Raw genomic sequence first — 115,343 nt, 5'->3', positions numbered from 1 at the left:
CGCGCGATGCGGTCGCCGGTCAGCTCCATGACCGTGCGGAACGGGCCGGGTCCGCCGTGCTCGGCCGCGTGCCGCGGCAGGAGGGCGGCGCGCTCGGCCGGCTCCAGCATGGTGAGGCGGGCCAGCGGCAACGCGGGCGTGGAGACCGCCTCCTCGGCGAGGGCCAGCCAGTGCCGACAGAGCCGGTCCACCGTCGCCGCGTCGAACAGGACGGAGCTGTACTCCGCCACACCGACCAGGGCGCCGTCGCCGGTCTCCTGGAAGTGCAGGCCCAGGTCGAACTGGGCAGCCGCACGCGGGATCTCGTACTCCTCGGCGGTGAGGCCGGGCAGGGCGAAGCTGCCGCCCGGGGTGTTCTGGAGCGTGATCATGGCCTGCACCAGCGGGGTGCGGCTCGGGTCGCGCTCGGGGGCCAGCTCCTCGATGAGGCGGCTGAACGGCACGTCCTGGTGGGCGAAGGCGTCGAGCGTGGTGCTCTTCACCTGGTCCAGCAGGTCGGTGAAGCTACGGGCGGCGTCCACCTCGGTGCGCAGGACCAGCGTGTTGACGAAGAAACCGACCAGTCCCTCCAGTTCGGTCCGTTCGCGTCCCGAGACTGCGGTGCCCAGGGCGAGGTCGCGGCGGCCCGTGTAGCGGGCCAGGGTCAGCTGGGTCACCGCCGTCAGGCCCATGAAGAGGCTGGCGCCCCGGGTGCGGCCCAGCTCCGTCAGGCGCCCGGCCAGCGCGGCCGGGACGGTGAAGAGCCGGGTGCTGCCCTCCGCCGTCCTGACCTGCGGGCGCGGGCGGTCCGTCGGCAGGTCCAGCGGCTCCAGCCCGGCCAGCCGCGCGCGCCAGTGGGCGAGCTGGGCGTCGAGCGCGTCGCCGGTGTGCTGCTCGCGCTGCCAGGCGGCGAAGTCCGGGTACTGGACGGGTAGTTCGGACAGGCGTGGCTGCTCGCCGCGGACGGCGGCGGCGTACAGCTCGCTCAGTTCGCGGGTGATGATCCCCATCGACCAGCCGTCGGTGACGATGTGGTGCATCGCCAGCACCAGGACGTGCTCCCCGGGGGCGGCCCGGACCAGCAGGACGCGGATCAGCGGGCCGGTGCGCAGGTCGAACGGCCGGACGGCCTCGGTCCGCAGCACCGCGTCCACCTCGGCGGCGCCGGTGACGCCGACGGTCCGCACCGGCACCTCGACGGTGTCGTGGACGACCTGGACACCCCGCCCGTCGACCTCGTCGAAGGTGGTGCGCAGCGCCTCGTGCCGGGCGACCAGGCCCGCCACCGCGCTCCCCAGCGCCGCCTCGTCGAGCGTGCCGGTCAGGCGCAGCGCGCCGACCACGTGGTACTCGACGGAGCCCGGGGTGAAGTTCTCCAGGAACCACAGGCGTTCCTGCGGCAGCGACATGGGCAGCTGCCCGCCCCGGGCCACCGGGACCACGGGCGACCCGGCCCGGCCGGCGCCCTCGTCGCCCTCCCCGCCGTCGATCTCGGCGGCGAGGCGGGCCACCGTCGGGTGGTCGAAGAGGGCGCGCGGGGAGAGGTGCGTCCCGAGGGCCGTGCGGGCCCGGGAGGTCACCTTCAGGCTGGTGATGGAGTCGCCGCCGAGCGCGAAGAAGTCGTCGCCGGTGCCGATCCGCTCCCGGCCCAGGACTTCGGCCCAGATGGCGCACAGGGCCCGCTCTGTCTCCGTGCGCGGCGCGGTGTACTCCTCCTGGGCCGGGGCGAGGTCCGGGGTGGGCAGGGCGCGCCGGTCGACCTTGCCGTTGACGGTCAGCGGGATCGCGTCGACCGCGGTGAAGGTCGCCGGGACCATGTACTCGGGCAGGCTTCCGGCCAGGTGGGCGCGGAGTTCGCCGGCCAGGTCCGGTGCGCCGGCCGCCTCCTGGTCCAGGACCACGTACGCGGCGAGGTACTTGGTGCCGGGCCGGTCCTCGCGGGCGAGGACGTGGCTGTGGGTGACGGCCGGGTGGGCGAGGAGGGTGGTCTCGATCTCGGCCGTTTCGATGCGGTAGCCGCGGATCTTGACCTGGGTGTCGGTGCGGCCGAGGAAGTCGATGCGGCCGTCGGCGCGCCAGCGGGCGAGGTCGCCGGTGCGGTAGAGGCGGCCTCCGGGGTGGTGGGGGTCGGGGAGGAAGCGTTCGGCGGTCAGGCGTGGTTGGTGGTGGTAGCCGCGGGCCACGCCGCTGCCGCCGAGGTACAGCTCACCGGGGACGCCGATCGGGACCGGGCGCAGGGTGCTGTCCAGGATGTACGTGTACATGTTGTCCATCGGGGTGCCCAGCGGGGCGGGGCCGGTGGCGACGTCGTCGGCGGTGAGTGGTCCGCTGATGGCGAAGGTGGTGGTTTCGGTGGGGCCGTAGCCGTTGACCAGGGTGAGGTCGGGGTGGTGGGTGAGGAGGGTGTGGGCGGCGTGGTGGGGGACGGCGTCGCCGCCGGTCCAGATCTCTTTGAGGCCGGTGAAGCAGGTGGGGTCTTCTTCGACGAGGACGCCGAAGAGGGCGGCGGTGATCCACAGGGCGGTGACGCCCTCGGCGGTGGCCTCGCGGATGGTGGTGGTGGTCAGGTCGCCGGTGGCGACGGTGAGGGTGTGGCCGTTGAGCAGGGGTACCCACACTTCGTAGGTGGCGGCGTCGAAGGAGTGCGGGGAGTGGAACAGCACCCGCTCGTGGGCGCCGTTCCTGAACCGCCGGTCGGCGGCGAGGGCGGTGATGTCGGCGTGGGTCACCCCGACGCCCTTGGGGAGGCCGGTCGAGCCCGAGGTGAACATGACGTACGCCAGGGAGCCGCCACGGGCCGGGGCGGGCAGCGCCGTACCGGTGTCGGTCCCGGCGGGCAGGTGTCGCGGGTCGAAGGTGGCGACGCCGGCCAGGGAGGGCTGGTCGCGGTCGGTGAGGACGAGGGTGGTGCCGCTGCGGCCCAGGATGTCGCCCAGGCGCTCCTCGGGGTGGCCGGTGTGGAGCGGGACGTAGGCGCCGCCCGCCTTGAGCACGGCGAGCATCGCCACCACCACGTCGGCGGAGCGTTCCAGGAGCAGCCCCACCCGGGACTCGGCGGCCACTCCGCGCTCGGCCAGGGCGCGGGCCAGCTGGTCGGTGCGCCGGTCGAGCGCGCGGTAGGTCAGCGAGGAGCCGCCGGCGGTGATCGCGACGGCGTCCGGGGTGGCGGCGGCCCGCCGGGCGAAGACCTCCACCACCGAACCGTCCACCGGGTTCCGGGCCCCGCTGCCCCACTCGCCGAGCAGGCGGTCGCGTTCGGCGCCGGTCAGCAGCTCGATCTCGGCGACCGGCGCCTCGGGCCGCTCGACCAGGCGGGTCACGGCGGCGGCCAGCTGGCCGGCCAGCCGCTCGGCGGTGGCCTGCTCGAAGAGGGCCGGGTCGTAGGCGAGGGTCAGGCCGAGGCGGTCGCCGGTGGCCGCCGCGATCAGCGTCAGGGCGTAGTGGGTCGCCTCGACGGCCTCGGCCGCGCGGACACCGATGCCGTGCCGGGCGGCGGCGGCTTCGTCCACCGGGTAGTTCTCGAAGACGACCAGGCTGTCGAAGAGGGAGGCGCCGGGCGTCAGGTCCGTCTCGATGTCGGAGAGTGCCACGTACTCGTAGCGGCGGGACTCGGCCTGCTGGTCCTGGATGCCGCGCAGCCAGTCGGCGGCGCGTACGCCCGGGGCGGCGCTCACCCGGACGGGCAGGGTGTTGATGAAGAGGCCGAGCAGCGCCCCGGCGCCGGGCAGGTCGGCCGGGCGGCCCGAGACGGTGGTGCCGAACACCACGTCATGACAGCCCGCGTACTGGCTGAGTACCAGCGCCCAGGCGCCCTGGACCAGGGCGTTCTGGGTGATCCGGTGGTCCCGGGCGTAGGCGCCGGCGCGTTCGGCGACGGCCGCGTCCAGCGCCACCGTCACGCGAGCGCTGGACTGGCCGCGCCGTACCTGCTCGGGAGTGTGGTCGTACGGCAGGGCCACCGGCTCCTCGTAACCGGCCAGCGCCCGGCGCCAGTGGCCGCGCCCGGCCTCCTGGTCCTGCCCGGCGAGCCAGCGCAGGTAGTCGCCGAAGGAGCCGCGGGCCGTGGGGGAGGCGGTGCCGTCGCCGGTCAGCGCGGCGTACCGGGCCAGGACGTCGGAGAGGAAGGCGGCGGTGCTCCAGCCGTCCAGGAGCAGGTGGTGGAAGGTCCACACCAGCTGGACGCGGCCTTCGCCGGGCAGCCGGATCAGCGTCACCCGCATCAGCGGGGCGGTGGCCAGGTCGATGCCGCGCGCCCGGTCCTCGTCCAGGAACTTCCGGAGGAACGCGTCCTGGGCATCCTCGGTGAGGCCGGTCGCGGAGCGGTCGAGGAAGGTGACCGGCACCTCGGCCCGGCGGCGCACCACCTGGACGGGCTCGCGGACGCCCTCCCAGACCAGCCCGACGCGCAGCGCGTCGGAGCGCTCCACCGTCCGCTGCCAGGCGTCGGCCAGCAGCGCGGGGTCGGCGACGCCGTCCAGGGTGAGGACGAACTGCTCCAGGTAGGCGGGGGATTCGGGCTCCGCCAGGGCGTGGAAGAGCATGCCGGACTGGAGCGGGGTCAGCGGGTAGACGTCCTCGACCGTGCGGCCGTCCCCGGCGATCCGGTCGACCTCTCCCTGGTCGAGGGCGACCAGGGAGAAGTCCGAGGGCGAGCGACCGCCCGCGCCGGGCTCCGCGCAGTGCGCGACGAAGGCGGCGAGCTGCGCGGTGTACTCCTCGACCAGCGCCCGGACCGTCTCCTCGCGGTGCACGCCCGCCGAGTAGTGCCAGGTGAAGACGAGCCGGCCGTCGAGCAGGCCGGCGGTCACGTCGAGGAGGTGCGGCCGGTGCTCGCGGGGGCTGTGCTCACCGCCCGGGTTGAGGACGGAGGAGAGGTACCAGGGGTCCGCGGCGTCCGGCGCCTGTGAGGTGGTGCCCGCCAGGTCGAGGCGGCCCAGGTAGTTGAAGCTGATCCGGGCGGAGTCGTGACCCGCGAAGTGGCCGCCGAGGTGGCGCAGGGCGCCGTAGCCGATGCCCCGGTCCGGGACGGCGCGCAGCTGCTCCTTGACCGAGGTGACGGCCGGGCCCCACTCCTCGTCCTCGGGCAGCGCGAGCGCCACCGGGTGGATGGAGGTGAACCAGCCGACGGTGCGGGTCAGGTCGAGGTCGGCGAAGAGCTCCTCGCGACCGTGCCCCTCCAGGCTGACGGGGACCCGGTCGCGGCCGGTCCAGCCGCGCAGGGTGCGGGCGAGAGCGGTGAGGAGGGCGTCGTTGATCTGGGTGCGGTAGACCGCCGGGACCTGCTGGAGGAGCTGGTCGGTCTGGGCGCGGGTGAGGCCGCCGGAGACCGCGGCGGCGGTCGCGGTGGTCGCGTCGCCCGCCGGGTCGTCCAGCGGGAGCGAGGCGTCGGCGCCGCCCATGACCGAATCCCAGTACGGGAGTTGGCCGTCGAAGCCGCCCTCGGCGGTGTGCCGGGCCAGGCGCTCGGCCCACGCGCGCACCGAGGAGGTCTTGGGCCCCAGGTCGACGGGGGCGCCCGCGGCGGCCTGGGCGTAGCCGCGCCGCAGGTCGTCGAGGAGGATGCGCCAGGTCACGCCGTCGACCAGCAGGTGGTGGGCGATGACGGCGAGGCGTACGGGCGTCTCCGGGCCGCCGGTGCCGACCAGGACCCGGACCAGCGGGGAGCCGTCGAGGCGGAAACCGGTCTGGGCGGCGTCCCTCAGCTCCTGCCAGCCGGGCGCGGCCGGGCTGGTCAGCTCGTGGACGGAGTGGATCGCGTCGAGGCCGGCGTCGGGGGCGTACCGCGCGGTGCGCACGCCGTCCCCGTCTGTGGCGAAGACCATGCGCAGCGCGTCGTGGTGGAGCAGGAGGGCGCGGACGGCCTCGCGCAGGGCGGCCAGGTCGGTGCCGGGCGGCAGTTCGGCCTCGGCCGCCATGTTGAAGTGCTCGGGCGCGGCACGGTGGTGGGCGAAGAACCACTCGCGGATCGGTGTGGTGGGGAGGGCCCCGGAGAGCACGCCCTGCTCGGCCTGGACGGCGGCCCCCGCTCCGGTCCCGGCGGCGGCCAGGTGGGCGGCGAGGGTGGCGACGGTCTGGCGGGCGAAGATGTCGCGTGTCGTGAGTTCGAGTCCGGCGCGGCGGGCTTGGGAGACGACCTGGATGCTGAGGATGGAGTCGCCGCCGAGGCTGAAGAAGTTGTCGTGGGTGCCGACGTGTTCCAGGTCGAGGGTCTTTGCCCAGATCGTGCAGAGCGTCTGTTCGGTGGGGGTGGTGGGTGCGACGTAGCCGGTCTTTTCCTGGGTCGGGGCGGGCAGGGCGCGGCGGTCGAGTTTGCCGCTGGCGTTGAGGGGGAGGGCGTCGAGGGTGACGAAGGCGGCGGGGACCATGTAGGCGGGGAGCCGGTCTTTCAGCCAGCTGCGCAGAATGTCCGCGCCGGGTGCGGTGGTCTGTTCGGTCGGGACGGTGTACGCGACGATCCGTGGCGTGCCGGGGCTGTCCTCGCGGACCATGGCGGCTGCTTGGCCGACGTCGGGGTGGGAGGTCAACGCGGTTTCGATCTCGCCGAGTTCGATGCGCAGGCCGCGGATCTTGACTTGGTCGTCGGTGCGGCCGAGGTAGGTGAGGGTGCCGTCGGTGTTCCAGTGGACCAGGTCGCCGGTGCGGTAGAGACGCTGCCCCGGGTGGTCGGGGTCGGCCACGAAGCGGGTGGCCGTCAGTCCGGGTTGTCCGTGGTAGCCGCGGGCCAGGCCGGTTCCGCAGACGTGGAGTTCACCGGGGACGCCGACCGGGACGAGGCGCAGCCATCGGTCGCGGACGGTGAGGTGGGCCTCGGCCACCGGGGTGCCGATGGGTGGGGTTCCGGTGGGGTCGGTGTCGAGGGCGGTGCTGATGCTGGCGGCGACGGTGATCTCGGTCGGCCCGTAGGCGTTGAGTAGGCGGCGGCCGGGTGCCCAGCGGTGGACGAGGTCGGGGGTGAGGGCTTCTCCGCCGGTGGCGAGGACGGTCAGGTCGGGCAGGGGCGGGGCGTCGGTGGGAATGCTGGCGAGGACGGTCGGGGGGATGAGGGTGTGGGTGATCCGGTGGTGGGCGAGGGTGTCGTGGAGGTCCTGGCCGGCCAGGGCGCGGCCGTCGTCGGGGATGACGAGGGTGGCGCCGCCGGAGAGGGCCATGAGCAGTTCCATGACTGAGGCGTCGAAGCCGGCCGAGGCCAGTTGGAGCACGCGCGCGTCCGTGCCGATCGAGAAGCGTTCGCCCAGTGCGGCGGTGAAGGCGGTGATGCCGCGATGGGTCACCAGGACGCCCTTGGGGCGGCCGGTGGAGCCCGAGGTGTAGATCATGTAGGCGCCGGCGTCGAGTGGTACGTCGGCCACCGGCGCGGGGCCGGGCAGTTCGGGCAGCTCGTGCCACTCGGACAGGGTGTGCGGGGTGACGACGAGGGCGGCACCGCTGTCCTCCCGGACGAAGGCGGACCGCTCCTGGGGCCATTCGGGGTCCATCGGCACGTAGATGCCGCCGAGTCGGGTGATGGCGAGCAGTACGGTCAGCCACTCCACCGATCGGGGCAGGGCCACCCCGACGCGGACCTCGGGGCCGACGCCCAGTGCGGTGAGGCGGTGTGCCACCCGCTCCACGCGCGCGTCGGTCTCGGCGTACGAAAGGTTCTCGTCGCCGCAGGTCACCGCGGTGCCGTTGGTGCCACGCGCAGCCACGCGGGAGCGCCACAGGGCGCCCAGGGTGACCGGGGTCCGGCCGGTGCCGGTGCGGGAGACGCCCCAGCCGTCGAGCAGCGTTTCCCGCTCCTCCCCGGTGACCAGCTCCACCTGGCACAGGGGACGCGCGGCGCCCTCGCCGACCACCGCGGAGGCCAACTCCACCCAGTGGCGGCACATACGCTCCACCGTCGCCCGGTCGAACAGGTCGGTGCTGTACTCGGCCGCCGCCAGCAGTCGCCCGTCCTGCTCGACGAAGGAGAAGGTGAGGTCGAACTGGGCCGCGTCCCGGGTCGAGGGGACCGCCTCGGCGCGCAGGCCCGGCAGGGCGAACTCGGCGCGCGGGGTGTTCTGGAGCACCACCATGGCCTGCACCAGCGGGGTGCGGCTCGGGTCGCGCTCCGGCGCCAGCGCCTCCACCAGGCGGCTGAACGGCACGTCCTGGTGGGCGAAGGCGTCCAGGACCGTGGTGCGGACCCGGGCGAGCAACTCCTCGAAGGAGTCCGAGCGGTCGATGCGGGTGCGCAGGACGACCGTGTTGACGAAGAAGCCGACCAGGTCCTCCAGGGCGGCTTCGTCGCGGCCGGAGACGCCGGTGCCCAGCGCGACCTCCTCGCGCCCGCTCCAGCGGGCCAGCACCAGCTGGGTCAGGGCGGTCACCACCATGAAGAGGCTGGCGCCCCGGTCGCGGCCGAGCGCGTTCAGTTCGCGGGCCAGGTCCGCCGGTATCGCGAAGGTGTGCTGGGCCCCGGCCGAGGTGCGCACGGCCGGGCGGGGCCGGTCGGTCGGCAGTTCCAGCGGCTCCAGGCCGGCCAGGCGCTCGCGCCAGTAGCCGATCCGTTCCTCCAGCGCTTCCGCGGTCATCCGCTCACGCTGGCGGACGGCGAAGTCCGGGTACTGGACCGGGAGTTCGGGGAGGCACGCGGGCTCGCCGTGGACGGCCGCCGTGTAGAGGGCGCTCAGTTCGCGGGTGATGATCCCCATCGACCAGCCGTCGGTGACGATGTGGTGGATCACCAGGAGCAGGGTGTGGGTGCCCGGCTCGGGGGTGGCGACCAGCAGGACGCGCAGCAGCGGGCCGGTGCGCAGGTCGAAGGGGACGGCGGTCTCGGCGCGCAGCAGGGCGTCCAGCTCGGCGTCGGAGGCGGCGGTGGCGGTGCGGACCGGGACCTCCACCGTCGGGTGGACCACCTGGGTGCCCTGCCCCTCGACGGTGGCGAAGGTGGTGCGCAGTGCCTCGTGCCGGGTGACCAGGCCCGCGACGGCGGCGCCGAGCGCGGCGTGGTCGACGGTGCCGGTCAGCCGCAGCGTGCCGCTGACGTGGTACTCGGTGGCGCCGGGCGCGAAGTCGTCCAGGAACCACAGGCGTTCCTGCGCGAAGGAGAGCGGCAGACGGCCCTCGCGCGGGACCGGGAGCATGGGCTGCGTGGGCTCGTCCTTCGGCGCGGCGGCCCTCGCCCGGTCCACGGCCTCGGCCAGGTCGGCCAGCCGGGGCGCGTCGAAGAGGTCGCGGACGGCCAGCCGCGCGCCGAGGCGGGTGCGGACCCGGCTGATGACCCGGGTGGCGAGCAGCGAGTGGCCGCCCAGCGCGAAGAAGTCGTCCTCGGCACCGACGCGTTCGACGCCCAGCACCTCGGCCCAGACCGCGGCGAGCGCCGTCTGCGTGCCCGGGCTCGGGGCCACGTACGCGGCGGACTCCGACCACACCGGGGTGGGCAGGGCGCGGCGGTCCAGCTTGCCGCTGGCGGTCGCCGGCAGCGCGGCCAGGGCGACGAAGGCGGCCGGGACCATGTAGTCGGGCAGGCTGTGCCGGACCAGTTCGCGCAGGTCGCGGGCGGTGGGCAGGGTACGGCCCGGGGCCGGCACCAGGTAGCCGGCGATCCGCGCGGTGCCCTCGGCGTCCTCGCGGACGGCGGCGGCCGCGTCGGCCACGTCGGGGTGGGCGCGCAGAGCGGCCTCGATCTCGCCGGGCTCGATGCGGAAGCCGCGCACCTTGACCTGGTCGTCGGCGCGGCCCAGGTGCTCCAGGGCGCCGTCGGCGGCCCAGCGCACCAGGTCACCGGTGCGGAAGAGGCGCCCGCCGCTGCCGAAGGGGTCGGCGACGAAGCGTTCGGCGGTGTGGCCGGGACGGTTGGTGTAGCCGCGGGCCAGTCCGGCGCCGGCCACGTACAGCTCACCCGGGACGCCGCGCGGCACCGGGGCGAGGCGGGCGTCCAGGACGCGGACGCGGGTGTTCCAGAGGGGGGTGCCGACGCGGGCGTCGCCGCCGTCCGCCTCCCAGGCGAGGGAGTCGGCGCTGATCTCCGAGGAGCCGTAGAGGTTGAGCAGGCGGGCGTGGGGGAGCTTCGCGCGGAAGCGGGCCGCCAGCGGGCGGCTGAGCGGTTCGCCGCTGCTGACCCAGGTGGTGCAGGAGGCGAGTGCCGCCGGGTCGGTCTCGTCCAGGAGGACCGCGAGCAGGCTCGGCACCAGGGTGAGGCGCCGCACGCGGTGGTGGCGGACCAGCTCGGCCAGGGCGAACGGGTCCTTGACGGCCTCGTCCGGGGCGAGCACGACATGGCCGCCGTGGACGAGGGTGCCGAGCAGTTCGGTGACGCTGTCGAGGAAGCCGACCGAGCTCTTGGCCAGGACCACCGCCTCCCGCTCCTGCGGATACCGGTCGGCGAACCACGCCCAGCGGCTCAGCAGGCCGCCGTGCAGCCCGAGCACGGCCTTGGGGCGGCCGGTCGACCCGGAGGTGTGGATGACGTACGCGGCGTGGGCGCCGGTGAGCGCGACCTGCGGGGCGGTCTCCGGCAGGGCGGCCGTCCGCTCCCGGACGAGGTCGACGCGGACGACGGCGGGCGGCGGGTCGGCCGCCTCGTCCCCGGGGGCGCCGGGAGCGGTGAGCAGCCCGGCCAGGGAGTCGGTGGTGACGACGGTGCCCACCCGGCTCTCGGCCAGCATCCAGGCGACGCGTTCGCGCGGCAGCGCCGGGTCGACGGGCAGGTGGACGCCGCCCGCCTTCAGCACGGCGAGAGCAGCCACCACGAGGTCGGTGGTGCGCGGCAGGCAGACCGCCACCGGGTCCTCGGGGCGCACCCCGGAGTCGATCAGGTGGTGGGCCAGCTGGTTGGCGCGGGCGTCGAGCTCGGCGTAGGCCAGCTGTTCGTCGCCGCTGGTGAGCGCGGGGGCGCCGGGGGTGCGGGCGGCCTGCTCGGCGAACCGGCCGGGGATGGTGCCCTCGGCCGCCTCCGGACGGTCGGCGCCGCCGCCGTCGGCGAGCAGCCCGGCCAGCTCGGCGCCGGCGACCGGTGCGGCCTCGTCCAGCCGCACGGCGGGGTCGGCGACGACCGCACGGGCCAGCGCCGTGAAGTGCCGCCCCATCCGCTGCACGGTGGCGGCGTCGAAGAGCGCCGCGCGGTACTCGATCGCGCAGTGCAGCGGCCCGCCGCCGGTCTGCGCGGCGCCCTCCACGAACTCCCAGCTCACCTCGTACGGGGAGGTGGCGCGGGCCAGTTGGCCGCGCTCCACGCGCAGCCCCTCGAAGGCCGCGGGCTCGGCCGGGGTGTTCTGGAGGACCACCATCGACTGCACGAGCGGGGTGCGCGAGGTGTCGCGCTCCGGCGCCACCAGCTCCACCAGCCGCTCGAACGGAACGTCCTGGTGGTCGAAGGCGGCCAGCACGGTCTCCCGGACCTGGTCCAGGTAGGCGGTGAAGGGCAGGCCCGGGTCGAGGCGGGAGCGGAGGACCAGGATGTTGACGAAGAAGCCGACGAGGGGTTCCACCTCGGCCCGTTCGCGGCCCGGCACGGCGGTGCCCACCGCGATGTCGTCCTGGCCCGAGCGCCGGGCCAGCAGGAGCTGGGTCAGCGCGGTCAGCGTGACGAAGAGGCTGGCGCCGCGCTCGCGGCCCAGCGCCCGCAGCCCGTCGGCCACCTCCTCCGGCAGGTCGAAGGTGTGCACGGCACCGGCGTCGCCGGACGCAGCCGTACGCGGTCGGTCGGTCGGCAGTTCCAGCGGCGGGACGCCCGCCAGTTGCTCCTGCCAGTACGCGGCGTGGCGGTCGAGGGCGTCGCCGGCGAAGCGGGCCCGCTGCCAGGCCGCGAAGTCGGCGTACTGCACGGCGAGGGGCGCGGGCCGGGCCGCGGCCCGCTCCGGGTGGACGGCCGCCGAGTAGCCCGCGCTCAGCTCGCGCAGGACGATCTCCATCGAGGCGCCGTCGGTGACGATGTGGTGCATCCCCAGCAGGAACCGGTACGTGCCGCCCGCCGCGCCCTCCCCGGCGCCGGTGCGCACCAGCAGGGCGCGGACCAGCGGCCCGTGCTCCAGGTCGTACGGTGCGGCCAGCTCGGTGGCGAAGAGCAGGTCGCACGCGGCCTCGGCCGACTCCTCCGTGGCGTGCTCGGCCGTCAGGTCCAGGTGCCGGAACGGCACCGGGGAGGGCGGGCGGACGGTCTGCCGGGCCACGCCCTCCACCGCGGTGAAGGTGGTGCGCAGCGCCTCGTGCCGGGCCACCACCGCGTTCAACGCGGCGCGGAAGGCGGGCACGTCCAGCGCGCCCGTCAGCCGTAGGCTCAGCCCGGAGTTGTTCTCGGCCGACCCCTGCTCGTACTCCTCCATGAACCACAGCCGCTGCTGGGCGAAGGAGAGGGGGAGGGTGCCGTCCCGGTCGACGCGGGCGATGGTGTTCCGGCTGCGGCCGCGCCCGGCGAGGCGGTTCCGGAGTTTCTCCTGCACGTGTTCCGGCAGCGAACTGATCCGGGCCTCGCGCGAAGACGCGGCGTCCATGGAAAGCTCCCATTCGTGAGAGGGGAAAGCGGTGAAAAAGGCGTGCGAACGCCGCCGACGGGCCGGGAATTTCGTCCGGCCCGTCGACGCCCACGCAGGAAAAGCGATGGAGTTCTCGACCTTTTAGCAGGTCACAACGGTTCCATGGGGTGCTGGAAAGCTGCTTACCCGCCGTTCTCGATCTCCGCGATGATCATTTCCTCGATTTTCCCGGCGAGGCCGGAAACGGTCGGGAAATCAAACATCACGCGGGCAGAGGGGTCGATGTCGAACGTGGTCCGGACCCTAGCAATCACCCGAAGGCTCAGGACCGAGTTTCCGCCCAGGCTGAAGAAGTCCTCCTCGGCGCTCACCTGGTCCCACTCCAGGCCCAGCACCTCCGCCCAGATGTCGGCCACCGCCTCCTCGGTCGGCGTGGCCGGCGCCACGTAGGCGGCGGCCACGCCGTACTCCGGCGCGGGCAGCGCCCGCCGGTCGAGCTTGCCGTTGGTGGTGAGCGGCATCCTCTCCAGCGCCACGAAGGCGGCGGGGACCATGTACTCCGGCAGGGCCTCCGCCAGCGACCGGCGCAGCTCGCCCGGGTCGAAGCCGCCCGGCCCGGCCGGCACCACGTACGCCACCAGCCGGTGGTCGCCCGGCTGGTCCTCGCGGACCACCACCGCGCCCTGCGCCACCGACGGGTGCCCGGCCACCAGTGCCTCGATCTCGCCGAGTTCGATGCGGAAGCCGCGGATCTTCACCTGGTCGTCGTTGCGCCCGAGGTAGTCGAGGGTGCCCGAACCGGTCCAGCGCGCCGTGTCGCCGGTGCGGTACATGCGGGCACCCGGCCCGCCGAACGGGTCGGCGACGAAGCGGGTGGCGCTCAGTCCCGGCCGCCCGAGGTAGCCGCGGGCCAGAGCGCCCCCGGCGATGTACAGCTCGCCCCTGACCCCGGCGGGCACCGGCCGGCAGGCCGCGTCCAGGACGTAGGCGCGCAGGTGGGGCAGGGCGCGGCCGATCACCGAGGCGGTCCCGGGCACCAGGGGGCCGGGCTGCGCCCGGTGGCTGGTGACGTGCACGGTGGTCTCGGTGATCCCGTACATGTTGACGAGGGCCGGACCGCCCTTCCCGGAGCGCTCCACCCAGCCGGCGATGCGGCCCCAGTCCAGTGCTTCCCCGCCGAACACGACGGTACGCAGGGCCAGTCGCCCGTACAGGCCCGGCTCGCCGTCCAGTGCCTCGGTGAGGCGGTAGAAGGCCGAGGGGGTCTGGTTGAGCACGGTGACCCGCTCGTCGGCGAGGAGCCGCGCGAACTCCTCGGGCGCCCGGGCCGTGTCCAGGCCCACCACGACCAGCCGCCCGCCGTGGGCGAGGGCGCCCCACAGCTCCCAGACGGTGAAGTCGAAGGCGTACGAGTGGAACATCGTCCACACGTCGTCGGGGCCGAAGGCGAACTCCTCCGCCGTGGCGTGCAGCAGCCGCGCCACGTTCCCGTGGGTGACCACCACGCCCTTGGGGCGGCCGGTCGACCCGGAGGTGTAGATGACGTACGCCGCCGCGTCCGTGCGCACCACGGCCCGGCGGGAAGGGCGCGCGGGACCGTCGGCGAGGGCGCGCACGGTCTCCGGCGCGTCGAGCACCACCGTCCGCGCGCCCGCGCCGCCGGGCAGGGCGTGCGCGGCCTCCCGCGCGGTGACCGCCAGCTGCACCGCGCTGTCCTTGAGGAGGTACGCGATCCGGTCGGCCGGGGAGGCCGGGTCCACCGGGACGTACGCGCCGCCGGCCTTCAGCACCGCCAGGATCGCCACCACCAGCTCCGTGGAGCGGGGCAGCACCAGGGCGACGCGGGACTCGGGGCCGACGCCCCGCCCGGCGAGGTGGGCGGCGAGCCGGTCGGCCCGGGCGTCCAGTTCGCCGTAGCTGAGGGTGGTGTCCTGGAAGGTCACGGCGGGGGCGGTCGGGGCGAGACGGGCCCGCTCCTCGAACCGGACGAGCGGGGAGGGATGCGGTAGCCCGTCCCGGGCGTACCGGGGCTCCGGACCCAGGAGCCGGGCCCGCTCGTCCTCGTCCAGGAACTCGTGGCGGAGCAGCGGCCGTCCGGCCCCCGCGAAGCCCTCCTCGTCCAGGTCGGCGGTGAGGCTGTCGGCGAGGGTGAGCCAGTGCCGGACCAGCCGGGCGATGGTGGCGCCCTCGAAGAGGTCGCTGTGCACGGCGAGGGCCGACAGGCCGCCGTCCCCGTCCGGCTGGAACTCCAGGTGCAGGTCGAACTGGGCAGCCTCGCGCGGCGGCAGGAACTCCTCGGCGCGGACCCCCGGCAGTTCCAGCGCCGCCGGGGGCGTGTTCTGGAGCACCAGCATCGCCTGCACCAGCGGGGTGCGGCTGGTGTCGCGCTCAGGCGCCAGCTCCTCCACGAGGGTGCTGAACGGCACGTCCTGACGGGCGAAGGCGTCCAGCACCGTGCGGCGGACCTCGTCCAGGAACTCCGCGAAGCTCAGCGACTCGTCGATCCGGGAGCGGAGCACCAGCGTGTTGACGAAGAAGCCCACCAGCCCCTCCGTCTCCGGGCGTTCCCGCCCCGAGACGACGGTGCCGAGCGCCAGGTCCCGGCGGTCCGTCCAGCGGGCCAGCACGAGCTGGGTGACGGCGGTGAGGACCATGAAGAGGCTGGCCCGGCGCGCGCGGCCGGCCCCCGTGAGCCGCTTGGTCAGCCCGGCCGGCACCGCGAAGGCGTACTGGGAGCCCGCCGCCTCCCGCACCGCCGGCCGGGGCCGGTCGGTGGGCAGCTCCAGAGGCTCCAGCCCGGCCAGTTGCTCCCGCCAGTACGCCAGTTCCCCGGCGAGCGCCTCGCCGCCGAGCCGTTCGCGCTGCCAGACGGCGAAGTCCGGGTACTGGACGGGTAGTTCGGACAGGTGTGGCTGCTCGCCGCGGACGGCGGCGGCGTACAGCTCGCTCAGTTCGCGGGTGATGATCCCCATCGACCAGCCGTCGGTGACGATGTGGTGCATCGCGAGGACGAGGACGTGCTCGTCCTCGGCGACCGGTGCCAGCAGCACCCGCAGCAGCGGACCGGTCCGCAGGTCGAAGGGGACGGCGGTGGCGAGGCGCAGCGCCTCCTCCAGCTCCACCTCCCGCACCGGCACCTCCAGGGCGGTGTGCACCACCTGGGTGCCGCGCCCGTCGACCGTGCCGAAGGTGGTCCGCAGCGCCTCGTGCCGCGCCACCAGCCCGGCCACCGCCGAGGCCAGCGCCGCGCGGTCCAGCCGCCCGGCCAGCCGCAGCCCCGTCACGACGTTGTACTCGACGCCGCCGCGCGCGAAGTCGTCCAGGAAGTAGAGGCGTTCCTGCGCGAAGGAGAGCGGGAGCGGCTCGCCGCCCCGGGGGACCGGGACCACGCCGGCCCTGTCCGACGCGGGCGCCACCGCGGCGGCCAGCTCCGCGACCGTCGGGTGGTCGAAGAGGGCGCGCGGGGTGAGGCTGCGGCTCAGCGCGGAGCGGGCCCGGGAGGTGATCTTCAGGCTGGTGATGGAGTCGCCGCCGAGCGCGAAGAAGTCGTCGCCGGTGCCGATCCGCTCCCGGCCCAGGACTTCGGCCCAGATGGCGCACAGGACCCGCTCCGTTTCCGTGCGCGGGGCGGTGTACTCCTCCTGGGCCGGGGCGAGGTGCGGGGTGGGCAGGGCGCGCCGGTCGACCTTGCCGTTGACGGTCAGCGGGATCGCGTCGACCGCGGTGTAGGCGGCCGGGACCATGTACTCGGGCAGCACGGTGGCGAGGTGGCGGCGCAGCGCGTCCGGGTCGAGCGGGCGTCCGGCGCGGGTGACGAGGTAGGCGGCGAGGTACTTGGTGCCGGGCCGGTCCTCGCGGGCGAGGACGGCGGCGTGGGTGATGTCGGGGTGGGCGAGGAGGGCGGTCTCGATCTCGGCCGTTTCGATGCGGTAGCCGCGGATCTTGACCTGGGTGTCGGTGCGGCCGAGGAAGTCGATGCGGCCGTCGGCGCGCCAGCGGGCGAGGTCGCCGGTGCGGTAGAGGCGGCCTCCGGGGTGGTGGGGGTCGGGGAGGAAGCGTTCGGCGGTCAGGCGTGGTTGGTGGTGGTAGCCGCGGGCCACGCCGCTGCCGCCGAGGTACAGCTCACCGGGGACGCCGATCGGGACCGGGCGCAGGGTGCTGTCCAGGATGTACGTGTACATGTTGTCCATCGGGGTGCCCAGTGGCGCGGGGCCGGTGGCGACGTCGTCTGCGGTGAGTGGTCCGCTGATGGCGAAGGTGGTGGTTTCGGTGGGGCCGTAGCCGTTGACCAGGGTGAGGTCGGGGTGGTGGGTGAGGAGGGTGTGGGCGGCGTGGTGGGGGACGGCGTCGCCGCCGGTCCAGATCTCTTTGAGTCCGGTGAAGCAGGTGGGGTCTTCTTCGACGAGGACGCCGAAGAGGGCGGCGGTGATCCACAGGGCGGTGACGCCGTCGGCGGTGGCCTCGCGGATGGTGGTGGTGGTCAGGTCGCCGGTGGCGACGGTGAGGGTGTGGCCGTTGAGGAGCGGTACCCACACTTCGTAGGTGGCGGCGTCGAAGGAGTGCGGGGAGTGGAACAGCACCCGCTCGTGGGCGCCGTTCCTGAACCGCCGGTCGGCGGCGAGCGCCACGATGTCGGCGTGGGTCACCCCGACGCCCTTGGGGACGCCGGTCGAGCCCGAGGTGAACATGACGTACGCCAACGACTCCCGGTGGACGGCGGGCAGCACCACGTCCACGGGCGGTTCGGGCAGGGTGCGCGGGTCCAGGACGGGGACGCCTTCGGCGCCGGCGAGGGCGGCCGGGTCGCGGTCGGTGAGGACGAGGGTGGTGCCGCTGCGGCCGAGGATGTCGCGCAGGCGCTCCTCGGGGTTGGCGGGGTGCAGCGGCACGTACGCGCCGCCCGCCTTCAGCACGGCCAGCATGGCGAGGACCAGGTCGGCGGAACGGTCCATCAGCAGGCCCACTCGGCTCTCGGGCACCACCCCCCGCGCGGCCAGGGCGCGGGCCAGCCGCTCGCTGCGCCGGTCGAGTTCGGCGTAGCTGAGGACGGTGTCCCCGGCGGTCAGGGCGGGGGCGTCCGGTGCGGCGGCGACCCGCTCGGCGAACACCTCCACCGTCGGTCTGCCCCCGGGCCGGCCGCCCCGCCCGCTCCACCGGCCGAGCAGCCGTTCGCGCTCCTCGGCGGGCACGGTCGGCAGGGCACCCAGCTCCGCGCCACCGTTCTCGGCGAGCGCCACCACCAGGTGCTCCAGGTGTGCGGCGAGCCGGCGCACGGTGGCGGCGTCGAACCGCGCCGGGTCGTAGCCGAGGTCCAGCCGCAGCCGCTCCCCGTCGTACGCGGTGAGGACCAGCGGGTAGTTGGTGGCCTCGGTGACCTCGATGTCGCGCAGCCGGAGCCCGAAGCGGGCCGGTCCCTCGGTGTCGACGGGATAGTTCTCGAAGACGACCAGGCTCTCGAAGAGCGGCGCGCCGGGCGCCAGTTCCGTCGGCAGGGCACTCAGCGGCAGATGCTCGTGGCGCCGCCCCTCCGCCTGCGCGGCCTGGAGTCCGGCCAGCCAGCTGGCCACCTCCTCGCGCGGCTCCACCCCGACGCGCACGGGCTGGGTGTTGATGAACAGGCCCAGGATCTCCTCGGCGCCGGGCAGGTCGGCGGGGCGGCCCGCGACGGTGGTGCCGAAGACCACGTCGGAGGTGCCCGCGTACTGGGCGAGCAGCAGCGCCCAGGCACCCTGCACCACGGCGTTGACGGTGAGGCCGTGGCGCCGGGTGAAGGCGGTGACCCGCGACGACACCTCCGGGGAGAGGTCCCGGACGGCGTGGTCCGAGGAGCGGCCGTGACGCGCGCGGCCCTGCGCCGGACGGTCGTACGGCAGCGGGGTCGGCTCCTCGAAACCGGCCAGGCGCTCGCGCCAGTGGGCGAGTCCGGGGGCGGGGTCCCACCCGGCCAGCCAGGTCACGTAGTCGCGGAACGGGGGCCGTTCGGAGCCCGCGCGGGCGACGGGCGCGTCCGGCGAGCCGGTCAGCGCGGCGTAGTCGGCGAGGACGTCCGTGAGGAGGGCGGCGGTGCTCCAGCCGTCGAGGAGCAGGTGGTGGAAGGTCCAGATCACCCGGACGCTCTCCTCGGCGCATCGGACCAGGGTGAGCCGCATCAGCGGCGCGGACTCCAGGTCGATCCCGCGTGCCAGGTCCTCGGCGAGGAGGTCGCGCAGCTCCGCCTCCAGGGCCTCGGCGCCGAGGCCCGACCGGTCCAGGGTGCGCACCGGCAGCGGCGCCCGCTCGTGCACCACCTGCACCGGCTGCCCGAGGTCCCGCCAGGCCACGGCGACCCGCAGCGCGTCCGAACCGGCCACCGCCCGCTCCCAGGCGGTGGCGAGCGCCGCGAGGTCGCGGGCGCCGTCCAGGACGAAGGTGAACTGCTCCAGGTAGGACGGGGAGTCGGGCTCGGCCAGCGCGTGGAAGACCATGCCGGTCTGGAGCGGGGTCAGCGGATAGACGTCCGCCACCCCCCGGGCCGGACCGGTGCCCGCCGCGCGGGACAGCACGGTGTCCACCTCGGCCTGGGTGAGGTCGACCAGCGGGAAGTCGGACGGGGAACGGCCGCCCGCGCCCGGCTCGGCGCAGTGGCGCAGGAAGTCCCGCAGCTCACCGGCCATGGCGTGGGCCAGCCGCTCGACGGTGTTCCGCCGCAGCCGCGCCCCCGAGTACGACCAGGTGAGGACGAGTCGGCCGTCCCGCACCTCCCCGATCACGTCCAGCTCGTGCGGACGCGCCTCGGCCGGGCCGAACTCGCCGCCCGGGTTCATCCGGGCCGCCCGGTACAGCGCGCGCTCCCCGAGGCCGTCGAGCCGGCCCAGGTAGTTGAAGCTGATCCGGGCGGAGTCGTGACCCGCGAAGTGGCCGCCGAGGTGGCGCAGGGCGCCGTAGCCGATGCCCCGGTCCGGGACGGCGCGCAGCTGCTCCTTGACCGAGGTGACGGCCGGGCCCCACTCCTCGTCCTCGGGCAGCGCGAGCGCCACCGGGTGGATGGAGGTGAACCAGCCGACGGTGCGGGTCAGGTCGAGGTCGGCGAAGAGCTCCTCGCGACCGTGCCCCTCCAGGTGGACGGCGAGCCGGTCGCGGCCGGTCCAGCCGCGCAGGGTCCGGGCCAGCGCGGTCAGCAGGACGTCGTCGACCCGGGTCGCGTGGACCGGGGGCGCCTCCGTCAGCAGCGTGCGGGTCTCCTCCGCGTCGAGAGCCACGGAGACCGTCTCCTGGGCGCCCACGGTGGCGTCGCCGTCCGGGTCGTCCAGCGGAAGCGGCCCGGTGTCGGCCCGCTCGGCGACCTCACGCCAGTACGGCAGCTGGTCGTCGAAGCCCCCGGCGGCCGTGTGCTCGGCCAGCCGCCGCGCCCACTGCCGTTCGGAGCTGGTCTTCGGGCCGAGGTCGATCTCCTGGCCCGCCCGCACCTGTGCGTGGGCGGTGGCCAGGTCGTCCAGCAGGACGCGCCAGGAGACGCCGTCGGTCAGCAGGTGGTGGACGGTGAACAGGACGCGTACGACGCTCCGTCCGGCACCGGCGGGCGGCTGCGCCGGGACCCCGGCGACCATCCGGACCAGCGGCCCCTCGGCCAGGTCGAACCCGGCCTGCGCCGCCTCGGTGGCCCGGCGCCAGACGGGCCCGCCGTCCGGGGCCGCGTCGGCGCCCGCGCCCGTCCCGGGCAGCTCGCACAGGCCGAAGACGGCGTCCAGGTCCGCCTGCGGACGCAGCTCCCCGGACCAGCCTCCCTGCCCGTCGGGCCGGAAGACGGCGCGCAGCGCGTCGTGCTGGGCGAGGACGGCGGCGAGGGCGGCGCGCAGCGCCTCGGGCGTGGTGCCGGGTGCCGGGGTGAACTCCACGGCCATGTTGAAGTGGTGCGGGGCCGTGGGGTGGTGGGCGAAGAACCACTCGCGGATCGGTGTGGTGGCGGCCGGTCCGGAGAGCGCGCCCTGTTCGGCCTGGACGGCCGGGGCGGCCGAGGGGTGGGCCGTGAGGTGGGCGGCGAGGGTGGCGACGGTCTGGCGGGCGAAGATGTCGCGTGTCGTGAGTTCGAGTCCGGCGCGGCGGGCTTGGGAGACGACCTGGATGCTGAGGATGGAGTCGCCGCCGAGGCTGAAGAAGTTGTCGTGGGTGCCGACGTGTTCCAGGTCGAGGGTCTTTGCCCAGATCGTGCAGAGCGTCTGTTCGGTGGGGGTGGTGGGTGCGACGTAGCCGGTCTGTTCCTGGGTCGGGGCGGGCAGGGCGCGGCGGTCGAGTTTGCCGCTGGCGTTGAGGGGGAGGGCGTCGAGGGTGACGAAGGCGGTCGGGACCATGTAGGCGGGGAGCCGCTCGCCCAGCCAGCCGCGCAGAACGTCCGCGCCGGGCCCGGAGGTCTGCTCGGTCGGGACGGTGTAGGCGACGATCCGGGGGGTTCCGGGCTGGTCCTCGCGGACCATGGTGGCTGCTTGGCCGACGTCGGGGTGGGAGGTCAACGCGGTGTCGATCTCGCCGAGTTCGATGCGCAGGCCGCGGATCTTGACTTGGTCGTCGGTGCGGCCGAGGTAGGTGAGGGTGCCGTCGGTGTTCCAGTGGACCAGGTCGCCGGTGCGGTAGAGACGCTGCCCCGGGTGGTGGGGGTCGGCCACGAAGCGGGTGGCCGTCAGTCCGGGTTGTCCGTGGTAGCCGCGGGCCAGGCCGGTTCCGCAGACGTGGAGTTCACCGGGGACGCCGACCGGGACGAGGCGCAGCCATCGGTCGCGGACGGTGAGGTGGGCCTCGGCCACTGGGGTGCCGATGGGTGGGGTTCCGGCCATCCCGGTGTCGAGGGCGGTGCTGATGCTGGCGGCGATGGTGATCTCGGTCGGCCCGTAGGCGTTGAGTAGGCGGCGGCCGGGTGCCCAGCGGTGGACGAGGTCGGGGGTGAGGGCTTCGCCGCCGGTGGCGAGGACGGTCAGGTCGGGCAGGGGCGGGGCGTCGGTGGGGATGCTGGCGAGGACGGTCGGGGGGATGAGGGTGTGGGTGATCCGGTGGTGGGCGAGGGTGTCGTGGAGGTCCTGGCCGGCCAGGGCGCGGCCGTCGTCGGGGATGACGAGGGTGGCGCCGCCGGAGAGGGCCATGAGTAGTTCCATGACTGAGGCGTCGAAGCCGGCCGAGGCCAGTTGGAGCACGTGCGCGTCCGTGCCGATCGAGAAGCGTTCGCCCAGTGCGGCGGTGAAGGCGGTGATGCCGCGATGGGTCACCAGGACGCCCTTGGGGCGGCCGGTGGAGCCCGAGGTGTAGATCATGTAGGCGCCGGCGTCGAGTGGTACGTCGGCCACCGGCGCGGGGCCGGGCAGTTCGGGCAGCTCGTGCCACTCGGACAGGGTGTGCGGGGTGACGACGAGGGCGGCACCGCTGTCCTCCCGGACGAAGGCGGACCGCTCCTGGGGCCATTCGGGGTCCATCGGCACGTAGATGCCGCCGAGTCGGGTGATGGCGAGCAGCACGGTCAGCCACTCCACCGATCGGGGCAGGGCCACGCCGACGCGGACCTCGGGGCCGACGCCCAGTGCGGTGAGGCGGTGTGCCACCCGCTCCACGCGCGCGTCGGTCTCGGCGTACGAGAGGTTCTCGTCGCCGCAGGTCACCGCGGTGCCGTTGGTGCCACGCGCAGCCACGCGGGAGCGCCACAGGGCGCCCAGGGTGACCGGGGTCCGGCCGGTGCCGGTGCGGGAGACGCCCCAGCCGTCGAGCAGCGTCTCCCGCTCCTCCCCGGTGACCAGCTCCACCCGGCACAGGGGACGCGCGGCGCCCTCGCCGACCACCGCGGAGGCCAACTCCACCCAGTGCCGGCACATACGCTCCACCGTCGCCCGGTCGAACAGGTCGGTGCTGTACTCCACCTCGGCGCTCAGCCCGCCCTCGCGGCTCCAGAACTCGAAGGTCAGGTCGAAGCGGGCGGCGTCGCGGGGGACAGGGGTCCGCTCGGCGGGCAGCCCGGCGAAGGAGGTGAGCTCCGCGAAGGCGTTCTGGAGGACGACGGCGGCCTGGACCAGCGGGGTGCGGCTCGGGTCGCGCTCCGGCGCCAGCGCCTCCACCAGGCGGTCGAACGGCACGTCCTGGTGGGCGAAGGCGTCCAGCGTGGTCTCGCGGACCTCCGCCAGGAGCGCGGCGAAGGAGCGGGACTCGCCGACAGGGGTGCGGAGCACCAGGGTGTTGACGAAGAACCCGATCAGGTCCGCCGTCTCCTGCTGGTCGCGCCCGGAGGTGACGGTGCCGAGCGCGACCTCCTCGCGGCCGCTCCAGCGGGCCAGCAGCAACTGGGTGACGGCGGTGACCACCATGAAGAGGCTGGCGCGTTCGGTACGGCCGAGCGCCACCAGCCCCTCGGCCACCTCGGGCGGCACGGCGAAGGTGTGCACGGCCCCGGCGGAGGTGCGCACGGCCGGGCGGGGCCGGTCGGCCGGCAGCTCCAGCGGCTCCAGCCCCGCCAGTTGCCCGCGCCAGTACGCCACCTGGCCGTCGAGCGCGTCACCGGCGGTGGCCTCGCGCTGCCACAGGGCGTGGTCGGCGTACTGCACGGGGAGCGCGGGGAGCCCCGCGTCCGGGGCGCCGGTCAGCGCGGCGGCGTAGAGCGCGCCCAGGTCGCGGACGAGGACACCTGCCGACCAGCCGTCGGTGACGATGTGGTGGAGCGTCGCCATCAGCACGTGTGCGGACGGGCCGAGACGGACCGTCAGGATGCGCAGCAGGGGCCCGGTGCGGAGGTCGAACGGGGCGGCGTGCTCGGCCCCGAGCGCCGCGTCGAGGGCGGCGGGGCGGTCGTCCTCCGCGAGCCCGGAGAGATCGGCCTCGCGCACCGGCACCCGCGGTGCGCCGGCGGGGGCGTGCACCACCTGCACCGGGTGGCCGTCCTCGGAGCGGAAGACGGTCCGCAGGGTCTCGTGGCGCGCCACCAGCGCCGACACCGCCCGCGTCAGCGCGGCGGTGTCCAGCTCCCCGGTGATCCGCAGGGCGGCCGAGGTGTTGTACTCACTGCTGCCGGGGTCGAACTCGTGGAGGATCCAGAGGCGTTGCTGTGCCGGGGCGAGTGGCACGACGGCGCCGCGCCCGGTGCGCGGCACGGCCGCCGGGGCGGGCGCTTCGGAGCCCTCCGCCGCGTCGGCGGCCGCCGCCAGCTCGGCGAGGACGGGCCGCTCGAACAGGGCGCGCCAGGGCAGCGCGAGGGAGGTGGCGGCCCGCAGCCGGGTGACGACCTGGAGGGCGAGGACCGAGTCGCCGCCGAGGTCGAAGAAGTCGTCCTCGGCGCCGACCTCGCCGGCGTGCAGCACCTCGGACCAGATCGCGGCGAGGGTCCGCTCGGTGGCGGTCCGGGGCGCGGTGCGGGGCCGGTCGCCGCGGTCGGCGGCGGCCGGATCGGGAGCGGGCAGGGCGCGCCGGTCCAGCTTGCCGTTGGCGGTCAGCGGCAGCGCGTCCAGGGCCACGAAGGCGGCCGGGACCATGAACTCCGGCAGTCCGCCGGCGGCGTGGGCGCGCAGGGCGCGCGGGTCCGGGGCGCGGCCGGGCTCCGCGACGAGGTACGCGATCAGGCGCCTGGCGCCCGGCCGGTCCTCGCGGACGGTGACGACGGCGCTGCGGACGTCCGGGTGGGCGGCGAGCACCGCCTCGATCTCGCCCGGTTCGATGCGCAGCCCTCGGATCTTGACCTGGTGGTCGCCGCGCCCGCCGTACTCCAGGGTGCCGTCGGTGCGCCAGCGGACCACGTCACCGGTGCGGTAGAGCCGGTCCGCCGAGCCGGTCGGGTCGGCGGTGAAGCGGGCGGCGGTCAGGGAGGCACGCCCGTGGTAGCCGCGTGCCAGCGGCCCACCGAGGTACAACTCGCCCCAGGCGCCCACCGGGACGGGCCGCAGCGTCTCGTCGAGCACGAGGGTGCGGGTGCCCGGGACGGGCGTGCCGATCGGGTACGGGCCGCCCGTGCCCGGCGGGAGCGGCGCGCTCAGGGTGGTGCAGACGGTGGCCTCGGTCGGGCCGTAGGCGTTGACGACCCGGCGACCGCCCGCCGCCCAGCGGTCGACCACGTCGTCCGGGCAGCTCTCGCCGCCGATGACGAGGGTCCTCAGCTCGGGCAGGTCGCCCTCGGGCAGGGTGCTGAGCACGACCGGGGGCACCATGAAGTGGCTGATCCGGCGCCCGGCGAGCAGCCGCAGCAGCTCCTCGCCCATCGGCTGACCCTCGGCGAGGACCAGGGTGGCGCCGGCGGTGAGGGTCATCAGGACGTCGGCCATCGCCACGTCGAAACTGGGCGAGACGTACTGCAGGACCCGGCTGCCGGAGTCCAGCCCGAGCGCGTCGATGTGCGCGGCGGCCAGGCCGGGCAGGCCCGCGTGCGGGACGACGACGCCCTTGGGGCGGCCGGTCGAACCGGAGGTGTAGATCATGTACGCCGCGTCGTGCGGGGCGGGCGCGGGCGCCCCGCCGACGTCCTGCCCGGGCGCCTGCGCGCCGGTGAGCCCCGCCAGGTCCAGGACGCCCCCGGCCGGGGCGGCGCCCGCCGGGACCCGCTCCGCGTCGCGGACGAGCAGGACGTGCGGGGCGCTGTCGCCCAGGACGTGGGCGATGCGCGCGGCCGGGTAGCCGGGGTCGACCGGGACGTACACGCCGCCCGCCCGCAGGACCGCGAGGAGCGCGGTGACCTGGGCGGCGGAGCGGTCGAGGCAGACCCCGACCGTGTCCCCGCGCCGCACTCCGCGCCCGCGCAGCAGCCGGGCCAGCCGGCCCGACCCCTCGTGGAGCTGACGGTAGGTGAGGCGGACCCGCGGGTCCTCGACGGCCAGGGCGTCCGGGGTGGCCGCCGCCCGGGCCGCGACCGCCTCCAGCACGGTGGTCCCGGGCAGCTCCGGGCGCGGGCCCGTGGTCCAGGCCGGCGGGACCGCCTGGCCTGCGGCGTGGGCGGGCGCGGTGTTGCGGTGCGGCGAGGACGCCGTGGTCATGAATCCCCCTGGGGCTGGTACCTGCACGTGCTGGGTGTTCCGGCGTCCGCCGCCGGTCCGCCGCGGCGGGGTGCCGCGTCGTCGCCGCTCACTGCCGCATCGCCGCCTCCAGCTCCCGGAGGACCTGTTCCTCCACGGCGGCGGTGAGCCCGGCGACCGTCGGGGCGTCGTAGAAGTCGCGGACGGTCAGGGTCACGCCGAAGGCGGCCCGGACGCGGGAGGTGACCTGGAGCAGTTGGACGGAGCTGCCGCCCAGGTCGAAGAAGTCGTCCTCGGCGCCGACGCCCTCCCGCCCCAGGACGTCCTGCCAGATGCCGGCCAGGGCCTCCTCGCCGGGCGTACGCGGCGCGACGTACGCGGTGCCGCCGCGCTCGGCCGGGTCCGGCTCGGGCAGCGCCCGGCGGTCCACCTTGCCGTTGGCGTTGAGCGGCAGCGCGTCCAGTTCGACCAGGACGGCCGGGACCATGTACGCCGGGACGAGGCTCTTGAGGTGGGCGCGGAGCGCGGCCGGGTCGAAGGGGTGGCCCGGGCGCGGCACGGCGTAGCCGACGAGGCGGGTGTCGCCGCGGGCGTCCCGGCCGGGCGCGACCACGGCCGCCGCCACCGCCGGGTGCGAGCCGAGGGCCGTCTCGATCTCGCCGGGCTCCACCCGGAAGCCGCGGACCTTCACCTGCTGGTCGGCGCGGCCGGCGAACTCCACGCCGCCGTCCGGGAGATACCGGGCGCGGTCGCCGGTGAGGTAGAGGCGGGCGCCGGGTTGGGTGCCGAACGGGTCGGCGACGAACCGGCGGGCGGTGAGCCCCGGCCGGTTGCGGTAGCCCCGCCCCACGCCGGGCCCGCCGATGTACAGGTCACCGGTGACTCCGACCGGCACCGGCCGCAGCGCCGCGTCCAGCAGGTACATGCGGACCCCGGGGTGGGGGTGGCCGATCGGCACGCCCGGGGTGTCCGGCAGCGTCTCGGGCCGGACCGGGTGGACGCAGGACTCGACGGTCGCCTCCGTGACGCCGTACCCGTTGACGACGGTGGTCGACGCGGCGGTGCGGGCCAGCAGGCGGCGGCAGTCGTCGGAGCGCCACAGGTCGGCGCCGCCCGCCAGCACCCGCAGCTCCGGCAGGTGCGTGCCGCGCCGCTCGGCCTCCTCGGCGACCGCGGTGAGCAGCGCCGGGACCGTGTCCAGATGGGTGATGCGGGCCTCGGCGAGCAGGTCGAGGAGGCGCCCGGGGTCGGCGACCGTGTCGGCCGGGGCGATCACCAGCGTTCCGCCGTGGCAGAGCGCGTGGACCAGGTCGGAGACGAACACGTCGAAGGAGAAGCTGGCGACGTTGAGCTGACGCAGCGGCTCCTGCCCCGGCTCCGGCGCGAGGCCGTACCCCGCGTCCCAGGAGGCCGCGCCGTGCACGACGCTGACGTGCTCGACCTGCACGCCCTTGGGCTGGCCGGTCGACCCGGAGGTGTAGATGACGTAGGCGAGGTCGTGCGGGGTCACCCCGGTCTCCGGCATCCGGGCGGGCCGGGCGGCGATCCGGCCGGCCTCGGCGTCCAGGGAGAGCACGGGCACCTCTCCGCCTGGCAGCCGTGCGGCGAGCACGTCGCGGGTGACGACGAGGGCGGCGCCGCTGTCGGACAGGACGTACGCCAGCCGGTCCGCCGGGTGCGTCGCGTCGAGCGGGACGTAGGCGCCGCCCGCCTTGAGCACTGCCAGCACCGCCACCGCCAGCTCCACCCCGCGCTCCAGGCAGATCGCGACGACCGCACCCGGCCCGACGCCGTGGGCGGCCAGGTGCTGGGCGAGCCGGTTCGCGCGCTCCTCCAGCTCGGCGTAGGTCAGCGTGTCCGGGCCCGAGGCCACCGCCTCGGCGCCGGGCGTGCGGCGGGCCTGGGCGGCGATCAGCTCGTGCAGGCAGGCCTCACGCGGGTACGGCACGGGGGCGCCGCTCCAGCCGCCCGGCGCCAGCAGCGCCCGCTCCTGCTCGCCGGTGAGCGAGGGGAGGGCGGCGGGCGGCAGCCCGGTGCGGGCGGGCATGCCGTCCAGCAGCACCGACAGGTGGCGGGCGAGGTGGCCGATCCGGCCGGCGTCGAAGAGGGCCGGGTCGTAGGAGAGGTCCAGCGCGAGCCGGTCGCCGTCGGTGTACGCGGTCAGGTCCAGCGCGTAACTGGTGGTGTCGACCGCCGTCACCTCGGAGATCCGCAGGCCGTGGAGGGCGGCGGACGCCTCGTTGTCCGGGTAGTTCTCGAAGACCACCAGGGAGTCGAACAGCTCGGCTCCCGGCGGGAGTTCGGAGACCTCCCGAATCTCGCGCAGGGCCAGGTGCTCGAAGCCCCGGGCCTGGGCCTGCTCCTCCTGGAGGCGGCCCAGCCAGTCGGCCAGCGTCTGGCCCTCCTCGGCGGGGCGCACCCGCACCGGCAGGGTGTTGAGGAAGTTGCCGACGGTCGACTCCATGCCGGGCAGCTCCGCCGGACGGCCGGAGGTGGTGGCGCCGAAGCAGACGTCACTCTCCCCGGCGTGCCGGGCGAGCAGCAGCGCCCAGGCGCCCTGCACCACCGTGTTGAGGGTGAGGTGGTGGCGGGCGGCCATCGTGGACAGCGCCTTCGCCCGCTCCTCGGCCAGCTCCACGCGGACCCGCGCGGCGGCGTGCGCCCGGTGGCCGGGCGCGGGACGCCGGTCGTAGGGCAGCGGGGTCGGCGCGTCGAAACCGGCCAGCGCCCCGGCCCAGTACTGCCGGGCCGCCGACCCGTCCTGGCCGCGCAGCCAGGCCACGTACTCCCGGAACGGCGGGCGGGTCAGGGCGGCCGGTGCCGCGTTGGTGCCGAGGGCGGCGTACTGGGCGAAGACGTCCTCGAAGATCCGGGTGGTGCTCCACCCGTCGAGGACGAGGTGGTGGAAGGTCCACACGACCCGGACGGCGTCGGGGCGGGCCCGGACGAGGACCAGCTTCATCAGCGGCCCGGCCGTCAGGTCGACGCCCGCCGCCCGCTCGGCCGCCGCCAGTTCCACCAGCGCGGCGGCCTGGGCGTCCTGGGGCAGCTGCGACCAGTCGAGATGGCGGACGGTGAGCGGGGCGCGGCGCCGGACCACCTGGAGCGGTTCGGGCACGCCCTCCCAGACCAGGTGGGTGCGGAGCGCCGGGGTGGCGTCGACCAGCCGCTGCCAGGCGGTGGCCAGGCGGAGCGGGTCACCGGCGCCCTCCAGGAGGAACGACGCCTGGTCGAGGTAGACCCCGGGGTCGGCGAGGGTGTGCAGCAACATGCCGTTCTGGAGCGGGGTGAGCGGATAGACGTCCTCGACGGCGGCGGCCGCCGCGCCGGTCCCGGCCAGCGCGTCCACCCCGGCCTGGTCGAGCCCGGCCAGCGGGAAGTCCGACGGGGTGCGCCCGCCGGCCGCGGGCTGCGCGCAGTGCCGTACGAGGGCCCGCAGTTCGGCGGTGAAGTCCCGGGCCAGGCGCTCGACGGTCGCCGCGTGGTGCAGCCCGGCCGAGTAGGCCCAGGTGAAGGAGAGGACGCCGTCGCCGCCGACGATTCCGGTCACGTCGATCAGGTGGGCCCGTTCCTCGCCGGGATGGTGGTCCTGCCCGAGCGGGGGGAGAGCCCTGCGCAGGGGCCCCGCGCCCGGGGCGGCCTCGGCGTCGAACCGGCCGTGGTAGTTGAAGCTGAGCTGCGGTTCGGGCAGCGAGGCGAGGGGCGAGGCGCCGCCATCGGGAACCAGGTGGCGCAGCACGCCGTAGCCGATGCCGCGGTCGGGCACCGCCCGCAGCTGCTCCTTCACCGACTTCAGCGCGGCACCCGGGTCGTCGCCGTCCGGCAGGCTGAGCGCCACCGGGTAGATCGAGGTGAACCAGCCGACGGTACGGGTCAGGTCGACGTCGGCGAACAGCTCCTCGCGGCCGTGTCCCTCCACCGCGACGGCCGTCCGGCCGCGCCCCGTCCAGGTGCGCAGGGCGCGGGCGAGCGCGGTCAGCAGCACGTCGTCGGTGCGGGTGCGGTAGACCTCCGGCACCTGGTGGAGCAGGGCGGCCGTCTCCTCGGGGTCGAGGGCGACCTCCACGGTGGCCTGGTCGGCCATGGTGTTGCCGCCGCCCGGCAGGTCGACGGGGAGCGCGGGCCCGGCCGCCTCGCCGACGCCCCGCCAGTACTCCCGCTGCCCGTCGAAGCCGCCCTCGGCGGCGCGCCGGGCCAGCCGCTCGGCCCACTGGACCACCGAGGCGGTCTTCGGGCCCAGCTCCACCGGGCTGCCGGTGGCGGCCTGCTCGTAGGCGCGGCCCAGGTCCTCCAGGAGGACGCGCCAGGAGACGCCGTCGACCAGCAGGTGGTGGGCGGCGACGAAGAGCCAGGCCGGGCGGCCGGGCCCGCGGTCGCCGACGAGGACGCGGAAGAGCGGGCCCCGGGCGAGGTCCATGCCGGACTGGGCGGCCCGCGCCAGCTCCTCCCACGCGGCCTGCTCACCGTCCGGGGCGAGGCGGTGCACGGTCAGGACGGCGTCCGGGTCGACGGCCGCGGCGAGGTGGCCCGCCCTATGGCCGTCGGCTCCGCGGGTGAAGACGGAGCGCAAGGCGTCGTGGTGGCCGAGCAGCGCGGCGACGGCCTCACGCAGGGCGCCCACCTCGGTGCCGGGCGCCAGCTCGAACGCCAGCGACATGGCGAAGTGCGCGGGCGCCACCGGGTGGTGGGCGAAGAACCACTCGCGGACCGGAGTCGGCCCCACCGGCCCGCTGACGACGCCCTGCGGCGCGCGGGACGCCTCGCCGGGCTCCGTCCCGGCGGCCGAGGCGGCAAGCCCGGCGACGGTCTGCCGCAGGAAGATGTCCCGCGAGGAGAGCGCCAGCCCGGCCCGGCGCGCCCGCGAGACGACCTGGAGGCTGGTGATGGAGTCGCCGCCGAGGGTGAAGAAGTTGTCGTGGACGCCGACGCGTTCAGTGCCGAGGACCTCGGCCCAGATGGCGGCGAGGGTCTCTTCGGTGGGGGTGGAGGGCGCGGTGTGGGCGGCGCCCGCCGTGCGGTCGGGAGTGGGCAGGGCGCGGTGGTCGACTTTGCCGTTCGGGGTGAGCGGCAGCGCGTCGAGGAGGACGAAGGCCGAGGGGACCAGATACTCCGGCAGCGACCGCGAGAGGTGGGCGCGCAGCTCCTCCGCCCCGGTGGCCCCGACCACGTAGGCCGCGAGGTACTTGCTGCCCGGACGGTCCTCACGGGCCAGGACACAGGCCCGGGTGACCTCCGGGTGGCCGAGCAGCGCCGCTTCGGTCTCGGCGGGTTCGATGCGGTGGCCGCGGATCTTGATCTGGGTGTCGGTGCGGCCGAGGAAGTGGAGGCGGCCGTCGGGGTGGCGGGTGACGAGGTCGCCGGTGCGGTAGAGGCGGGTGCCGGGGTGGTGGGGGTCGGGGATGAAGCGGGTGGCGGTGAGGGCGGGTTGGGCGTCGTATCCGCGGGCGAGGCCGGTGCCGCCGAGGTAGAGCTCGCCGGGGACGCCTGCGGGGACGGGGGCCAGGGAGGTGTCGAGGACGTAGGCCTGGGTGTTGTCCATGGGCAGGCCGAGCGGGACCGGGCCCTGCGCGGTGTCGGTGGGGGTCAGGGGGCCGCTGATGGCGAAGGTGGTCGTCTCGGTGGGGCCGTAGACGTGGACCACGGTGAGGTTCGGGTTGGTGGCCTGGACCTTGTTCATCGCCGTCGGGGAGGCGGCCTCGCCGCCGGTCCAGACCTCGTGGAGGCCGGTGAAGCAGCCGGGGTCCTCCTCGGCGAGGAGGTCGAAGAGGGCCTTGGTGAGGAAGACCGCCGTGACCCCGGAGGCCACGGCCTCGCGGACCACGGGCGCGGTGATCTCGCGTTCGGCGACGGTGAGGGTGTGGCCGTTGAGGAGGGCGGTCCAGATCTCGTAGGTGGCGGCGTCGAAGGAGTGGGGGGAGTGGAAGAGGAGGTGGCGGTGGGCGCCGTTGCGCCAGCGGGAGTCGGTGGCCAGCGCGGTGATGTCGGCGTGGGTGATCGCGACGCCCTTGGGCTTGCCGGTGGAGCCCGAGGTGTACATGACGTAGGCGAGGGAGTCGGGGTGGATCTTGGCCGGGGGCCGGCCGGACGACGTCGGTTCGGTGTCGACCCGCAGGGCGGGGACGCCGGCGACGGAGGGCAGGTCGCGGTCGGTGAGGACGAGGGCGGCGCGGCTGCGGGCGAGAATGTCGCGGGTGCGCTCCTCGGGATTGGCGGCGTGCAGAGGGACGTACGCGCCGCCGGACTTGAGCACCGCCAGCAGGGCGACGACCAGATCGGCCGACCGCTCCAGGAGCACGCCCACCCGGGACTCGGCGGTGACACCCCGTTCGACCAGGACGCGGGCCAGCCGCTCGGCACGCGCGTCCAGCTCGGCGTAGGTCAGCTGTCCTGAAGGTGAGATGAGGGCGACGGCGTCGGGGTGCTCCGCCACCCGGGCCGCGAAGGCGGCCGGGACCGGCAGGGGCGGGGCCCCCGTCGCCCTGCCCTCGGCGGCGGCCAGGGCCTCGGCGTGCTCGGCGGGGCCGAGCATCGGCACCTCGCGCAGGGGGCGCTCGGGATCGCCGGTGGCGAGCCGCGCGGCCAGCTCCAGCCAGTGCCCGGCCAGCCGCGCCACCGTGGCGGCCTCGTACAGGTCCGTGCTGTACGAGACGACGGCGAAGAGCCCGTCGTCGGACTGCGGTTCGAACTCGACGTTCAGGTCGAAGGGGGCCGTCTCCACCGGCGGCAGCGTCTCCTCGACCAGCAGGCCGGGCAGCGCGAACGAGTCCCGGGGCGCGTTCTGGAGCGTGACGGCGGCCTGCACCAGCGGGGTGCGGCCCGGGTCGCGGTCGGGCGCCAGCTCCTCCACCAGACGGCTGAACGGCACCTCCTGGTGGGCGAAGGCGGCCAGCGTGGTCCCGCGCACCTGGTCGAGCAGGGCACCGAAACCGGCCGCCTCGTCGATCCGGGAGCGCAGGACGAGCGTGTTGACGAAGAAGCCGACGAGCCCTTCGAGTTCGGTGCGGTCACGGCCCGAGACGGCGGTTCCCACCGCCAGGTCGCGCTGTCCGCTGTGCCGGGCCAGCACCAGCTGGGTGACGGCGGTCAGCGCCATCGACAAGGTCGCGCCCCGCCGCCGCGCCGCCTCGCCGAGGGCCACGGCCACCTCGCGCGGCACCGGGAAGGAGTGCAGGGCGCCGCGCCCGCTGCGGACCGCCGGGCGGGGCCGGTCGGTGGGCAGCTCCAGTACCGAAAGCCCGTCCAACTGGCGTCGCCAGTAGGCGAGATGCGGTTCCAGTGCCGTGTCGGTGAGGCGGTCGCGCTGCCAGGCCGCGTAGTCCGGGTAGTGCGCCGGGAGCGCCGGCAGCGCCGGTGCGGTGCCGCGTACGGCGGAGGCGTACAGCTCGCTCAGTTCACGGGCGACGATCCCCATCGACCAGCCGTCGGTGACGATGTGGTGGAGGGTGAGCATCAGCGTGGCGCCGTCCGGGGAGGCGCCGGGGGCGTCGCCGACCAGCAGGACGCGGATCAGCGGGCCGGTGCGCAGGTCGAACGGCCGGATCGCCTCGGCGCGCAGGGCGGCGCGGGCCTCCTCGACCGAGCCGGGCTCCGCCACGCGTACCGGAACCTCCAGCCGGGCGTGGACCGTCTGCGTGCCGCGGCCGTCCACCGGGGCGAAGGTGGTGCGCAGCGCCTCGTGGCGGGCGACCAGGCCCGCGACCGCCGTGCGCAGCGCCGGCAGGTCGAGGGCGCCGGTCAGCCGGAGCGTCGTCACCACGTTGTACTCGCTGGAGCCGGGCGCGAACTCGTCGAGGAACCACAGGCGTTCCTGCGCGAAGGAGAGCGGCAGCGCGCCGTCACGGGGTGCCCGGGGCACCGGGCCGCCGGAGACGGGGCCGTTCCCCGCCGGGACCGCGTCGACGGCCGCCGCGAGGGAGGCGACGGTCGGGTGGTCGAAGAGCGTCCGCGGGGAGAGTTCCGCCCCCAGCCGCGTCCGCAGCCGCGAGACCACCTTCAGCCCCGCGATGGAGTCCCCGCCCAGCGTGAAGAAGTCCTGGTGCGCGCCGACCCGCCCGGCCCCGAGCACCTCGGCCCAGACCTCCGCCACCACGGTCTGCGTCCCGGGCAGCGGCGCGGTGTACTCCGCGCTCCCCTCGTCCCGGCCGCCGTCCGCGTCGCCGGGCGCGGGCAGCGCCCGCCGGTCGACCTTGCCGTTGACGGTCAGCGGCAGTGCCGCCAGCTCGACCAGGTCCGAGGGGACCATGTACGCGGGCAGCCGCCCGGCCAGGTCGGCCCGGACCGCCGGCACGTCCAGCGCCGTACCTCCCGCCGGGACCACGTACGCCACCAGCCGCTTCGTCCCGGAGCGGCTCTCCCGGGCCGCCACCGCCACCCCGCCGACGTCGGCGCGGGTCCGCAGCGCCGCCTCGACCTCGCCCAGTTCGACGCGGTGGCCGCGGATCTTCACCTGGCCGTCGCCCCGGCCGAGGAAGGCGAGGCGGCCGTCGGGGCCGCGCCGCACCACGTCCCCCGAGCGGTACAGCCGCCGGCCCGAGCCGAAGGGGTCGGCCACGAACCGGGCCGAGGTCAGCGCGGACCGCCCGTCGTAGCCGCGGGCCAGCCCCGGACCGCCCAGGTACAGCTCACCCGGGACACCGACGCCGACCGGGCGCAGCGCGCCGTCCAGCACGTAGGCCAGCGTCTCGTCCATGGGGCGGCCGAGGGGGACGGGGCGGGGACGGGCGGTGTCGTCGGGGGCGACGGGGCCGCAGAGGGCGAAGGTGGTGGCCTCGGTCGGGCCGTAGACGTGGACGAGTTCCGTCCCGGGGCAGTGCGCCGCCATCCGCGCCATCGCGGAGGCGGAGGCGGCCTCGCCGCCGGTCCACACCTCGCTGAGCCCCGCGAAACAGGCCGGGTCCTCCTCGGCCAGCGCGCCGAAGAGCGCCGTGGTCAGGAAGACCGCCGTCACCCCGCGCCCGGCCGCGCGCCGCACCACCGGTGCCGACAGGTCCTCCTCGGCCACCTCCACGCAGCCGCCGTTCAGCAGCGGCACCCACACCTCGTAGGTGGCCGCGTCGAAGGAGTGCGGGGAGTGGAACAGCACGTGCCGGTGGGCGCCCGACTCCCATCGCCGGTCGGCCGCGAGGGAGACCACGGCCCGGTGGGTGACGGTGACGCCCTTCGGCGTGCCGGTCGACCCGGAGGTGGACATGACGTACGCCGGTTCGTCGGCCGGTACCGCCCGCGCCGGGGAGCCCGCGCCCGCCTCGGCGGGGTCCGTCGCACGCCGGGTGGCGTCCGCGAGCCGCAGCACGCCGACCCCGGCCGGGAGGTGCGGGGCAGAGGCGTCGGCCAGCAGGAGCTGGGCCCCGGCGCTGCCGAGGATCTGCTCCATCCGCTCCACCGGGTGGGCCGCGTGCAGCGGGACGTAGGCCGCGCCCGTCTTCAGCACCGCCAGCATCGCCACCACCACGTCCGGCGAGCGGCGCAGCAGCAGCCCCACCCGGGCCCCGGCTCCGGTCCCGCGCCGGCGCAGCGCCGCCGCGACCCGGTCCGACCGGGCGTCCAGTTCGCGGTAGGTGAAGGTGAGGGCGCCGCAGCGGACGGCGGGCGCGTCCGGCGTCGCGGCCACCCGCCGGGCGAATACCTCGGGCACCGAGGAAGCCGCGGCTGCCCCGTCCAGGCCGCCGCTCCACTCGCCGAGCACCCGTTCGCGCTCGGCCCCGGCCAGCAGCGGCAGCGCCGCCAGGCTGCCCTCGCCGGTGTCCTCGGCGAGGGCGGTGAGGGCCCGCAGGAAGCCCTCGGTGAGCCGCTCGGCGGTGTCGGCGTCGAACAGCGCCGGGTCGTAACCGACGGTCAGCTCGTAGGAGCCGGAGGGGCGGACGGTCAGGGTCAGCGGGTAGTTGGTGGACTCGACCGCGTCCAGCTCGCGGACCGTCACCCCGCGGCCTGCGGCCTCGCCCGTGGCCACCGGGTAGTTCTCGACCACCAGCAGGCTGTCGAAGAGCGCTGCCTGGGCGGGCACGTCGGCGGGGATCTCGTGCAGCGGTACGTGGGCGTACTCGTCGGCCCCGGCCTGCGCCTCGCCGATCCGCCGCAGCCACGGCCCGACCGGCTCGCCGGGCAGGGCGGTGACCCGCACCGGCACGGTGTTGATGAAGAGGCCCACCGTCGACTCGGCGCCCGGCAGCCCGGCGGGCCGCCCCGAGACCGTCGTCCCGAAGACCACGTCCCGCGCACCGGCGTGCGCGGCCAGCGTCAGCGCCCAGGCGGCCTGCGCCATCGTGCCGGGCGTCACCCGGTGGCGGCGGGCGGCGGCGGTGACGGCCGCCGAGGCGTCCGCGCCGAGCCGGGTGGCGAACCGTCCGGTGGACCCGGTGCGGTGCGCCTCGCCCGGGGCGCGGTCGTAGGGCAGCGCGGTCGGCCCGGCGAACCCGGCGAGCCGGTCCCGCCAGAACGCCCGGCCCGCCGTCCGGTCCCGCCCGGCCAGCCACACCAGGTGGTCGCGGAAGGCGCCCCGTACGGGGAGCCGCGCCGGCTCCCCGCCCCGGGCGGCGGCGTACGCGGCCACCACGTCGGCGACGACGGCCGCGCTGCTCCACCCGTCGAGCAGCAGATGGTGGAAGGTCCACACCACCCGCACCCGTCCGCCCGGCAGCGCCGCCAGCGCGACCCGGGTCAGCGGTCCGTCCCCGCCCAGCTCCATCCCGGCGGCCCGGTCCTCGGCGAGCAGCGCGGTCAGCAGCGCCGCGCACTCGGCCTCCGTACGACCACTCCAGTCCAGCCGCGCCACCGGGACCCGCACCTCCCGGTGGACCACCTGCACCGGCTCGGGCAGTCCGGCCCAGGCGAGCGAGACCCGGAGCGCGTCCGAGGCGTTGACCACCCGCCGCCATGCCCGGGCCAGGGCGTCCAGGTCGTCCGCCCCGTCCAGCACGAAGGTGAACTGCTCCAGGTAGGAGCCCTGTTCCGGGTCGTTCAGGGCGTGGAAGAGCATCCCTGCCTGCAAGGGCGTCAGCGGGTACACGTCCGCCACCTCACGGGGCCCGCGCCCCCCGCCGTCGCCCAGGGTGATCCGGTCCACCTCCTCCTGGGTGAGCCGCACCAGGGGGAAGTCGGAGGGGGTGCAGCGGCCCGTGCCTGGCCGGGCGCAGTGTCCGAGGAGCCCGCGCAGCTCGGCCGCGTACCGCTCGGCCAGCGCCGCCACCGTCGCCCGCTCGTGCAGCGTCTCGGAGTACGCCCAGCTGAAGGTCAGCCGCCCGTCCTGGACGGCGCCGACCACCTCCAGGACGTGGCCGCGCCGCTCGCCCGGATCGTGCTCGCCGCCCGGGTTCAGCACGAGGGAGCGGGCCCAGCCGGAGTCGTCCGCCGTGCCGAAGTGGCCGAGGTAGTTGAAGGCCAGTTCGGGGGTGGGCGCTGCGGCGAGCGCGCGGGCCCGGTCCCCGGCGGGGCCGGGCTCGGCGGCCCGCAGGTACCGCAGGGCGCCGTACCCCACGCCCTGCCCGGGGACCGACCGCAGCCGCTCCTTGACGGCGGGCAGCAGCTCCCGCCAGTCGCCGTCGTCCGGGGCGGCGGGGAGGTCGAGGGTGACGGGGTGCAGGGAGGTGAACCAGCCGACGGTGCGGGTCAGGTCGACGTCCTCGAACAGCTCCGCGCGGCCGTGCGCCTCCAGGTGCACGGCCAGCCGTCCGCCGCCGGCCCACGGGCCGAGCGTCCGGGCGAGCGCGGCCAGCAGGACGTCGTTGGGCCGGGTGCGGTAGGCGGCCGGGACGGCGTGCAGCAGCGCCTCGGTCTCCTCCGCGGTCAGGCCCACCGAGACGGACCGCTCGCTGCCGACGGTGTTCGCCCCGCCGGGCCGGTCCACCGGAAGCCGGGTGGCCGTGTCCGCCAGCACGCCTTCCCAGTAGGGGAGTTCGCCGTCGAAGTTCCCCGCCGTGGTGTGCGCTGCCAGCCGCTCGGCCCACTGCCGGACCGAGGTGCCCTTGGGGCCGTACGCGGGCTCCGCGCCCTCCGCGATCCGGCGGTACGCCGACTCCAGGTCCTCCAGGAGCACCCGCCAGGACACGCCGTCCATCACCAGGTGGTGGGCGGCGATCAGGACCTGCGGGGGCACCTCGGGCCCGCCGGTCCGCACCAGGACGCGGACGAGCGGGCCCTCGGCCAGCTCCAGCCCGGCCTGGACACGGGCGGTCAGCGCCGCCCAGGCGGCGTCCCCCTCGTCCGGGACGGGGGTGAAGACCTCGTCCACGTCGAGGGCGGCGGCGATCCGCCCGGACCAACTGCCGTCGGCGGCACGGGCGAAGGTCGAGCGCAGCGCGTCGTGCCGCTCCAGCACGGCGGCCACTGCCGCCCGCAGGACGGCGAGATCCGTACCGGCGGGGAGCAGGAACCCGGCACCCATGTGGAAGTGGTGCGGCGCGGCGGGGTGGGTGGCGAAGAACCACTCGCGGATCGGCGTCGTGGCGACCTCGCCGCTCACCACGCCCTGTTCGGCGAGGGTCCCGGCCGTCTCCGTGGTGGCCTCGCCGGTCCGGGCGGCGAGGGCGGCGACGGTGGGGTTCAGGAAGACGTCGCGGGAGGTGAGGGTGAGTCCGGTGCGGCGGGCGCGGGAGACCACTTGGAGGCTGATGATCGAGTCGCCGCCCAGGTCGAAGAAGTTGTCGTCGGCGCCGACGCGTTCGGCGCCGAGGATTTCGGCCCAGATGTCGGCGAGTAGTCGTTCGGTCTCGGTTCGGGGTGCGGTGTACGTGGTGGTGTCGGTGGTGAGGCGGGGTGTGGGCAGGGCGGCCCGGTCGAGCTTGCCGGCGGCGTTGAGCGGCAGCGCGTCGAGGGTGACGAAGGCCGCCGGGACCATGTGGCCGGGGAGGGCCTGGGCCAGGTGCGCCCGGACCCCGGCCGTGTCGGGGGCGGCGCCGTCCGTGGGGACCAGGTAGGCGGCGAGGTACTTGGTGCCGGGGGTGTCCTCGCGGAGGACGACGGCGGCCCGGGCTATCTCCGGGTGCCCGGTGAGGGCGGTCTCGATCTCGCCGGTCTCCACGCGGTGGCCGCGGATCTTGATCTGGTGGTCGTTGCGGCCGGCGTACTCCAGGGTGCCGTCGGGGCGGCGGCGGACCAGGTCGCCGGTGCGGTAGAGCCGCTGTCCCGCGTGGTACGGGTGGGCGACGAAGCGGGCGGCCGTCAGGCCGGGCTGGCCGTGGTAGCCGCGGGCGAGGCTTCCCGCGAGGTACAGCTCGCCCCGAACGCCGTCGGGGACCGGGTTGAGCGTCGCGTCCAGGACGTACGCCGTCTTCCCGGCGAGGGCGCGGCCGATGGGCACGGCGGTGCCCTCCGGGGCCGGGTCCGTGTCGGAGAACCAGCCGGTGGCGTAGACGGTGGCCTCGGTGGGGCCGTAGATGTTGGCGACGTCGGTCTGGGGCAGGGTGCGGCGGACGGTGTCGAGGAGGGTGGTGGGGAACGCCTCGCCGGCGAGGACCAGCAGGCTCGGGTCGAGGTGGGTGGTGGGGTCGTCGAGGACGGCGGTGACGGCGGAGGGGACGGCGGAGACGAGGGTGCCGTTCCAGGCCGGGCGGTCGGTGAGGCTGAGGATGTCGTGCGCGATCTCCAGCGTGCCGCCGGTGGCGAGGGTGCCGAAGAGTTCGAAGACGGAGACGTCGAAGTTGAGGCTGGTGGAGAAGAAGGTGTGGCGGAAGGTCTCCTCGCCGAGTGCCGTCGCCCAGGTGACCAGGCGGCTCATGGCCTGGTGGGGGACGACGACGCCCTTGGGCTTTCCGGTCGAGCCGGAGGTGTAGATGGTGTACGCCGCGTTCGCCGGGGAGAGGGCCGGGTGCGGCACCGGGCGGTCGTCGGCGGTGAGGGCCTCGGTGACGAGGGACGTGTCCACGGTGAGGTGGACGCCGCTGTCCTGTCGCATGTGGCGGAGGCGGTCGGCGGGGTACTCGGGGTCGAGCGGGACGTAGGCCGCGCCGGTCTTGAGGATGGCGAGGGCGGCGATCACCAGGTCCGGGGTACGCGGCAGTGAGATGCCGATCCGGCGTTCCGGTCCGGCGCCGAGGTGCAGCAGGTGCCGGGCGAGCTGGTCCGAGCGGCGGCCCAGCTCCGCGTACGGGACGGAGGTGTCCCCGTGCCGGAGCGCGACCGCCTCCGGGGCCTCCGCGATGCGCTCGGCGACCAGTTCCACGACCGTGCGGAAGGGGACGCCCTCCCGCTCCGGGGCCTCGGACGGCGGGAGCAGGGCGGCGCGTTCGGCGCCGTCCTGCAGGGTGAGGCGGGCCAGCGGCAGCTCGGGCGTGCGCACCGCCTGCCCGGCGAGGGCCAGCCAGTGGCGGCCGAGCCGCTCCACGGTGGCCGCGTCGAACAGGTCGGAGTTGTACTCCACCTCGGCCGTGAGCCGCCCGTCGGGCTCCGCGAAGAACTCCCACAGGAGGTCGAACCGGGAGGAGGCCCGGGGCACCGGCTGCCGGCGGGCCGGGCGGCCCGCGAAGTCGGGGGCGATGTCCAGGGAGTTCTGGAGCACCAGCAGGGCCTGCACGAGCGGGGTACGGCTCGGGTCGCGGTCGGCGCCCACCGCCTCCACCACCCGGTCGAACGGGGCCTCCTGACGGGCGAAGGCGTCCAGCACCGTGGCGCGGACCTGCCGGAGGAAGGCGTCGAACGGCACCTGCCCCGTCACCTGCTGCCGCAGCACCAGGGTGTTGACGAAGAACCCGGCCAGTTCCTCCACTTCGGGCCGCTCGCGCCCGGCGACCACCGTGCCGAGCGCGATGTCCCGCTGCCCGGTGTGCCGGGAGAGCAGCAGCTGGGTGACGGCGGTCAGCGCCATGAAGAGGCTGGCGCCGCCCTCCCGCGCCACCGTGGTGAGCCGGTCCGCCAGCTCCGCCGGGACCTCGAAGGTGTGCAGTGCGCCGGCCGTGGTGCGTACGGCCGGGCGGGGCCGGTCGGTGGGCAGGTCCAAGGGCTCGGTCCCGGCCAGCTTCTCCCGCCAGTAGGCCAGCTGGCCGTCGAGGGCGTCGCCGGCCACCCGGTCGCGCTGCCAGGCGGCGAAGTCCGCGTACCGCACGGGCAGCGGCGCGAGCGGGGCCCGCTCGCCGCGCACCGCCGCCGTGTACAGGGTGCTCAGCTCGCGCGTGATGATCCCCATCGACCAGCCGTCCGTGACGATGTGGTGCATCGTCAGGACCAGCACGGTCGCCGCCTGCCGGGCGAGCCGCACCACCAGGACGCGTGCGGGCGGGCCGGTGCGCAGGTCGAACGCCATGGCCTGCTCCGCCGCCAGCAGCCGGCGCAGCTCCTCCTCGCCGTCCGCGTCGACCGCGCGCAGCGGCAGCGGAAGCGCGGGGTGCACGGTCTGCCCGGCCTCGGCGAAGGTGGTGCGCAGCGGCTCGTGCCGCGCGGCGAGGCCGTCCAGCGCGCCGCGCAGCGCCGCCAGGTCCAGCCCGCCCGCGACGCGCAGCGCGAGGCCGGTGTTGTACTCGACGCCGCCCGGCGCGAACGCGTCCAGGAACCACAGCCGTTCCTGCCCCGGCGAGAGCGGCAGCGGCCCTCCGTCGCGGGGCGCGGCCGGGATCTCCCCGCCCGGGGCCGCCGGGCCGGTGGTCTCCCGGGTCAGCACCGCCGCCAGCCCGGCCGGGGTCGGGTGGTCGAAGAGTGTACGGGCGGGCAGGTCGGCGCCGAGCGTGCGGCGCAGCCGCGACAGTGCCTTCAGGGCGGTGACCGAGTCGCCGCCCAGGGCGAAGAAGTCGTCCTCGGCACCGGCCCGTTCGACCCCGAGGAGCCCGGCCCACAGCTCGCACAGGGCGCGCTCGGTGTCGTTCCTCGGCGCGCGGTACGGGCCCTGCGCGGTGGCCGGGCCCGGGGCGGGGAGGGCACGCTGGTCGATCTTGCCGTTGGGGGTCAGCGGCAGCGTGTCGAGGGTGACGAAGGCGGCCGGGACCATGTACTCCGGCAGCGTCCGGGCGAGCCGGGCGCGCAGCGTCGCCGGGTCCTGCGGCGCGGTGGCCACCAGGTAGGCGGTGAGCCGCCTGGTACCGGGGCGGTCCTCGCGGGCGACGACGCAGGCGCGGGTGACGGCCGGGTCGGCGAGGAGAGCGGCCTCGATCTCGGTCGGCTCGATGCGGTGGCCGTTGATCTTGACCTGGGTGTCGGTGCGGCCGAGGAAGTCGATCCGGCCGTCCGGGCGGCGGCGGACCAGGTCGCCCGTGCGGTAGAGGCGCCCGCCGGCCCGGTACGGGTCGGGCACGAACCGGGCGGCGGTCAGCGCGGGTTGCCCGTCGTAGCCCCGGGCCAGCCCGGCGCCGCCGAGGTACAGCTCGCCCGGGGTGCCCACCGGCACCGGGGTGAGGGCGGCGTCGAGGACGTGGGCGCCGGTGCCGTCCATCGCGGTGCCCAGAGGGACCGGGGTGTGGCGGGTGTCGGCCGGGGAGAGGGGGCCGCAGACGGCGAAGGTGGTCGTCTCGGTGGGGCCGTAGACGTGGACCAGGGTGAGTTCCGGCACGGCCTGCTGGACGCGGGCCATCGCGGCGGGGGAGGCGGCCTCGCCGCCGGTCCAGACCTCGCTGAGGCCCGTGAAGCAGTCCGGGTCCTCCTCCGCGAGGAGGTCGAAGAGGGCCTTGGTGAGGAAGACGGCCGTCACCCCGCCCGCCACGGCCCGGCGCAGCACCGGCCCGCTGATCTCCTCCTCGGCGACGGTGACCGTGCCGCCGTTCAGCAGCGGGACCCAGATCTCGTACGTCGCCGCGTCGAAGGAGTGCGGGGAGTGGAAGAGGACCTGCGTGTGGGCGGCGCCGCGCCAGCGGGTGTCGGCGGCCAGTGCGGTGACGGCGGCGTGGGTGACGGCCACCCCCTTGGGGACGCCGGTCGAGCCCGAGGTGAACATGACGTACGCGAGCGCGTCCGGGAGAGGGGGCGCGGCGGGCAGGGGGGGAATGCCCGTCGCGGAGGTGTCCGCCCGTAGCGCGGGGAACCCGGCGACGGTGGACCGGTCCTGGTCGGTGAGGACGAGCACGGCACGGCCGCGGGTGAGGAGGGAACGGTTCCGCTCCTCGGGGCTGTCCGGGTGCAAGGGGACGTACCCGGCCCCCGCCTTCAGCACGGCGAGCATGGCAACGACCACCTCCGCCGAGCGGGCCATCAGCAGCCCCACCCGGGACTCCGCGCCCACTCCCCGCCCGGCCAGGACGCGCGCCAGCCCCTCCGCCCGCCGGTCGAGTTCGCGGTAGGTCAGGGTGCGCCCGCCCGAGACGAGGGCCACCGCGTCCGGGGTGGCCGCCGCGCGGGCCGCGAACCCCTCCACGACCGTCGCGTGCTGGACCGCCGGCGTCGACCGCTCATCCTGGAACATCGTGAACTCTCCGGATATCTCGAAACTGATGGCGCACGGACACGGCGGCTCCCGGCAGGCGGGAAGGACGGAGTGCGGGCACCCGCGTCGCGGGGTGCCCGTCAGGCCGGGGGCGGGTCAGAGCCGGTGCATGGCCCGGCCGCCGTACTGGAGCAGGGCGACCGGCCCCGCCGGGTGCTCCCGGACGAAGCGGCCGGTGATCGGGAGCGCGCCGGGTTCGCCGCTCCGGGCCACGAAGAGGTCGTCCTCGTGCAGGGAGAGCCGGTAGTCGGAGTAGCTCTCGCGGGTCAGGAGGAGGTCGCCGGCGGCGTCGTGGACCACCATCAGCGCCAGGTCGCCGTTGGCGTAGGTGCCGAGGTGGTCGGCGTGCGGGGCGAGGGGCGGGGAGTCGGGGACGGGCAGCGCGTAGTGGCCCACGTCGAGCCCGGCCTCCGGCAGCCGCGCGACCAGCGCCTCCCACAGCTTCGGCCCGGCGGTGGAGTTGGCGGTCAGCGCCAGCGCCAGCGAACGGTCCGGGTGGATACGGAGGTTGCAGGAGGCGCCGCCCACCGCGCCGTCGTGGCCGTACCAGGCGTCGTCGCCGGTGCCGTGGCGCATCAGGCCCAGCCCCCAGCCGTCGGCCAGGCCGAACGGCTCGGCGTCCGGCACGCAGGTGCGCATGGCGAGGACGGCGTCCTCGGGGAGCAGGTCCCGCTGGGCGAAGGTCTTCCGGTCGGCCAGGTGCGGGCGGGCTGCGGTGACCAGGTCGGTGGCGCTGCCGACCAGCCCGCCGGCGGCGGCCAGGGAGAGTGAGGCCATGTGGTCGACGCGCTCGGCCCGCTCGCTCCCGGCGCGCAGCGCGTGGCCCTCTGCCACCGGCCGGGCGGCGCCGCCCCGGCCGGGGCGCGGGTCGTGCAGGAAGGCCGGCTCGATGCCGAGCGGACGCAGCAGGCAACTGTCCACGGCCGTCCACCAGTCCATCCCCGACGCCGCCTCGATCACCGCGCCCAGCAGGCAGTAGCCGGTGTTGGAGTAGGAGAAGGCGAGGCCCGGCGGGAAGAGCGCGGGCTGCCGGGCGCACGCCTTGGCGAACCGCCGGTACGAGGGGCCGCGCATCTCCTCGTACTCGATGCTGTCCACCACCCCGGCGGTGTGGCTGAGGAGTTGGCGGACGGTGGCGGTGCCGAGGGACGGGTCGGCGGCGCGTTCCAGGTCGGGGAGGAGCCCGGCGAGGGGGTCGTCGAGGTCCAGGTCGCCGTCGCAGACGAACTGCATGACCAGCTCGGCCGTGAGGAACTTGGTCACGGAGCCGAAGGGGAAACCCGTCCGGGTGGTCACCGGTTCACCGGTGCGGACCGAGGCGAGGCCGGTGGCGTACTCGCCGAGGGTGCCGTCGCGGTAGACGGCCAGCTGCGCCCCGGTGACCCGGTGCTCGCGCACCAGCTCCTCGAAGAGCGCGCCGACCGCGTCCCGTTCCGCCCCCTCGGCACCCACTGCGTCCCCTGCGCCCACTGCACCCACCGGACCCTCCACGCTGATCGTCGTGCCCCGGCGCGGACCCGCGGTACGGCGGCGACCAGGGGCTGTGCGGTGGATCTTCGTGGAACAGCCCGTGGCGTACGGCGAGAGCGCGTGCCAGGCATCGCAGGCCCACGAAGATCCACCGGACAGCCCCTACGGGGGCGGCGGGACATGCCTCGCCTGCCTCACCAGACTCCCGTGCGCCGGGGGCTACCGCAATCAGCTTCAGCAGCAGCGGAAAGCCGCTGGTCACAGGGGAGCTGACCGCAACCGGAACGGGCCTGCCCGCCCTCGCCGTCAGCCGAGGGCGAGCACCACGCCCGCCGCCGCGCCCAGCACCAGGACCACGGCGCAGCCGGCCAGGAAGCGGCGGTTGGCGAGGTTGACCGTCCAGCCCAGGCCGACGCGCTTGGGGACCAGCACGGCCGGGTCGTCGGCGTTGACGTACAGGGTCCCGGCGGCCCGCCAGAACCGGTCGTCGTCCCGCGTCACCAGGCCGGTCGCCTCGTCTTCCCCGGCCCCGGCCCCGGCCCGCGCCATCGGCAGGAAGGGGTACACCGCGCCGGCCACCGCCAGCAGCGCCGGCACGCCGACGACCACCGCGAGCAGCGCGCCCGAGCGGTTGCCGGTCCACATCATCGCGGAGAGGCCGAGCAGCATCACGTTGAGCAGCGCGCCCACCCCCAGCAGCGCACGGGCGGTCAGGGCGAGCCTGCGGCGGTACTCGGCCGCGCTGGCGCGGGGCCGGGAGGCGTCCACGTCGGCACGGGCCCGCAGCACCGCGGCGACCGTGCCGACCATGGTGAGGGTGACCGCGAGCTGGGCGAGGACCAGGCTGAAGGCCGACCAGAAGGTGGTGGCGAACGCGCGGTACGCGGTGCCCGAGGGGGAGCGCTCGGGCAGCCACAGCGTGTTCGGCAGCTCCGGGTAGGCGAAGGCCCCGGCCGTCGCGCTCACCGCGAGGACCAGCAGCGGGGGGACCACCCAGAGCCAGGGCATCCGCACCGGGTCGGTGCGCAGCGAGGTGTCCATGGCGATGCCCTGCCGCAGCTCCTCGTACCAGCCGCCCTCCTCCTTGGCGCGGGTGAGCGCCTGGTGGGCGCGGAGCCAGAGCACGGCGGCGGCGCCGCAGAGCACCAGCGCCGCCACGGAGCCGACCAGGGCACTGTCGGTGAGGGCGCCGAGGCCGAGCGAGACCGCGGTGAGGACGGCGGTGGCGGGCAGCAGCAGGGCCCGGTAGCGCCGGCGCTCCCGGTGGACCTCGGGCGCTTCCGCCCGGCCCGGGGGCACCCGGACGCCGAACGGCACCGCGTGCGGGCTCAGGCGCGGGCTCGGCGCCGCGTAGAAGACGGCGCCCAGGAGCAGGAGCACCGCGGAGTTGACGAGAAGGCTGACGAGCACGGCGTTCACCTGATCCGTCCGACGAAGTCATGGTCATGGCAGTCATGGTCATGGGAGCGGCCTCGCGGGAGCGGTTTCGCCGGGTGCGCCGCCGCGCGGCCGCGCGCCCGGCACCGTCCGGCAACCTCCCCCGCCGGCGGCCCGGACCGCAACCGTCTTCGGCGAGCGCCGAATGCGCGGCGCCCGCCGGGTCGTACGGTCACCACCGTCTATCCACCTCCGTCCTTCTCCTCGTCCGCCCGGCCGAGCACGAACCCGCCGAGGGTCGAGCGGACGTACGCCGCGACCTCCGCCTCGGGCACGCCCCGGACGACCGCCTCGGCGAGCAGGACGCGCAGCCGGGGCCGCCAGTCCTCGCCCGCCCGCAGTTCGGGCGTGGCCCGGCCGACGTCGGGGTGGATCACCGCGCCGCTCTTGCGGTTGATGCGGATGATCCCCTCCCGGCGGAGCAGGTCGTAGGCCTTGTTGACGGTGTGGAAGTTGATCGCGAGGTCGACGGCGCACTGCCGGGTGGAGGGCAGCGAAGCGCCCGGACCCAGCGTGCCGTCCGCGACGGATTCCACCACCCGGTCCCGGATCTGCTGGTAGATCGGGACCTCGCTGTCGAGATCGAGTAGGAGCTGCACGGCTCCAATCTATCTGATATACAACTACTAGAACAGATAGCCAGCGCGGAAGCCGCAGCGGACCTCACGGGTCCCCGAGGGATGGGAAGTTCCCCATGGCACTGATGAAGATCTCCGGCACCGACCTCACCGTGACGTTCAGCGGCTGGGAGCGGATGTGGCTCAAGCGCGACAAGGTGACCGTCCCGCTGGCGGCCCTGCGCCGCGTCGACCCCGTCCGCGACCCGCTGCGCGAGGCCCACGGCACCCGCAGCGGCATACAGGTCTCCGGCTTCGCGAAGGTCGGCACCTGGGGCCTGGTCAAGGGGCCACGCCAGCTCGTCGCCGCCTACCGGGGCTCGCCCGGACTGCGCGTCCGGCTGGACCGCGCCGCCGCCTGTGCCGACTTCGACGAGCTGGTGCTCTCGGTCGACGAGGCCGACCACCTCGCCGAGCAGCTCGCCCACCACCTCGGGAGGGGCCGGTGAACGCGTACGGGATCGAGGTGGCCGGCCTGACCAAGCGGTTCGGCGAGGTCACCGCCGTGGACTCGGTGAGCTTCGCCGTGGAGCCGGGCGTCGTCACCGGCTTCCTCGGCCCCAACGGCGCGGGCAAGACCACCACGATGCGCATGATCCTCGGCCTGGTCGCCCCCACCGAGGGCACCGCCACCATCGGCGGCCGGCGCTACGCGGAGCTGGACCGCCCCACCAGGACGGTCGGCGCGGTCCTCGACGCGGGCGCCTTCCACCCCAACCACGCGGCCCGCGACCACCTGCGGATCTACTGCGCCATGGGCGGCCACCCGGACAGCCGGGTGGATGAGCTGCTGGCCCGCCTCGGCCTCGCCGAGCACGCCCACCGCCGCACCCGCACCTTCTCCACCGGCATGAAGCAGCGGCTCAGCCTCGCCACCGCCCTCCTCGGCGACCCGCACGTCCTGCTGCTGGACGAGCCGGGCAACGGCCTCGACCCCGAGGGCATCGCCTGGCTCCGCACCTTCCTGCGCGAACTGGCCGCCGAGGGCCGCACGGTCCTCATCTCCAGCCATGTGCTCAGCGAGGTCCAGCAGATCGTCGACGACGTCGTGGTGATCCGGCGCGGCAGAATGGTCGCCGCCGGACCGCTGGGGGAGATCGCGCGGCGCCGGCCCGCCACCGTCCTGGTCCGCTCGCCCGACGCCGAGCAGCTGCGGGCGCTGATCCTCGACGGCACCAGGGGCCCGGACACCGAGGTGGCCACCGCCGACGACGGCTCGCTGCGGGTCAGCGGGCTGACCGCCGCCGAGACGGCCGACCTGGCCGCGGCCGCCGGGCTGCGGGTGCACGGACTCGGCGCCGAGGACAGCAGCCTGGAGCAGCTGTTCCTCGACCTGACCCAGGACCGGGCCGGACAGCCCGGGCAGTACGAGGGGAACGCGCGGTGAAGGCGTTGATCAAGGCGGAGTTCCGCCGGCTGGCGGCGACCAGGATGTGGCGGTGGGCGCTGGTGACCGCCGCCCTGCTCGGCGGCGGGCTGGTCGGCCTGATGGCCGTCGTGGGCCCGGAGAACTTCAGCCCGCCGATGCCCGGCCTGGACACCGAGGAAGGTGTGCTCTCCGTCCTCGGGATGCTCGGCTTCACCGTCTTCGTCCCGGCCGCCCTCGGCACGCTGGCGATGACCGCGGAGTACCGGCACCGCACCGCCACGTACACCTTCCTCTTCGCGCCGAGGCGCTGGCAGGTGCTCACCGCCAAGCTGGTCGCCTTCGGGGGCGCCGGACTGGTCTACGGGCTGGTGCTGGCCGTGAGCGCGGGCGCCGGGTTCTACGGGGCGCTGGCCGCGCGCGGCGTCACGCCCGGCCTGGCCGCGGGCACCGTCTGGGAGCTGCTGCTGCGGCTGGCCCTGACGATGGCGGTCTACACCCTGCTCGGGGTGGCGATGGGTGCGCTGATCCGCAACATGACCGTCGCCCTCGCCGTGGTCATCGGCTACCTCTACATGGGCGAGCTGATCCTCATGATGATCCCGGGCGTCAACCTGGTCTACCCGCTGCTCCCCGGCGGCGCCACGGCTTCCCTGACCAGCTTCACCTACGTCGCCGAGGCTGTCGCCGGCGAACTGGCCACCAGTCCCGTCTCGTTGCTCTCCCCCGTGGGCGGCGGACTGCTGCTGGCCGGTTACGCCCTGGTGGCCGCGGCGGTGGCGGTGCTGGTGCCCATGCGCCGCGACGTGGTCTGAGCATGCGGGAGCGGGTGCCCCGGACTGCACTCCGGGACACCCGCGACGGTTCGCGCCCGTGGATCAGGCGGGTACGGCGGTCTGGGCCGCCGTGCCCCGGGAGGTGGCCGGGACCCCGTCCATCTCGCGTATCAGGCTGGCGGGCCGCATGTCGGTCCAGTTCTTCTCGACGTAGTCGAGGCAGTTCTGGCGGCTGTCCTCGCCGAAGACGACCGTCCAGCCGTCCGGCACCTTGGCGAACGTGGGCCACAGCGAGTGCTGGTTCTCGTCGTTGACCAGCACGTAGAAGATGCCGTTGTCGTCGTCGAACGGGTTCTCCATGAGTTTCCCTTTCCTCATGTTGGGGTTCCGGTCAGATCCCGGTTCCCGCGGCATGGTTTCCCGGCCGTGTCGACCGGTTCAACGTGTTTCACCTGGGCTCGAACCGGCCCGGGCTGGTGCGGTCCGGTGGGGCCGGGGACGCCGCGCGAGGCGTGCCCCGGCCCCCCTGCCGGTTCAGGCGCGCCGCGCGAAGAAGTCGAGCAGGGCGTTGTTGACCTGGTCGGGGCGTTCCAGGTAGCCGTAGTGCCCCGCGTCCGCCACCTCCACGTACCGGGCGCCGGGGATCGCGTCGGCGACCTCGCGGCCCAGGTGCGGAGGGAGGACCAGGTCGTCGGCGAACCCGACGACCAGGCAGGGCGTGGTGATCCGCCGGTAGGCCGGCAGCCGGTCGGTGGCCATGTCGATGCCGAGCTGGGCGCGGTGGCCCGGGGCCCCGGAGAGGGGCGCCATCTCGAAGATGTCCAGCCAGTCCTGGATCTCCTTGTCGGAGCGGAGCGTGGCCGGCGACAGGTTCTGCAGGGCGCGCACGGTCGCGCCGTACAGCGGGGTCAGCACCCCGCCCGCGTCGTGGAACTCGCGCTGGGCGCGCGACTGTGCCCGCCGCATCGCGTCGTCCCGGCCGCGGGTGGCCAGCAGCGCCACCTGGCTGACCAGCTCCGGCCGGGCCAGGCAGAGTTCCTGGGCGACGTGGGCGCCGAGCGAGGTGCCCACCAGGCGGCACGGGCCGATGCCCAGGTGCTCGATGAGCCCCGCGGTGTCGGCCACCATGTCGTCGACGGTGAACCCCTCGGCGCAGGCGTCGGTCGGCGGGATGCCCCGGTTGTCGAAGGTGACGACCCGGTACCCGGCCGCGCGCAGCGCCGGCACCTGGTGCAGGTGCCAGGAGCGGCCGCCCGCGCCGGAGCCCATCACCATGACGACCGGCTCGCCGCTGCCGCTTTCCTCGTAGTGGAGTCTGATTCCGTTGACGCGTTCGATCGGCACGACTTGCCCTTCTTTTTCGGACGTCCCGCGTGGCCGTCAGGCGTCCGCGGGGGCGAGGAGCCGGGGGTGGCGCGGGGCCACGGGGCCCGCGCGGTACGGGGCGAAGAGCGCCGCCTCGTCGGGGACCCGGGCCGGGATGGGCCGGGAGACCGTGGTGTGGTTGAGGAAGTGGCGCCAGGTGACGTTGCCCGCGACGCTGGAGCCGCCCCAGCTGCCGGCGGAGAGCGTGGTGGTGAAGGGGACGCCCGCGGAGAGACTGCCGGTGTTGGTCATCGTCGACTGGTTGACGACGACCCGGCAGTGGGTGACCTCCTCGGCCAGCCGCAGCACCCGGTCCTCGCGGGTGGTGTGCACCGCGCAGCTGTGGCCGAGGCCGCACCGCTCCGCGATGGACTGCACCAGGCGGACCGCCTCGTCGAACTCCCGGTAGACGCAGAGGGCCAGCAGCGGAGAGATCTTCTCCCGCAGCAGCGGCTGGTCCCGCCAGGGGTCGGCGCAGCGGGCGACGAGGACGGTGACCTCCCGCCCACCCAGGTCGATCCCGGCCGCCGCGGCCAACTCCGTGGCCCGGCGGCCGATCAGGTCCCGGTCGAGTGTCGCGCCGTCCGGCCACAGCCGCCGGGTCAGTCGGTCCGTCTCGGCCTCGTCGCAGAGGTACGAACCGGCGTCGGCCAGGCCCTGCTCGAAGGCAGCCGCCACCGAGTGGTGGACCAGGACGTTGCTCTCCGAGGAGCACGAGGTGCCGTGGTTGAACCCGGCACCGTGCTGCACGGCGGCCACCGCCGCCGCCAGGTCCGCCGTCTCGTCCACCACCACCGTCGGGTTGCCGACCCCGGCCCCGATCGCGGGGGTACCGCTGCGGTACGCGCGGCGTACCGTGCCCGAGCCGCCGATGGCGACGACCGAGTCCGCCTCGGCCATCAGCTGCGAGCCCGCCTCCCGGCCCACCTCGGGCAGGCAGGCCAGCAGGTCCGCAGGCGCGCCCACCGAGGCGAGGGCGGCCCGCATCACGTCGATCGTGGCCCGCGCACTGCGCCGGGCCCGGGGGTTGGGGCTGAAGACGGCGGCGTTACGGGTCTTCAGCATCGGCAGCGCGTTGCAGATGATGCCGGGGGCCGGAGCCGTCGCCGGGCTCGCCACCGCGATCACCCCGAGCGGCTTGGCGATCTTCACCAGGCCCAGTGCCGGGTCCGACTCGACCACGCCGGTCGTCCGGGCCCCGTGCAGGTCCTGCAGGATGCCCAGCACCCGCCCGCGCTGGAGGGCGTACAGGTCCTCGGGGTCCCCGAGCCCGGTCTCACGGTGGCTCAGCCGGGCCAGCCGGCGCGCCGTCTCCTCCTGGTAGCAGTGCCAGCCGACGGCCGCGACGGCCCGATCGGTCTCCTCCTGCGACCACGAGGCGATCTCGGCCTGGGCGGCTCTGGCCCGGCCGACCACGTCCTCCACGGACTCCCTGATCACAGCTCTCCCCCAAGGGCGCTCGCTGGGAAGCGGTCTCCTGAAGAGCACAGGGACCCGCCTTCATCTCGGGGCGCCGGGCGCTCCCGGGCCTCCCGCAGAGAACTCCACGTTCCCGCCCGGCGCAGCGTAGGTCTCCCGCACATCCTCCAGCCACAGTTTCGGTCCTCGGCAAACCCTCCCGGTAAAGGGGGACTTGGCCATCTGCTCCCTCCCGGCCACGCCGGCGGTCGAGGACACCGCCCGCACCGGACACCGGAACAGCGAGAATCGGCCAGCCGCGCTCCCTGGTGGCCGAAGGGCGCGCCCCGGCCGGGCGCCGGGTCTTCGGCCGTCCCGAACACACCCCGATGGCTGGGACACGCCTCCTCCAGGCCACCCTCCGGCGTCCCCACCCCCGGGCGAACCCCGCCTCAGGGGCAGCGGACGCAGACCCCGGGGGAGCTCTGCCCGGCCCTGTGGCCTCGTGACTCGTAGTGAGGGGCCGCCGCATTCCCGCGCCCCCGGGGCCGCCGGGCGGTCCCGGCGGACCCCGTGCGGCGCGGAAACCCGAGCCCGGGAAGGGGGCCGGGATCTTTCGCCGGGCCCCGCCCGGAGCCACACCTGAAGAATTCATGATCGAGGTGGTGAATCGGCCATGGCGGCTCAAGGAACGCGGCACTGTCCGCGCGCGACCCGCCGTGGCACCGTCTGCAAGGTCTGGACGGGAGCGGCCGCACGCCGGCGCCCCTGGCACCAGCACCACGAGGTATTCGTGCGTATCCGTGCGTACGGCACCCGCCCCCGGACACCGACCGGCCGGGCGGGCAGCGGAACAGCGCCTCCACCGCGACCCGGTGGAGGCGGTCCGGCCGGGTGCCCGCCGCGGGTCCACCACTCATCAACGGGGGAACACATGCAGAGGATTCACTTCTCCGCCGCGGACCTGGCCCGCATCCGCCTGCAGAGCACACTCGGGCCGGTCGCCGAGGGGATCTTCGCGCTGGGCGCGCTGGCGCACTCCCGCAACGCGGAGTACGCCCGATGGCGCGGCGAATCCCTGGCGAGGCTCCGCGACACGTACTCGCTCAACCGTCCGCTGCTCCCTCTGCTCCGCTCCCTGCGCGCCCCCGACGACCTGCTGTTCCTGCTCGACTCCTCCCCCCGGGCCGACGCCTCGGTGCTCTCCGCGCTCCGCCTGAGCCGTACCGAGGTGACCCGGCTGGCCGTGGACATGTGGCGGGCGGGCGGCGCTCCCTACTGGGACCGCGTCCTGGAACACCTCGACCACGAGTGCGCCGAACACGGCCGGATCGTGATGACCGGAGGCGTGGAACGCCTCCTCGCCACCCTCCACCCGAGGATCGTGTGGAACCCGCCGGTGCTGGAGATCCACGACGGCCCGGAGCGGGACCTCCACCTCAAGGGCCGCGGCCTCCTGCTGAGCCCCTCCACCTTCCTGCCGGGCATGGTGGGCCGCGCGCTGCACGCCGAACGCGACAGCGGCCAGCCCGCGCTGGTCTTCTCCGTGCCCTCCGACGTCTCCGCGCTGTTCGCCCCGGCCGACACCGCCGACGTGATCGGCGGCGAGGCCCTGCGGGCGCTGGTCGGCCAGACCAGGGCCGCCGCCCTGCGCGCGCTGACCAGCACCTGCACCACCAGCCAGCTCGCCGCCCGGCTCGGCGTCTCGCCGGGCAGCGCCAGCCAGCACGCCTCGATACTGCGCGAGTCGGGCCTCATCACCACCCGCCGGGTCCGCAACTGCGCGCTGCACTCGGTGACCCCGCTCGGCATGGCTCTCCTCGGGGGACGGCTGCGCACGCCGATGCCGCAGCTCGCCCCGAGCACGGCCGCCTGAACCGCGGGGCGTGCCGACGACCACCCTCCGGCCGCGCTCCACCACCTGCCGGCTGTTTCGGACTTCACCGGACCGAGGCGCCCACACCGTGAGATTTTCATGGCCGCTTGGTGACTCGCGGGGCTGTCCGCCGTTCACCGTGTTCGCACAGAATCGCTGCCACGGACCCCGACCCGGGGGCCTCGGGCAGGCGCCGGTACGACCTGGCGTGCGCACCCCACCGGACGAAAGGGAACCACCACCATGAGCTCTGCCACGATCTCCGCCCCGCGCTCCGACAGCGCGGTCCCCGCGGCCCGCACCCTGATCATCGAGGACCTGGAGACCCTGCCCGAGCACGGCACGGCGCTCTTCACCATCTGCATCGCCGCCTCCCCGGTCGCCCCGGGCCCGGCCACGCGCGAGCAGCCCCAGGCGTGAACGCCGCCGGGGGAAGCGGCCGCGAATCCGCCGGTGACCGAGGCGGACCGATCGGCTTCAAGAGCCATCTGCGGGCGACCGTGGTACCGGGCGAGGCGGCGTACCTCGTCTCGCAGCGCGGGGTGACCGCCCTGCGCGGCGCCCCGGCCGAGGTGCTGGTCCCGCTGCTCGACGGGACCCGCGACCAGGCCAGGGTGATCAGCGACGCCGCTCCGGCGCTGACACCCGAGGAGGCGGCCGGCTCGCTGCGCGCACTCGACGCGGCCGGCCTGCTCCGCGCGCGTACGCCCTGGACGGCCGACCCGGCCGCGGAGGCGTACTGGGACCTCGCCGGGCCCGACGCCCCCACCGCCCTGGCCGCGCTGGCCGGGGCGGCGGTCGCGCTCGTCCCGCTGGCCGGCACCGACCCGGCCGGGGCCGCCGAGGCGTGCCGTGCCTCGGGGCTGACGGTGGCCGACGCGCCGGAGGAGGCCGACCTCTCGCTCGTCCTGTGCGACGACTACCTCGATCCGGAACTCGCCGAGGTCGACGCCCGGCAGCGCGCCGCGGGCACCCCCTGGCTGCCGGTGCGGCTCGGTTCGGCCGACCTCTGGCTCGGGCCCGTCCTGCGCCCGCACGACGGGCCGTGCTGGCACTGCCTCGCCACCCGGCTGCGCGGCCACCGGTACGCCGAACGACCGCTCCAGCGGGCCCTCGGCGACCAGGGCCCGGTACGGCGCCCGCACGCCACGCTCCCGGCGGGCCGCGCCGTCGCCGTGCACCTGGCCGTGCTGGAGGCGGCCAAGTGGCTGGCAGGGGCGCGCGGCCCGGGCCACGACGGGGTGACGACCCTCGACACGCTGACGCTGGCCACCGCGACCCACCCGGCCACCCGGCTGCCGCAGTGCGCGGCCTGCGGCGACCCGGGGCTGACGGCCCGCCGGATCGAGGCGCCGTTCGTTCCCGCGTCACGCCCCAAGGCCGCCGGGGACCTCAACGGCCACCGGGCGCTGACCCCCGCGCGGATGCTGGAGCGGTACGGGCACCTGGTCGGCCCCGTCACCGGCGTCGTCAAGGAGATCCGGCGGGCGCCGGGCAGCCCGGACTTCATCAGCACGTACCTGTCCGGACAGAACCTCGCCATGCGCACCGGCACTCTCGCCGGTCTGCGGGCGGGGCTGCGCTCGCTCAGCGGCGGCAAGGGCCTCACCGACACCGAGGCACGGACCAGCGCGCTCTGCGAGGCCGTCGAGCGGTACAGCGGGACGCGGCAGGGCGACGAGCCGGTGGTGCGCGACACCTACCGCGCGCTCGGCGACGCCGCCGTCCACCCCAACGCCTGCCAGCTCTTCCACGAGCGGCAGTTCGCCGACCGCGACCGCTGGAACGGCGGCGGCTCCCAACTCCACCACGTGCCCCGCCGCTTCGACGAGGACCGCCCCACCGAGTGGACCCCGGTCTGGTCGCTGACCCACCAGACCCGGCGGCTGCTGCCGACCTCGCTGCTCTTCTTCGGCGAACAGGAGGCGCCCGACGGGCTGTGGGCCGACTCCAACGGCAACGCCGCCGGGAGCAGCCCGGAGGACGCCCTGGTCCAGGGCTTCCTGGAGCTGGTCGAGCGGGACGCCGTCGCGATCTGGTGGTACAACCGCACCCGCCATCGAGCCGTCGACCTCGACTCCTTCGACGAGCCGTACGTCGAGCGGCTGCGCGCCGGGTACCGGTCGGTGGGCCGCGAGGTGTGGGCACTGGACCTCACCGGCGACCTCGGCATCCCGGTGGTCGCGGCGCTCTCCCGGCGCACCGACAAGCCGGCCGAGGACATCGTCTTCGGCTTCGGTGCCCACTTCGACCCCCGGGTGGCGCTGCGCCGGGCGCTGACCGAGATGGGCCAACTGCTGCCCCTGGTGGGAGAGGTGACGGCGGACGGCCGCGGCTACCGTGTCACCGACCCCGAACCGCTGGACTGGTGGCGCCACGCGACCACCGCCAACCGTCCCTACGTACGCCCGCATCCGGCCCTCGCGGCGCGCACCGCGGACCACTGGTCGTACACCCCCGGCGATGATCTCCTGGACGACGTCCGCTCCATCACGGAACTGTTGCGATCGCGTGGACTCGAACTGCTCGTCCTGGACCAGACCAGGCCGGATCTGGAACTTCCGGTTGTAAAGGTCTTGGTGCCCGGACTGCGCCACTTCTGGCCCCGGTTCGCCCCCGGCCGACTCTACGACCTGCCGGTGGAGCTGGGCTTGCGGACCGACCGTTGCCGGCTGGAGGAGCTGAACCCCACGCCGCTCTTCGTCTGACTCCGGTGACGGCGCTCGCGCGCGGCCTCCCCACCAACCCGGCACAGCCTCCCCTCAGATCACTTACGCTCCTTGCGTAGCAAGGTGGTTCGACGGGGGAGGCTACGTACGGATGCGACGGGGCGATGGCAGACCACGAGGGGATTCCCGGACGACCGGGCACGCGGACCCGGAGGGCGGGGATGAGTCCGCGCCGGGCCCACGAGCCGACCTCCTGTACCTGCCGGCGCCGCGACTGGCCCGGATCATCCTGGTCGTGGTGCTGCTCGGCTATCTCAGCGTCACCGCGCTCAACCTCGCGAGCGCGCCGCACACCCGGTTATCGCTGGCCATGTCCTTCGTGTGCCAGACCGGTGTCTTCCTGCTCCAGATCGGCCACTCGCGCGCGCGGGCACGCCACGCGCCGCTGGGGCGGCGATGTGCCACCCTCGGCTGCCAGGCGGCGCTGACCTATGTGCCCCTGGTCTTCTTCCAGTCCCAGTGGGGCTCGATGGGCGGCTTCCTGGCCGGGTCGCTGCTGCTCCTGCTGCCGCCGCGCTGGGCCTGGCCCGCCTACGGCCTGGTCGGCGCCACCATGGCGCTCCCGCCGCTGCTGGAAGGGCTGCCGCTGCGGGACGCCTTCTACCTGGTGCAGTCCACCCTGCTGACCGGGCTGGTGGTCTACGGGCTCTCGCGCCTGGCGGAGCTGGTCAAGGCGCTGCACGACACACGGGTCGAACTGACGCGGATGGCGGTCACGCAGGAACGGTTGCGTTTCGCCCGCGACCTGCACGACCTGCTCGGCCACAGCCTCTCCGTGATCACGCTGAAGAGCGAGCTGATCCACCGGCTGGTGCCCAGCCACCCCGAGCGGGCGATGGAGGAGGTCGGCGAAGTCCTCGCCGTGTCCCGGAAATCGCTCGCCGACGTGCGCTCGGTCGCCGCCGGGCTGCGCGGGATGTCGCTGGAACAGGAGTTGTCGTCGGCCGAGTCGCTGCTGCGGTCGGCGGACGTCACCGTCCACACCGACATCCGCCTCGGCGAGATCGCCCCGCAGGTCGACACCGTGCTGGCCGCGGTCGCCCGCGAGGCCGTCACCAACCTGCTGCGCCACTCGCGCGCCGCCGTCTGTGCCATCACCGCGGTCCAGGAGGCCGACGTCGTCCGGCTGTCGATCTCCAACGACGGTGTCGACCCCGCCTACCGCAACGTCTCGCCGCACAGCGGCAGCGGCCTCGGCAACCTGGAGACGCGGCTGCGGGCCGTCTCCGGCCGCCTTTCCGTCTCCCGGGCGGGGGAGGAGACCTTCGCCCTCACCGCGGAGGCACCCGCGCAACCGCCCCGCGACGTACCCGGGCCCCTGGCCGAGGCGTACGTCCGGGACCACGTCGCCTGACCGCACCAGCCCCCCATGAACGAACCCGAGGAGTCGGCCGCCATGGCGATACGCATCCTGCTGGCCGAGGACATGCACATGGTCCGCGGCGCCCTGGTCGCCCTGCTGGACCTGGAGAACGACCTGGAGGTCGTCTGCGAGGTCGGCCGGGGCGACCAGATCCTGCCGAGCGCGCTCGAACACCGGCCGGACATCGCCATCATCGACATCGACCTCCCCGGCATCGACGGACTGACCGCCGCCGCCCGGCTGCGCGAGTCGCTGCCCGAGTGCCGGACGCTGATCCTGACCAACCTCGGCCGCCCCGGCACCCTGCGCCGCGCCCTCTCGGCCCACGTCTCCGGCTACCTGCTCAAGGACGCCCCGCCGCAGGAACTGGCCTCCGCCGTCCGCCGGGTGGTCGCCGGCCACCGGGTGATCGACCCGCAGCTCGCCCTCTCGGCATGGGACGGCGCGGACAGTCCGCTCACCGAGCGGGAGACGGAGGTGCTGCGGCTGGTGGCGCAGGGCTGGGAGCCCGGAGAGATCGCCAAGGAGCTGCACCTCTCCGCCGGGACCGTCCGCAACTACCTGACCACGGTCGTCTCCAAGCTCAACGCCCGCAACCGGGTGGACGCGATCAGGATCGCCCAGGCGTCCGACTGGCTGCTGTGAGGCCGGGCCCGCACCCGGAGCGGTCAGGGGCGAGCGGACGCCCGCGCGGCCGGGCCGAGGGCCGGCGCCGTCATCCCGGCGGCGGTCAGGTAGCCGATCACCCCCGGGGGTACCACCCGGGGTACCGGCAGCGTGTCGGCCGCGGCCTCCGGGGTGACCGGCCAGCCCAGCAGGGAGGCGACCAGCGCCGCTTCCGGCCGGTGCAGCAGGACCCGGTGCGAGGCCGCCGCCGAACGCAGCGCGAAACCGCCGCCCTCCGCGGTCAGCGAGACGCCGCCCGCCATCCGCACGGCCTGCCGGGGCGCCGGCCGCACCGGGGCGAACGGGGCGGGGCGGGACTGGGGGAAGGCGGAGAGCAGCGGCCCGCCCAGATCGTCGATGGCCAGGGTGCGCACCACCAAGTGGGAGATGTCCGACAGGAATCGGGACAGGGCGGGATCGCCGCCGTCGGCCGGAAGCGCCCCGTCCGGCGCGAGCCCGCCGGCGCGCCCCGGGTCGAGGTTGGCGAGGAGGACGGGACCGAGCTGCATCCGCCGCAGCGCCTCCCGCACCAGCGGCGAGACCTCGCCCACCCGGTCGACCCCGTCCGGCCCGGTCAGGACGATTCCCTCCCCGGAGGGGTCGTCCTCGACGCCGATTTCCTCCCTGAGGGACCAGAGATGCACCGTACTGTGCCCGTCCGCCTCTCTCACGCTGCCCCTCGGTCCGTTGCGTGTAGGTCTTGACTCGCCAGTATCACGGGTGCGTGCGGGCGCCGGGCAGCGAGGGAATCACCAATCAGACGTGCGGATTTCATGGCCGGGTCACTGCGCGCCGGGTTGCGCCGATCACGCACACGGCATATGCCGCGGCCCGAGAAGCTCTCCCGGGCCGACCCCTTGGGGCCATCGCGCCCCCTGCTCCGTGAAATCCCGGCACGGCCCCTGCCGCGCGCTATCCCGGCGCCGTACCTTCTGTTCCGGAGTCCGGGGCCGGGCCGGCCCCCGGACCGGTCATCCACCGGTCCGGCTGCGCCGTGCGGCGGCCGGTGCGCGAACGGTCGGCCTGCTCGCGCAGGAGCGCGGCGGCCTCGGCGGCGTCGCGGAGGTGGGCGGTGACCGTGCGGGAAGCCCCGGTGTCGACATGGACGTCGGCGACACCCCGGCGGCGCTGCCACGGCCCCTGCTCCAGGCGGACGCTCTGCACCTTGGCATGCGGGACGAGAGAGACGCTGCGGCGGAACAGGCCGTGCCGGGCGGCGAAGAGGTGGTCGGTGACCGCGAGGCCGTACCCGCGCCACCAGGCAGGGACACACCAGGCCGCGCGACCCGGCGGCCGGACGAACTCCCCGGGCACCTCCGCGCCCGCCAGGACCCGCCCGACGACCGCCCGCGCGGTCGGGCGGTCGGCCACCGGCAGCAGCACCTTGTTGTCGGACCCGGCGACGTCCAGCTCCACCCGCACCCAGCCGAGCCGCCGCCACAGCCACGGCTCGACGATCCGCACCGTCTGCACCCGGCCGGGCGGCACCGTCTCGTGCGCCCGGTCGAGCAGCCCGTGGTCCAGTCTGAGCCCGTCGGGAGACTCGCCGAGCGTCCAGTCGTACTCGCGGACGAACCGCCCCGCGCTCCTGGCGCCGGCGGCACCCAGCAGCGGAACACCGGCGGCCAGCACCGTCCACAGGTTGTGGGTGGCGAACCAGAGGAAGCCCGGCACCACCAGCGCGCCGATCAACGACAGCCAGGTGGTGGCCGTCAGCAACAGCGAGACGGCGAGCATGCGCGGCGCCACCCGCACCAGCCGCCGGACCGGCGCCTCCCCGACCTCGCCGGCCTCATCGGGGTCGAACCCGGCCGCGCGCGCCAGCAGTTCGGCCCGCAGCGCGCGTGCCTCCGCCTCACCCAGGTAGGCCAGTTCGTCCTTGCTGCTGGTCCCGATGACGTCCATCTTCAGCTTGGCCACGCCGAGGAACCGGGCGAGCAGCGGCCGCGTCACGTCGACCGCCTGCAACCGGTCGAGCCGGATGTGCGCGGTACGCCGGAACAGCACACCCGTCCGGATGCGCAACTCCGTGTCGGTGACCGAGAAGTGCGTCACCCACCAGGAGAGGAACCCGTACAGCGCGGCGGCGGGCAGCAGCACCCCGAGCCCCAGCAGCAAGGTCCCGGTGGCCAGATCACTGATGTGCCGGTACGCGCTGTTCGGGTCGTGCAGAGCCCACCCGGCGAGGAGCGCCACGGGCGCCCAGGCCCGGCGCAGCGGGGTGACGGGATGCAGTCGGCGTTCGGCGGGCGGGGCCGCCTCCGGCGGGTCGGGCGGGTCGGGCGGGTCGGGCGGGTCACCGGGGCCGGACGATCCGCCCGGGCCGGTGGCCTCGTCGGGTCCCGGCCCCGTCTCCTCGCTCACAGCCCGGCCGAGCGGGCCTCGCCCAGTTCGGTGAGGCGGTCGCGGAGACGTTCGGCCTCGGCCGGATGCAGACCGGGGATGCGCGCGTCGGTCGCGGCGGCCGCCGTGTGCAGCTGTACCCCGGCCAGCCCGAACCGGCGCTCCAGCGGCCCCGAGGTCACCTCCACCAGCTGCATCCTGCCGTACGGCACCACCGTCTCCTCGTGCCAGAGCACGCCCCGGCTGATCAGCAGGTCGTCGGCGCGCTCGGCGTACCGCCACGAGCGCCAGTTCCGGGCCAGCAGGGGCCATCCCCACGGCAGGACCGAGAGGGGGACCAGGGCGAACAGGGCCCAGCCGGGGCCGACCAGGACGCCGAGCGTCACCCCGGCCACCAGCGCGAGCCCCACCGACCAGACCACCAGCAGCAGTCGGCGCATCACCAGCAGGCCGGGTGGCAGCGCGGTCCAGACGGGGGCGCCGGACGGGCCTTCGCGCCCCGTACCGCCCGCCGCCGTCCCGCTCCCCGTCTCCATGCCCCCAGCTTAGATGCGAGAGACTGGGCCCATGACGGAGACGATGATCGGCATCGGCGGCGGCGCGGAGAGCACCGACATGGTGCTCAACATCGGGCCCCAGCACCCCTCCACCCACGGTGTCCTCAGACTGCGCATCGTGCTCGACGGGGAGCAGGTCGTCTCGGCCGAACCGGTCGTCGGCTACATGCACCGGGGCGCCGAGAAACTCTTCGAGGCACGTGACTACCGGCAGATCATCATGCTCGCCAACCGCCACGACTGGCTGTCGGCCTTCTCCAACGAACTGGGCGTGGTCCTCGCCGTCGAGCGGATGCTCGGCATGGAGGTGCCCGAGCGCGCCGTCTGGCTGCGGACGCTGCTCGCCGAGCTGAACCGGGTGCTGAACCACCTGATGTTCCTCGGTTCGTACCCCCTCGAACTCGGCGGCATCACGCCGATGTTCCACGCCTTCACCGAGCGCGAGGAGCTCCAGGCCGTCATGGAGGAGCTCTCCGGCGGCCGGATGCACTACATGTTCAACCGGGTCGGCGGCCTCAAGGAGGACCTGCCGGCAGGCTGGCCCGAGCGGGCCCGCGCCGCCGTGGCCGCGGTCCGCGCCCGTATGGACGTCTTCGACCGGCTCGTCCTCGGCAACGAGATCTTCCGCGGCCGCACCCGGGGCATCGGCGTCCTCAGCCAGGAGCACGTCCACGCCTACGGAGTCAGCGGCCCCATCGCCCGCGCCTCCGGCGTCGACCTCGACCTCCGCCGCGACGAGCCCTACCTCGCCTACGGAGACCTCGCCGACGTCCTCAAGGTCGTCACCCGGGACGAGGGCGACTGCCTGGCCCGCTTCGAGTGCCTGCTGGAGCAGACCTACCACTCCCTCGACCTCGCCGACGCCTGCCTCGACCGGTACGCCGAGCTGCCACCGGGCCCCGTCAACCAGCGGCTGCCGAAGGTGCTCAAGGCCCCCGAGGGCCACACCTACGCCTGGACCGAGAACCCGCTCGGCATCAACGGCTACTACCTGGTCAGCAAGGGGGAGAAGACTCCCCACCGGCTCAAGCTCCGCTCCGCCTCCTACAACAACATCCAGGCGCTGACCGTGCTGCTGCCGGGCACCCTCGTCTCCGACATGGTCTCCATCCTGGGCTCGCTCTTCTTCGTGGTCGGGGACATCGACAAGTAGGCCGAACACGGCGCGGAGCCGGCGCCGGGCCCGCGCGCACCAGCGGACCGACCACTCCCGCACCGCCCGCGCGGTCCGCTGCGCCCGCCCCGGACACCCGAGCCGCCTCATCCGCCCCCGCCTTCCGGTCCGGGGCCGAGCGGCGGCAGCGGGACGCCGACCGGGCACAGCAGCCAGCCGAAGTCGCCGAGACCGCCCCGCGCCGTCAGCTCGGCCGCCTCGCCGGCGCCGCTCAACGCCCGGACGTACGCGGCGGGATCGGTGGAGGCCAGCGCGAGCGGCGGGCGCCCGCCCCGGACGCCGAGGCCGTGCAGGGCCTGGCGCTGGGTGAGCAGGACAGGCCCTTGACCCGGCGCCCCCGCGCGGGTCGCGGCGAACGCCGCCGCGCAGGCGTCCAGGGCCACGTGCGCCGTCAGGTCGCAGGAACCGTCCGGCACCGGACGCGTCTCGCGCCCTTCCCGGAAGCCGGTCAGCGTCCCGAACGGCGGCCGGGCCGCGCGCTCATGGGCGTAGTCCACCGCCACGGCCAGGCCGCGCCGCACCGTCCCGGCGGCCTCGGCCCAGGCGGCGTCGCGCGGCGCCCCGATCTCCGCGCGTGACCCCGGCGCGGCCCCCGCCAACGGCCACCACCGCTCCAGCCACGCACTCTCCCCGGCCGACGGCCTGGCGCCCAGGCGTTCCGTGCCGTCCGGCGCGACCTCCACCAGCCGTACCGTGCCGTCCGGCGCGACCTCGGCGACCTCGGCCGGAACGTTGTCCAACCACTCGTTGGCGAAGAGCAGCCCCGTCACCCCGCCGGGCGGAGCGGCCCGCCACGCGATACGCGGGTCCAGTCCCGGCGGCCGGCCCACGGCCCGCTCCACCGCGTACACCGTGGTCCGCCCGGCCAGCTCGGGCGGGAGCGCGCGGAGCACACCGGCGGACAGTTCGCCCCGGCCCGCGCCCATGTCGACGAAGGCCAGGTCGGGCGGTCCGCCGAGCGAACGGTCGACCGCGCCGAGCAGCCGGGCCACCGCCCGCGCGAACAGCGCCGAGGCGTGCACCGAGGTACGGAAGTGCCCGGCCGGACCGGCCTCACCCGTGTAGAACCCGCCCGCCCCGTACAGCGCCTCTTCCGCCGCCGTCCGCCATCCGCGCCACTCGCCCTCGCTCGTCATCCGGCCAAGGCTAGGGCCCGCCCCGCACCCCGGTCGCGGTTCCGCTCCGGGCCCGGGAGGCCGGGGCGTGCGGGGTGGCCGGAGGGCGTGTGCGGCGGGCATCCACCTAGGGGAGTACGCGTGGCGGACAGGGATCGGCCCTCCGGTTGACCCGGGCGCTTCGGCGACCTGCCTACGCTGGGTCACGTGCAGCGTCTCTACGATCTCATCCGCCGACACCCCACGTGGGTCGACTGCTTCTGGGCCGTCGTCCTGCTCGGTGTCAGCTTGATGGAGCTGCTGCCGGGCGACCCGGGCCACCCCCGGCGGATCGCACTGCTCCCGCACGCCGTGGTCACCGGCGCCTTCTGCGTGGTGCTCGCGCTGCGCCGGAAGGCGCCGGAGCGGATGCTGCTCCTCGCCGTCGCGGGGGGCGTGGCCCAGCTGGTCCTGGACGTACCGGTGATCCCGGCCGACTTCGCGATGCTGGTGGTCATCCACACCGCCGCGGCCCACGGGGCCAAGTGGTCCTCGCGGCTGGCGCTCGTCGGCGGCATCCTCGCGGCGCCGCTCGCCCAGGCCCGCTGGCCGCTGGAGAGCGGGGGGACGGCCGCCCGGCTCTTCTGGGCGGCCATGATGACGGTGCCGTTCGTCCTCGCCTGGGTGCTGGGCGACTCGCTGCGCACCCGCCGGGCCTACTTCGCGCAGTTGGAGGAGCGGGCCGACCGGCTGGAGCGGGAACGCGAGGCACAGGCCAAGATCGTCGTCGCGGCCGAACGGGCGCGCATCGCCCGGGAACTGCACGACGTGGTCGCCCACAACGTCTCCGTCATGGTGGTCCAGGCCGATGGCGCCGCGTACGTCATCGACGCCGCCCCCGACCAGGCCAGGACCGCTCTGGAGACCATCTCCGCCACCGGCCGCCAGGCGCTCGCCGAGATGCGCCGGCTGCTCGGTGTGCTGCGCAGCGACGGCCAGCCCGACACCGGCGAGTACGTGCCGCAGCCCGACGCCGACCAGCTCGGCGAGCTGGTCGAGCAGGTGCGCGCCGCCGGGCTCGCCGTCGACTACCGCGTCGAGGGCTCCCCGCGCCCCCTGCCCAGCGGCGTCGGCCTCACCGCCTACCGCATCGTCCAGGAAGCCCTGACCAACACCCGCAAGCACGCCGGGCCCGACGTGGGTGCCAGCGTCCGGCTCGTCTACTTCGACGACGGCGTCGGCGTCCTGGTCGAGGACGACGGTGCCGGAGCCCCCCGCGAGCTGTACGGGGAGGGTGGCGCCGACGGCCAGGGCCAGGGGCTGATCGGGATGCGCGAACGCGTCGGCATGGTCGGCGGCACGCTGGACGCGGGCCCGCGCCCGGGCGGGGGCTTCCGCATCAGCGTCCTGCTCCCGCTCAAACCGGCGGGGTGACATCCTCGACGTACCGCCCCGGCAGGCGGCCCGCGCCCGGCGGTCCGGGCCCGAGAAGACGCCACCCCAGCCACCCCAGCAGTAGGCAGTACCCGGACAGGACAGGGAAGGGATTCGCATGGTGCCGATCCGCGTGATGCTCGTCGACGACCAGACGCTTCTGCGCACCGGCTTTCGCATGGTGCTCTCGGCCCAGCCCGACATGGAGGTGGTCGCGGAGGCGGGCGACGGCGCCGAGGCGATCGAGGTGCTGCGGTCGACCGCCGTCGACGTGGTGCTGATGGACGTGCGGATGCCGCGCCTGGACGGGGTGGAGGCCACCCGGCGGATCTGCGCCGCCGAGAACCCGCCGAAGGTGCTGATCCTGACCACCTTCGACCTGGACGAGTACGCCTTCACCGGCCTCAGGGCCGGCGCCAGCGGGTTCATGCTCAAGGACGTTCCTCCCTCCGAACTACTCACCGCGATCCGTTCCGTGCACAGCGGGGACGCCGTGGTCGCGCCGTCGACCACGCGCCGCCTCCTCGACCGGTTCGCGCCGATGCTCCCCGACGCGGCCGCCGCCCCCCGGCCCGCCGGACTGGACCGGCTCACCGGACGGGAGCGCGAGGTGATGGTCCTCGTCGCCCAGGGCCTCTCCAACGGCGAGATCGCCGCCCACCTCGTCCTCTCCGAGGCCACCGTCAAGACCCACGTGGGCCGCATCCTCACCAAGCTCGGCCTGCGCGACCGCGTCCAGGTCGTCGTCCTCGCCTACGAGACGGGCCTGGTCCGCGCCGGCTCCGGGGGGCCCGCCGGCAGCCGCTGAGGCGGCGGCCCGGCTCACCCCGCCGCTGCCGAGACCCGCCGGGCGAACACCTCCGCGGCCTCGGCGACCTCCTCCCGCGTCCACGCCAGCCCCGGCCCCGCCACCGTCACCTCGGCCATCGAGACCCCCGGCGCGTCCCCCGGCATCCAGCGGCGGAACAGGGCCGTACCCGTCTCCTCGGCCAACTCCGTGACGGCCGCGTCCAGCGCCTCGGCCTCGTACGGCAGCCAGACCTGGAACTGGTGGGTGTGGACCGGCTGCGGATGGAGCCGGAACCACGGAACCCCCGCAGCGGTGAAGCCGGTGCCGATCGCCTCGGCGACCTCCTTGGCCTTCGCCACGTACGAGGGGAGCAGCGGCAGGACCGTCTCCAGGCCGTGCAGTGCGGCGAGGGCGCTGGGGAACTGCTGGAAGACCTGGCCCCCGTAGCGGTGACGCCACGTCCTGGCCTCCTCCACCAGCGCGGCCGGGCCCGCCAGGGCGGCGCCGCCGATGCCCTCCAGCGACTTGTAGAAGGAGACGTAGACGGTGTCGGCGAGGGCGGCGATCTCCGGAAGGGTGCGGCCGAAGTGCGTGGTGCACTCCCAGAGCCGGGCGCCGTCCAGGTGGACCACCGCGTCCCGCTCCCGGGCGGCGGCCACCACCTCCGTCAGCTCCTCCCAGGTGGGCAGGACGAAACCGGCGTCCCGCAGGGGCAGCTCCAGCATCAGCGTGCCGAACGGCTCGGGGAACTCCCGCACCTCGGCGGCGGTCGGCAGCCGCCGCGCCCACGTCGGGTGGACCGTGCGCAGCCGGCTCACCGCGCCGAGCGCGCCGCCCTCGTGCACCTCGGGATGGGCCAGCGGGTGGAGCGCCACCGTGCTGTTCCCCGAGCGCCCCGCCCAGCACCGCAGGGCGACCTGCTGCGCCATCGTCCCGGTGGGGAAGAAGGCGGCGGCCTCGGTGCCGAGCAGGTCTGCCACCCGGTCCTCCAGGGCTTCGACCACGCCGTTGCCGTAGGTGTCCACGGGCTCCGCCAGGTCGTAGACGGCGGCGGCCTGCGCCGGGAGCGCGGCCAGCCGCTCCTGGAGGGTGGTGTCCATGCTGTGGCGGGCGAGGACGCGTTCCGCGCTCCGCAGGGCGGCCGCGCGCCGGGCGTGCGCCTCGCCCTCGCCAGGGGCCTCGTCCGGCCCTCTTCCTCCCGGGCCCGGCGTCTGCTGCCCGGTGTGCTCCACCGGGTCCGTCACCGTCTGCGGATTCCGCTCGTTCTCGTTCATGCCCCGATGATGTCCCAGCCGTCGGCGGGCGTGACCGGCGTTGCGGGAACGCGTACGGAAGGGCTCGGCCCGGTCCGCCGGTCCGGTGCCCGACACTCCGGCGCGGCCTGCGGAAAGATCAAGCGGAAGGACCCAATCCGCCAGTCGTACGAATATGCACAGCCTGTGGACAACCCCGGTCCCGGCCCGGATGGACCGCGTTAGCATGACGGAAATCGTCCGGTACCCCCAGCGGACTGGAACGGAAGGCCCCAGCCGAGTGAACACACCCTCCCTCCCCGACCCGCACGACCGCCCCGCCCGCCTCACCGTCGGCGTGGTCGGCGCGGGCCGCGTCGGCCCCGCCCTGGCGGCAGCGCTCCAGCTCGCCGGGCACCGGCCCGTCGCCGTCTCCGGGGTCTCCGACGCCTCCCGGCGGCGCGCCGACGCGCTGCTGCCGGGCGTCCCCCTGGTCAGCCCCGCCGAGGTGCTGGCCGCCGCCGACCTCGTCCTCCTCACCGTCCCCGACGACGCCCTCCCCGGCCTGGTCGAAGGAGTTGCCGCCACCGGCGCCGTCCGCCCGGGCCAACTGCTGGTGCACACCTCGGGCCGGTACGGCGTCGGCGTGCTCGACCCCGCCCGCCGGGCCGGGGCGCTGCCGCTCGCCCTGCACCCGGCCATGACCTTCACCGGCACCCCGGTCGACGTGCAGCGCCTGGCCGGCTGCTCCTTCGGCGTCACCGCCCCGGACGAGCTGCGGCTCGCCGCCGAGGCCCTGGTCATCGAGATGGGCGGCGAGCCGGAGTGGATCGCCGAGGAGGCCCGTCCCCTCTACCACGCGGCCCTCGCGCTCGGCGCCAACCACCTGGTCACCCTGGTCGCCGAGGCGATGGAGCTGCTGAGCGAGGCCGGCGTCGGCGCCCCCGACCGGATGCTCGGCCCCCTCCTAGGCGCCGCCCTCGACAACGCCCTGCGCTCCGGCGGCGCCGCCCTCACCGGCCCGGTCGCCCGAGGCGACGCCGGTACGGTCGCGGCCCACGTCGAGCAGTTGCGCGCGCACGCGCCGCGCGCCGTTCCCGGGTACCTCGCGATGGCCCGCGCCACCGCCGACCGCGCCCTCGACCAGGGCCTGCTCAAGCCCGACCTCGCAGCCGCCCTCCTCGCCGTACTCGCCGAGGACTCCGTACCCCGCCAGGCCCCCGGCGGCGACCACCCCGACGAGCGCCCCGACGGCGAAGACCAGGACGGAACGGACCGATGACCGACCCCACCCCCACCCCCACCCCGCAGGCCGCCACCCTCGTGCGCACCGCCGCCGAGCTGCACGCGGCGCCGCGCCCCGGGCGGCGGGCCGTGGTGATGACGATGGGCGCGCTCCACCAGGGCCACGCCCAGCTCATCCGCACCGCCCGCGAGCTGGCGGGCCCCACCGGGCAGGTCGTCGTCACCGTCTTCGTCAACCCGCTCCAGTTCGGCGCGGGCGAGGACCTCGACCAGTACCCGCGCACCCTCGACGCCGACCTGGAGACCGCCCGCGAGGCCGGCGCCGACCTGGTCTTCGCACCCCGTGCCGACGAGGTCTACCCGGGCGGCGAACCGCAGGTCAGGATCACCGCCGGGCCGCTCGGCGGGCTCCTCGAAGGGGCCACCCGGCCCGGCCACTTCGACGGCATGCTCACCGTCGTCGCCAAGTTCCTCCACCTCACCCGGCCCGACCTCGCCCTCTACGGCCAGAAGGACGCCCAGCAGCTCGCGCTGATCCGGCGGATGGTCGAGGACCTCGACTTCGGCGTCGAGATCGTCGCCGTCCCCACCGTCCGCGAGGACGACGGCCTGGCCCGCTCCAGCCGCAACCGCTTCCTCTCCCCGGCCGAGCGCCGCACCGCCCTCGCCCTCTCCCGCGCCCTGTTCGCCGGCCGCGACCGCCTCGGCGCCCAGGAGGCACTGCGCGAGCGCGCCACCGCCGCCCCCGGCGACGCCGCCCGCGCCGAGGGCCTCGACGCCCTCGGCGAGTCGCGGCTCGCCGCCGACGCCCACGCCGTGGCCCACGCCCGGCTCCCGGGCCCGGCCGCCGTCCGCGAATCCGCCCGTGCCGTCCTGGAGGACGCGGCCCGCGCCGAGCCGCCGCTCGTCCTCGACTACCTCGCCCTCATCGACCCGGCCACCTTCGCCGAGATCACCGACGATCACGAGGGAGAGGCCCTTCTCGCCGTCGCGGCCAAGGTCGGCACCACCCGCCTCATCGACAACCTCCCCCTCCGCTTCGCCCCGCACGGAGCCGCCTCGTGACAACCGGCCAGCCCCCGGGACGGACCGCCCCCCGCACGGCGATACGCCTGCCCGCGCCCGCTCCGGGCTGGGCCGAGCCCGCCGACGTCGTGGTGGTCGGCAGCGGCGTCGCCGGGCTGACCGCCGCCCTGCGCTGCGCGGCGGCCGGACTGCGTACGGTCGTCGTCACCAAGGCGCGGCTGGACGACGGGTCGACGCGGTGGGCGCAGGGCGGGGTCGCCGCCGCGCTCGGCGAGGGCGACACCCCCGAGCAGCACCTCGACGACACCCTCGTCGCCGGGGCCGGACTCTGCGACGAGGACGCCGTCCGGCTGCTGGTCACGGAGGGGCCGGACGCGGTGCGCCGTCTCATCGGCACCGGCGCCGTCTTCGACACCGCCGACGCGGCGGGCACCCTCGCGCTCACCCGCGAGGGCGGCCACCACCGGCGCCGGATCGCCCACGCGGGCGGCGACGCGACCGGCGCGGAGATCTCCCGCGCCCTGGTCGCGGCCGTGCGCGCCCGCGCCATCCGCACCGTGGAGAACGCCCTCGTCCTCGACCTGCTCACCGACGCCGAGGGCCGCACCGCCGGCGTCACCCTGCACGTCATGGGTGAGGGGCGGCGCGACGGCGTCGGCGCCGTCCACGCCCCCGCTGTGGTCCTCGCGACCGGCGGCATGGGCCAGATCTTCTCCGCCACCACCAACCCGGCCGTCTCCACCGGCGACGGCGTGGCGCTCGCGCTGCGTGCCGGAGCCGAGGTCTGCGACCTGGAGTTCGTCCAGTTCCACCCGACCGTCCTCTTCCTCGGTGCCGACGCAGAGGGCCAGCAGCCGCTGGTCTCCGAGGCGGTCCGGGGCGAGGGCGCGCACCTGGTCGACGCCGACGGCGCGCGCTTCATGGCGGGGCAGCACGAGCTGGCCGAGCTGGCCCCGCGCGACATCGTCGCCAAGGCGATCACCCGCCGGATGCAGGAGCAGGACGCCGAGCACATGTACCTCGACGCCCGCCACTTCGGCGCCGAGATGTGGGCCGAACGCTTCCCGACCATCCTCGCCGCCTGCCGCGCCCACGGGATCGACCCGGTCACCGAGCCGATCCCGGTCGCCCCCGCCGCCCACTACGCCTCCGGCGGCATCCGCACCGACCGCTCGGGCCGCACCACCATCCCCGGCCTCTACGCCTGCGGCGAGACCGCCTGCACCGGCGTCCACGGCGCCAACCGGCTCGCCTCCAACTCCCTCCTGGAGGGCCTGGTCTACGCGGAGCGCATCGCCGACGCCATCGTGGCGGCCCACCCGGCGGACGCGCCCGTACCGGCAGAGCCCGCCCGGGCCGAGACGATCCCGCTGCTCGCCCCCGAGCAGCGGGTCGCCCTCCAGCGGACCATGACGCGCGGCGCCGGAGTGCTCCGCTGCGAAGCCTCCCTGGCCGCGGCGGCCGAAGCCCTGTCGGCGCTCCGCGCGCAGGCCGGGGAGACGGCGGCCGAAGCGGCCCCCGCCGAGGCCAGGCCCGCCGAGCCGGGCGTCGGGAGCTGGGAGACGACCAACCTCCTCGTCGTCGCCCGGGTCCTCGTCGACTCCGCCCGCCGTCGCACCGAGACCCGCGGCTGCCACTGGCGCGAGGACCACCCGGACCGCGACGACACCCGCTGGCGCCGCCATCTCGTCACCCGGCTGAACCAGGACCGTACGCTCAGCATGCACACCACCGGCGGGCCCGGCCTCCCGGCCACCGCCCCGGCCGCGCGCACCCCCTTCCATCCGGACCACACCCTCCCCCAGGAGCCCTGACCGTGAGCAGCACCCCCGACCTCCCCCTCCACCGGATCGGCGCCCAGGACGAGGGCGGCGGCTGCGGTGACTCCTGCGGCTGCGGACACTTTGCCGAGGAGAGCGAGCTGACCCTCGACCCGGCGCTGGCCGCCTTCTTCACCGCCGCCGGCATCGACCCGTTCGACGTCGAGCAGGTCGCCCTGCTGGCGCTCGCCGAGGACCTCGCCGACGGTGAGGACGTCACGACCGTCGCCACCATCCCCGAGACCGCGGTCGCCGTCGCCGACTTCACCGCGCGGGAGAACGGCACGGTCGCCGGGCTCCGGGTCGCGGAGGCGGTCCTGTCGATCGTGGCCACCGAGGAGTTCGAGGTGGAGCGGCACGCCGAGGACGGCGACCGGATCATCGCCGGCGAGCCGCTGCTGACCGTCACCGCGCGCACCCGCGACCTGCTCACCGCCGAGCGCAGCGCCCTCAACATCCTCTGCCGCCTCTCCGGCATCGCCACCGCCACCCGCGCCTGGGCCGACGCCCTGGGGGGCACCAGGGCCAAGGTGCGCGACACCCGCAAGACCACCCCCGGCCTGCGCGCCCTGGAGAAGTACGCGGTCCGCTGCGGCGGCGGCGTCAACCACCGCATGTCCCTCTCCGACGCAGCCCTGGTCAAGGACAACCACGTGGTGGCGGCCGGAGGCGTCGCCGCCGCCTTCCGCGCGGTCCGCGAGCGGTTCCCCGAGGTACCCGTCGAGGTCGAGGTCGACACCCTGCACCAGCTCCGCGAGGTGGTGGACGCCGGCGCCGACCTGATCCTGCTGGACAACTTCACCACCCTGGAGACCGAGGAGGCCGTCGCCCTGGTCGACGGCCGCGCCCTGCTGGAGTCCTCCGGCCGCCTCACCCTGGAGAACGCCCGCGCCTACGCCGAGACCGGCGTCGACTACCTCGCGGTGGGCGCCCTCACCCACTCCGCGCCCATCCTCGACATCGGCCTGGACCTGCGCCGGACCCGCCTGACCGCCGTCGAGGGAGCGGGCGCCTGATGCTGCTCACCATCGACGTCGGCAACACCCACACCGTCCTCGGCCTCTTCGACGCCGACGAGATCGTCGAGCACTGGCGGATCTCCACCGACCCGCGCCGCACCGCCGACGAACTGGCCGTCCTCCTCCAGGGCCTGATGGGCACCCACCCGCTGCTCGGCGAGGAACTGGGCGACGGCATCGAGGGCATCGCCATCTGCTCCACCGTCCCCTCGGTCCTGCACGAGCTGCGCGAGGTGACCCGGCGGTACTACGGCGACGTGCCCGCCGTGCTGGTCGAGCCCGGCATCAAGACCGGCGTGCCGATCCTCATGGACAACCCGAAGGAGGTCGGCGCCGACCGCATCATCAACGCGGCCGCCGCCATCGAGCTCTTCGGCGGTCCCGCGATCGTGGTCGACTTCGGCACCGCCACCACCTTCGACGCCGTCTCCGCCCGCGGCGAGTACGTCGGCGGAGTCATCGCCCCCGGCATCGAGATCTCGGTGGAGGCGCTCGGCGCGAAGGGCGCCCAGCTCCGCAAGTTCGAGGTGGCCAGGCCCCGCAGTGTGATCGGCAAGAACACCGTGGAGGCGATGCAGTCCGGCATCATCTACGGCTTCGCCGGCCAGGTCGACGGCGTGGTCGCCCGGATGTCCCGCGAGCTGACCGACCACCCCGAGGACGTCACGGTCATCGCCACCGGCGGCCTCGCCCCGCTGGTCCTCAAGGAGTCCACCGTCATCGACGAGCACGAGCCCTGGCTCACCCTGATGGGCCTCCGCCTGGTCTACGAGCGGAACCGCCCCCGCCTCTGACCGCACGGCGCACCACGCTTCCGCGCCGCCCCGGCCCCCGTCCGCCCGCCCTTCCGGCTCAGCGACGGGGGCCGTTCGGTGGGCCCCGACGTGCGAGAACGCGCCACCCCCATTTACGGTAAGCGGATTTTGTCTGGTTTGTGCGTATCGTCGGCCCATGCCCACGCCATACGGATTCCGCGGCGGCATGGCGTTCAGCGCAGACGAGCTGCGTGTGCTCCGACGCGCCCTCGCCATCGCCCTCCATCCCAGCACCGCCGACGACGAAGACGTCTCCACCTGTCTGCGTCTGGCCCACTCGGTCGACGAGGCGGTCCACGAGAGTGCCCGGCTCCGTGACTTCCTCCTCGCCGACCTCACTCGATACCGGGCGGCCCTGCCGGGCACGGTCGCGGGATACCTCCCCCTGCTGGAGGAAGCCCTCGGCGCCGGATACCAGCCGGTCCCCGACGACCTCGCCGCCCTCAGAGCGCTGCGCGGCAACGCCGTCGCGGCCGACCTGCTCGCCCGCTGCCGGGTCCTCGTCGAGCGCGCGGTCCGGGCCAAACTGGCCGGCCGCCCAGCCCCGACCGAGGCCGCACGCGCCACGGTGCCCGCCTCCCGCACCCGCCTGCACGCCCTGCCCGGTGGCGGCGACGCGGCCGACGGGCGCCCGGCCGGCCCCGGCCCCGACCGCCGACCCGGCACACCCGCCCCGGAGCGGGAGCGCCCGGTGCCGACCCCGGCCGAGGTCTTCCCGCCCAAGCGCAAACCGTCCCCGCCGGAACCCCCGAGGAAGCTCGCCGCCGGCTGACCCGCCTCCGCTTCCCGCCGCCGCCCCGCCCCCGCGCCGACACGGCCGGGGGCGGGCGCGGGGCCGGGGAGCCGGTGGCTACCCTGGTCCCATGGACTACGTCTCCGCGCTTCTGCCTCCCACGGTGATGGCCGTCTTCTTCGGCGCGCTCATCACGGTCATCGTGAAGACCCAGGGTGGCGCCAACAAGGCCAAGGAGGACGCGGCCGTCGACGCCACCCTCGCCCGCGCCGAGGGTGCCCACCAGGCCGCCGTACCGGCCAAGGACGCCTGACCGGCCCCGCCTCACCCGGCTGAACGACCGCGCCCCCACGCCGTACGTCCGTCGTACGACGCGTGAGGGCGGCCGGACGTGTCCGCTCGCGCACCCCGCCCGCCGTGCCACCGCCCGGCGAAGCGGGGTTTCCGCATTCCCGGGGGCTTGCGTGGGCCAGGAGGCGGCCGACGAGGAAGCGGGGCGGTCCCATTTCGTGTGCCGCGCCATGTCCGCCGGGGAATGCGCCTGTTCCCGCACTAAGGTGCACCTGTGCCTCGGCCCTTGGGAGAACTCGAAGACGCCGTCATGACACGGGTGTGGAAGTGGAACCGCCCGGTGACCGTTCGGGAAGTGCTGGAAGATCTCCAGCAGGAACGGTCGATCGCTTACACCACGGTGATGACGGTAATGGACAATCTCTATCAGAAGGGCTGGGTGCGCAGAGAAGCGGAGGGCCGGGCCTATCGATATGCGGCGGTCTCGACCCGGGCCGCGTACGCCGCGGCACTGATGAACGAGGCGTGGCAGCGCAGCGACAACCAGGCCGCCGCACTCGTCGCCTTCTTCGGCATGATGTCGCCCGAACAACGCGAAGCCCTCGGTGATGCGATGCGCGTCATCCAACTCCCCGCGGAAGGGCCCCGGGAAGGCACGGAAGGTGCCCGGGAAGCCGAAGAAGCCAAAGAAGCCGAAGTCGCGCAGGACTCAAGGCGACCGGCGCAAGCCGACGACGGGCCGGATGGTCCCGGGACGGTCGCGAAACTCCCGGAATCGGAGGGCGGTGACCCCGAGGCCGGTGCCGGGCGATAGCGTCGTCGGTATGTCCTCAGGGTCGGCGGATGACTCCGCAGAAGCAGCAGCAGAACACGCGACTACGCCGGACGGGCCCGCACCGGGCCGCGCTGCGAGCGGCAAAGGCGCACCCCCGGCGAAAGCCGTCAGCGTCCGCCGGGCCCGTACCAGCGACATCCCCGCGGTCCGCTCTCTGCTCGACTCCTACGCACGCAAGGGCATCCTGCTCGACAAGGCGACGGTGACCCTTTACGAGGACATCCAGGAGTTCTGGGTCGCGGAACGCGACGACAACGCCGAGATCGTCGGCTGCGGCGCCCTGCACGTGATGTGGGAAGACCTCGCCGAAGTCCGTACTCTCGCGGTGAATCCTGAGGCCAGGGGCGCGGGCGTAGGCCATCAGGTGCTCGGCAAGCTCCTTCGGACGGCACGCTGGCTGGGAGTGCGGCGGGTATTCTGCCTCACCTTCGAGGTCGACTTCTTCGCCCGCCACGGCTTCGTCGAGATCGGTGAGACGCCGGTCGATCACGACGTCTACAGCGAGCTGCTGCGTTCCTATGACGAGGGTGTCGCGGAGTTCCTCGGGCTCGAACGGGTGAAACCGAACACCCTCGGCAACAGCCGGATGCTTCTGCATCTCTGAGCCCCGGCCCTGTGCGGTGATCGCCCGCCATTTCCGGAACACGGCCCAACCGTGGTGAGCTATGTCCGAAACGCGCACGTTTCCGGACCTCTTCCCGGGCTCTTGCGCGCATCGGTTCCCTCCGGGGGTTTGTGTTTTCCGGTGAAAAGCGGTTTGCTTTCCGGCGTACTGCATATATCAGGGGATGGCGAAACGGCGGGCGTCCGCTGCGGCCTCGGCCCTGAAGTTATCGATGAAAGGAAATCCCGTGGCACAGAAGGTTCAGGTCCTTCTTGTCGATGACCTCGACGGTGGTGAGGCGGACGAGACGGTGACGTTCGCGCTCGACGGCAAGTCCTACGAGATCGACCTCAAGGCCGAGCACGCCGAAGAGCTGCGCTCGCTCCTGGAGCGGTACGTGAAGGGCGGCCGGCGCACCGGCGGCCGCAGCACCGGGGGCCGTGGCCGCGCGACCCGCGCCACCTCCGGCGGTTCCGGCCCGGAGACCGCGGTCATCCGCGCCTGGGCCAAGGAGAACGGTTACGACATCAACGACCGTGGCCGCGTCCCGGCCAACATCCGCGCCGAGTACGAGAAGGCCAACGGCTGATCTCCGCTCCGCCCCAGCCTGAGCCGGTGGCACGCCGTCGCCGCCGCGCTCACCAGCCGCACGAGGTCGGGGGCGCCGCCGTCGCCCAGACGTGCCAGACCGGGCAGGACGGGCGCGCGTCCCGGCTCCCCGGCCATCGGCGGCCGCAGCCACCGTGCGGCCGTTTCGGTCCCCCGCAGTCCCGGTGGCGGGGGAGCCGCCAGGTGGCCGCCCTCTCCGACGCCGCGCAGTTCCGGTACGAGGGGGCCCCACTCCAGCCAGTCGAGCAGGCCGGGCAACTCGTCCGCCGAGCCGGGTGCGACCAGCAGGTGCACCGCCTCCCCGTCGAGCGCCACCGGCGTCGTGGGGCGCAGCCGGTCCAGCACCTCCCGCCCCGCCGCCGCGGGCAGCGAGAGCGCGTCGAAGGCGGGCCCGGTCGACAGCAGCGGCGGTACCCCGTCCGTCACCGGCCAGCCGGGCACTCGCGCGTACCAGCGGCGCCACGCGTCGTACGGCGGAGGGCTGTCCGGGCCCGGAGCTGTCATGTGGGGGAGAACGGCGGGAACCATCCGCAGGTTACGGAGCGTTGTGCGTCGTGTGCGAAGCGTTCACGCGGTGAGGGGTCGGCGCGGCATTCGGCGGCGCAAGGCTGTTCGCCCGTAGCTGAGGGATGGGGGGTGATCGGCATGGAGTGCCGGTCGGCGCGGGTAAGAGATGCCTAGTGGGGAGGGGCGTAAGCCTCGTCCGGCCGTCCCGCGTTCGCCATCGGCGTAGTGGCAGTGCGGGTAACAGCTTGGCCTGCGGGAACATCGTCTCGCACCATCGGGTTGGAGCAGTTGTCGGCGTTCGGGGTCAGGAGGCCATCGACGGGTGTCGGCAGTTGGAATGAGCGGTCCCCGCTTGCGGGACTAAGCTGCGGAAGGACAGGGAGGGGACCGACCCCTTACTGCCTGACCGCTCTGAGGAGCGATTAACGATGTTCGAGAGGTTCACCGACCGCGCGCGGCGGGTTGTCGTCCTGGCTCAGGAAGAAGCCCGGATGCTCAACCACAACTACATCGGCACCGAGCACATTCTCCTGGGACTGATCCACGAGGGTGAGGGTGTCGCCGCTAAGGCCCTGGAGAGCCTCGGGATTTCGCTCGAGGCGGTCCGCCAGCAGGTGGAGGAGATCATCGGTCAGGGCCAGCAGGCCCCGTCCGGCCACATTCCCTTCACCCCTCGCGCCAAGAAGGTCCTGGAGCTTTCGCTCCGCGAGGCCCTCCAGCTCGGCCACAACTACATCGGCACGGAGCACATCCTGCTCGGCCTGATCCGCGAGGGCGAGGGCGTCGCCGCCCAGGTCCTCGTGAAGCTGGGCGCCGATCTGAACCGGGTGCGGCAGCAGGTCATCCAGCTGCTCTCCGGTTACTCGGGGGGCAAGGAGGCCGCCACGGCAGGCGGTCCGGCCGAGGGCACGCCCTCGACCTCCCTGGTCCTCGACCAGTTCGGCCGCAACCTCACCCAGGCCGCCCGCGAATCCAAGCTCGACCCGGTCATCGGGCGCGAGAAGGAGATCGAGCGGGTCATGCAGGTGCTTTCGCGCCGCACCAAGAACAACCCGGTCCTCATCGGCGAGCCCGGCGTCGGCAAGACCGCCGTGGTCGAGGGGCTGGCGCAGGCCATCGTCAAGGGCGAGGTGCCCGAGACCCTCAAGGACAAGCACCTCTACACCCTGGACCTCGGCGCGCTGGTCGCCGGCTCCCGGTACCGCGGTGACTTCGAGGAGCGCCTGAAGAAGGTCCTCAAGGAGATCCGCACCCGCGGCGACATCGTCCTGTTCATCGACGAGCTGCACACGCTCGTCGGCGCGGGCGCCGCCGAAGGCGCGATCGACGCGGCCTCGATCCTCAAGCCGATGCTCGCCCGTGGTGAGCTGCAGACGATCGGTGCGACCACCCTCGACGAGTACCGCAAGCACCTGGAGAAGGACGCCGCGCTCGAACGCCGCTTCCAGCCGATCCAGGTCGCCGAGCCCTCGCTGCCGCACACCATCGAGATCCTGAAGGGTCTGCGCGACCGGTACGAGGCCCACCACCGGGTCTCCATCACCGACTCCGCGCTGGTCGCCGCCGCGACCCTGGCCGACCGGTACATCTCGGACCGCTTCCTGCCGGACAAGGCGATCGACCTGATCGACGAGGCCGGTTCCCGGATGCGTATCCGCCGGATGACCGCGCCGCCGGACCTCCGCGAGTTCGACGAGAAGATCGCAGGTGTCCGCCGGGACAAGGAGTCCGCGATCGACTCGCAGGACTTCGAGAAGGCCGCCTCCCTCCGCGACAAGGAGAAGCAGCTCCTGGCCGCCAAGGCCAAGCGGGAGAAGGAGTGGAAGGCCGGCGACATGGACGTCGTCGCCGAGGTCGACGAGGACCTGATCGCCGAGGTCCTGGCCACGGCCACGGGCATCCCGGTCTTCAAGCTGACCGAGGAGGAGTCCTCGCGTCTGCTGCGCATGGAGGACGAGCTCCACAAGCGCGTCATCGGCCAGAAGGACGCCGTCAAGGCGCTCTCCCGGGCGATCCGGCGTACGCGGGCCGGTCTCAAGGACCCGAAGCGCCCCGGTGGCTCGTTCATCTTCGCGGGCCCGTCCGGTGTCGGTAAGACCGAACTGTCCAAGGCGCTCGCCGAGTTCCTCTTCGGTGACGAGGAGGCGCTGATCTCCCTCGACATGTCGGAGTTCAGCGAGAAGCACACGGTCTCCCGTCTCTTCGGTTCGCCTCCCGGTTACGTGGGGTACGAGGAGGGCGGCCAGCTGACCGAGAAGGTGCGCCGCAAGCCGTTCTCCGTCGTCCTCTTCGACGAGGTGGAGAAGGCCCACCCGGACATCTTCAACTCGCTGCTCCAGATCCTGGAGGACGGTCGGCTGACCGACTCCCAGGGCCGGGTCGTCGACTTCAAGAACACGGTCATCATCATGACGACCAACCTCGGCACCCGGGACATCTCCAAGGGCTTCAACCTCGGCTTCGCCGCCCAGGGCGACACCAAGAGCAACTACGAGCGGATGAAGGCGAAGGTCAGCGACGAGCTGAAGCAGCACTTCCGCCCCGAGTTCCTCAACCGTGTCGACGACGTCATCGTCTTCCCGCAGCTCAGCCAGGACGACATCCTCCAGATCGTCGACCTCATGATCGGCCGCGTGGACGAGCGTCTGAAGGACCGGGACATGGGCCTGGAGCTCAGCCAGGAGGCGAAGGAGCTGCTCGCCAAGAAGGGTTACGACCCGGTTCTGGGCGCGCGTCCGCTGCGTCGCACCATCCAGCGGGAGATCGAGGACACCCTGTCCGAGAAGATCCTCTTCGGCGACCTCCGCCCCGGCCACATCGTGGTCGTCGGCACGGAGGGCGAGGGCGACGCGAAGACCTTCACCTTCCGGGGTGAGGAGAAGTCCGCCCTGCCGGACGCCCCTCCGGTCGAGTCGGCCGCCGGCGGTGGCCCGAACCTGAGCAAGGAGTAGGCCGGGCGCGCCCTGCCGGGGCGCGCGAGGCTGGGCCGCCTCCCTCGGGCCCGTTCTTCGGAACGGGCCCGAGGGAGGCGGCTTTCTTCGTTTCCGAGCGGCTGACAAGGGGGTTCCGGGCCGGACCGGACCGGACCGGGACGGGCCGGACTGTGCGGGGTGCGGCAGGGTGGGCCCCGGCTGGGCCGGTCCGGGCCACGCACACGCCGGACGCCGCAGCGAACGCCCGAGTTCACCGGACCTGTGGCCGTCTGCGAGTGCCCGGGCGATCTGGCCGCCCACGGAGCGCGCCGGATGTGGTCCCGGCCGGGAAGTCCTCCTCGTCCGTGTGAGCAGCGCACACCTGCGACGACGCGGGGTGCGCCTGGTGACCCCGGTCTGCCGGCCAGGCCGGCGCGGCGCACGGGACGGCGGCCAGGGCAGGCCGCCGCTGGTTCAGCCTCCTCCTACTTCGAGGTCGGCGAACGGCGGCCCGGTCGGGGCAGCGGTGCCAGGTACTTCTCACGCCACCCGGAGGTTGGGCGAGGCCCGAAGGCCGACCGGTCGCGGTGCTGCCTGCTCCGCGGGCTTCTGGTGTTCCTGGTCGGCCCGGCCTGCTCCGCGACGCCGTGCGCCCGACCGGCCCGGCCGGACCGCGACGGAGGGCACCCCAGCCGGGTCAAGCAGGTGGCAGCACCCGCTTGACCCCCACCAGATGCCGGTAGCGCGGCCTCGCCGCGAAGTCGGCCGGCTGCCAGACGGCCGGGTGGCCCACTTCGCGGCACAGGTGCAGCACGGAGTCCTCGGCCATCCAGATGCCGACGTGGGCGCCGTACGCGGTGCCGTCGGGGTTGTAGAGGAGCAGGTCGAGCGGGCCGGGGTGGGGGACTTGGCGGGTGGCGGTGCGGTCGGTCCACAGTTCGGCCGAGCGCAGGGGCGGGAGGGGTCGGCCGAAGCGGCGCAGGACCTCGTAGGCGTAGAGCTGGCAGTTGGCGCCGAGGGCCAGGCCGGGGCGGGCGGTGGCGGCGGGGGAGCCGGGGTAGCGGGAGCCCGCGTACGGGACGGTCCACAGGTCGGCCGGGAGGCTGGCGAGAAGTGCGGCCATGGGGCCATCCTGCCGGGCCGGGGAGGGCGTGCGGAGCGGGTTCCGGCCAGCGGGGCCGTCGAGCGGGTGAGGGCGGGGCGTAGCCCGATGTCGCGACGGCACCGGCGTGAGGAGCGTACGGCGGCTGTGCTCCGGGTCGCGCTGTGGGGGGCTTGCCGGAGCGGGGCGGCGGCCCGGTCACGGCTCTTGCCGGTGGCGGGCCCGAGTGGGTCGGTGGTCGTGCCACGGCGTTTGTTGTCGGTGGCCGCCCGGGCGGCCGGCCTTGCCACGGCCCTCGCTGTCGGTGACCCGGCGGAGGGGGGCGGCGGTCAGGACGCCTCGTCGTGGGTCGAGCCGGTGTCGCGGAGGGGGCGGCGGCGGAGTAGAGGCCTGCGCCCAGGTGGTCAGGAGGCGCTCTCGTCGCGGCCCCTCGCCGTGTCCGCTGTCGAGACGCAGGGCCGTCCAGAGCTGGGTGAGGGAGGTGTGCCAGGTGGCCTCGTGCGGGACGTGGTGGCTGACGCCGTCGAGCCCGTAGGGGTCGGTGGAGAGGTCGGCGGGGGCTCACTTCGGCGGTGTACCAGGGGCAGCGAGGCCGTCGGTTCTCTGGGCGGTGCAGAACGTGGATGGTGCCCGTCGCCGGGCCCTGCTCCCGCACCCGGGCGGCCCCGCCCCGGGGATCCCATGGGGCACACGGTCCGCAGGCCGACTGCGGGGCTGGGTGCCGGTCTCGCCGTGGGCTCCTGGGAGGGCGTGGCCGTTGTGGAGCCCAAGGGGGTTCGGGGTGGCTTGGAGGCGCCTTGGGCCGGTTGTCCCTGGAGGGTGGGCGGCGCTCCCGGGGCCCGTTGAAGACGCTCCGGGCCGGGTCCTCCCTGGGCCGGTCCGGGCTCCCGCTTCGATGCCCCGCTTCCCGGTGCGCGGAAGCCGTTTCGGAGGCCCTCGCGGGAAGCCGTTCGGGCCTTCGCGTACCCCCTGGCCGGGGTCCGCCGGGCGTTCGTGGACCTCGCACGGCCCTCCCGGAGTGGCCTGGGCCACTTTCAGGTGGCTCATCGGGGCGTCCGGAAGGGCGAGTTGGCCGCTCCGGCGGAGTGGCCCAGGCCACTTTCAGGGGGGCCTCTCAGGCCCTGCCGGGTGACAAGCGGCACAGGGGGTTCCGGGCCTACTACATCCCATAGGAGCACTCTGGTCCGATTTGGAGGTTTAAGAGGCGTTTTGTCGGGCCGACCTGGAGGCTCGTCGTGTGAACGGCTTCACTTCGACGGGCCGGCCCCCCTCTTTCGGTCCCGATCTGGGGCCCCGCCGCGCCCAGGGGGGTGATTCGGAGGGTTCTGGCGTGCTGCGGCCGTGCTGTCAAGGGCGTGGGTTACCCCCCTCCGAAATACGAGATCCGGTAGTAGATGGGCCCTTTGTCAGGAGATGGGGCGGCGGGTTACCAAGGTGATGCACCGGCGAAACGTCGGGCTCCCTCGTTCCCCCTCACGGAGGTCCACCCCGTATGTCGAAGCGCGCCATGAACCTCAACCTCGCCTCGCCCCAGCTCCGTACTCGGGTCGCCGTCCTGGCCGCCGGTCTCGGCGCCTCGGCGATGCTCGGGGTCGGGGTCGCGTCCGCCGCGACCGGTGCGGACACCGCCACTGGTGCTGCGGCCGGTGCGGTCGCCGCCCAGGCGGACGCGCAGTCGAAGGCCGCTCAGTCCGTCCAGACGGCCGAGCAGTCGAAGAAGGAAGCCCCCAAGGCCAAGTCCGCCGAGAAGAAGGCGGAGAGCAAGCCCGCGAAGAAGAAGTCCTCGTGGAGCGTCCCGGTGAACGACGCGAGCATCTCGGCCACCTACGGCACCGGCGGTGACCGCTGGGCCAACAAGCACTCCGGTCAGGACTACGCGGTGTCGGTCGGCACCGACGTCCACGCCGCCCACGGCGGCACGGTCGTCAAGACCGGCGGCAACGGCGCCGGTGACGGCCCGGCCTACGGCAACGCCGTCGTGGTCAAGCACGCCGACAAGACGTACACCCAGTACGCCCACCTGTCGCAGATCAACGTGACCCCCGGCCAGACGGTCGAGCAGGGCGAGAAGATCGCCCTCTCCGGCAACACCGGTAACTCCAGCGGTCCCCACCTGCACTTCGAGGTCCGGACCGGCCCCAACTACGGCTCCGCCATCGACCCCGCCGCGTTCCTGAGCAGCAAGGGTCTGTGATCCGGCCGTAGACCACCGCGCCCCGGCGCGGACGGCACCCCCGAGCGGCGGTGCGGGCTCTCAGCCCGCGCCGCCGCTCGTCGTGCCACGCCACCACGGCCGCGAGCCCCGGCGGGCCCCGGCGGCCCGGTCGTCGTCCGGGAGCCGTATCACCGGGAAGCTCCCCGTGCTGGTCGGGGCGTGGTCCGGCAGCCAGAGCACGGCGACCGCGCCCTCCGGCGGGGCGCCGGGCTCCGCCCCGGGGGTCCGGACGTTGCGGAAGGTGAGCCGCGCCCCCAGCACCCGGGCCTGCCCGGCCGCGATGGTCAGCCCCAGCCCGTGCCCCCGGCCCGCCCGGTCGGCACTGCCGGTGCGGAACCGGCTCGGCCCGTCGGCCAGCAGCGCCTCAGGGAACCCAGGCCCGTGGTCCCGTACCCGGATCACCCGGCCCTCGACGGTGACCTGGACCGGGGGCCTGCCGTGTTTGGCGGCGTTGGCCAGCAGGTTGCCGAGGACCCGCTCCAGGCGGCGCGGGTCGGTCGCCACGTCGGCGTCGTAGAGGACCCGCACCTCCACGTCGGGCCCGAGGGTGCGGACGCGGCGGGTGACGAACTCGCCCAGCGCGATGTCCTGGAGTTCGGCGCGCTCGGCGGCGGTGTCCAGGCGGGAGACCTCCAGCACGTCCTCGACCAGGGTGCGCATGGCCTGCGCCCGGTCCCGTACCAGCTCGGTGGGGCGGCCCGGCGGCAGCAGCTCGGCGGCGGTCAGCAGACCGGTGACCGGGGTGCGCAGCTCGTGGGCGATGTCCGCGGTGACCCGGCGCTCCGCCTCCAGCCGCCGTTTCAGCGCGTCCGCCATCGCGTCCACGGCCCGCGCCAGGTCGTCGGTCTCGTCCCGGACCACGCCGCCTATCGCCGAGCGCACCCGGACGTCGGTACGCCCCTCGGCCACCTGGTTCGCGGCGGCCGCCGCCTTGCGCAGCCGGTGGGAGAGCTGCCCGCCGATGAGGACGCCCAGCGCGCAGCCGCCCAGGATGACCGCACCCGAGCCGATGAGCAGCACCCGGTCGAGGTCGCGCATGATCGTGGAGCTGCGGTCGTTGAAGCGGGTGTGCACGGAGAGGATGCGGCCGTCACCGAGCGGCACGGCCCCCCAGATGTCGGGGACGCCCTCGTGGAACTCCTGGATGAAGGTGGCGCGGCGGCCCGCCTGCCCCCGCTCCCGCAGCTCGGCGGGGATGTCCGGGTCGTCGATCTTGGCGCCGAACTGGAGCCGGCCCGTGCCCGCGTAGATCCGCTGGGCGAACTGGACCCGCTCGTCCTGGAGGTCCCGGGCGTTGTCGAGCATCGAGATCCGGGCGGCGTTGTGCACGACGAGGCTGAGAGCGAGCGCGACGAGCGCCCCGACCAGGGTGATGGCCGCGCTCAGCTTCCACCGCAGCCCGGTGTGCAGCTGCCCGCGCAGCCGGTCGCGCCACCGCCGCCACCGGCTCTCCCGGTGGGCCCCGGCGGCTGGGGACGCGCCGCCGGGACCGGTACCGGCCGCCGCTTCGGACCCGGCGGGGGCGCGGCGGCGGAAGGGCCCGAACACGTCAGGCCCTCAGTTTGTAGCCGAAGCCGCGGACGGTCTCTATCCGCTCCTGGCCGATCTTGGCGCGCAGCCGCTGGACATGCACGTCGACCACCCGGGTGTCGCCGCCCCAGCCGTAGTCCCAGACGCGTTCCAGCAGCTTGTCGCGGGAGAGGACGGTGCCCGGCGCGGCCGAGAACTCCAGTAGCAGCCGCATCTCGGTCGGTGTCAGCGCGACCGGGGTGCCGGCGCGCCGCACCACCATGCCCTCGGTGTCCAGGTCCAGGTCGCCGAAGCGGAGCAGCCCGTCAGCCTCGACGGCTCCACCGGAGGGCTCCTCCGCGGCCCTGGCGCCCTGGGCCCCCGCCGCGTGGCCGAAGCGGCGCAGCACGGCGCGGATGCGGGCGACCAGGACCGAGCCGTCGAAGGGCTTGGTGACGTAGTCGTCCGCGCCCGCCTCCAGGCCGAGGACCACGTCGATGGAGTCGGCCCGCGCCGAGAGCATGATCACCGGCACGGTCGACTCGTCCCGGATGCGGCGGCACAGGCTGACCCCGTCCATCCCGGGCACCATCACGTCGAGCAGGGCGATGTCGGGCCGGTCGGCGCGGAACGCCTCCAGCCCCGAGAGCCCGTCGGGCATGGCGGTCACCCGGAAGCCGACCCGCTCCAGGGCGAGCTGGGTCGCCTCCCGGATCACGTCGTCGTCCTCCACGAACAGGACATGGGTGTGGTCGGCCATCGGTGGGGCCTCTGTCTCCCGGTTCGCACATCTCGAAGGTGGTCGCGGAACGATGGTGTCAGGCCGTGGGCGGGTCCTGGCTCCGGGTCGGCGCCGGTCTCGCGCCCAGCGCCTGCGGCGGCTCGGAGGTGACGGTGTTGCTGTAGTCGTTGTGCTGCCGGAACTGCTCGGCGAAGGCGTCGTCCTTCCACCGGTAGGTCACGACCTCCTCGCCCGAGGGGTACGCGACCGCGTCACCCCTGTCGTACACCTGGCGGGTCACCACGAGGTCGCCCCGGTCGATCTCGGCGTAGACGGGGGGCGTCTCGTTACGGAAGACGTTGACGTAGCCCTGGGTGGCGGCGGCTTCCTCGGCCGGCTTGCCCTGCGGGGCGACGCGGTACACGTAGGCGCCGACACCCACGGCGTCGCCGCAGGTCAGCACATTGATCACGAGGTCGGAGACCTTGGCGCCGGTCAGGTCGCCGTAGCTGACGTCGACCGGGTACTCGTCGCCGACACAGGGTTCCAGGTCGCTTTTGACACCCGGGTCGACCTCGGGGTCCGCCTTGAGCAGCTTCACCGCGTCGGCCCGCTTCACCCGGGGCGTCGGGCTCGCCGCGCCGGTGGGTGAGGAGGCGACCGGCTCACTGCGGGCCGGGCCCTCGTCGCGGGTACCGGTGCTGGTCGCGGTACAGGACATGAGGGCGGCCACGAGAAGTAGGGAGGTCACGGCGGCGCAGACCACCGCCCGTGCAGGATGAGCCCTCAGGCCGCGCAACGCTCCTGCTCCTCACGCTCGGGCGCGCGGCTCTCCAGTTCACGCCTCTCCAGCTCCTGGCGGAGCCGGGCGAGCGCCCGGTGCAGCGTGCTCTTCACCGTGCCGGCCGACATGCCGAGGGCAGCGGCGGTTTCCTCAGTGGACATCTGCTCCCAGTGTCGCAGCACCACGACACTGCGCTGCTTCGGAGCCAGCACCTTCAGCACGTCCATGAGCAGGGCGCGGTCGGCGTGCTGCTCGGTGCCGTCGGTGACCGCGGGCTCGGGGAGTTCCGCGGTCGGGACCTCCTGGAGCTTGCGCGAGCGCCACCACTCCGTGCGCGTGTTGATCATGACACGCCGCAGATAGGCGTCGGCCAGCCGCTTGTCCGCTATCAGCTCCCACCGCCGGTACGTGCGCACCAGTGCCGTCTGGAGCAGGTCCTGGGCGTCCACAGGGTCGGGGACCAGCCGGCGCGCGCTGCGCAGCAGCGCGTCCTGCCGTGTGCGGACGTACTCCTCGAACTCCAGCACCTCGTTCTGCGCCACGTCCGCCTCCGCTCCACCCCGTGAATCCCCTGGTCCACCGCACGCCGCCCGGAGTCGGCGGGGTGGTACGGGACGAACCTACGGGCGCGGTGTAACGGCGTTCGGCGCGTGGGGCGGCGGTGGGCGCACAGATGTACGTCGGTTGTGTAACAGCCCTCCGCGCGCCCCTGGAGCGGGGCGGGCGGAGGGCTTGCGTCCGGTCTCGTGTGCGACGGTCAGGAGAGCGGCAGCCGGTACCGCCCGTCGGACAGCGGCTCGACCAGGCCGTCGGCGACCAGCCCGTCCAGCGCGCGGGCCCGCTGCACGGCGTCGTCCCACTCGCGGTCGAGAACCGCCTGCCCGACCGGCGCGACCGCTTCCCGCAGCACCGCGAGGAGCTTGCCGCGGACCTGGCGGTCGGTGCCCGCGTAGCTCTGGCCCCGGCGGGCCGGACCGCTGTGCGGCGGCTTGCCCGCGGCCTTCCAGGCGCACCGGGAGGCGAGCGGACAACGGGCGCAGCTCTCGTTGCGCGCGGTGCAGACCAGCGCGCCGAGCTCCATCGAGGCGGCGGCCCACCGGGCGGCCGTCTCGTCCCGCTCCGGCAGCAGCTCCCGGGCGAGGCGGCGCTCGGCCGCGGTGGTCGCGTTCGGCGGGTACTGCACGCCGCTCACCGCCCGTGCCAGCACGCGGCGCACATTGGTGTCGAGCACCGCGTGCCGCTGCCCGTACGCGAACGAGGCGACGGCCGCCGCCGTGTACTCGCCGATGCCGGGCAGGGCGAGCAGTTGGGCGTGCTCGGCCGGGACGTCCCCGCCGTGGCGTTCGGCTATGGCGACGGCCGCGCCGTGCAGGCGCAGCGCGCGGCGCGGGTACCCGAGGCGACCCCAGGCGCGGACCGCCTCGCCGGGCGCCTCGGCGGCCAGGTCGGCGGGGCGCGGCCAGCGGGACATCCACTGCTCGTAGACCGGCAGGACCCGGTTGACCGGGGTCTGCTGGAGCATGAACTCGCTGACCATCACCGCCCAGGCGCCCGCGTCCGGATCGCGCCAGGGCAGGTCGCGGGCGTGCTGCTCGAACCAGGCGATGACCGGGGTGTGCAGGTCGGCCGCGGTCTGCGGCTGGCCCGCGGCCGGGCGCGGAACGGTGGCGCCGGCCGCGGGCTCGGCGGCCGGCTCGCGGGCCGCCTGGGGGGTGCGGGCCGGTGGGGTGGTGGGGGGAGTGGCGGTGCGGACGGCTTCGGGCCGGTCGGGGGCGGGGGTGTTCGGCATGGGCTTCATCGACGCAGTCATGGCGTTCTCGATCCTGCCACGAGGACCCCGTGCGACACGCGCAGCGGTGCGGCGCCCCGCCGGGGCACCGCACCGCTGGAGTCAGGTCGGACGACCGGTCACCTCACCTGCTCGCCCCCGGCCGAGTGCCGGGGCGCGCCCGGTCCGGCCAGCCACACCATCGCCTCGGAACCCGAGCCGCGCATGGTCACCACCAGCCTGGTGAGGGGTCCGGTGCACAGCCGCACCAGGCCCCAGGCGACCAGGCCGCCGAAGACCAGGCCGACCGCGACGTCGTGCGGGTAGTGCACGCCGACGAAGATCCGCGAGAAGCCCATCAGGATCGCCATCGGCACGGTGAGCCGCCACAGATGGCGCCAGGCCAGCGCCAGGCCGATCGCGGCGGCCCCGGCGATCGTCGAGTGGTTGCTGGGGAACGACCAGTCGCCGTACGGCGGGCAGGGCACCAGTGAGGCGGCCGCGTTCGCCACGGCCCGGCAGGGGCGCTCCTCCTGGATGACCGACTTGAACGCCTCGCTCAGTACGTAGGCGACGCCGGTGACCAGCGGCGCGAGCACCGCCACGGCGGTCGCCTGCGGGCTGAACCGGCGCGAGCGCCACCAGCCGGCGAGGAACAGCGCCGCGAAGACCAGCAGGCCCAGCTCCGTCCACAGCTCGGCGACGTCCTTGGTCCAGGTCGGGGTGGAGTGGGCGAAGTCGAGGATGTCGCGGTAGAGACCGGAGGTCCCTCCCAGGTCGCCCGCCGCGGCGAGGGTCTCACCGGCGGCCTCCCCGGTGCTGTCGCCGGGGAGCGGGGCGGCGTGCGCCGCGGCGGCGGCGGGCGTGAGATCCGGTTCCAAGATGGTATTCATGCCGTCCAAGCTGTCGAGCGGTCCAGGCCGTCCTGGGCGGTTGCGGTCGTCGGGGCGCGGTGCCCGGCCTGCCGGCACCGCCCCGCGCAGATGATTCTCTCGCCGTACATACGGTTTACCGACACCGGTGGTTCCGCCGTAACCCGGCGGTCCGTGCGGCGTGCGTCTCATCGGAGGCCCGGGAACCGTGAATCTGCCCGTACGTGCACGCGTGGTGACTCACCGTCGGCAAGGTGGCTCCGGGTGTGCTCTTCCGGGCCGTGATCGGGTGCCCGGTGGAATGATGATCCGGAAAAGATGCGCTCCGAGCGGCGGGTGGGGCCGGAGACGCGCCTGATCTCTCGTAAGGTTTGGGCGTGGGATCTCTGCGCAATCCGATCGGGCCGCTTCCCTCCTCCATCTACTGGCGACGGAGGGTCGTCCTGCTGTCCGTCGTGGCGGTGCTCGCCCTCCTCGTGAGCTGGCTGGTGGTGTCACTCGGCGGCGGCGGGAAGCGCGACGGAGCCTCCGGTCCCGGCGGCCACAGCCCCGCCCCCTCCATCACTCCCGGCGACTCCCCCTCGGGCCCCGCGATCAGCGAACACCCCGGCGGCCGCGACGAGTCCGACGAGGACGGTACGGGCGGCTCCCGCGACGCGGGCGGCGAGGACGAGGGCCCCGGCGGGGACGCGCCCGGCGCCCAGGACCCCGGGTCCGGTTCCGGTTCGGGCGGGGGAGCGGGCGGCGGCGAGACGACCGGCGAGAAGCTCCCGGCCGGTTCGACCATGCCCAACTGCCCCGCGAGCGCCCTGGAACTGACGCTGAGTTCCGCCAAGAACACTTACGAGCCCGGCCAGAAGCCCACCCTGGTCCTCAAGGCCGAGAACACCTCGAAGGCCGACTGCAAGGTCGACCTGGGGCCCGGATCCGCCGTCCTGACGATCACCGAGACCGGCGGCGACAAGCCTCTGTGGTCCTCCGGGCACTGCCCCGCCACCGGGAGCCTGCTGCTGAAGCTGCCGGCCCAGGGCAGCGTCACCCACACCGTCACCTGGGACCGCCGCGCCAGCGCCGACAAGTGCGCCACCCCGCCGGCGGGCGCGGCCGAGCCCGGCACCTACCTCGCCGAGGCCAAGGCCCCGGGAGCCTCGGCCAAGACCTCCTTCGTCCTCGCCAAGGACTGACCGTCCGGTCCCGGTACGGACAGGAGAGCGCCGCCCCGCGAAGTTCGCGGGGCGGCGCTCTCACCGTGTGAGGCGGCGGTCAGACGTACCGCTCCAGGATCGAGGACTCGGCCAGGCGGGAGAGGCCCTCGCGGACGGAGCGGGCGCGGGCCTCGCCGACGCCGTCCACCGTCTGGAGGTCGTCCACGCTGGCCGCCAGCAGCTTCTGGAGGCCGCCGAAGTGCTCCACCAGCCGGTCGATGATGGCCCCCGGCAACCTCGGCACCTTGGCCAGGAGGCGGAAGCCGCGTGGCGACACCGCCGAGTCCAGCGCCTCCGGCGAGCCGGTGTAGCCCAGCGCCCGTGCCACCACGGGGAGTTCGAGCAGCTCGGTGTGGCTGAGCTTGCCCAGCTCCGTCAGCGCCTCGTCCACCGTGCGCGAACGCTTCGCGGTGGGCTCGGGGACGTAGTCCCGTACGACCAGCTCGCGTTCGGGCTCGACGCCGGCGATCAGCTCGTCCAGCTGGAGGGCGAGCAGGCGCCCGTCGGTGCCCAGCTCCACCACGTACTCGGCGATCTCGGCGGCGATCCGGCGGACCATCTCCAGCCGCTGCGAGACGGCCGTGACGTCGCGGACCGTCACCAGGTCCTCGATCTCCAGCGCCGACAGGGTGCCGGCCACCTCGTCCAGCCGGAGCTTGTACCGCTCCAGCGTGGCGAGGGCCTGGTTGGCGCGGGAGAGGATGGCGGCCGAGTCCTCCAGGACCCGGCGCTGCCCGTCCACGTAGAGCGCGATCAGCCGCATCGACTGGCTGACCGAGACCACGGGGAAGTTGACCTGCTTGGAGACCCGGTCGGCGGTGCGGTGCCGGGTGCCGGTCTCCTCGGTGGGGATGGTCGGGTCGGGGACGAGCTGGACTCCGGCGCGCAGGATCTTGGTGAGGTCCTTGTCGAGGACGATGCCGCCGTCGAGCTTGCACAGCTCGCGCAGGCGGGTCGCGGAGAACTCGACGTCCAGCACGAAGCCGCCGGTACACATCGACGCGACGGTCTTGTCCCAGCCGAGCACGATGAGCCCGCCGGTGTTCCCCCGCAGAATCCGCTCCAGTCCGTCCCGCAGCTGGGTGCCGGGGGCGACGGCGCTCAGCGAGGCGCGCATCAGCGCGTCGGCAGCGGGTCCGCCGGACTTGCCGGGGGCCGTTGCCCGGTCATTGGCTGCCACTGCACTCCTCCGGTCGCGGGTTTGCCTCTGCCGCACCGCCCTGGTCGCGGCCCGTCGGGCCAGGGGACCGCAGCCCCCGAGGCCACAGCTCCACCGGCGCGGCCGACCAGGTCACGGCGCGTCCGGACCGTACGACGACTCCTGCCGGACCGGCGAGACCTGGCAAAAGTCTACCGGCGCTCCTCCGCCTCCTGGGGGCTCGCCGGGCTCTGGGCCCGGCGACGGCGCGGCAGGACCCGCAACGCGTCCCCCATGTCCGCCACTTCGACCACCTTCATGCCCGGCGGCACCTTCCCCGGATCGGCCGGTACGAGGGCGTGCGTGAAGCCCAGCCTGGCCGCCTCCGCGAGCCGCCGCTGCACGCCCGTCACCCGCCGGACCTCGCCCGCCAGGCCGACCTCGCCGATCGCCACCAGGTTCTTCGGCAGCGGGGTGTCGCTCGCCGCGCTCGCCAGGGCCAGCGCCACCGCCAGGTCGGCGGCGGGCTCGGAGAGCTTCACGCCGCCGACCGTCGCCGAGTAGATGTCCCGCTTGCCCAGGGCGGTGATGCGCCCGCGCTGCTCCAGCACCGCCAGCATCATCGAGACCCGGGAGGTCTCCAGGCCCGAGGTGGTGCGGCGCGGAGAGGGGATCTGCGAGTCGACCGTGAGCGCCTGGACCTCGGCGACCAGCGGACGGCGGCCCTCCAGCGTCACCGTCAGGCAGGTCCCGGGGACCGCCTCGGCACGGCGGGTCAGGAAGAGCCCGCTGGGGTCGGCGAGGCCGGTGATGCCCTCGTCGTGCAGTTCGAAGCAGCCGACCTCGTCGGTGGTGCCGTAGCGGTTCTTGACGCCGCGGACCAGGCGGAGCCGGGCGTGCCGGTCGCCTTCGAAGTGCAGCACCACGTCGACCAGGTGCTCCAGCAGGCGGGGGCCGGCGATGGCGCCGTCCTTGGTGACGTGGCCGACCAGGAGCGTGGACATGCCGCGTTCCTTCGAGGCGCGGATCAGCGCCCCGGCGACCTCTCTGACCTGCGCCATGCCGCCGGGCGCGCCGTCGATCTCGGGGGAGGCGACGGTCTGTACGGAGTCGAGGACCAGCAGCGAGGGCTTGACCGCGTCGAGGTGGCCGAGGACGGCGGAGAGGTCGGTCTCGGCGGTGAGGTAGAGGTGGTCGCTGAGCGCGTTGATCCGGTCCGCGCGCAGCCGGACCTGGCTGGCCGACTCCTCTGCGGTGACGTACAGCGTGCGGTGCTCGTCCGAGGCGGCCTTCGCGGCGACGTCCAGCAGCAGCGTGGACTTGCCGACGCCCGGCTCGCCCGCGACCAGCACCACGGCGCCGGGCACCAGACCGCCGCCGAGTACCCGGTCCAGCTCGGGCACACCGGTCGGGCGGGCCGTCGCCTGCCTGCCGTCGACCTGCGCGATGGGCAGGGCGGAGCTGGTCACCCGCCCCGGGGCGGTGGTGCGGACGGCGGGCGCGCCGTACTCCTCGACCGTGCCCCACGCCTGGCACTCGGGGCAGCGGCCGAGCCACTTCGCCGCCTGCCAGCCGCACTCGGTGCACCGGTAGGACGGCCGTTCCTTGGCGGATTTCGTACGGGCAGCCATGGGCCCACCGTAGCCGCGCCCGCCGACACTCCCTGCCGCGCGGCCACGGACGGCTATCGCCGGACCCGGAACCGCAGGTGCGTCACGCCCGGCGACATCACCACCTGGAGCCGCTCCAGCTGGACGTGGACGCCCTCCAGGTCGTCGAAGAGGCGGGTGCCCGAACCGAGGATCACCGGGGTCAGGCTGACGCACAGCTCGTCGACGAGGCCCGCGCGCAGCGCCTGCTGGACCGGGGAGGCGCCGTGCAGCACGATGTCCTTGCCGCCCGCCAGCTCCCCGGCCCGCTCCAGCGCCTCGGCGATGCCGCCGGTGACGAAGGTGAACAGCTCGGGGGCGCCGACCTCGTCGGGCTTGGGCGGGGAGTGGGTGAGGACGACGCAGGGGGTGGTGCCGAGCGGGCCCGTGGCCGTCCCCTCGTACGGGGCGTAGCCGTTGCGGCCCATGACGACGGCGCCGGTCCGGCCACGCATCCCGGTGAGGAGGACCCGGTCGCTCGGTGCCATCGGTTGGTCCAGCCAGCGGTGCAGCACCTCCCCGCGCTCGCCGAGTGGACGCTCGCGGGTGGGGCCCGGGCCGGTGACGAAGCCGTCGAGTGACATGGAGATGCCGGAGGCGATGTATCCCATGACTGCCCTGACCCGGATGGGGCGCGGGGCTCATCGGTCCCGCCGGAACTTTTTTCCGGCCCCTGCCGGGACCGCATGGTTTCGGCCATTCCCGAACGGGGCCCGGGGGGACTGGCGGGGCGCCTCCCCGGCGCGTTCGCGAAAGCCGGAAATGAGCCGCCCAGCGGGTTGAAACCTCATCCCCTGTCCCCTTATGAGGGATCTCTTCACCCGTAAGGATGAAAGGCGTTCAAGCTGGCGGAAGGTTACGCCGAACGCGCCTACGGTCGTCCGGGTGATGAGCAGCAGGACCGATCGCCCCACGCACCCCACCGGCGCGCCCGGGGTGCACCGCGCCCCCGCCCTCCGAAAGGCCGGAAAGCTCGCCCCGGTCGCCGTCACCGCCGCCGAGGGCAGGGGCGACGACGCCCATCTGGACGGCCTGTTCACCTACTGCCTCTCGATCCTGCACGACCACGACCTCGCCCACTGCGCCCTGGCCGAGGTGGTCGCCCTGGCCGCCCGGCACGGCTCCCGCCCCGCCCGCGGGCCGGCCGGCCGCCGCGCCTGGCTCTACGCCCTGGCCCGCTGGGTCTGTCTCCGCGAACTGGCAGAGGCGCCTGCCGGGCGGCCCCCCGCACACGCCGCCCGCCAGCCCCGCCGCGCCGCCGACGGGCGGTGCGCCGCCGAACTGGCCCGGCTGGCCTGGCCGGAGGCCGCCGGGACCAGGCCCGAGCAGCGCGAGGCCCTGGAACTCTCCGTCCGCCACGGCCTGGTCCCCGAGGAGATCGCGGCCGTGCTCGGCACCGATCCCGCCGCCGCCCGGACCCTGCTCGCCGCCGCCTCCTGCGAGGTCGAGCGGACCAGGGCCGCGCTCAGCGTCGTCGAACGCGGCACCTGTCCCAGCGTCGCCCGGCTCACCGGCGACCGGCGGGTCCTGCTCAGCGCGGCCCTGCGCACGGAACTGGTCCGGCACGTCGACGACTGCCCGCGCTGCCGCCGGGCCGCCGAGCGGGCCGAGGCCGCCGCTCCCTGGCCCGGCACCGCCCGTCCCGTCCCCGGCCCGCTGCCGCTGGTCGCCCCCGACCGGGCCGCGCTCGCCGCCGTGTTCCCCGCCGGGGCGCGGCCGCACCGCGCGGTCCGGGCCGCCCCGCGCTTCAACCGCGAGGGCTTCCCGATGGACCCCCGGGCCCGCGCCGCCCGGCGTGAGCGGATGCGGGCCCGCGTCGTCACCACCACCCTGGTCGCCACGGTCGTGGCCGCGCCGTTGCTCGCCCTCTGGGCGGCCTGCCGGGCCGTGCCCCAGACCGGCGAGGCGGAGGGCGGTCGGCCGATCGCCGCCAGCGAGAGCGGCGACCCCGAGTCGAGCCACGGCCCCGGCTCCGACGGCCACCACGAGAACACCGGCAGCGCCCGCCCCACCGGTCGGCCCGACGTCTTGGTCGAGGTCACCGAGCCCGGCGTAGCGCCCGAGGGCTCGGTCCACGGCCCGCTCGCCGTCGAGGCCCGGCACACCCGCGAGGGCACCCTCATCATCCTCACCGCCACCGGCGCGACCCCCGTCGACTGGACCGCGCGCGCGGGCTCGGCCTGGCTTCGACCGAGCCGCACTTCCGGCACGCTGGCCCCAGGCGAAACGGTCATGCTCCGGGCTCTCGTCGACGCCGACCGCGAACCCCGCGGCCAGTGGAGCGCCCGCATCGCCATCGGCCCGCACGGAGCGGTGGTCACCGTCCGGGGATACGGCTCCACCCCCGGACGCCCCGGCCCGCCCGGCGTGCCCGGCCCGGGCACGAGCCCGCCGGGGCCCAGCGAGCCCGGACCGACCGACTCCGGCACCCCGAAGCCGACCGACCCGGGCCCCACCGATCCGGGGCCGACGGACCCCGGGCCGACCGACCCGGGCCCCACGGACCCGGGTCCGGTCCCGTCCCAACCGCTCCCGTCGGAGCCGGAGCCTTCGGAATCCGGGCCGTCCGAACCGGGGAGCGGGTGAGGCGCCGCGACGGCGTGCGCCTCAGCGGTCACGGCGAGCCTCGCCGGGAAGCCGCCCAGGGAGGTCCTGACCGGAGACCGAGGAGACCAGGGCACGCCAAGAGCGGGAGCGATGACGGACCGCCGCACGGGAAGGGCGAGACCGCCGTCTTCCTGAGGGGAGCGCTGGAGCACTGCTCGTGACGGTTCACGCACCGGGCATGCCGCAATGCGGGACCTGGGTGGCCCTCGTCGGCGCCGTGGTGGGCGGGGTGGTCGTGATGTGCGGCGAGGACGGTGCTCCCGGCCCTCCGGCGCTCGGGGGTCCGGCGTCGGGAGCGACCGGGTGGCGCTGCTGGCGGAACCGCTGGCGGCGGCTGAGGCCGAGACCGGGCGTGCTGCCCGATCGGCCTCCCGCCCCGCCACGCCGAGGGGTGCGCCGGTCCGAACCGCTCCGCGTGACGGCCCCGCCACGTCCGCCGGGCGGGCCCGGACCAGCTACCTGCCCACGCCCGGATCAGCCGGATGCGGCGCCACCATCGGCAACTGCGAGGCGAGGCGGGCCTCGCAGAGTTCGGCGAGGCGGTCGTAGCCGTCCTTGCCCATGAGTTCGCGCAGCTCCGGGGCGTAGCTCACGTAGACCGGGTCGCCCCCGCCGTGGGCCGAGGTCGCCGAGGTGCACCACCAGTGCAGGTCGTGGCCGCCCGGACCCCAGCCGCGCCGGTCGTACTCGCCGATGGACACCTGGAGGACGCGGGTGTCGTCCGGGCGGTCGATCCACTCGTAGGTCCGGCGGACCGGGAGCTGCCAGCAGACGTCCGGCTTGGTCTCCAGGGGTTCGCGGCCCTCGCGCAGCGCCAGGATGTGCAGCGAGCAGCCGGCGCCGCCCGCGAAGCCCGGGCGGTTCTGGAAGATGCAGGAGCCCTGCCAGCGGCGGGTCTGCCGGTCGCCGTCCTCGTCGTCCTCCTGGGTCCAGCCGGATTCGGTGCCGACGTCGTGGTGCTGCCAGATGTCGGGCGTGAGCCTTGCCACATGGCCGGTCACCCGCTCTTCGTCCTCCTCGTCGGAGAAGTGGGCGCCCAGCGTGCAGCAGCCGTCGTCGGCCCGGCCCGCCTGGATGCCCTGGCAGCCGCTGCCGAAGACGCAGTTCCAGCGGGAGGTCAGCCAGGTCAGGTCGCAGCGGAAGACCTGCTCGTCGTCGGCCGGATCGGGGAACTCCACCCAGGCGCGGGCGAAATCGAGCCCCTGCTCGTCCGGGACCCGCTCGTCTCGCGCGCCCTTGCCCGCCTTCACCTTGCCCTTCTTCTCCCGGACCGGTGCTTCCGCCGCCCCGGCGGGGTGGGCGTCCTTCGGCTTCTTCGTCTTTGGCACGTTTCCAGCCTATGCGGGAGCCGGGCCGGCCGAGGACCGTGCGGGGCCGAGGGGCAGTAGCGTTCCGCGCATGAGACTCGGTGTCCTCGACGTGGGTTCGAACACGGTGCATCTGCTGGTGGTCGACGCCCGCCCCGGCGCGCGCCCGCTGCCCGCGCACTCCCACAAGACCGACCTGCGCCTCGCCCAGCTCCTTGACGAGGACGGCGCGATCACGCCGGACGGTGTCGAGCGGCTCGTCGCGAGCGTCCGCGAGGCGTTGGCCGCAGCGGAGGACAAAGGCGTCGCTGAGCTGCTGCCCTTCGCCACCTCGGCGGTGCGGGAGGCGGCCAACGGCGAGGAGGTGCTGGCCCGCGTCCACGAGGAGAGCGGGGTCGCGCTGCGGGTCATCTCCGGCGAGGACGAGGCACGCCTCACCTTCCTCGCCGCCCGCCGCTGGTACGGCTGGTCGGCCGGGCGGCTGCTCGTCCTCGACATCGGCGGCGGCTCCCTGGAGATCGCCTACGGCACGGACGAGGAGCCGGACGTCTGCGTCTCCCTGCCGCTCGGTGCCGGGCGGCTCACGGCCGGGCGGCTGCCCGGGGACCCGCCGGACACCGAGGACGTACGGCTGCTCCGCAAGGACGTACGCACGCAGCTGGCCCAGGTCGTCGGCGAGTTCAGCCGTTTCGGTGCGGCGGACCGCGTGGTCGCCACCTCGAAGACCTTCAAGCAACTGGCGAGGCTGGCCGGGGCTGCCCGCTCCGCCGAGGGGCTGTACGTCCAGCGCGAGCTGAAGCGCAAGTCGCTGGAGGAGTGGGTGCCCAGGCTGGCGGCCATGCCGGCCGCCGAGCGGGCGCTGCTGCCCGGCGTCTCGGGGGACAGGGCGGCCCAGCTCCCGGCGGGTGCCCTGGTCGCCGAGGCGGCGATGGACCTCTTCGGCGTGGAGACGCTGGAGATCTGCCCGTGGGCGCTCCGCGAGGGCGTCGTCCTCCGGCATCTGGACCACCTGCCGACGCGGTGACTGCGGGGCGGCCGCCGATGCGCGCCGACCCGCGCGCCCCGGTGACCGGCCGTGGCCCGTGCACACGGCACGCACCGGGTGCGTCACGCACACCGCGCACATCCAGGCCCCCACCTTCGCCAGCACTCCCGCCACCGCCGTCGGCCCGGTCATCGCCACCACAGCCCCGCCCCCCGCTCACCCAGTGCGCCACGCCCGCCCGTGACCAGGCGGTTCGAGGTGGTCATGCCCGGCTCCACCTGCCCCACGCAGGCGCACGGGTGTGCGAATCACGGAGCGGTGTGCGCCCCCATGGGCCCCGCAGGTCTCGCGCGCCCCACGCGCCCACTCCGTCCGGGCGCCGAGTCATCCCCGCTGGACGAGGTTGACGGCCCGCGCAACGGGAACGCACATAACGAGAACGGACATACGAGGCGTAACGCCATGTTCGTTCCCGGACCCACACGGAGACCGACGCTCACCCCCGTCCCAGGAGGCGACTCATGACCATCGCGGTACTCGGCGCCACCGGCGGCCAGGGCGGTGCGGTCATCGCCGCGCTGCTGCGCACAGGGCACCAGGTCAGAGCCATGGTGCGGGACCCAGGCAGCGTCCGGGCCCAGGTCCTCGCGGGTGCGGGCGTCTCCATCGTCGAGGGCGACCTCACCGACACCGAGGCCCTGACCACGCTCTTCCGCTCCACCGACGCCGCCTTCGCGGTCACCACCCCGTTCCCGGACGGCATCGACGCGGAGAAGGAGCAGGGCGCCGCCATCGTCCGCGCCGCCGAGCGGGCGGACCTGCCGCACCTGGTCTTCTCCTCCGTCGCCGGAGCCGACCTGCACACCGGCGTCCCGCACTTCGAGACCAAGGCGCACACCGAGCGCCTCCTCGCCGTGGCCGACGTGCCCTCCACCGTCATCGCCCCCACCTACTTCTACGAGAACGCCCTGCGCCTGACCGGCGAACTCGAAGCCGGGTTCCTCGCCCTTCCGCTCGCCCCGGAGACCAGGCTCCAGCAGATCGCCCGCCACGACCTCGGCCACGTCGTCGCCGCGATCGTCACGGCTCCCGGCGCGTGGACCGGCGAGCGGATCGAGCTGGCCGGCGACGACCCCACGGGGCCGCAGATGGCCGCCGCGATCGGCGCCGCCGCCAGCCGCGAGCTGGCGTACCGCACCAGCCCGCTGGACGCGATCCGCGAGGCCGACCCGGACATGGGCGCCATGTGGGCCTTCCTCGCCGAGCACGGCTACGACGTCGACATCCCCGCCCTGCACGCCCGCTTTCCCGGCGTCCCCTGGACCACCTACGCCGACTGGGCCGAGTCCCAGCGCTGGCCCGAGGAGCGCTGACCGTGCCCCGCCGACCGGCCCGCGCCGCGCCCCCGTACGCCGCGCGCACCCCGCCCGTACCGGTCCGCGGTGAGGTGGCGCACCCCGTGCCCCCGTCCCAGGCCGCGCGCCGGTGGCCCCGTTACGCTGTTCCTCGTGGCAGAACCAGTGGTGCGCATCCCCGATGCGAAGGTCGCCCTGTCGACGGCCTCGGTCTATCCGGAGTCGACGGCGACGGCCTTCGAGATCGCCGCGCGCCTGGGCTACGACGGCGTCGAGATCATGGTCTGGACCGACCCGGTCAGCCAGGACGTCGAGGCGCTGCGCAGGCTCTCCGACTACCACCGGATACCGATCCTCGCCGTCCACGCCCCCTGCCTGCTGATCACCCAGCGCGTCTGGTCCACCGACCCGTGGACCAAGCTCCAGCGCGCCAAGTCCGCCGCCGAGCGGCTCGGGGCGTCGACCGTCGTCGTGCATCCGCCGTTCCGCTGGCAGCGGCACTACGCCAAGGACTTCGTCTCCGGCATCTGGCGGATGGCCGACGAGACGGACGTCCGCTTCGCCGTCGAGAACATGTACCCCTGGCGCTACCGCGACCGCGAGATGCTCGCCTACGCGCCCGACTGGGACGTCACCAAGGACGACTACCGGCACTTCACCGTCGACCTCTCGCACACCGCGACCGCCCGCGCCGACGCCCTCGACATGGTCGACCGGATGGGCGACCGCCTCGCCCACCTCCACCTCGCCGACGGCGGCGGCTCCCACAAGGACGAGCACCTCGTCCCCGGCCGGGGCACTCAGCCCTGCGCCGAGACCCTGGAGCGCCTCGCCGCCCGCGGTTTCGACGGCCACGTCGTCATCGAGGTCAACACCCGGCGCGCCATGTCCAGCGCCGAACGTGAGGCCGACCTCGCCGAGGCGCTCGCCTTCACCCGCCTCCACCTGGCCGCCACCCCGTCGCCGCCCCCCTCCGGCCCCGGCCGGTGACACCGGACGCGAGCCGCCGTCGGGGACGCCCTTCCCCGCGGTCGGCGGACGGGACCCCGGCCGCCCGGAGCCGCTGACCGCTGTCCGCGAGGAATTCTCCGCCCGCGGCTACGGCAAGCCGCGATCCGTCGCCGCTTCGTCACGCGCAACCTGCTGGAACGCGTCGCCGCCCAGGTCGCCGTCCCGACCCCAGGCTCCGCGCCGGACCGGCCGCCTCCCCGCTCATCGGCGTCGCCATGCTCGGGTGCGTACGGGAGCGGGAGCCGCTGGCCTCCGCCGACGGGGAGACGGTCGTCGCCACGGTCGGCCCGATGCTCCAGCGGTACCTGACCGGCCCGGAGGCCGTACCGGCCGCCGGCGTCTGAGCGGCGGGCCGCGCACCGCCCCGCCCCCGTTCCACGGCGTGGACAAACTGTCCACGTAGCGGCACGGAGGGCGTACGCTCGAAGCCGGTCCCATTCCCCCAGAAGGCCCACAAGGAGCGAGCGACGATGCCCGAGCTGAGGTCCCGCACAGTCACCCACGGCCGCAACATGGCGGGCGCCCGCGCCCTCATGCGGGCCTCCGGTGTAGCCGGCGAGGACATCGGCAAGCCGATCATCGCCGTGGCCAACTCCTTCACCGAGTTCGTCCCCGGGCACACCCACCTCCAACCGGTCGGCCGGATCGTCTCCGAGGCGATCAAGGCGGCGGGCGCCGTGCCCCGCGAGTTCAACACCATCGCGGTGGACGACGGCATCGCCATGGGCCACGGCGGCATGCTGTACTCCCTGCCCTCCCGCGACCTCATCGCGGACTCGGTCGAGTACATGGTCGAGGCGCACTGCGCCGACGCCCTGATCTGCATCTCCAACTGCGACAAGATCACCCCGGGCATGCTGATGGCCGCCCTGCGCCTCAACATCCCGACGGTCTTCGTCTCCGGCGGCCCCATGGAGGCCGGCCAGGCCACGCTGGTCGACGGCACGGTGCGCAAACTCGACCTGGTCAACGCGATCAGCGACGCGGTCGACGAGTCCGTCTCCGACGAGGACATCCTCCGCATCGAGGAGAACGCCTGCCCGACCTGCGGCTCGTGTTCCGGCATGTTCACCGCCAACTCGATGAACTGCCTCACCGAGGCCATCGGCCTCTCCCTCCCGGGCAACGGCTCGGTCCTCGCCACCCACACCGCCCGCAAGGCGCTCTACGAGCGCGCCGGCGCCACCGTGGTCGAGCTGGCCGAGCGGTACTACCAGGGCGACGACGCCTCGGTCCTGCCGCGCAACATCGCCACCCGCGAAGCCTTCGAGAACGCGATGGCCCTCGACATCGCCATGGGCGGCTCCACCAACACCATCCTCCACCTGCTCGCCGCCGCCCAGGAGGCGGAGGTCGGCTACGACCTGACCGACATCGACGCCGTCTCGCGCCGCGTCCCCTGTCTCGCCAAGGTCGCCCCGAACGTCGCTCCCGGCGGCACGTACTACATGGAGGACGTGCACCGCGCCGGCGGCATCCCCGCCCTCCTCGGCGAGCTGTACCGCGGCGGCCTGCTCAACGAGGACGTCCACACCGTCCACTCCGCCACCATGGACGAGTGGCTGAAGACCTGGGACATCCGCGGCGGCTCCCCCGCCGCCGAGGCCCTGGACCTCTGGTACGCGGCCCCCGGCTGCCGCCGTTCCGCCGAGGCGTTCTCCCAGTCCGAGCGGTGGGACTCGCTCGACACCGACGCGGCCGGCGGCTGCATCCGCTCCGTCGAGCACGCCTACTCGAAGGACGGCGGCCTCGCCGTGCTGCGCGGCAACATCGCGGCCGACGGCTGCGTCGTCAAGACCGCCGGTGTCGACGAGTCGATCTGGACCTTCGAGGGCCCGGCCGTCGTCTGCGAGTCGCAGGAGGAGGCCGTCGACAAGATCCTCCGCAAGGAGATCACCCACGGCGACGTCGTCGTCATCCGCTACGAGGGCCCCAAGGGCGGCCCCGGCATGCAGGAGATGCTCTACCCGACCTCCTTCCTGAAGGGCCGGGGCCTCGGCAAGACCTGCGCGCTCATCACCGACGGCCGCTTCTCCGGCGGCACCTCGGGCCTCTCCATCGGCCACGCCTCCCCGGAGGCGGCCTCCGGCGGTGCCATCGCCCTGGTCGAGGACGGCGACCGCATCCGCATCGACATCCCGAACCGATCCATCGACCTCCTGGTCGACGAGGCCACCCTCGACGCCCGCCGCGAGGCCCTCGGCGGCCACTACGAGCCCCTCGCCCGCGAACGCAAGGTCTCCGCGGCCCTGCGCGCCTACGCCGCCATGGCCACCAGCGCCGACAAGGGCGCGGTCCGCGACGTGACCAAGCTGGGCTGAACCGCCCGACCACACCTCGGCCCCGGCCCGCCCTTCACGGGGCGCGCCGGGGCCGAGGCGTACCCGAGTTCGGGTGGGCCCCTCCCGCCTCTGCCGCCGACCAGAGATAATCGCCCCGTGAGCGAATCGACCCGCCCCACCGCCCCCGGCCCGCAGCCCGAGCCGATCCGGTTCTTCGGCACCACCTGGCTCGACCACTCCGGCCGCTACGGCCTGCGCCGCGCCGGTGTCGCCGTCGGCTCCCTCGCACTGGCCGCCACAAGCGCCGTACTGCTGCGCATCGGCTACCAGGGCATGGCCCTCGCCGAGGTCGGCTGGGTGCTCAACGTCCTGGTCGTCGGCATGTTCGCGCTCTGCACCGCGATCGCCTTCGGCCGCACGTGGGAGAGCTTCAGCAAGCGCGCCGACCCCGAGCGCCAGCAGTCCCTGCGCGGCCTGATGGCCATCGGCTTCCTCGGCGTCCTCGTCGCCTGGGCCCTGCGCAGCCTCCGCGAAGCACCGGGGGAGGGGCTGCACCGAGCCGAGTACGAGGAAGCCGTCGCCCGGGCGGCCCGCCGCCGCGCCCGCCGCACCGGCCACCCGGCACGCCGGGCCGGGCGCTGACCGCCCCGCCCCTACGCGGCGCGCCCCTCGGCGAGGGTGTGTGCGACGAGCGCGTTGGCGTGACCGTGGCCCAGGCCGTGCTCGGCCTTGAGCCAGGCGACCAGCTCCATGTGCTTGGTCAGCGACGACGAGCGGACCACCTCCTTCCACTCCGCCACCGGCCGCCCGTACTTCTCCTCGATCGACGGGAAGTAACTGGCCGGGCCCTTCACGCTTTCCACCATGACGGACAACTCCCTCTGGGACGACTCCTCGTGCGCACCGCGCCACCTGTCACCCGTACGACCCGCCCGCCCACGAGAACTCATCGCTCGCGGCCTCGCCTCGTCAGACCACCCGGCTCCCTTCCGGCCCGGCCCGGCGCCACCTCGGCCCGACCGGCGCCTGGGTCCACCAGCGACGCGAGCCGGACGGACACCAGCCCGGAGACCCGATCCCAGCCCCTACCCGGAAGGGACCCACGTGCCCCATCCCCTGGCCGACCGCACCCGCCGAGCCACCTCCTTCAACACCGCCTCGGCCCGCTACGCCAAGTACCGCCCCTCCTACCCGCCGACCCTGTACGCGGCCCTGGAGGAAGCCCTCGGCCGCCCCCTCGCGGGCGCCCGCGTCGCCGACATCGGCGCCGGCACCGGCATCGCCACCGCCCAGCTCCGCGAACACGGCGCCCACGTCCTGGCCGTCGAGCCCGGCGAGGGCATGGCCGCGGAACTCCGCCGCACCCTGCCCGGCACGCCCCTGGTCCGCGGCGACGGCAACGCCCTGCCCCTCGCCGACGCCACCGCCGACCTCGTCACCTTCGCCCAGTCCTTCCACTGGACCGATCCCCACCGCGCCCTTCCGGAGGCGTACCGCGTGCTGCGCCCCGGCGGCGTCCTGGCCCGCTGGTGGAACATCTCCGACTCCTCCCACACCTGGATCGCCGACCAGAGCGACCGCCTGCTGGCCCACTTCGGCCCGGAGGGCGCCGCCCACGGCGCGCACATCCAGGGCCGCGCCGACAACGCCGCCGACGCCCCCGCCATCGAACCGGTGGCCGACGCCCCGCTCACCCACCGGATCGCCTGGTCGCGCCAGCTCACCGTCGACGACCACCTGGCCAACCTCGCCAGCCACTCCCTCTTCCTCGTCGCCGACGCGGCCCAGGCGGAGGACTTCCTCACCCGCGAGCGCGCCGCACTGCTCAGCCTCTTCCCCGACGGCCATGTCGACGAGCGGTACGTTGTGGACCTGGTCCTCACCTTCCGCCCGACGTCCGCCTGACCACCCCTGCCCGGCGCGCTGCCCGGTCCGGGCCTTCCGCCGGGCCGGACCGGTCCTCACCCGTCCGGGTGTCACCGGGGCCTTGCTCCGCGACACCGCCGTCGTCGCCGGATGCGCCGTGCCGGCCCTGGTTCCGGGCGCTGCCACCCCGCGCCGCCGCACCACTTGACGACCGCCCCGCGGACACCTCCGCGCCCCGCCGCCCGCCGGTGCGAGGATGACCGGCGCAACGGCACGTACGGCACCACGCGGAGGGCGAACCCGGCATGACCCAGAAAGTCGCAGTGCTCGGCACCGGCAAGATCGGCGAGGCCCTGCTCAGCGGAATGATCCGCGCCGGCTGGTCCCCGGCGGACCTCCTCGTCACCACCCGCCGCCCCGAGCGCGCCGAGACCCTCCGCGAGCGCTACGGCGTCGCTCCGGTCACCAACGCCGAGGCCGCCAAGACCGCCGACACCCTGATCCTCACCGTCAAGCCGCAGGACATGGGTGCCCTCGTCGAGGAGCTGGCCCCGCACGTCCCCGCCGACCGCCTCGTCATCAGCGGCGCTGCCGGCATCCCCACCGCGTACTTCGAGGAGCGCCTCGCCGCAGGCACCCCGGTGGTCCGCGTCATGACCAACACGCCCGCCCTGGTGGACGAGGCCATGTCGGTGATCTCCGGCGGTACGCACGCCAACCCGGCCCACCTCGCCATCGCCCAGGAGATCTTCGGCGGCGTCGGCAAGACCCTCCGCGTCCCCGAGACCCAGCAGGACGCCGCCACCGCGCTCTCCGGCTCCGGTCCCGCCTACTTCTACTTCCTCGTCGAGGCCATGACCGACGCCGGCATCCTGCTCGGCCTGCCCCGTTCCCAGGCCCACGACCTCATCGTGCAGGCCGCGATCGGGGCAGCCGTGATGCTCCGCGACAGCGGCGAGCACCCCGTGAAGCTCCGCGAGGCCGTGACCTCCCCGGCCGGCACCACCATCAACGCCATCCGCGAACTGGAGAACCACGGCGTCCGCGCCGCCCTCATCGCCGCCCTCGAAGCCGCGCGCGACCGCAGCCGCCAACTCGCCTCCGGAAACGGCTGACCCGGACGGGGGCGGGGCGCCCACGGACACCCCGCCCCCGACCGTCCCCGTCAGGCCGGCAGCAGCCCCACCGCCCGGTACGCCTCGTCGACCACGGGCCGCGCCATCGCCCGCGCCCGCTCGGCCCCGCGCCGCAGCACCGCGTCCACCTCACCGCGATCGGCCACCAGCGCCGCATGCCGCTCCCGCACCGGCCGCAGCACCTCCTCCACCGCCTCGGCCGTGTCCTTCTTCAACGCGCCGTACGAGGTGTACTGCCCGGCCAGCTTCTCGGGGTCGGCACCGGTGCACCCCGCCAGGATCTCCAGGAGGTTGGTGACCCCGGGCATCCGCTCCCGGTCGTGGCGCACCTCGCGACCGCTGTCGGTCACCGCCCGCATCACCTTCCGCCGCACCACCTCCGGCTCGTCCAGCAGATAGACGATGCCCGCCCCGGACTCGTGCGACTTCCCCATCTTGGCGCCCGGCTCCTGGAGATCCATGACCCGCGCTCCCACCGGCGGATTGGTCGCCCGCGGCACCACGAACGTCGGCCCGTACCGCTGGTTGAACCGCTCCGCGATGTCCCGCGTCAGTTCGACGTGCTGCGTCTGGTCCTCGCCCACCGGCACCTCGTCCGTCCGGTACGCCAGGATGTCCGCCGCCATCAGCACCGGATACGTCAGCAGCGACAGCCGCACGCCCCCGCCGCGCTCCCGCTCCTTCACGGACTTCTCCTTGTACTGGATCATCCGCCGCATCTCTCCGTCGGTGGCGACGCACTCCAGGAGATACGAGAGCCGCGCGTGCTCGTCGACGTGGCTCTGTACGAAGACCGTGCACCGCTCGGGGTCGAGCCCCGCCGCCAGCAGCAGCGTCGCGGCCTGCCGACTCAGCCTGCGGACCCGCGCCGGGTCGTGCTCGACGGTCAGCGCGTGCAGGTCCACCACGCAGAACAGCGCGTCCGCCCGGTACTGGTCACGCTCGACCCATTGCCGCACCGCGCCCAGGTAGTTCCCCAGCGTCAGGTGCCCGGTCGGCTTGATCCCGCTGAATACTCGCGTCATCTCTCTCCCGCTCTCTCAGAGAGGCCCCGCACCATCCGGCCGGCAGCCTCCCGTCAGGGAGGAGAGACGCCAACGGCCGCCGGTGCGGCGGCCGTTGCATGCGCACGTCAGGGCTGGCCGCCGTCAGGCGGCCCACCAGAGCCCGTTGTACGTACGCGTGGTCACGGGGGCGAGCTTAGACCGGGACCACCCCAAGTTGACAGCCCCCGGAGCCGCTCCGTAAGGTCCACCGAGTTGCCCGACGTGAGCTCCGGTTCCCACCGGTCCCCGGGCAGCCACTCCGCAGGACCTCTCCAGAACGCACAGCGGTCTCCGCTGCACGTTTTGTTGCGCATTGCGGAATGAGGAATCCGCGCCCCGACAGGGACGCCCCCGATTGGCTCGGGGAAAGGGAATCCGCTAAAGTCTCACCAGTCGGAACGGCCCAACAGCCGCGAAGGCGAATCCCGCTGACCGGGAATCAGGCCCGAAAGGATCTGATAGAGTCGGAACCGCCGGAAAGGGAAAAGCGAAGCGGAAACGCGGAGCTGGAACCGGAAAGGCACCGAGGAAGTCGGACACGAAAGAGTCTGATAGAGTCGGAACACGAAATACCGAAGGGAAGCGCCCGGAGGAAAGCCCGAGAGGGTGAGTACAAAGGAAGCGTCCGTTCCTTGAGAACTCAACAGCGTGCTAAAAGTCAACGCCAGATATGTTGATACCCCGACCGGCCAGGTTTCTGGCAGGTTGAGGTTCCTTTGAAATACAACAGCGAGGACGCTGTGTACGACAGGGATTATTCCTCCTTGTCGTACCGCTCTTGTGTCTGTTGCACCCGCAGTCCTTAACCGGACGCAGTCGGGTACACATTCACGGAGAGTTTGATCCTGGCTCAGGACGAACGCTGGCGGCGTGCTTAACACATGCAAGTCGAACGATGAAGCCCTTCGGGGTGGATTAGTGGCGAACGGGTGAGTAACACGTGGGCAATCTGCCCTGCACTCTGGGACAAGCCCTGGAAACGGGGTCTAATACCGGATATGACCGTCCAACGCATGTTGGACGGTGTAAAGCTCCGGCGGTGCAGGATGAGCCCGCGGCCTATCAGCTTGTTGGTGAGGTAGTGGCTCACCAAGGCGACGACGGGTAGCCGGCCTGAGAGGGCGACCGGCCACACTGGGACTGAGACACGGCCCAGACTCCTACGGGAGGCAGCAGTGGGGAATATTGCACAATGGGCGAAAGCCTGATGCAGCGACGCCGCGTGAGGGATGACGGCCTTCGGGTTGTAAACCTCTTTCAGCAGGGAAGAAGCGAAAGTGACGGTACCTGCAGAAGAAGCGCCGGCTGAACTACGTGCCAGCAGCCGCGGTAATACGTAGGGCGCAAGCGTTGTCCGGAATTATTGGGCGTAAAGAGCTCGTAGGCGGCTTGTCACGTCGGTTGTGAAAGCCCGGGGCTTAACCCCGGGTCTGCAGTCGATACGGGCAGGCTAGAGTTCGGTAGGGGAGATCGGAATTCCTGGTGTAGCGGTGAAATGCGCAGATATCAGGAGGAACACCGGTGGCGAAGGCGGATCTCTGGGCCGATACTGACGCTGAGGAGCGAAAGCGTGGGGAGCGAACAGGATTAGATACCCTGGTAGTCCACGCCGTAAACGGTGGGCACTAGGTGTGGGCAACATTCCACGTTGTCCGTGCCGCAGCTAACGCATTAAGTGCCCCGCCTGGGGAGTACGGCCGCAAGGCTAAAACTCAAAGGAATTGACGGGGGCCCGCACAAGCGGCGGAGCATGTGGCTTAATTCGACGCAACGCGAAGAACCTTACCAAGGCTTGACATACACCGGAAACGTCCAGAGATGGGCGCCCCCTTGTGGTCGGTGTACAGGTGGTGCATGGCTGTCGTCAGCTCGTGTCGTGAGATGTTGGGTTAAGTCCCGCAACGAGCGCAACCCTTGTCCCGTGTTGCCAGCAGGCCCTTGTGGTGCTGGGGACTCACGGGAGACCGCCGGGGTCAACTCGGAGGAAGGTGGGGACGACGTCAAGTCATCATGCCCCTTATGTCTTGGGCTGCACACGTGCTACAATGGCCGGTACAATGAGCTGCGATACCGTGAGGTGGAGCGAATCTCAAAAAGCCGGTCTCAGTTCGGATTGGGGTCTGCAACTCGACCCCATGAAGTCGGAGTCGCTAGTAATCGCAGATCAGCATTGCTGCGGTGAATACGTTCCCGGGCCTTGTACACACCGCCCGTCACGTCACGAAAGTCGGTAACACCCGAAGCCGGTGGCCCAACCCCTTGTGGGAGGGAGCTGTCGAAGGTGGGACTGGCGATTGGGACGAAGTCGTAACAAGGTAGCCGTACCGGAAGGTGCGGCTGGATCACCTCCTTTCTAAGGAGCACTTCTTACCAGGTTTGCCTGGTCAGAGGCCAGTTCATCAGCGAATGTCTGGTGCTGGTTGCTCATGGGTGGAACGTTGACTATTCGGCACTGTCAATCTGCTTGAGATGTGAGTACTGCTTCGGCGTGGAAAACGGATCTTGGGGTTGGGGGTGTCGGGCACGCTGTTGGGTGTCTGAGGGAGCGGCCATGTTGTGGCTGTTTCTTCGGTGCCGGCCCCAGTGAACTCGGGATGTATGTCTCGGGGTGGTGGGTGGTTGGTCGTTGTTTGAGAACTGCACAGTGGACGCGAGCATCTGTGGCCAAGTTTTTAAGGGCGCACGGTGGATGCCTTGGCACCAGGAACCGATGAAGGACGTGGGAGGCCACGATAGTCCCCGGGGAGTCGTCAACCAGGCTTTGATCCGGGGGTTTCCGAATGGGGAAACCCGGCAGTCGTCATGGGCTGTCACCCGCTGCTGAACTCATAGGCAGTGTGGAGGGAACGCGGGGAAGTGAAACATCTCAGTACCCGCAGGAAGAGAAAACAACCGTGATTCCGGGAGTAGTGGCGAGCGAAACTGGATGAGGCCAAACCGTATGTGTGTGATACCCGGCAGGGGTTGCGCATGCGGGGTTGTGGGATCTCTCTTCTACGGTCTGCCGGCCGTGGGACGAGTCAGAAACCGTTGATGTAGGCGAAGGACATGCGAAAGGTCCGGCGTAGAGGGTAAGACCCCCGTAGTCGAAACATCAGCGGCTCGTTTGAGAGACACCCAAGTAGCACGGGGCCCGAGAAATCCCGTGTGAATCTGGCGGGACCACCCGCTAAGCCTAAATATTCCCTGGTGACCGATAGCGGATAGTACCGTGAGGGAATGGTGAAAAGTACCGCGGGAGCGGAGTGAAATAGTACCTGAAACCGTGTGCCTACAAGCCGTGGGAGCGTCGCGCATCGAGTTTTCTCGGTGCGTCGTGACTGCGTGCCTTTTGAAGAATGAGCCTGCGAGTTAGCGGTGTGTAGCGAGGTTAACCCGTGTGGGGAAGCCGTAGCGAAAGCGAGTCCGAATAGGGCGTTTGAGTTGCACGCTCTAGACCCGAAGCGGAGTGATCTAGCCATGGGCAGGTTGAAGCGGCTGTAAGAGGTCGTGGAGGACCGAACCCACCAGGGTTGAAAACCTGGGGGATGACCTGTGGTTAGGGGTGAAAGGCCAATCAAACTCCGTGATAGCTGGTTCTCCCCGAAATGCATTTAGGTGCAGCGTCGTGTGTTTCTTGCCGGAGGTAGAGCACTGGATAGGCGATGGGCCCTACCGGGTTACTGACCTTAGCCAAACTCCGAATGCCGGTAAGTGAGAGCGCGGCAGTGAGACTGTGGGGGATAAGCTCCATGGTCGAGAGGGAAACAGCCCAGAGCATCGACTAAGGCCCCTAAGCGTACGCTAAGTGGGAAAGGATGTGGAGTCGCAGAGACAACCAGGAGGTTGGCTTAGAAGCAGCCACCCTTGAAAGAGTGCGTAATAGCTCACTGGTCTAGTGATTCCGCGCCGACAATGTAGCGGGGCTCAAGCGTACCGCCGAAGTCGTGTCATTGCAGCAATACTCCCAACGGAGGCTGTGATGGGTAGGGGAGCGTCGTGTGCCGGGTGAAGCAGCCGTGGAAGCGAGTTGTGGACGGTTCACGAGTGAGAATGCAGGCATGAGTAGCGATTCACACGTGAGAAACGTGTGCGCCGATTGACTAAGGGTTCCTGGGTCAAGCTGATCTGCCCAGGGTAAGTCGGGACCTAAGGCGAGGCCGACAGGCGTAGTCGATGGATAACCGGTTGATATTCCGGTACCCGCTGTGAAGCGTCAAACATTGAATCCAGTGATGCTAAGCCCGTGAAGCCGTTCCGGACCCTTCGGGGGATGGAAAGTGGTGGAGCCGGTGACCCGAGCTGGTAGTAGGTGAGTGATGGGGTGACGCAGGAAGGTAGTCCATCCCGGGCGGTGGTTGTCCCGGGGTAAGGGTGTAGGACGTCAGGTAGGTAAATCCGCCTGGCTTGTGTCTGAGACCTGATGCCGAGCCGATTGTGGTGAAGTGGATGATCCTATGCTGTCGAGAAAAGCCTCTAGCGAGTTTCATGGCGGCCCGTACCCTAAACCGACTCAGGTGGTCAGGTAGAGAATACCGAGGCGTTCGGGTGAACTATGGTTAAGGAACTCGGCAAAATGCCCCCGTAACTTCGGGAGAAGGGGGGCCATGTCTGGTGATCCGATTTTCTCGGTGAGCTGGGTGTGGCCGCAGAGACCAGCGAGAAGCGACTGTTTACTAAAAACACAGGTCCGTGCGAAGCCGTAAGGCGATGTATACGGACTGACGCCTGCCCGGTGCTGGAACGTTAAGGGGACCGGTTAGTCACATTTCGGTGTGGCGAAGCTGAGAACTTAAGCGCCAGTAAACGGCGGTGGTAACTATAACCATCCTAAGGTAGCGAAATTCCTTGTCGGGTAAGTTCCGACCTGCACGAATGGCGTAACGACTTCTCGACTGTCTCAACCATAGGCCCGGTGAAATTGCATTACGAGTAAAGATGCTCGTTTCGCGCAGCAGGACGGAAAGACCCCGGGACCTTTACTACAGTTTGATATTGGTGTTCGGTTCGGCTTGTGTAGGATAGGTGGGAGACTGTGAAGCATGCACGCCAGTGTGTGTGGAGTCGTCGTTGAAATACCACTCTGGTCGTGCTGGATGTCTAACCTGGGTCCGTGATCCGGATCAGGGACAGTGTCTGATGGGTAGTTTAACTGGGGCGGTTGCCTCCTAAAGAGTAACGGAGGCGCCCAAAGGTTCCCTCAGCCTGGTTGGTAATCAGGTGTTGAGTGTAAGTGCACAAGGGAGCTTGACTGTGAGACCGACGGGTCGAGCAGGGACGAAAGTCGGGACTAGTGATCCGGCGGTGGCTTGTGGAAGCGCCGTCGCTCAACGGATAAAAGGTACCCCGGGGATAACAGGCTGATCTTCCCCAAGAGTCCATATCGACGGGATGGTTTGGCACCTCGATGTCGGCTCGTCGCATCCTGGGGCTGGAGTCGGTCCCAAGGGTTGGGCTGTTCGCCCATTAAAGCGGTACGCGAGCTGGGTTTAGAACGTCGTGAGACAGTTCGGTCCCTATCCGCTGTGCGCGTAGGAATATTGAGAAGGGCTGTCCCTAGTACGAGAGGACCGGGACGGACGAACCTCTGGTGTGCCAGTTGTTCTGCCAAGGGCATGGCTGGTTGGCTACGTTCGGGAGGGATAACCGCTGAAAGCATCTAAGCGGGAAGCCTGCTTCGAGATGAGTATTCCCACCTCCTTGAGAGGGTAAGGCTCCCAGTAGACGACTGGGTTGATAGGCCGGATATGGAAGCCCTGTAAGGGGTGGAGTTGACCGGTACTAATAGGCCGAGGGCTTGTCCTCAGTTGCTCGCGTCCACTGTGTTGGTTCTGAAACCACGAACACCAACCATAGGCCCCCCTGTATGGGTGGGTGTGGTTGCTGGTGTGTTTCGTAGTGTTTCGGTGGTCATAGCGTGAGGGAAACGCCCGGTTACATTCCGAACCCGGAAGCTAAGCCTCACAGCGCCGATGGTACTGCAGGGGGGACCCTGTGGGAGAGTAGGACGCCGCCGAACTATTTGTGGCCTCGGGCCCTGGGAATCTTGTGAAAACAGGTTCCCGGGGTCCGAGGCATTTTTGCGTTCAGGGGCTTTTCCTGGTGGGGAATTAGGGTCGGGCCATGCGCTACGACCTGGTTGTCTTCGACAACGACGGAGTGCTCGTCGACAGCGAGCCGCTCTCCAACGCGATCCTCGCCGGCTACCTGACGGAACTCGGCCACCCCACCAGCTACGAGGACTCGTTGCGGGACTACATGGGCGGCGCCGTGCACCGCATCCACGACCTGGTCCTGGAGCGGTCGGGCCGACGGCTCCCGGCGGAGTTCGACGCCGAGTTCCACGAGCGGGTCTTCGAGGCGTTCCGGCGGGAGCTGGAGCCCGTACGGGGTGTCGTGGAGGTACTGATGGCGCTGCGGGCCGCGGGTGTGCCGTACTGCGTGGCGTCCTCCGGGAGCCATGAGCGCATCCGGGTGGGGCACCGGAAGGCCGGTCTGGACGCGTGGTTCCCCGAGGGAACCGTCTTCAGCGCGGACGACGTCGGCCGGGGCAAGCCCGCGCCGGACCTCTTCCTGCGCGCGGCCGAGCGTATGGGGGTGCCGCCAGGGCGGTGTGCCGTGGTCGAGGACAGTCCGCTCGGGGTCGAGGCGGCACGGGCGGCCGGGATGGATGTGTACGGGTTCACCGCGATGACGCCCGCCGAGCGGCTGGAGGGGGCCACCGAACTCTTCGCCGACATGGCCGAGTTGACGAGGCTGGTCACGGGTTCCGGCTGATCCGGGCAAAGGGATACCGGTGGGTAGCCGGCGGTCGTACGCTCTGCGGCCATGACCGACACGCGTATGCGGCGGGGGCGGGCGTCCCTGGCGTTCAGCTTCCTCGTCCAAGGGGTGGCGTTCGCGCTGCTCGTCACCCGCATCCCGGCGATCCAGGACCGGTACGGGATCCCCGACGCCCAGTTGCCCGCCTTCCTCGCCGCCGTTCCGGTGCTCGCCGGCGTCGGCAGCGTGGCCACCGAGCGGCTCGTCCGCAGGGTCGCGCCCAGCCTCGTCCTGCGGTGGGCCCAGCCAGTGGTCCTCCTCGCGCTGCTGGCGGTCGGAGTCGGTCGGGGAATGATCCAAGTCGCTCTCGCGCTGGCCGTCTTCGGCCTGGCGGTGGGCGCGCTCGACGCCTCGATGAACATGCTCGGGGTCAGTCTCCAGCGGGCCCACGGGCGGTCGATCATGCTCGGCTTCCACGCGGCGTACAGCCTCGGGGGGATCGCCGGGGCCTCGCTGGCCTGGCTCGGGGCGCACGGCGGTTGGGCGCTCGGGGTGTCGTACGCGCCCGTGGTCGGGGTGCTGCTGCCGCTCGCGCTGGTGGGGAGCCGCTGGTACGTGGACGCGGTCGCCGGGCCCGTCGGCGAGACGGGCGGGACGGGGAGCGGGCGCGGGGTGGCGTTCGCCGTGCTGCTGCCGTTCTGCCTGGTGATGAGTTTCGCGTACATCGGGGACTCGACCGTTTCCAACTGGAGCGCGAAGTACCTCCAGGACGTGCTGGGGAGTTCGGAGCAGACGGCGACCGTCCCCTACAACGTCTACATGGTGATGACGCTGCTCGGGCGGACGCTCGGGGACCTCGGGGTGCGGCGGTTCGGGGCGGCGGCCGTGGTGCGGGCCGGGGCGGTGCTGGCCGCCGCCGGGTTCGCGCTGGTCGCGGGTGCGCCCGGAGTGCCGGCGGGGATGGCCGGTTTCACCCTGCTCGGTCTCGGGCTCTGCGTGCTGGTGCCGCAGACCTTCGCGGCGGCCGGGCGGATCGGCTTCGAGAAGGGCGGCCCGGCAGGGTCGGACGCGGCCGTGGCCCGGCTCAACGTCTTCAACTACGTGGGTTTCCTCGTCGGTTCGCCGCTGGTCGGCATGATCGGCGACGTCTGGGGCTACCGGGGGGCGATGCTGGTCCCGATGGCGCTGGTTCTGGTGTCCGTCGGGTATGCCCGCTCGTTCGAGGGAACCGGCGGCCGGTACGGTGACGGACATGAGCGGGCGCGCGCAGCTGATGTGGGACGAGGCGGTCACCGGCTATGACTTCGGTCCTCGCCATCCGATGGACCCGGTGCGGCTCGCGCTGACCCGGGGGCTGATCTCGGCGTACGGCGTCGACCGGCAGGTGAAGGTCACCGGGGCCAAACCCGCCGGCGACTCCACGCTGCGGCTGGTCCACCGGCAGGACTACGTGGACGCGGTCAAGGCCGTCTCCGCCGATCCGGCCTCGGCGGACGGGTCGTACGGGCTGGGGACCGAGGACGATCCGGCGTTCGCCGGGATGCACGAGGCGTCGGCGGCCATCGCCGGGCTCTCGGTCGGCGCCGCCGAGGCGGTCTGGCGCGGGGAGGCCGAGCACGCCGTGAACTTCTCCGGCGGCCTGCACCACGCCATGCCCGGCGCCGCCTCCGGCTTCTGCGTCTACAACGACGCGGCCCTCGCCATCGCCCGGCTGCTGGAACTGGGCGCCGAGCGCGTCGCGTACGTCGACACCGACGTGCACCACGGGGACGGCGTCGAGGCCGCCTTCTGGGAGGACCCCCGGGTCCTCACCATCTCCCTGCACGAGCACCCGCGCACCCTCTTCCCGTACACCGGCTGGCCTTCGGAGACCGGCGGGCCCGGTGCCGAGGGCAGCTCCGTCAACCTGCCGCTGCCAGCCGGGACCGGCGACGCCGGGTGGCTGCGGGCCTTCCACGCCGTGGTGCCCGAACTGCTGGCGGAGTTCCGGCCGCAGGTGCTGGTCACCCAGCACGGCGCCGACACCCACTTCGAGGACCCGCTCGCCCACTTCGCCATCTCCCTCGACGCCCAGCGCGCCGTGCAGCTCGCCTGCCACGGCCTGGCGCACGACCACGCCGACGGCCGCTGGGTGGCGCTCGGCGGCGGCGGGTACGCGGTCGTGGACGTCGTCCCGCGCGCCTGGACGCACCTCGCGGCGGTCGCCGCCGGGCAGCCCATCCCGCCGGAGTCGATGATTCCGCAGGAGTGGAGGCAACTCGTCTACGCCCGCACCCGGCAGCCCGGACCGATGCGGATGACCGACGGCCGCTGGCCCGTCAGCTACCGTGACTGGCAGGGCGGTTACGACCCGGCCGACCGGCTCGACCAGGCCATTCTGGCCACTCGGAAGGCGGCGTTCCCGCAGCGCGGGCTGCTGCCGTAGAAGGCGCTCGCGGCAGAACGGTGTTCGGCGGGGGCGCTCGCGGCCCCGCGAACGCTGGGCCGACCGGGGGGATTCGGGGCGAACCACGCTGCCAGGCGCCCCGATGGGTCAGCATCGCGTACGTGTCCCTCCTGCCGCCTCCGCGCACCCCGGCCCCGTCGCCCTCCCGCGCCGCCCTGCGCGCGCACCTGCTCGCCGCCGGGATCGCCGGGCCCGTAGCGACCACCCGGGAGGCGAGCCTGCGCAGCTACCGCCTCTTCGCCGCCCGCGACCCCCGGGTACTGCTCGGTCTCGACCCGGTCGGCGCCTGGCGCGAGCGTGACGTGCTGGCGCTGATGGCGCGGCGGTGCGGCGTCTGGCCCGACCCGCGCCGGACCGAGGGCGCCGACACCGTCGACCCGGACCGGACCCTGCTGGCCCTCGACCGGTTCGCCGAGCGGCTCGGAGGGGCGGTCGCCGAGGGACGGCCCGTCCTCTTCGGCACCGGGCACCCCCACCGCCTCCTCGGTTTCTACGCCGCCTTGGCGCGGGCCGTCTCGGCGGCGGGAGGGCACGTGCTCACTCCGGCGCAGGGTCGAAGTGTCGACATAACGACCCGGTTCGGTCTACGCACACACCGGATCGACTACGTACAGGGCGTCGCGTTGGTGAGAGCGGACGCGGGCCCGGGAGCGGGTTGTGAGCCGGGCGCGCACAGCCATTCGCCGCTGCCCGTACGCGTGGTGCTCGGGGTGGCCGCCGAGCGCGGGGGGCCGCTGCCCGGGCTTGTCGTGGGGGACCACGGCTGGGCCTGCGGGGCTGGTCAGCTGGGGTTCGAGGCGATC

The 115,343-nt window shown here is 73.6% G+C and carries 65 protein-coding genes and 3 rRNA genes (2 of these 68 cut by a window edge); 40 read left to right on the top strand and 28 right to left on the bottom strand.

Features of this window, described 5'->3' with window-relative positions:
- The 6 genes from ACSLIC_RS11040 to ACSLIC_RS11015 form a co-directional block, all read right to left on the bottom strand.
- A protein-coding gene (locus ACSLIC_RS11040; protein ID WP_436737500.1) for a non-ribosomal peptide synthase/polyketide synthase crosses the window boundary here: on the bottom strand, nt 1-12,434 show its 5' portion. 10,663 nt of this gene lie to the left of the window's left edge; 12,434 of the gene's 23,097 nt are visible here — the first part of the coding sequence; the start codon lies at nt 12,432-12,434; its stop codon lies beyond the left edge, outside the window.
- A 164-nt stretch (nt 12,435-12,598) separates the two neighbouring features.
- A complete protein-coding gene (locus ACSLIC_RS11035) occupies nt 12,599-25,378 on the bottom strand; it encodes an amino acid adenylation domain-containing protein (protein ID WP_436737499.1) in 12,780 nt (4,259 codons plus the stop codon).
- 88 nt (nt 25,379-25,466) lie between these two features.
- Entirely contained in the window at nt 25,467-42,671 is a 17,205-nt protein-coding gene (locus ACSLIC_RS11030) for a non-ribosomal peptide synthase/polyketide synthase (RefSeq protein WP_436737498.1), read from the bottom strand.
- Nucleotides 42,672-42,788: 117 nt separating this feature from the next.
- Nucleotides 42,789-44,144, bottom strand: a complete 1,356-nt coding sequence (locus ACSLIC_RS11025) for a serine hydrolase domain-containing protein (protein WP_436737497.1) — start codon at nt 44,142-44,144, stop codon at nt 42,789-42,791.
- 324 nt (nt 44,145-44,468) lie between these two features.
- Entirely contained in the window at nt 44,469-45,572 is a 1,104-nt protein-coding gene (locus ACSLIC_RS11020; RefSeq protein ID WP_436737496.1) for a DUF1648 domain-containing protein, read from the bottom strand.
- Between the two features lie 209 nt (nt 45,573-45,781).
- Nucleotides 45,782-46,198, bottom strand: coding sequence for a GntR family transcriptional regulator (locus ACSLIC_RS11015; protein ID WP_436737495.1), 417 nt, complete (start codon nt 46,196-46,198; stop codon nt 45,782-45,784).
- Between the two features lie 95 nt (nt 46,199-46,293).
- On the opposite strand from ACSLIC_RS11015, the gene ACSLIC_RS11010 reads away from it, so the two are divergent.
- The 3 genes from ACSLIC_RS11010 to ACSLIC_RS11000 are packed head-to-tail and all read left to right on the top strand — an operon-like array spanning nt 46,294 to nt 48,397.
- On the top strand, nt 46,294-46,665 hold the full coding sequence (locus ACSLIC_RS11010) for a hypothetical protein (protein ID WP_436737494.1): 372 nt from the start codon (nt 46,294-46,296) through the stop codon (nt 46,663-46,665).
- Complete coding sequence (locus tag ACSLIC_RS11005; protein ID WP_436737493.1) at nt 46,662-47,603, top strand: ABC transporter ATP-binding protein; 942 nt, start codon at nt 46,662-46,664, stop codon at nt 47,601-47,603. Before ACSLIC_RS11010 ends, ACSLIC_RS11005 begins: the two co-directional genes overlap by 4 nt.
- On the top strand, nt 47,600-48,397 hold the full coding sequence (locus tag ACSLIC_RS11000) for an ABC transporter permease (RefSeq protein ID WP_436737492.1): 798 nt from the start codon (nt 47,600-47,602) through the stop codon (nt 48,395-48,397). Before ACSLIC_RS11005 ends, ACSLIC_RS11000 begins: the two co-directional genes overlap by 4 nt.
- 63 nt (nt 48,398-48,460) lie before the next feature.
- Here the strand turns inward: ACSLIC_RS11000 and ACSLIC_RS10995 are convergent, their stop codons facing one another.
- From ACSLIC_RS10995 to ACSLIC_RS10985, 3 genes are all read right to left on the bottom strand, one after another.
- On the bottom strand, nt 48,461-48,718 hold the full coding sequence (locus tag ACSLIC_RS10995; RefSeq protein WP_003948915.1) for an MbtH family protein: 258 nt from the start codon (nt 48,716-48,718) through the stop codon (nt 48,461-48,463).
- A gap of 174 nt (nt 48,719-48,892) precedes the next feature.
- Entirely contained in the window at nt 48,893-49,702 is an 810-nt protein-coding gene (locus ACSLIC_RS10990) for an alpha/beta fold hydrolase (RefSeq protein WP_436737491.1), read from the bottom strand.
- 36 nt (nt 49,703-49,738) lie between these two features.
- Complete coding sequence (locus tag ACSLIC_RS10985; protein ID WP_436737490.1) at nt 49,739-51,163, bottom strand: aldehyde dehydrogenase family protein; 1,425 nt, start codon at nt 51,161-51,163, stop codon at nt 49,739-49,741.
- Between the two features lie 892 nt (nt 51,164-52,055).
- On the opposite strand from ACSLIC_RS10985, the gene ACSLIC_RS10980 reads away from it, so the two are divergent.
- The 5 genes from ACSLIC_RS10980 to ACSLIC_RS10960 all read left to right on the top strand — a co-directional run bounded on the left by ACSLIC_RS10980 (nt 52,056) and on the right by ACSLIC_RS10960 (nt 57,734).
- Nucleotides 52,056-52,997: an ArsR/SmtB family transcription factor gene (locus ACSLIC_RS10980; RefSeq protein ID WP_436737489.1), complete on the top strand. Its 942-nt coding sequence runs from the start codon at nt 52,056-52,058 to the stop codon at nt 52,995-52,997.
- 243 nt (nt 52,998-53,240) lie between these two features.
- Nucleotides 53,241-53,417: a hypothetical protein gene (locus ACSLIC_RS10975; RefSeq protein WP_436737488.1), complete on the top strand. Its 177-nt coding sequence runs from the start codon at nt 53,241-53,243 to the stop codon at nt 53,415-53,417.
- Nucleotides 53,414-55,705: a TOMM precursor leader peptide-binding protein gene (locus ACSLIC_RS10970; protein ID WP_436737487.1), complete on the top strand. Its 2,292-nt coding sequence runs from the start codon at nt 53,414-53,416 to the stop codon at nt 55,703-55,705. Before ACSLIC_RS10975 ends, ACSLIC_RS10970 begins: the two co-directional genes overlap by 4 nt.
- Before the next feature lie 112 nt (nt 55,706-55,817).
- Nucleotides 55,818-57,080: a sensor histidine kinase gene (locus ACSLIC_RS10965; RefSeq protein WP_436737486.1), complete on the top strand. Its 1,263-nt coding sequence runs from the start codon at nt 55,818-55,820 to the stop codon at nt 57,078-57,080.
- Between the two features lie 42 nt (nt 57,081-57,122).
- Complete coding sequence (locus ACSLIC_RS10960) at nt 57,123-57,734, top strand: response regulator transcription factor (RefSeq protein WP_436740342.1); 612 nt, start codon at nt 57,123-57,125, stop codon at nt 57,732-57,734.
- A gap of 23 nt (nt 57,735-57,757) precedes the next feature.
- Here ACSLIC_RS10960 and ACSLIC_RS10955 read toward each other — a convergent pair whose 3' ends face one another.
- From ACSLIC_RS10955 to ACSLIC_RS10945, 3 genes are all read right to left on the bottom strand, one after another.
- Nucleotides 57,758-58,399 carry an NADH oxidase gene (locus tag ACSLIC_RS10955; protein ID WP_436737485.1) on the bottom strand — a complete coding sequence of 214 codons (642 nt, stop codon included), beginning with the start codon at nt 58,397-58,399 and terminating at the stop codon, nt 57,758-57,760.
- A gap of 268 nt (nt 58,400-58,667) precedes the next feature.
- Complete coding sequence (locus tag ACSLIC_RS10950; RefSeq protein ID WP_436737484.1) at nt 58,668-60,119, bottom strand: PH domain-containing protein; 1,452 nt, start codon at nt 60,117-60,119, stop codon at nt 58,668-58,670.
- Nucleotides 60,116-60,634: a PH domain-containing protein gene (locus tag ACSLIC_RS10945; protein ID WP_436737483.1), complete on the bottom strand. Its 519-nt coding sequence runs from the start codon at nt 60,632-60,634 to the stop codon at nt 60,116-60,118. Before ACSLIC_RS10945 ends, ACSLIC_RS10950 begins: the two co-directional genes overlap by 4 nt.
- 31 nt (nt 60,635-60,665) lie before the next feature.
- On the opposite strand from ACSLIC_RS10945, the gene ACSLIC_RS10940 reads away from it, so the two are divergent.
- Nucleotides 60,666-61,808, top strand: a complete 1,143-nt coding sequence (locus tag ACSLIC_RS10940; protein WP_436737482.1) for an NADH-quinone oxidoreductase subunit D — start codon at nt 60,666-60,668, stop codon at nt 61,806-61,808.
- Nucleotides 61,809-61,915: 107 nt separating this feature from the next.
- Here the strand turns inward: ACSLIC_RS10940 and ACSLIC_RS10935 are convergent, their stop codons facing one another.
- Nucleotides 61,916-62,965 carry an SAM-dependent methyltransferase gene (locus tag ACSLIC_RS10935; RefSeq protein WP_436737481.1) on the bottom strand — a complete coding sequence of 350 codons (1,050 nt, stop codon included), beginning with the start codon at nt 62,963-62,965 and terminating at the stop codon, nt 61,916-61,918.
- 186 nt (nt 62,966-63,151) lie between these two features.
- On the opposite strand from ACSLIC_RS10935, the gene ACSLIC_RS10930 reads away from it, so the two are divergent.
- Both ACSLIC_RS10930 and ACSLIC_RS10925 read left to right on the top strand, forming a co-directional pair.
- The gene (locus ACSLIC_RS10930) at nt 63,152-64,357 is read left to right on the top strand and encodes a sensor histidine kinase (protein WP_436737480.1); all 1,206 of its coding nucleotides are present in this window, start codon (nt 63,152-63,154) and stop codon (nt 64,355-64,357) included.
- 118 nt (nt 64,358-64,475) lie between these two features.
- Nucleotides 64,476-65,165, top strand: a complete 690-nt coding sequence (locus tag ACSLIC_RS10925; RefSeq protein ID WP_436737479.1) for a response regulator — start codon at nt 64,476-64,478, stop codon at nt 65,163-65,165.
- Between the two features lie 14 nt (nt 65,166-65,179).
- Here ACSLIC_RS10925 and ACSLIC_RS10920 read toward each other — a convergent pair whose 3' ends face one another.
- Nucleotides 65,180-66,421 carry a threonine aldolase family protein gene (locus ACSLIC_RS10920; protein ID WP_436737478.1) on the bottom strand — a complete coding sequence of 414 codons (1,242 nt, stop codon included), beginning with the start codon at nt 66,419-66,421 and terminating at the stop codon, nt 65,180-65,182.
- Nucleotides 66,422-66,680: 259 nt separating this feature from the next.
- Between ACSLIC_RS10920 and ACSLIC_RS10915 the strand changes: the two genes are divergently transcribed.
- The 10 genes from ACSLIC_RS10915 to ACSLIC_RS10870 all read left to right on the top strand — a co-directional run bounded on the left by ACSLIC_RS10915 (nt 66,681) and on the right by ACSLIC_RS10870 (nt 75,356).
- On the top strand, nt 66,681-67,661 hold the full coding sequence (locus tag ACSLIC_RS10915) for a Rossmann-like and DUF2520 domain-containing protein (RefSeq protein ID WP_436737477.1): 981 nt from the start codon (nt 66,681-66,683) through the stop codon (nt 67,659-67,661).
- Nucleotides 67,658-68,689, top strand: a complete 1,032-nt coding sequence (gene panC / locus ACSLIC_RS10910) for a pantoate--beta-alanine ligase (protein ID WP_436737476.1) — start codon at nt 67,658-67,660, stop codon at nt 68,687-68,689. Before ACSLIC_RS10915 ends, panC begins: the two co-directional genes overlap by 4 nt.
- Nucleotides 68,686-70,464 carry an L-aspartate oxidase gene (locus ACSLIC_RS10905; RefSeq protein ID WP_436737475.1) on the top strand — a complete coding sequence of 593 codons (1,779 nt, stop codon included), beginning with the start codon at nt 68,686-68,688 and terminating at the stop codon, nt 70,462-70,464. Before panC ends, ACSLIC_RS10905 begins: the two co-directional genes overlap by 4 nt.
- A 2-nt stretch (nt 70,465-70,466) precedes the next feature.
- Nucleotides 70,467-71,486 (top strand): carboxylating nicotinate-nucleotide diphosphorylase, encoded by a 1,020-nt coding sequence (gene nadC / locus ACSLIC_RS10900; protein WP_436737474.1) that lies wholly within the window; start codon nt 70,467-70,469, stop codon nt 71,484-71,486.
- A complete protein-coding gene (locus tag ACSLIC_RS10895) occupies nt 71,486-72,283 on the top strand; it encodes a type III pantothenate kinase (RefSeq protein ID WP_436737473.1) in 798 nt (265 codons plus the stop codon). The genes nadC and ACSLIC_RS10895 overlap by 1 nt, the downstream gene beginning before the upstream one ends.
- A gap of 187 nt (nt 72,284-72,470) precedes the next feature.
- Nucleotides 72,471-73,076, top strand: a complete 606-nt coding sequence (locus ACSLIC_RS10890; RefSeq protein WP_436740341.1) for a hypothetical protein — start codon at nt 72,471-72,473, stop codon at nt 73,074-73,076.
- 91 nt (nt 73,077-73,167) lie between these two features.
- Nucleotides 73,168-73,350 (top strand): hypothetical protein, encoded by a 183-nt coding sequence (locus tag ACSLIC_RS10885; protein ID WP_436737472.1) that lies wholly within the window; start codon nt 73,168-73,170, stop codon nt 73,348-73,350.
- A gap of 288 nt (nt 73,351-73,638) precedes the next feature.
- Complete coding sequence (locus ACSLIC_RS10880) at nt 73,639-74,142, top strand: BlaI/MecI/CopY family transcriptional regulator (RefSeq protein WP_436740340.1); 504 nt, start codon at nt 73,639-73,641, stop codon at nt 74,140-74,142.
- A gap of 10 nt (nt 74,143-74,152) precedes the next feature.
- Nucleotides 74,153-74,767 carry an amino-acid N-acetyltransferase gene (locus ACSLIC_RS10875; RefSeq protein WP_436737471.1) on the top strand — a complete coding sequence of 205 codons (615 nt, stop codon included), beginning with the start codon at nt 74,153-74,155 and terminating at the stop codon, nt 74,765-74,767.
- Between the two features lie 247 nt (nt 74,768-75,014).
- Nucleotides 75,015-75,356 carry a histone-like nucleoid-structuring protein Lsr2 gene (locus ACSLIC_RS10870; RefSeq protein WP_436737470.1) on the top strand — a complete coding sequence of 114 codons (342 nt, stop codon included), beginning with the start codon at nt 75,015-75,017 and terminating at the stop codon, nt 75,354-75,356.
- On the opposite strand, the gene ACSLIC_RS10865 is transcribed toward ACSLIC_RS10870, so the two are convergent.
- On the bottom strand, nt 75,287-75,904 hold the full coding sequence (locus tag ACSLIC_RS10865) for an SCO3374 family protein (protein WP_436737469.1): 618 nt from the start codon (nt 75,902-75,904) through the stop codon (nt 75,287-75,289). The genes ACSLIC_RS10870 and ACSLIC_RS10865 overlap by 70 nt on opposite strands.
- Nucleotides 75,905-76,311: 407 nt before the next feature.
- Here ACSLIC_RS10865 and ACSLIC_RS10860 point away from each other — a divergent pair, with 407 nt between their 5' ends.
- Entirely contained in the window at nt 76,312-78,834 is a 2,523-nt protein-coding gene (locus ACSLIC_RS10860; RefSeq protein WP_436737468.1) for an ATP-dependent Clp protease ATP-binding subunit, read from the top strand.
- Nucleotides 78,835-79,492: 658 nt separating this feature from the next.
- Here ACSLIC_RS10860 and ACSLIC_RS10855 read toward each other — a convergent pair.
- A complete protein-coding gene (locus ACSLIC_RS10855; protein ID WP_436737467.1) occupies nt 79,493-79,918 on the bottom strand; it encodes a hydrolase in 426 nt (141 codons plus the stop codon).
- A gap of 1,471 nt (nt 79,919-81,389) precedes the next feature.
- Here ACSLIC_RS10855 and ACSLIC_RS10850 point away from each other — a divergent pair.
- Nucleotides 81,390-82,091, top strand: a complete 702-nt coding sequence (locus tag ACSLIC_RS10850) for a M23 family metallopeptidase (protein WP_436737466.1) — start codon at nt 81,390-81,392, stop codon at nt 82,089-82,091.
- A gap of 60 nt (nt 82,092-82,151) precedes the next feature.
- Here the strand turns inward: ACSLIC_RS10850 and cseC are convergent, their stop codons facing one another.
- The 6 genes from cseC to ACSLIC_RS10820 form a co-directional block, all read right to left on the bottom strand.
- Nucleotides 82,152-83,660: a two-component system sensor histidine kinase CseC gene (cseC, locus tag ACSLIC_RS10845; RefSeq protein WP_436737465.1), complete on the bottom strand. Its 1,509-nt coding sequence runs from the start codon at nt 83,658-83,660 to the stop codon at nt 82,152-82,154.
- A 1-nt stretch (nt 83,661) separates the two neighbouring features.
- Nucleotides 83,662-84,381: a two-component system response regulator CseB gene (cseB, locus tag ACSLIC_RS10840; RefSeq protein WP_436737464.1), complete on the bottom strand. Its 720-nt coding sequence runs from the start codon at nt 84,379-84,381 to the stop codon at nt 83,662-83,664.
- Between the two features lie 58 nt (nt 84,382-84,439).
- A complete protein-coding gene (locus tag ACSLIC_RS10835; protein ID WP_436737463.1) occupies nt 84,440-85,108 on the bottom strand; it encodes a hypothetical protein in 669 nt (222 codons plus the stop codon).
- A 20-nt stretch (nt 85,109-85,128) separates the two neighbouring features.
- Entirely contained in the window at nt 85,129-85,668 is a 540-nt protein-coding gene (locus tag ACSLIC_RS10830) for a SigE family RNA polymerase sigma factor (RefSeq protein WP_436737462.1), read from the bottom strand.
- A 215-nt stretch (nt 85,669-85,883) separates the two neighbouring features.
- Nucleotides 85,884-86,936, bottom strand: a complete 1,053-nt coding sequence (locus ACSLIC_RS10825; protein WP_436737461.1) for an A/G-specific adenine glycosylase — start codon at nt 86,934-86,936, stop codon at nt 85,884-85,886.
- Between the two features lie 98 nt (nt 86,937-87,034).
- Nucleotides 87,035-87,787: a phosphatase PAP2 family protein gene (locus tag ACSLIC_RS10820; protein ID WP_436737460.1), complete on the bottom strand. Its 753-nt coding sequence runs from the start codon at nt 87,785-87,787 to the stop codon at nt 87,035-87,037.
- A gap of 356 nt (nt 87,788-88,143) precedes the next feature.
- Between ACSLIC_RS10820 and ACSLIC_RS10815 the strand changes: the two genes are divergently transcribed.
- Nucleotides 88,144-88,950, top strand: a complete 807-nt coding sequence (locus tag ACSLIC_RS10815) for a hypothetical protein (protein WP_436737459.1) — start codon at nt 88,144-88,146, stop codon at nt 88,948-88,950.
- A 79-nt stretch (nt 88,951-89,029) separates the two neighbouring features.
- Here ACSLIC_RS10815 and disA read toward each other — a convergent pair whose 3' ends face one another.
- The 3 genes from disA to ACSLIC_RS10800 all read right to left on the bottom strand — a co-directional run bounded on the left by disA (nt 89,030) and on the right by ACSLIC_RS10800 (nt 92,369).
- On the bottom strand, nt 89,030-90,151 hold the full coding sequence (gene disA, locus ACSLIC_RS10810; protein WP_436737458.1) for a DNA integrity scanning diadenylate cyclase DisA: 1,122 nt from the start codon (nt 90,149-90,151) through the stop codon (nt 89,030-89,032).
- 170 nt (nt 90,152-90,321) lie between these two features.
- Nucleotides 90,322-91,740, bottom strand: coding sequence for a DNA repair protein RadA (gene radA, locus ACSLIC_RS10805; RefSeq protein ID WP_436737457.1), 1,419 nt, complete (start codon nt 91,738-91,740; stop codon nt 90,322-90,324).
- Between the two features lie 53 nt (nt 91,741-91,793).
- Nucleotides 91,794-92,369 (bottom strand): dihydrofolate reductase family protein, encoded by a 576-nt coding sequence (locus ACSLIC_RS10800; protein ID WP_436737456.1) that lies wholly within the window; start codon nt 92,367-92,369, stop codon nt 91,794-91,796.
- A 277-nt stretch (nt 92,370-92,646) separates the two neighbouring features.
- Between ACSLIC_RS10800 and ACSLIC_RS10795 the strand changes: the two genes are divergently transcribed.
- Nucleotides 92,647-94,344: a hypothetical protein gene (locus tag ACSLIC_RS10795; RefSeq protein WP_436737455.1), complete on the top strand. Its 1,698-nt coding sequence runs from the start codon at nt 92,647-92,649 to the stop codon at nt 94,342-94,344.
- A gap of 476 nt (nt 94,345-94,820) precedes the next feature.
- Here ACSLIC_RS10795 and ACSLIC_RS10790 read toward each other — a convergent pair whose 3' ends face one another.
- Nucleotides 94,821-95,615, bottom strand: coding sequence for a hypothetical protein (locus ACSLIC_RS10790; RefSeq protein ID WP_436740339.1), 795 nt, complete (start codon nt 95,613-95,615; stop codon nt 94,821-94,823).
- A gap of 148 nt (nt 95,616-95,763) precedes the next feature.
- On the opposite strand from ACSLIC_RS10790, the gene ACSLIC_RS10785 reads away from it, so the two are divergent.
- The 6 genes from ACSLIC_RS10785 to ACSLIC_RS10760 all read left to right on the top strand — a co-directional run bounded on the left by ACSLIC_RS10785 (nt 95,764) and on the right by ACSLIC_RS10760 (nt 101,947).
- Nucleotides 95,764-96,696 carry a Ppx/GppA phosphatase family protein gene (locus tag ACSLIC_RS10785; protein ID WP_436737454.1) on the top strand — a complete coding sequence of 311 codons (933 nt, stop codon included), beginning with the start codon at nt 95,764-95,766 and terminating at the stop codon, nt 96,694-96,696.
- A 482-nt stretch (nt 96,697-97,178) separates the two neighbouring features.
- Nucleotides 97,179-98,030 carry an NmrA/HSCARG family protein gene (locus ACSLIC_RS10780; protein WP_436737453.1) on the top strand — a complete coding sequence of 284 codons (852 nt, stop codon included), beginning with the start codon at nt 97,179-97,181 and terminating at the stop codon, nt 98,028-98,030.
- A gap of 135 nt (nt 98,031-98,165) precedes the next feature.
- On the top strand, nt 98,166-99,002 hold the full coding sequence (locus ACSLIC_RS10775; RefSeq protein ID WP_436737452.1) for a sugar phosphate isomerase/epimerase family protein: 837 nt from the start codon (nt 98,166-98,168) through the stop codon (nt 99,000-99,002).
- An 80-nt stretch (nt 99,003-99,082) separates the two neighbouring features.
- On the top strand, nt 99,083-99,367 hold the full coding sequence (locus ACSLIC_RS10770) for a hypothetical protein (protein WP_436740338.1): 285 nt from the start codon (nt 99,083-99,085) through the stop codon (nt 99,365-99,367).
- Between the two features lie 126 nt (nt 99,368-99,493).
- Nucleotides 99,494-101,344, top strand: coding sequence for a dihydroxy-acid dehydratase (ilvD, locus tag ACSLIC_RS10765; protein WP_436737451.1), 1,851 nt, complete (start codon nt 99,494-99,496; stop codon nt 101,342-101,344).
- Nucleotides 101,345-101,461: 117 nt separating this feature from the next.
- A complete protein-coding gene (locus ACSLIC_RS10760) occupies nt 101,462-101,947 on the top strand; it encodes a hypothetical protein (RefSeq protein ID WP_436737450.1) in 486 nt (161 codons plus the stop codon).
- An 11-nt stretch (nt 101,948-101,958) separates the two neighbouring features.
- Here the strand turns inward: ACSLIC_RS10760 and ACSLIC_RS10755 are convergent, their stop codons facing one another.
- Nucleotides 101,959-102,171 (bottom strand): DUF4287 domain-containing protein, encoded by a 213-nt coding sequence (locus ACSLIC_RS10755; RefSeq protein WP_436737449.1) that lies wholly within the window; start codon nt 102,169-102,171, stop codon nt 101,959-101,961.
- 238 nt (nt 102,172-102,409) lie between these two features.
- Between ACSLIC_RS10755 and ACSLIC_RS10750 the strand changes: the two genes are divergently transcribed.
- Both ACSLIC_RS10750 and proC read left to right on the top strand, forming a co-directional pair.
- Complete coding sequence (locus tag ACSLIC_RS10750; protein WP_436737448.1) at nt 102,410-103,210, top strand: class I SAM-dependent methyltransferase; 801 nt, start codon at nt 102,410-102,412, stop codon at nt 103,208-103,210.
- Between the two features lie 266 nt (nt 103,211-103,476).
- The gene (proC, locus tag ACSLIC_RS10745; protein ID WP_436737447.1) at nt 103,477-104,286 is read left to right on the top strand and encodes a pyrroline-5-carboxylate reductase; all 810 of its coding nucleotides are present in this window, start codon (nt 103,477-103,479) and stop codon (nt 104,284-104,286) included.
- Nucleotides 104,287-104,336: 50 nt separating this feature from the next.
- On the opposite strand, the gene trpS is transcribed toward proC, so the two are convergent.
- Complete coding sequence (gene trpS / locus ACSLIC_RS10740) at nt 104,337-105,332, bottom strand: tryptophan--tRNA ligase (protein ID WP_436737446.1); 996 nt, start codon at nt 105,330-105,332, stop codon at nt 104,337-104,339.
- A gap of 848 nt (nt 105,333-106,180) precedes the next feature.
- Between trpS and ACSLIC_RS10735 the strand changes: the two genes are divergently transcribed.
- From ACSLIC_RS10735 to ACSLIC_RS10705, 7 genes are all read left to right on the top strand, one after another.
- Nucleotides 106,181-107,706: ribosomal RNA gene (locus tag ACSLIC_RS10735) — 16S ribosomal RNA — on the top strand.
- A gap of 309 nt (nt 107,707-108,015) precedes the next feature.
- Nucleotides 108,016-111,137 (top strand): 23S ribosomal RNA (locus ACSLIC_RS10730).
- Nucleotides 111,138-111,234: 97 nt separating this feature from the next.
- Nucleotides 111,235-111,351, top strand: a 5S ribosomal RNA gene (gene rrf, locus ACSLIC_RS10725).
- Together the 16S, 23S and 5S rRNA genes form the textbook arrangement of a ribosomal RNA operon.
- A gap of 104 nt (nt 111,352-111,455) precedes the next feature.
- Nucleotides 111,456-112,109 carry an HAD family hydrolase gene (locus tag ACSLIC_RS10720; protein ID WP_436737445.1) on the top strand — a complete coding sequence of 218 codons (654 nt, stop codon included), beginning with the start codon at nt 111,456-111,458 and terminating at the stop codon, nt 112,107-112,109.
- A gap of 51 nt (nt 112,110-112,160) precedes the next feature.
- A complete protein-coding gene (locus ACSLIC_RS10715) occupies nt 112,161-113,396 on the top strand; it encodes an MFS transporter (protein WP_436737444.1) in 1,236 nt (411 codons plus the stop codon).
- On the top strand, nt 113,347-114,519 hold the full coding sequence (locus ACSLIC_RS10710; protein ID WP_436737443.1) for an acetoin utilization protein AcuC: 1,173 nt from the start codon (nt 113,347-113,349) through the stop codon (nt 114,517-114,519). Before ACSLIC_RS10715 ends, ACSLIC_RS10710 begins: the two co-directional genes overlap by 50 nt.
- A 122-nt stretch (nt 114,520-114,641) precedes the next feature.
- Nucleotides 114,642-115,343, top strand: partial view of a phosphatase gene (locus ACSLIC_RS10705; protein WP_436737442.1) — the 5' portion only. The gene runs 150 nt beyond the window's last position; the window shows 702 of its 852 coding nt (coding positions 1-702); it begins with the start codon at nt 114,642-114,644; the stop codon falls past the right edge of the window.

Source organism: Streptomyces sp. BBFR102, assembly GCF_051397025.1.
GTDB lineage: Bacteria > Actinomycetota > Actinomycetes > Streptomycetales > Streptomycetaceae > Streptomyces.
The sequence above is the reverse complement of the archived record's forward strand: the minus strand, read 5'-3'. Positions and strand labels throughout refer to the sequence as shown.

Coding starts and splice junctions, on each gene's coding strand:
- ACSLIC_RS11035 (WP_436737499.1), bottom strand. CDS start 25,378: ATGACCACGGCGTCCTCGCCGCACCGCAACACCGCGCCCGCCCACGCC.
- ACSLIC_RS11030 (WP_436737498.1), bottom strand. CDS start 42,671: ATGTTCCAGGATGAGCGGTCGACGCCGGCGGTCCAGCACGCGACGGTC.
- ACSLIC_RS11010 (WP_436737494.1), top strand. CDS start 46,294: ATGGCACTGATGAAGATCTCCGGCACCGACCTCACCGTGACGTTCAGC.
- ACSLIC_RS10995 (WP_003948915.1), bottom strand. CDS start 48,718: ATGGAGAACCCGTTCGACGACGACAACGGCATCTTCTACGTGCTGGTC.
- ACSLIC_RS10980 (WP_436737489.1), top strand. CDS start 52,056: ATGCAGAGGATTCACTTCTCCGCCGCGGACCTGGCCCGCATCCGCCTG.
- ACSLIC_RS10975 (WP_436737488.1), top strand. CDS start 53,241: ATGAGCTCTGCCACGATCTCCGCCCCGCGCTCCGACAGCGCGGTCCCC.
- ACSLIC_RS10965 (WP_436737486.1), top strand. CDS start 55,818: ATGCGACGGGGCGATGGCAGACCACGAGGGGATTCCCGGACGACCGGG.
- ACSLIC_RS10960 (WP_436740342.1), top strand. CDS start 57,123: ATGGCGATACGCATCCTGCTGGCCGAGGACATGCACATGGTCCGCGGC.
- ACSLIC_RS10945 (WP_436737483.1), bottom strand. CDS start 60,634: ATGGAGACGGGGAGCGGGACGGCGGCGGGCGGTACGGGGCGCGAAGGC.
- ACSLIC_RS10940 (WP_436737482.1), top strand. CDS start 60,666: ATGACGGAGACGATGATCGGCATCGGCGGCGGCGCGGAGAGCACCGAC.
- ACSLIC_RS10935 (WP_436737481.1), bottom strand. CDS start 62,965: ATGACGAGCGAGGGCGAGTGGCGCGGATGGCGGACGGCGGCGGAAGAG.
- ACSLIC_RS10925 (WP_436737479.1), top strand. CDS start 64,476: ATGGTGCCGATCCGCGTGATGCTCGTCGACGACCAGACGCTTCTGCGC.
- ACSLIC_RS10920 (WP_436737478.1), bottom strand. CDS start 66,421: ATGAACGAGAACGAGCGGAATCCGCAGACGGTGACGGACCCGGTGGAG.
- panC (WP_436737476.1), top strand. CDS start 67,658: ATGACCGACCCCACCCCCACCCCCACCCCGCAGGCCGCCACCCTCGTG.
- ACSLIC_RS10895 (WP_436737473.1), top strand. CDS start 71,486: ATGCTGCTCACCATCGACGTCGGCAACACCCACACCGTCCTCGGCCTC.
- ACSLIC_RS10890 (WP_436740341.1), top strand. CDS start 72,471: ATGGCGTTCAGCGCAGACGAGCTGCGTGTGCTCCGACGCGCCCTCGCC.
- ACSLIC_RS10885 (WP_436737472.1), top strand. CDS start 73,168: ATGGACTACGTCTCCGCGCTTCTGCCTCCCACGGTGATGGCCGTCTTC.
- ACSLIC_RS10880 (WP_436740340.1), top strand. CDS start 73,639: ATGACACGGGTGTGGAAGTGGAACCGCCCGGTGACCGTTCGGGAAGTG.
- ACSLIC_RS10875 (WP_436737471.1), top strand. CDS start 74,153: ATGTCCTCAGGGTCGGCGGATGACTCCGCAGAAGCAGCAGCAGAACAC.
- ACSLIC_RS10865 (WP_436737469.1), bottom strand. CDS start 75,904: ATGGTTCCCGCCGTTCTCCCCCACATGACAGCTCCGGGCCCGGACAGC.
- ACSLIC_RS10860 (WP_436737468.1), top strand. CDS start 76,312: ATGTTCGAGAGGTTCACCGACCGCGCGCGGCGGGTTGTCGTCCTGGCT.
- ACSLIC_RS10855 (WP_436737467.1), bottom strand. CDS start 79,918: ATGGCCGCACTTCTCGCCAGCCTCCCGGCCGACCTGTGGACCGTCCCG.
- ACSLIC_RS10850 (WP_436737466.1), top strand. CDS start 81,390: ATGTCGAAGCGCGCCATGAACCTCAACCTCGCCTCGCCCCAGCTCCGT.
- cseB (WP_436737464.1), bottom strand. CDS start 84,381: ATGGCCGACCACACCCATGTCCTGTTCGTGGAGGACGACGACGTGATC.
- ACSLIC_RS10825 (WP_436737461.1), bottom strand. CDS start 86,936: ATGACTGCGTCGATGAAGCCCATGCCGAACACCCCCGCCCCCGACCGG.
- ACSLIC_RS10820 (WP_436737460.1), bottom strand. CDS start 87,787: ATGAATACCATCTTGGAACCGGATCTCACGCCCGCCGCCGCCGCGGCG.
- radA (WP_436737457.1), bottom strand. CDS start 91,740: ATGGCTGCCCGTACGAAATCCGCCAAGGAACGGCCGTCCTACCGGTGC.
- ACSLIC_RS10800 (WP_436737456.1), bottom strand. CDS start 92,369: ATGGGATACATCGCCTCCGGCATCTCCATGTCACTCGACGGCTTCGTC.
- ACSLIC_RS10795 (WP_436737455.1), top strand. CDS start 92,647: ATGAGCAGCAGGACCGATCGCCCCACGCACCCCACCGGCGCGCCCGGG.
- ACSLIC_RS10785 (WP_436737454.1), top strand. CDS start 95,764: ATGAGACTCGGTGTCCTCGACGTGGGTTCGAACACGGTGCATCTGCTG.
- ACSLIC_RS10780 (WP_436737453.1), top strand. CDS start 97,179: ATGACCATCGCGGTACTCGGCGCCACCGGCGGCCAGGGCGGTGCGGTC.
- ilvD (WP_436737451.1), top strand. CDS start 99,494: ATGCCCGAGCTGAGGTCCCGCACAGTCACCCACGGCCGCAACATGGCG.
- ACSLIC_RS10755 (WP_436737449.1), bottom strand. CDS start 102,171: ATGGTGGAAAGCGTGAAGGGCCCGGCCAGTTACTTCCCGTCGATCGAG.
- proC (WP_436737447.1), top strand. CDS start 103,477: ATGACCCAGAAAGTCGCAGTGCTCGGCACCGGCAAGATCGGCGAGGCC.
- trpS (WP_436737446.1), bottom strand. CDS start 105,332: ATGACGCGAGTATTCAGCGGGATCAAGCCGACCGGGCACCTGACGCTG.
- ACSLIC_RS10720 (WP_436737445.1), top strand. CDS start 111,456: ATGCGCTACGACCTGGTTGTCTTCGACAACGACGGAGTGCTCGTCGAC.
- ACSLIC_RS10715 (WP_436737444.1), top strand. CDS start 112,161: ATGACCGACACGCGTATGCGGCGGGGGCGGGCGTCCCTGGCGTTCAGC.
- ACSLIC_RS10710 (WP_436737443.1), top strand. CDS start 113,347: ATGAGCGGGCGCGCGCAGCTGATGTGGGACGAGGCGGTCACCGGCTAT.